The organism is Leptolyngbya sp. ST-U4, from assembly GCF_039962215.1.
Taxonomy (GTDB): Bacteria; Cyanobacteriota; Cyanobacteriia; order Elainellales; family Elainellaceae; genus Leptolyngbya_A.
On record NZ_JAMPKZ010000007.1, the window covers coordinates 1 to 115,343 of the forward strand.

97 protein-coding genes and 2 pseudogenes (1 of these 99 running past the window's edge) are annotated in these 115,343 nt (G+C 51.4%); 39 read left to right on the plus strand and 60 right to left on the minus strand.

Annotation, left to right across the window (positions count from 1 at the left end; translation table 11 throughout):
• A pseudogene (locus NDA02_RS12750) lies at positions 1–109 on the minus strand (photosystem II q(b) protein); the annotation flags it as partial.
• Between the two features lie 348 nt (positions 110–457).
• Between NDA02_RS12750 and NDA02_RS12755 the strand changes: the two are divergent.
• The gene (locus tag NDA02_RS12755) at positions 458–958 is read left to right on the plus strand and encodes a pentapeptide repeat-containing protein (RefSeq protein WP_190790605.1); all 501 of its coding nucleotides are present in this window, start codon (positions 458–460) and stop codon (positions 956–958) included.
• A 78-nt stretch (positions 959–1,036) separates the two neighbouring features.
• Entirely contained in the window at positions 1,037–2,245 is a 1,209-nt protein-coding gene (locus NDA02_RS12760; RefSeq protein ID WP_348255062.1) for an MFS transporter, read from the plus strand.
• Between the two features lie 81 nt (positions 2,246–2,326).
• Here the strand turns inward: NDA02_RS12760 and NDA02_RS12765 are convergent, their stop codons facing one another.
• From NDA02_RS12765 to NDA02_RS12780, 4 genes are all read right to left on the minus strand, one after another.
• Positions 2,327–3,067 (minus strand): aspartyl/asparaginyl beta-hydroxylase domain-containing protein, encoded by a 741-nt coding sequence (locus tag NDA02_RS12765; RefSeq protein WP_348249783.1) that lies wholly within the window; start codon positions 3,065–3,067, stop codon positions 2,327–2,329.
• Positions 3,068–3,172: 105 nt separating this feature from the next.
• Positions 3,173–4,846, minus strand: a complete 1,674-nt coding sequence (locus tag NDA02_RS12770) for a GH3 auxin-responsive promoter family protein (protein ID WP_190791633.1) — start codon at positions 4,844–4,846, stop codon at positions 3,173–3,175.
• Positions 4,847–5,058: 212 nt separating this feature from the next.
• Positions 5,059–6,282 carry a geranylgeranyl reductase gene (chlP, locus tag NDA02_RS12775; RefSeq protein WP_190791632.1) on the minus strand — a complete coding sequence of 408 codons (1,224 nt, stop codon included), beginning with the start codon at positions 6,280–6,282 and terminating at the stop codon, positions 5,059–5,061.
• Between the two features lie 220 nt (positions 6,283–6,502).
• Positions 6,503–6,697 (minus strand): hypothetical protein, encoded by a 195-nt coding sequence (locus tag NDA02_RS12780; RefSeq protein ID WP_190791631.1) that lies wholly within the window; start codon positions 6,695–6,697, stop codon positions 6,503–6,505.
• Positions 6,698–6,973: 276 nt separating this feature from the next.
• Here NDA02_RS12780 and NDA02_RS12785 point away from each other — a divergent pair, with 276 nt between their 5' ends.
• On the plus strand, positions 6,974–8,143 hold the full coding sequence (locus tag NDA02_RS12785; protein ID WP_348255064.1) for a DNA double-strand break repair nuclease NurA: 1,170 nt from the start codon (positions 6,974–6,976) through the stop codon (positions 8,141–8,143).
• 96 nt (positions 8,144–8,239) lie between these two features.
• Positions 8,240–9,967: a ShlB/FhaC/HecB family hemolysin secretion/activation protein gene (locus NDA02_RS12790; RefSeq protein WP_190793582.1), complete on the plus strand. Its 1,728-nt coding sequence runs from the start codon at positions 8,240–8,242 to the stop codon at positions 9,965–9,967.
• 80 nt (positions 9,968–10,047) lie between these two features.
• On the opposite strand, the gene NDA02_RS12795 is transcribed toward NDA02_RS12790, so the two are convergent.
• Together NDA02_RS12795 and NDA02_RS12800 are read right to left on the minus strand one after the other, a co-directional pair.
• The gene (locus NDA02_RS12795; RefSeq protein WP_242067503.1) at positions 10,048–10,347 is read right to left on the minus strand and encodes a c-type cytochrome; all 300 of its coding nucleotides are present in this window, start codon (positions 10,345–10,347) and stop codon (positions 10,048–10,050) included.
• 489 nt (positions 10,348–10,836) lie between these two features.
• Positions 10,837–11,427 carry a hypothetical protein gene (locus NDA02_RS12800; protein WP_190793581.1) on the minus strand — a complete coding sequence of 197 codons (591 nt, stop codon included), beginning with the start codon at positions 11,425–11,427 and terminating at the stop codon, positions 10,837–10,839.
• Positions 11,428–11,642: 215 nt separating this feature from the next.
• Between NDA02_RS12800 and NDA02_RS12805 the strand changes: the two genes are divergently transcribed.
• Together NDA02_RS12805 and NDA02_RS12810 are read left to right on the plus strand one after the other, a co-directional pair.
• Positions 11,643–11,999: a DUF565 domain-containing protein gene (locus NDA02_RS12805; protein WP_190793580.1), complete on the plus strand. Its 357-nt coding sequence runs from the start codon at positions 11,643–11,645 to the stop codon at positions 11,997–11,999.
• A 29-nt stretch (positions 12,000–12,028) separates the two neighbouring features.
• Complete coding sequence (locus NDA02_RS12810; protein WP_348255066.1) at positions 12,029–12,991, plus strand: glycerate kinase; 963 nt, start codon at positions 12,029–12,031, stop codon at positions 12,989–12,991.
• On the opposite strand, the gene NDA02_RS12815 is transcribed toward NDA02_RS12810, so the two are convergent.
• Positions 12,988–13,623, minus strand: coding sequence for a bifunctional 4-hydroxy-2-oxoglutarate aldolase/2-dehydro-3-deoxy-phosphogluconate aldolase (locus NDA02_RS12815; RefSeq protein ID WP_190789943.1), 636 nt, complete (start codon positions 13,621–13,623; stop codon positions 12,988–12,990). The genes NDA02_RS12810 and NDA02_RS12815 overlap by 4 nt on opposite strands.
• Positions 13,624–13,915: 292 nt before the next feature.
• Here NDA02_RS12815 and NDA02_RS12820 point away from each other — a divergent pair, with 292 nt between their 5' ends.
• Together NDA02_RS12820 and NDA02_RS12825 are read left to right on the plus strand one after the other, a co-directional pair.
• Positions 13,916–14,311, plus strand: a complete 396-nt coding sequence (locus NDA02_RS12820; protein ID WP_348255067.1) for a hypothetical protein — start codon at positions 13,916–13,918, stop codon at positions 14,309–14,311.
• A gap of 265 nt (positions 14,312–14,576) precedes the next feature.
• Positions 14,577–15,461: a lipid kinase gene (locus NDA02_RS12825; RefSeq protein ID WP_190789945.1), complete on the plus strand. Its 885-nt coding sequence runs from the start codon at positions 14,577–14,579 to the stop codon at positions 15,459–15,461.
• Here NDA02_RS12825 and NDA02_RS12830 read toward each other — a convergent pair.
• The 4 genes from NDA02_RS12830 to petB form a co-directional block, all read right to left on the minus strand.
• Positions 15,458–15,826: a hypothetical protein gene (locus NDA02_RS12830; protein ID WP_190789946.1), complete on the minus strand. Its 369-nt coding sequence runs from the start codon at positions 15,824–15,826 to the stop codon at positions 15,458–15,460. The genes NDA02_RS12825 and NDA02_RS12830 overlap by 4 nt on opposite strands.
• Before the next feature lie 150 nt (positions 15,827–15,976).
• Positions 15,977–17,158, minus strand: a complete 1,182-nt coding sequence (locus tag NDA02_RS12835; RefSeq protein WP_190789947.1) for a glycosyltransferase family 4 protein — start codon at positions 17,156–17,158, stop codon at positions 15,977–15,979.
• 197 nt (positions 17,159–17,355) lie between these two features.
• Positions 17,356–17,838, minus strand: a complete 483-nt coding sequence (gene petD, locus NDA02_RS12840; RefSeq protein ID WP_190789948.1) for a cytochrome b6-f complex subunit IV — start codon at positions 17,836–17,838, stop codon at positions 17,356–17,358.
• A 130-nt stretch (positions 17,839–17,968) separates the two neighbouring features.
• On the minus strand, positions 17,969–18,637 hold the full coding sequence (gene petB, locus NDA02_RS12845; RefSeq protein WP_190789949.1) for a cytochrome b6: 669 nt from the start codon (positions 18,635–18,637) through the stop codon (positions 17,969–17,971).
• Between the two features lie 299 nt (positions 18,638–18,936).
• Between petB and ctpA the strand changes: the two genes are divergently transcribed.
• Positions 18,937–20,196: a carboxyl-terminal processing protease CtpA gene (ctpA, locus tag NDA02_RS12850; protein WP_190791282.1), complete on the plus strand. Its 1,260-nt coding sequence runs from the start codon at positions 18,937–18,939 to the stop codon at positions 20,194–20,196.
• The gene (locus NDA02_RS12855; protein ID WP_190791281.1) at positions 20,171–21,445 is read left to right on the plus strand and encodes an HD domain-containing protein; all 1,275 of its coding nucleotides are present in this window, start codon (positions 20,171–20,173) and stop codon (positions 21,443–21,445) included. The genes ctpA and NDA02_RS12855 overlap by 26 nt, the downstream gene beginning before the upstream one ends.
• Positions 21,446–21,731: 286 nt before the next feature.
• Here the strand turns inward: NDA02_RS12855 and NDA02_RS12860 are convergent, their stop codons facing one another.
• The gene (locus NDA02_RS12860) at positions 21,732–23,081 is read right to left on the minus strand and encodes a bluetail domain-containing putative surface protein (RefSeq protein ID WP_348255069.1); all 1,350 of its coding nucleotides are present in this window, start codon (positions 23,079–23,081) and stop codon (positions 21,732–21,734) included.
• Positions 23,082–23,349: 268 nt separating this feature from the next.
• Between NDA02_RS12860 and NDA02_RS12865 the strand changes: the two genes are divergently transcribed.
• Together NDA02_RS12865 and NDA02_RS12870 are read left to right on the plus strand one after the other, a co-directional pair.
• On the plus strand, positions 23,350–23,544 hold the full coding sequence (locus tag NDA02_RS12865; RefSeq protein ID WP_348255071.1) for a hypothetical protein: 195 nt from the start codon (positions 23,350–23,352) through the stop codon (positions 23,542–23,544).
• 624 nt (positions 23,545–24,168) lie between these two features.
• A complete protein-coding gene (locus tag NDA02_RS12870; RefSeq protein WP_190794473.1) occupies positions 24,169–26,796 on the plus strand; it encodes a sigma 54-interacting transcriptional regulator in 2,628 nt (875 codons plus the stop codon).
• A gap of 99 nt (positions 26,797–26,895) precedes the next feature.
• Here NDA02_RS12870 and NDA02_RS12875 read toward each other — a convergent pair whose 3' ends face one another.
• Complete coding sequence (locus NDA02_RS12875) at positions 26,896–27,126, minus strand: hypothetical protein (protein WP_190794472.1); 231 nt, start codon at positions 27,124–27,126, stop codon at positions 26,896–26,898.
• A gap of 301 nt (positions 27,127–27,427) precedes the next feature.
• On the opposite strand from NDA02_RS12875, the gene psaK reads away from it, so the two are divergent.
• From psaK to NDA02_RS12890, 3 genes are all read left to right on the plus strand, one after another.
• Positions 27,428–27,685, plus strand: coding sequence for a photosystem I reaction center subunit PsaK (gene psaK / locus NDA02_RS12880; RefSeq protein ID WP_190794475.1), 258 nt, complete (start codon positions 27,428–27,430; stop codon positions 27,683–27,685).
• A gap of 129 nt (positions 27,686–27,814) precedes the next feature.
• Positions 27,815–29,020, plus strand: a complete 1,206-nt coding sequence (locus NDA02_RS12885; protein ID WP_190794471.1) for a site-2 protease family protein — start codon at positions 27,815–27,817, stop codon at positions 29,018–29,020.
• Positions 29,020–29,586 (plus strand): GNAT family protein, encoded by a 567-nt coding sequence (locus tag NDA02_RS12890; RefSeq protein ID WP_190794470.1) that lies wholly within the window; start codon positions 29,020–29,022, stop codon positions 29,584–29,586. Before NDA02_RS12885 ends, NDA02_RS12890 begins: the two co-directional genes overlap by 1 nt.
• 81 nt (positions 29,587–29,667) lie before the next feature.
• Here the strand turns inward: NDA02_RS12890 and NDA02_RS12895 are convergent, their stop codons facing one another.
• The 6 genes from NDA02_RS12895 to NDA02_RS12920 form a co-directional block, all read right to left on the minus strand.
• Positions 29,668–30,174 (minus strand): photosystem I reaction center subunit XI, encoded by a 507-nt coding sequence (locus tag NDA02_RS12895; RefSeq protein WP_242067582.1) that lies wholly within the window; start codon positions 30,172–30,174, stop codon positions 29,668–29,670.
• 64 nt (positions 30,175–30,238) lie between these two features.
• Positions 30,239–30,355 (minus strand): photosystem I reaction center subunit VIII, encoded by a 117-nt coding sequence (gene psaI, locus NDA02_RS12900; RefSeq protein WP_088891588.1) that lies wholly within the window; start codon positions 30,353–30,355, stop codon positions 30,239–30,241.
• Between the two features lie 164 nt (positions 30,356–30,519).
• Positions 30,520–32,985 carry a hypothetical protein gene (locus NDA02_RS12905; RefSeq protein ID WP_190794469.1) on the minus strand — a complete coding sequence of 822 codons (2,466 nt, stop codon included), beginning with the start codon at positions 32,983–32,985 and terminating at the stop codon, positions 30,520–30,522.
• 405 nt (positions 32,986–33,390) lie between these two features.
• The gene (locus tag NDA02_RS12910; protein ID WP_190789768.1) at positions 33,391–34,629 is read right to left on the minus strand and encodes a class I SAM-dependent methyltransferase; all 1,239 of its coding nucleotides are present in this window, start codon (positions 34,627–34,629) and stop codon (positions 33,391–33,393) included.
• Between the two features lie 3 nt (positions 34,630–34,632).
• Complete coding sequence (locus NDA02_RS12915) at positions 34,633–35,922, minus strand: dihydroorotase (RefSeq protein ID WP_190789767.1); 1,290 nt, start codon at positions 35,920–35,922, stop codon at positions 34,633–34,635.
• 45 nt (positions 35,923–35,967) lie between these two features.
• Positions 35,968–37,326: a histidine phosphatase family protein gene (locus tag NDA02_RS12920; RefSeq protein ID WP_190789766.1), complete on the minus strand. Its 1,359-nt coding sequence runs from the start codon at positions 37,324–37,326 to the stop codon at positions 35,968–35,970.
• Between the two features lie 218 nt (positions 37,327–37,544).
• On the opposite strand from NDA02_RS12920, the gene NDA02_RS12925 reads away from it, so the two are divergent.
• From NDA02_RS12925 to NDA02_RS12935, 3 genes are all read left to right on the plus strand, one after another.
• Positions 37,545–39,191: a type II CAAX endopeptidase family protein gene (locus NDA02_RS12925; protein ID WP_190789765.1), complete on the plus strand. Its 1,647-nt coding sequence runs from the start codon at positions 37,545–37,547 to the stop codon at positions 39,189–39,191.
• 423 nt (positions 39,192–39,614) lie between these two features.
• Positions 39,615–40,259 (plus strand): S-layer homology domain-containing protein, encoded by a 645-nt coding sequence (locus NDA02_RS12930; RefSeq protein ID WP_190789764.1) that lies wholly within the window; start codon positions 39,615–39,617, stop codon positions 40,257–40,259.
• Between the two features lie 210 nt (positions 40,260–40,469).
• Positions 40,470–40,769 carry a Mo-dependent nitrogenase C-terminal domain-containing protein gene (locus NDA02_RS12935; RefSeq protein WP_199296295.1) on the plus strand — a complete coding sequence of 100 codons (300 nt, stop codon included), beginning with the start codon at positions 40,470–40,472 and terminating at the stop codon, positions 40,767–40,769.
• 256 nt (positions 40,770–41,025) lie between these two features.
• Here NDA02_RS12935 and NDA02_RS12940 read toward each other — a convergent pair whose 3' ends face one another.
• Together NDA02_RS12940 and cimA are read right to left on the minus strand one after the other, a co-directional pair.
• Positions 41,026–43,500: an ATP-dependent Clp protease ATP-binding subunit gene (locus NDA02_RS12940; protein WP_190789762.1), complete on the minus strand. Its 2,475-nt coding sequence runs from the start codon at positions 43,498–43,500 to the stop codon at positions 41,026–41,028.
• Between the two features lie 417 nt (positions 43,501–43,917).
• Entirely contained in the window at positions 43,918–45,549 is a 1,632-nt protein-coding gene (gene cimA, locus NDA02_RS12945; RefSeq protein ID WP_348249307.1) for a citramalate synthase, read from the minus strand.
• Positions 45,550–45,727: 178 nt separating this feature from the next.
• Between cimA and NDA02_RS12950 the strand changes: the two are divergent.
• The 4 genes and pseudogenes from NDA02_RS12950 to thiO all read left to right on the plus strand — a co-directional run bounded on the left by NDA02_RS12950 (position 45,728) and on the right by thiO (position 49,267).
• Positions 45,728–46,054 (plus strand): annotated as a pseudogene (locus NDA02_RS12950) (2Fe-2S iron-sulfur cluster-binding protein).
• A gap of 62 nt (positions 46,055–46,116) precedes the next feature.
• Positions 46,117–46,698, plus strand: coding sequence for a hypothetical protein (locus NDA02_RS12955; protein ID WP_206755095.1), 582 nt, complete (start codon positions 46,117–46,119; stop codon positions 46,696–46,698).
• A 39-nt stretch (positions 46,699–46,737) separates the two neighbouring features.
• Positions 46,738–47,250: a PEP-CTERM sorting domain-containing protein gene (locus tag NDA02_RS12960; RefSeq protein WP_190793178.1), complete on the plus strand. Its 513-nt coding sequence runs from the start codon at positions 46,738–46,740 to the stop codon at positions 47,248–47,250.
• Positions 47,251–47,284: 34 nt separating this feature from the next.
• Positions 47,285–49,267: a glycine oxidase ThiO gene (gene thiO / locus NDA02_RS12965; RefSeq protein WP_190793177.1), complete on the plus strand. Its 1,983-nt coding sequence runs from the start codon at positions 47,285–47,287 to the stop codon at positions 49,265–49,267.
• 146 nt (positions 49,268–49,413) lie between these two features.
• On the opposite strand, the gene NDA02_RS12970 is transcribed toward thiO, so the two are convergent.
• From NDA02_RS12970 to NDA02_RS13005, 8 genes are all read right to left on the minus strand, one after another.
• The gene (locus NDA02_RS12970) at positions 49,414–50,193 is read right to left on the minus strand and encodes an amino acid ABC transporter ATP-binding protein (RefSeq protein ID WP_277879219.1); all 780 of its coding nucleotides are present in this window, start codon (positions 50,191–50,193) and stop codon (positions 49,414–49,416) included.
• Between the two features lie 83 nt (positions 50,194–50,276).
• Positions 50,277–51,488, minus strand: coding sequence for an amino acid ABC transporter permease (locus tag NDA02_RS12975; protein WP_190793176.1), 1,212 nt, complete (start codon positions 51,486–51,488; stop codon positions 50,277–50,279).
• Between the two features lie 54 nt (positions 51,489–51,542).
• Positions 51,543–52,715, minus strand: a complete 1,173-nt coding sequence (locus NDA02_RS12980; RefSeq protein WP_190793175.1) for an ABC transporter permease subunit — start codon at positions 52,713–52,715, stop codon at positions 51,543–51,545.
• 108 nt (positions 52,716–52,823) lie between these two features.
• Positions 52,824–53,918 carry an amino acid ABC transporter substrate-binding protein gene (locus tag NDA02_RS12985; RefSeq protein WP_190793174.1) on the minus strand — a complete coding sequence of 365 codons (1,095 nt, stop codon included), beginning with the start codon at positions 53,916–53,918 and terminating at the stop codon, positions 52,824–52,826.
• 327 nt (positions 53,919–54,245) lie between these two features.
• Positions 54,246–54,476, minus strand: a complete 231-nt coding sequence (locus tag NDA02_RS12990; RefSeq protein WP_190793173.1) for a hypothetical protein — start codon at positions 54,474–54,476, stop codon at positions 54,246–54,248.
• Between the two features lie 392 nt (positions 54,477–54,868).
• Positions 54,869–56,773: an ATP-dependent zinc metalloprotease FtsH gene (gene ftsH, locus NDA02_RS12995; RefSeq protein ID WP_190793172.1), complete on the minus strand. Its 1,905-nt coding sequence runs from the start codon at positions 56,771–56,773 to the stop codon at positions 54,869–54,871.
• Positions 56,774–57,157: 384 nt separating this feature from the next.
• The gene (locus tag NDA02_RS13000; RefSeq protein WP_190793171.1) at positions 57,158–58,069 is read right to left on the minus strand and encodes a HEAT repeat domain-containing protein; all 912 of its coding nucleotides are present in this window, start codon (positions 58,067–58,069) and stop codon (positions 57,158–57,160) included.
• Between the two features lie 483 nt (positions 58,070–58,552).
• Entirely contained in the window at positions 58,553–59,248 is a 696-nt protein-coding gene (locus NDA02_RS13005) for a 2,3-bisphosphoglycerate-dependent phosphoglycerate mutase (protein ID WP_190793170.1), read from the minus strand.
• A gap of 102 nt (positions 59,249–59,350) precedes the next feature.
• Here NDA02_RS13005 and NDA02_RS13010 point away from each other — a divergent pair, with 102 nt between their 5' ends.
• Both NDA02_RS13010 and NDA02_RS13015 read left to right on the plus strand, forming a co-directional pair.
• Positions 59,351–59,731 (plus strand): hypothetical protein, encoded by a 381-nt coding sequence (locus NDA02_RS13010; RefSeq protein WP_348255075.1) that lies wholly within the window; start codon positions 59,351–59,353, stop codon positions 59,729–59,731.
• 89 nt (positions 59,732–59,820) lie between these two features.
• A complete protein-coding gene (locus NDA02_RS13015) occupies positions 59,821–61,161 on the plus strand; it encodes a serine/threonine-protein kinase (RefSeq protein ID WP_190793168.1) in 1,341 nt (446 codons plus the stop codon).
• Positions 61,162–61,172: 11 nt separating this feature from the next.
• On the opposite strand, the gene NDA02_RS13020 is transcribed toward NDA02_RS13015, so the two are convergent.
• On the minus strand, positions 61,173–62,276 hold the full coding sequence (locus tag NDA02_RS13020; RefSeq protein ID WP_190793167.1) for a tRNA (guanine-N1)-methyltransferase: 1,104 nt from the start codon (positions 62,274–62,276) through the stop codon (positions 61,173–61,175).
• A gap of 344 nt (positions 62,277–62,620) precedes the next feature.
• On the opposite strand from NDA02_RS13020, the gene NDA02_RS13025 reads away from it, so the two are divergent.
• Positions 62,621–64,186: a DASH family cryptochrome gene (locus NDA02_RS13025; protein ID WP_190793166.1), complete on the plus strand. Its 1,566-nt coding sequence runs from the start codon at positions 62,621–62,623 to the stop codon at positions 64,184–64,186.
• A 40-nt stretch (positions 64,187–64,226) separates the two neighbouring features.
• Here the strand turns inward: NDA02_RS13025 and NDA02_RS13030 are convergent, their stop codons facing one another.
• From NDA02_RS13030 to NDA02_RS13055, 6 genes are all read right to left on the minus strand, one after another.
• Positions 64,227–65,123, minus strand: a complete 897-nt coding sequence (locus NDA02_RS13030; protein ID WP_190793165.1) for a hypothetical protein — start codon at positions 65,121–65,123, stop codon at positions 64,227–64,229.
• A 272-nt stretch (positions 65,124–65,395) separates the two neighbouring features.
• Positions 65,396–66,388 carry a type IV pilin-like G/H family protein gene (locus NDA02_RS13035; RefSeq protein WP_190793164.1) on the minus strand — a complete coding sequence of 331 codons (993 nt, stop codon included), beginning with the start codon at positions 66,386–66,388 and terminating at the stop codon, positions 65,396–65,398.
• Positions 66,389–66,408: 20 nt separating this feature from the next.
• The gene (gene minE, locus NDA02_RS13040; RefSeq protein WP_190793163.1) at positions 66,409–66,849 is read right to left on the minus strand and encodes a cell division topological specificity factor MinE; all 441 of its coding nucleotides are present in this window, start codon (positions 66,847–66,849) and stop codon (positions 66,409–66,411) included.
• Between the two features lie 99 nt (positions 66,850–66,948).
• On the minus strand, positions 66,949–67,755 hold the full coding sequence (minD, locus tag NDA02_RS13045; protein ID WP_190793162.1) for a septum site-determining protein MinD: 807 nt from the start codon (positions 67,753–67,755) through the stop codon (positions 66,949–66,951).
• Positions 67,756–68,064: 309 nt separating this feature from the next.
• Entirely contained in the window at positions 68,065–68,874 is an 810-nt protein-coding gene (minC, locus tag NDA02_RS13050; protein ID WP_348247599.1) for a septum site-determining protein MinC, read from the minus strand.
• Between the two features lie 193 nt (positions 68,875–69,067).
• A complete protein-coding gene (locus NDA02_RS13055; RefSeq protein ID WP_190791320.1) occupies positions 69,068–70,408 on the minus strand; it encodes a four-carbon acid sugar kinase family protein in 1,341 nt (446 codons plus the stop codon).
• A gap of 395 nt (positions 70,409–70,803) precedes the next feature.
• Between NDA02_RS13055 and NDA02_RS13060 the strand changes: the two genes are divergently transcribed.
• Positions 70,804–72,696, plus strand: coding sequence for an EamA family transporter (locus NDA02_RS13060; RefSeq protein WP_242067256.1), 1,893 nt, complete (start codon positions 70,804–70,806; stop codon positions 72,694–72,696).
• A gap of 108 nt (positions 72,697–72,804) precedes the next feature.
• Here NDA02_RS13060 and NDA02_RS13065 read toward each other — a convergent pair whose 3' ends face one another.
• Positions 72,805–74,244 carry a proton extrusion protein PcxA gene (locus tag NDA02_RS13065; protein WP_242067255.1) on the minus strand — a complete coding sequence of 480 codons (1,440 nt, stop codon included), beginning with the start codon at positions 74,242–74,244 and terminating at the stop codon, positions 72,805–72,807.
• Between the two features lie 266 nt (positions 74,245–74,510).
• Here NDA02_RS13065 and NDA02_RS13070 point away from each other — a divergent pair, with 266 nt between their 5' ends.
• Positions 74,511–76,718: a recombinase family protein gene (locus tag NDA02_RS13070; protein WP_348255078.1), complete on the plus strand. Its 2,208-nt coding sequence runs from the start codon at positions 74,511–74,513 to the stop codon at positions 76,716–76,718.
• Between the two features lie 23 nt (positions 76,719–76,741).
• Here the strand turns inward: NDA02_RS13070 and NDA02_RS13075 are convergent, their stop codons facing one another.
• The 3 genes from NDA02_RS13075 to NDA02_RS13085 form a co-directional block, all read right to left on the minus strand.
• Positions 76,742–77,134 (minus strand): hypothetical protein, encoded by a 393-nt coding sequence (locus NDA02_RS13075; protein WP_348255080.1) that lies wholly within the window; start codon positions 77,132–77,134, stop codon positions 76,742–76,744.
• Complete coding sequence (locus tag NDA02_RS13080; RefSeq protein WP_190791317.1) at positions 77,131–77,328, minus strand: hypothetical protein; 198 nt, start codon at positions 77,326–77,328, stop codon at positions 77,131–77,133. Before NDA02_RS13080 ends, NDA02_RS13075 begins: the two co-directional genes overlap by 4 nt.
• Positions 77,329–77,468: 140 nt before the next feature.
• Complete coding sequence (locus tag NDA02_RS13085; RefSeq protein WP_348255081.1) at positions 77,469–77,669, minus strand: hypothetical protein; 201 nt, start codon at positions 77,667–77,669, stop codon at positions 77,469–77,471.
• A 511-nt stretch (positions 77,670–78,180) separates the two neighbouring features.
• Here NDA02_RS13085 and NDA02_RS13090 point away from each other — a divergent pair.
• Positions 78,181–79,851 (plus strand): alpha-amylase, encoded by a 1,671-nt coding sequence (locus NDA02_RS13090; protein WP_348255083.1) that lies wholly within the window; start codon positions 78,181–78,183, stop codon positions 79,849–79,851.
• A 312-nt stretch (positions 79,852–80,163) separates the two neighbouring features.
• Here the strand turns inward: NDA02_RS13090 and NDA02_RS13095 are convergent, their stop codons facing one another.
• The 5 genes from NDA02_RS13095 to NDA02_RS13115 all read right to left on the minus strand — a co-directional run bounded on the left by NDA02_RS13095 (position 80,164) and on the right by NDA02_RS13115 (position 82,914).
• Positions 80,164–80,514, minus strand: a complete 351-nt coding sequence (locus tag NDA02_RS13095; RefSeq protein ID WP_190791314.1) for a hypothetical protein — start codon at positions 80,512–80,514, stop codon at positions 80,164–80,166.
• Positions 80,515–80,815: 301 nt separating this feature from the next.
• Complete coding sequence (locus NDA02_RS13100; RefSeq protein ID WP_190791313.1) at positions 80,816–81,340, minus strand: hypothetical protein; 525 nt, start codon at positions 81,338–81,340, stop codon at positions 80,816–80,818.
• Between the two features lie 200 nt (positions 81,341–81,540).
• Entirely contained in the window at positions 81,541–82,203 is a 663-nt protein-coding gene (gene nth, locus NDA02_RS13105) for an endonuclease III (RefSeq protein WP_347277851.1), read from the minus strand.
• Between the two features lie 63 nt (positions 82,204–82,266).
• Complete coding sequence (gene rpsU / locus NDA02_RS13110; protein ID WP_190791312.1) at positions 82,267–82,455, minus strand: 30S ribosomal protein S21; 189 nt, start codon at positions 82,453–82,455, stop codon at positions 82,267–82,269.
• Positions 82,456–82,593: 138 nt separating this feature from the next.
• On the minus strand, positions 82,594–82,914 hold the full coding sequence (locus NDA02_RS13115) for an RNA-binding protein (RefSeq protein WP_190791311.1): 321 nt from the start codon (positions 82,912–82,914) through the stop codon (positions 82,594–82,596).
• A gap of 589 nt (positions 82,915–83,503) precedes the next feature.
• Here NDA02_RS13115 and NDA02_RS13120 point away from each other — a divergent pair.
• On the plus strand, positions 83,504–83,971 hold the full coding sequence (locus tag NDA02_RS13120; protein WP_190791310.1) for a nucleoside 2-deoxyribosyltransferase: 468 nt from the start codon (positions 83,504–83,506) through the stop codon (positions 83,969–83,971).
• A gap of 10 nt (positions 83,972–83,981) precedes the next feature.
• On the opposite strand, the gene NDA02_RS13125 is transcribed toward NDA02_RS13120, so the two are convergent.
• Complete coding sequence (locus tag NDA02_RS13125) at positions 83,982–87,983, minus strand: CHAT domain-containing protein (RefSeq protein WP_348255084.1); 4,002 nt, start codon at positions 87,981–87,983, stop codon at positions 83,982–83,984.
• Between the two features lie 325 nt (positions 87,984–88,308).
• Between NDA02_RS13125 and NDA02_RS13130 the strand changes: the two genes are divergently transcribed.
• The 3 genes from NDA02_RS13130 to NDA02_RS13140 all read left to right on the plus strand — a co-directional run bounded on the left by NDA02_RS13130 (position 88,309) and on the right by NDA02_RS13140 (position 91,309).
• Complete coding sequence (locus tag NDA02_RS13130; protein WP_242067168.1) at positions 88,309–89,202, plus strand: urease accessory protein UreD; 894 nt, start codon at positions 88,309–88,311, stop codon at positions 89,200–89,202.
• Positions 89,203–89,252: 50 nt separating this feature from the next.
• On the plus strand, positions 89,253–89,696 hold the full coding sequence (gene aac(6') / locus NDA02_RS13135; RefSeq protein ID WP_190790486.1) for an aminoglycoside 6'-N-acetyltransferase: 444 nt from the start codon (positions 89,253–89,255) through the stop codon (positions 89,694–89,696).
• A 101-nt stretch (positions 89,697–89,797) separates the two neighbouring features.
• Positions 89,798–91,309 (plus strand): UbiD family decarboxylase, encoded by a 1,512-nt coding sequence (locus tag NDA02_RS13140; RefSeq protein WP_348255086.1) that lies wholly within the window; start codon positions 89,798–89,800, stop codon positions 91,307–91,309.
• Between the two features lie 133 nt (positions 91,310–91,442).
• On the opposite strand, the gene NDA02_RS13145 is transcribed toward NDA02_RS13140, so the two are convergent.
• Both NDA02_RS13145 and hpsE read right to left on the minus strand, forming a co-directional pair.
• Positions 91,443–92,459: a glycosyltransferase gene (locus NDA02_RS13145; RefSeq protein WP_190792751.1), complete on the minus strand. Its 1,017-nt coding sequence runs from the start codon at positions 92,457–92,459 to the stop codon at positions 91,443–91,445.
• Between the two features lie 24 nt (positions 92,460–92,483).
• Positions 92,484–93,437, minus strand: coding sequence for a hormogonium polysaccharide biosynthesis glycosyltransferase HpsE (hpsE, locus tag NDA02_RS13150; protein WP_190792750.1), 954 nt, complete (start codon positions 93,435–93,437; stop codon positions 92,484–92,486).
• Positions 93,438–93,864: 427 nt separating this feature from the next.
• Between hpsE and apcA the strand changes: the two genes are divergently transcribed.
• The 4 genes from apcA (at position 93,865) to NDA02_RS13170 (ending at position 96,598) form a co-directional block, all read left to right on the plus strand.
• On the plus strand, positions 93,865–94,350 hold the full coding sequence (apcA, locus tag NDA02_RS13155; RefSeq protein ID WP_190792749.1) for an allophycocyanin subunit alpha: 486 nt from the start codon (positions 93,865–93,867) through the stop codon (positions 94,348–94,350).
• A gap of 101 nt (positions 94,351–94,451) precedes the next feature.
• Positions 94,452–94,937 carry an allophycocyanin subunit beta gene (apcB, locus tag NDA02_RS13160; protein WP_190792748.1) on the plus strand — a complete coding sequence of 162 codons (486 nt, stop codon included), beginning with the start codon at positions 94,452–94,454 and terminating at the stop codon, positions 94,935–94,937.
• A gap of 246 nt (positions 94,938–95,183) precedes the next feature.
• Positions 95,184–95,387, plus strand: a complete 204-nt coding sequence (locus tag NDA02_RS13165) for a phycobilisome linker polypeptide (protein WP_190792747.1) — start codon at positions 95,184–95,186, stop codon at positions 95,385–95,387.
• A gap of 737 nt (positions 95,388–96,124) precedes the next feature.
• Positions 96,125–96,598: a hydrogenase maturation protease gene (locus NDA02_RS13170; protein ID WP_190792746.1), complete on the plus strand. Its 474-nt coding sequence runs from the start codon at positions 96,125–96,127 to the stop codon at positions 96,596–96,598.
• On the opposite strand, the gene NDA02_RS13175 is transcribed toward NDA02_RS13170, so the two are convergent.
• Positions 96,595–97,284, minus strand: coding sequence for a PD-(D/E)XK nuclease family protein (locus NDA02_RS13175; RefSeq protein ID WP_190792753.1), 690 nt, complete (start codon positions 97,282–97,284; stop codon positions 96,595–96,597). The two genes, NDA02_RS13170 and NDA02_RS13175, sit on opposite strands and share 4 nt — an antisense overlap.
• Positions 97,285–97,299: 15 nt before the next feature.
• Positions 97,300–101,514, minus strand: a complete 4,215-nt coding sequence (locus NDA02_RS13180) for a PAS domain S-box protein (protein WP_190792745.1) — start codon at positions 101,512–101,514, stop codon at positions 97,300–97,302.
• Between the two features lie 793 nt (positions 101,515–102,307).
• Here NDA02_RS13180 and NDA02_RS13185 point away from each other — a divergent pair.
• Together NDA02_RS13185 and NDA02_RS13190 are read left to right on the plus strand one after the other, a co-directional pair.
• On the plus strand, positions 102,308–104,833 hold the full coding sequence (locus NDA02_RS13185) for an MHYT domain-containing protein (protein WP_190792744.1): 2,526 nt from the start codon (positions 102,308–102,310) through the stop codon (positions 104,831–104,833).
• 276 nt (positions 104,834–105,109) lie between these two features.
• Complete coding sequence (locus NDA02_RS13190; RefSeq protein ID WP_348247615.1) at positions 105,110–106,900, plus strand: ATP-binding protein; 1,791 nt, start codon at positions 105,110–105,112, stop codon at positions 106,898–106,900.
• Between the two features lie 175 nt (positions 106,901–107,075).
• Here the strand turns inward: NDA02_RS13190 and NDA02_RS13195 are convergent, their stop codons facing one another.
• The 9 genes from NDA02_RS13195 to NDA02_RS13235 form a co-directional block, all read right to left on the minus strand.
• A complete protein-coding gene (locus tag NDA02_RS13195; RefSeq protein WP_190793385.1) occupies positions 107,076–107,513 on the minus strand; it encodes a peroxiredoxin in 438 nt (145 codons plus the stop codon).
• Positions 107,514–107,640: 127 nt separating this feature from the next.
• Entirely contained in the window at positions 107,641–108,057 is a 417-nt protein-coding gene (locus NDA02_RS13200; RefSeq protein ID WP_199296713.1) for an ATP-binding protein, read from the minus strand.
• Positions 108,021–108,632, minus strand: coding sequence for a histidine kinase dimerization/phospho-acceptor domain-containing protein (locus NDA02_RS13205; protein WP_206755099.1), 612 nt, complete (start codon positions 108,630–108,632; stop codon positions 108,021–108,023). The genes NDA02_RS13200 and NDA02_RS13205 overlap by 37 nt, the downstream gene beginning before the upstream one ends.
• Positions 108,619–109,803, minus strand: coding sequence for a PAS domain S-box protein (locus tag NDA02_RS13210; protein ID WP_348255112.1), 1,185 nt, complete (start codon positions 109,801–109,803; stop codon positions 108,619–108,621). The genes NDA02_RS13205 and NDA02_RS13210 overlap by 14 nt, the downstream gene beginning before the upstream one ends.
• Entirely contained in the window at positions 109,713–110,135 is a 423-nt protein-coding gene (locus tag NDA02_RS13215) for a PAS domain-containing protein (protein ID WP_347277905.1), read from the minus strand. The genes NDA02_RS13210 and NDA02_RS13215 overlap by 91 nt, the downstream gene beginning before the upstream one ends.
• A 321-nt stretch (positions 110,136–110,456) precedes the next feature.
• Entirely contained in the window at positions 110,457–110,879 is a 423-nt protein-coding gene (locus NDA02_RS13220; RefSeq protein ID WP_190793383.1) for a polymer-forming cytoskeletal protein, read from the minus strand.
• Between the two features lie 207 nt (positions 110,880–111,086).
• Positions 111,087–112,169 carry a photosystem II q(b) protein gene (psbA, locus tag NDA02_RS13225; protein WP_190793382.1) on the minus strand — a complete coding sequence of 361 codons (1,083 nt, stop codon included), beginning with the start codon at positions 112,167–112,169 and terminating at the stop codon, positions 111,087–111,089.
• A gap of 496 nt (positions 112,170–112,665) precedes the next feature.
• Complete coding sequence (locus NDA02_RS13230; protein WP_190793381.1) at positions 112,666–113,565, minus strand: alpha/beta hydrolase; 900 nt, start codon at positions 113,563–113,565, stop codon at positions 112,666–112,668.
• A gap of 220 nt (positions 113,566–113,785) precedes the next feature.
• Positions 113,786–114,223, minus strand: a complete 438-nt coding sequence (locus tag NDA02_RS13235; protein ID WP_190793380.1) for an SRPBCC domain-containing protein — start codon at positions 114,221–114,223, stop codon at positions 113,786–113,788.
• A gap of 446 nt (positions 114,224–114,669) precedes the next feature.
• Here NDA02_RS13235 and NDA02_RS13240 point away from each other — a divergent pair, with 446 nt between their 5' ends.
• On the plus strand, positions 114,670–115,343 hold the 5' end (the start) of the coding sequence (locus NDA02_RS13240; protein WP_348247620.1) for an NAD-dependent malic enzyme. It continues 718 nt past the right edge of the window; only the first 674 of its 1,392 coding nucleotides appear in the window; the start codon lies at positions 114,670–114,672; its stop codon lies off the right edge, out of view.

The window sequence follows — 115,343 nt, forward strand, 5'->3', positions numbered from 1 at the left end:
TGAGGACGCCGAACCAGCCGATGTAGAGGCGGTTGTCGGTGGAGGTGATCCAGGTGCAGAACTGCTCCCACAGGTTCGCGGAGTCGCGACGCTGTAAGGTAGTCGTCATATTTCGATGAGTCCGTTGTAAAGGTACGTAAACTTATGTATGTCATTCAATGTAAACGAAAGCTTAGAAAATGTGAAGGAAACTAAACATAAACATTTCTTATAAGCAGCATAGGCTCAGCTAATCTATGGCTGTAGTGAATGATCCCTTGATGGAAAAATTGGAGCTTGCCCTGGCAGGAATCGTATTTCTGCTCTCTAAACTTGCCGCTGTCCTTCACGCACTATTCCAGAGCGCTAAACTCCAGAGCGCTAAACAAACTTTCGAGCGTTCGGAAGCGGAGGCACGATTAAAAAATGTTAAGTTTGAGACTGTTCAAGAATTGTCTGCATTCTCTAAGAATTTGCTATGCGGGTATTTCAGTTGTTCCTGGGTCTAATTGTCTTTTGTTATGTGATGCTGACGGCTGCACCGCTTCCGGTCATCGCTGCAAGTTCTGCTGCAATTCGCGCCTTTGATGACGTTCAAGCGGATACGAAAGATTACGCCGGACAGGATCTTGTCAAAGCGGAATTTGCGAACGCGAGATTGATCAAAGCGAACTTTAGCGGTGCAAATTTGCGAGGAGCAGTCTTCAATGGCTCTGTCTTAACCAATGCGAACCTTCACAGCGTCGATTTTAGTGATGGCATTGCTTACTTAAGTGATTTATCTGGTGTTGATTTAACTGATGCAATTTTGACTTCCGCGATGATGCTTAAATCAAGCTTTAAGGGTGCAAAAGTAGATGGCGCAGACTTCAGCTTTGCCTTACTCGATCGCGACCAAGTTCTTGAGCTATGCAAAACTGCAAATGGCGTGAATCCATTAACGGGTGTGGATACGCGTGAATCCCTGGGTTGTCGGTGAGCATAAACGATCGCCTGTAATCTCCTACAAGCGCGGTGTGAAAACCTTAATGCTGCCCATGAATCCTTAATGCTGCCTATGAATGATTTGTTGAAGCGAGCCGCTCACTTAACATCCGCGAAGCGATTTCACCAATTATTGGTTTTATTACTAGCAGGGTGTTTGACTACAATGACCGGGAGTGTAATCTTTCCGGTGTTGCCAGAAATGGTGCAGCAGCTCGCACTTGACCCCCAGTGGGCAGGAACACTCGCTAGCATTCATGCGCTAACCTCTGCTTTGTGTACCCCAATTCTAGGAGTCGTGGCTGATCGCTTGGGTAAGCTCAAAGTGATGGTTCCTTGCCTAATTCTGTACGCTATTTTTGGGCTATCTACCGCGTTTCTTACAACAATGCCCTTACTTCTAACCAGCCGAGGGTTGCTTGGGGCTGCTAGCGGGGGTGTTGCTGCTGCCACGATCGGCATATTAGGCGGCATGTATGAAGGAGAAACGCGATCGCGCATCTTAGGCTACGCAACGAGTGCCATGACAACCGCGGCGATTTTCTTCCCGTTGTTGGGTGGCTGGGTTGGTGGTATTCAATGGCAGTTTGCTTTTTATCTGTACGGGCTGGGCATTCCCCTGGCAGTAATTGCGGCCCTTGTCTTGAGGGAAAATGCTTCTCCTGCTGTGTCAATGATCCAGACAAGCCAAAATCAGCAGCTTAGCCAGTTGATTCGTAATCGCAGTATTTTAACGGTGTATTTATTTATCTGGGCAGCCGGGCTGATGATGTATGCCGTTGTGGTTTATACGCCGCTCTACCTTAAGCAGGCGATCGGGGCGACTCCTGAAATCAACGGTATTGTGTTAGCAGTTCGTTTGGTTGGAGCCGCTTTAATTTCTGCTTTTGGGGCAAGTCGAATCAGTCAGCGGATTGGGCCGAGTCGAGCGGTTGCTTTTGGCTTCAGCTTAATGGCAATGGCGATCGTGACCATTCCTTTTTTGACTGAGCTGTATTTGATTATTCCGACCGCAATGCTTTTTGGGGCAGGTTTTGGCATCATTACTCCTAACCTGTATGACGTACTGGCAGGTTTAGCGCCCCTCGAAGTGAGGACGACGGTGTTGGCGATCGGAACTGGGTTTAACTCCTTAGGGCAGTTTATTTCCCCTGTGATTTTAGGTTCTGTCTGGAAATATGCGGGTTTACCGCCCGTGTTTTATGTGGCAGGCGCAATTGCAGCGATAGCGAGTGGGTTAAGCCTCACCGTTGTGATGCAGCCAAATCGGGCATCTAGCTAAAGCCGCTGCGTTTGGACAAGCCTTTTGGTTGCACCCAACTAAACGATGATCTTCAGGCGGGTAGAGGGTTGGAAGAAAGAGCTAGCGCAGCATTTCCTCAAACTGTTTTTCCCAGTTTTGATGATTGCCTTTCGCAACTTGAATGATCGGAGAAAAACCAACCAACCGATTCACAAGCCAGTTAACGATCGACAAGGGAAAGCGCAGCGGGCGAGCAATATCAAGAAATAGCACAACCCGATAATCATTCGTGTCGTTCCAAACTTCGTGGGGATAGGTGTCGTCAAAAAACAAGGTTTTGCCTTCCTCCCAGTAGGCGACCTGCTCGGAAACACGAATGCGGCACTTTTCTCTGGGTTCTGGCACTTTTAAGGCTAAATGACACCGAATAATCCCCTTGTGTTTGCCCCGATGCTCAGGAATATGTTTTCCCGGAGCCAGAATTGAGAAGAAAGCAACCTTTAAACCTGGAATTTGTTCCAATAGCCGAGTTGTTTCTGGACACCGATCGCAATTTTTTTGGGAGCGATAGCCAAAGGCAAAAAAGAAGTAAGTCTTCCAGAGATTATCGGGGGAAATGCGGTTCTGGCGAGGAGAAATATCCTGGAAATTGGGGAGTACATCTGTGTAGGGAAGCACTTGATCTAGCTCTTGGCGAATCCCCTGCCAGTTAGCTTCTAGTGCTTCTGCCCAGGGAAACTGGTCTTTAGAGAAAAACACTGATTCGCCAACAAGAGAATACTCAGGTACGAGGCTCTCAATTTTCTGGATCAGGTTTTGGACCAGGTTAATGTTATTAGGGCTAATACTTTCCAGTTTCATGGTAGTTGATTGAACGAACCCTTTCATGCACGCCTTACACTAAATCATCTTAGAAAGTAATTTGGGGCAATCTTATTTTAGGCAACTTTATTTTAGGCAGAAGCTTCACTCCTCCATTGCAATTTCTTGCGCGATTGTAAGTCCCGTTAGCAGATGGCGATCGTCGCTAATATGCGGAAACTTCAATTGGGATTCTGGAATGCCGCGCTTTAGCAATCGCTGTTGCAATGTGGCAAAGCTTCCAGAGGCTAAAATCCGAAGACGGGGGGGTGGAATTGTACCCGGACGCTTGACGGCATAAGAAGGCTGAACCTCCTGAAGGTAGCGATCGAACTGCTGAATGAAATCCTGGGAGTGGGTAAGCCGTTCTCCAGAAGCCAGTTCAATATTGACCAAATAGTGAGGTGGAATTTCATGTTCGGACAAGGTAACGCAGAAGTTTTCTAAGGCGAGATTAAAATTTTGCTGTAGCCGCTGCATGACCTGTGCGACGTGAAATTCTGTCGTCTTCTCCGTAGTCGAAGAGAGTAATCCGCCCAGGCGATGTCGAAAAACAATGATTGGTGCTTCGTTGTAAAAGCCCAAAACCTCGACAACATCATTAATGTCATAGCGATAAAGCCCGCTGTAATTTGTTACAACAATTCGGTAGTAGTTTCCGGGTGTGACTTCACAAGGCAGCAAAGTTTTGGGTTGAGCGGCTTGCCACTGATCTTCAGCGATGAACTCAAAAAAACCTGCGTTCACCGCTAGCACAGCTCCCTCGTTGTTCAGCTCATAGTAGGTGCCAAAAGCTGCTTCTGATGAGGCATAAATTCCACCGAAAATGGGAGTGTCACCAAAGTAAGACGGAAATCGCTCCAGGTAGAAGCTAGATGTACCGCCCAAAGCCGTCACGACGGCAGACAAATTCCAAACCGAGTGGGGCGTCAGCCGTCCTTCTGTTTTTAGAAGATGGCGCAGTTCAGCCGCTCGTTTTGGGTGACTCGACCAGCATCGTTCCAACTTGGCGCGAATCTCCGGTTCTAACTTCAACCAATGGGCAATCTCGCCTGTTTCAATATCTTGAATAAAATCTTCCGCGTAGGATTCCAAGTAATGGCTGAGCTGCAAACCCAGCACTGGAAAGTTTGCCCCAATGATGCGCGTTTGTGGATCGCTTAGCGCAAACAGCAAGCAAACATAGTGACGAGCCAGACTATCAGCCGATTGCAGGGCTTCAAAAGGCTGGGCAGCAATCTGCCGGTAAAGCCCGCTGTTGAGCCGTAAATCACCTGCGCTCACAAAGCCATAGTCGATACCGCTGCTGGTCTGCCCAACGGCTCGTGCTGATGTGGTTACAAGGATCTTACCGATCGGCAGTTTGCGGCGCTGCAGTGCTTCAATCAGGAATCCGGTGCTGGTCTGATTGACTTGACTACGAACTCGGCGAGATCGATGGGTAACAGGAATGAGTTTTTGTTTTCCGGTTGAGCCACTGCTCAGGTTCAGGTAAATTATAGGGTCAGGAGTCAGAATATTGGGCTCGCCTTGAGCGATGCGCTCTACATAAGGCTCGTAATGGCTGTAGGACAAAACAGGAATCCGATCGCGAAATTGAGCAACGGTTTTAACCTCTGCAAGTCCATACTGCTTGCCAAACTCTGTGTTCTGGTGCAATCGCAGCAGTGATAGAAGAAACTTTTCCTGGGCTGCGGTAACGTTTTGAGTATTTCGGACAAAGTTGGCTTTGACTCGCTTCGTTACTGTAGAAACCAAAGATAGCACTAGGTTGCTCATAGGCTGGCTGTGGCAGAAAGTTAGATGAGTCAGTCTCAAAGGAGTCAATGGTAGGTGGGCTAACAAGCGTCAGCCTTCTAGAGAACGTCATCGTACCACCCATCGCCTTATCAGCACAAAATAACAGCCCACAATAAAACAGCCCACAATAAAAAATGGGTGAGCTATTGCCCACCCGATCGCATGACTAAGTTATTGAAATTAAGACTAAATTAAGGAGCCAGGGCATTTCCGCGCAGCAGGCTTGCGATCGTCTTTGCAGTGATCTTAAGCTGCACTATGGGATTAGCAGGCACGACTGTTTTATACAGGTAGCTGTCAAATGTCAGCTTCTGCACGTCGATGTCAGAACACATTTCGACGAAGGCTTCGCGAGTTGCATCTGAGCGGTAGAACACGCGCTGCAAGATGTCTAGCACCAGATAGGTCGCTCCATAGGTTTTGTCCCATCGTTTCAGGTACACCTTGAGATCAGCCTCGGTGGGAATGCGCTCTCCCTTGTTTGACAGTTCGACAATGGTTTCGGCGCACATCCGACCTGACTTCGCAGCAAAGTAAATGCCTTCGCCCGAAGACTTGGTAACATAGCCTGCGGCATCGCCCACCAGAGCCACACGACCCACCACACGACGCGGACGGGGATGCTCAGGAATGGGATGCGCTTCGACTTTGATGATTTTGCCGCCTTCCAGCTTTTTAGCAGCGCGGGTGCGGATGCCAGCTTGCAGGTCTTTGATGAGTGCCTTGTTCTTTTTCATCGTGCCTGTGCCGACCGCAACGTGGTCATACTTGGGGAAAACCCAGGCGTAGAAGTCTGGAGAGACATCATCTCCCACATACATCTCGGCGAGTTCCTCGTAGTATGCCATTCCTTCTTCGGGCAAGCGGATGCGCTCCTGGAAGGCGATCGCGTAGTTGTAGTCTCCTGCATCGATCGCTTTGGCAACGCGGGAATTTGCACCATCTGCACCGATGATCAAATCAACTTGCAGCGTTCTGGCTTCACCTTCCAGCGCACCGTTCGAGTGATCGGCGTAGTGAAGGGTGTAAGGAGCCGTGCTGCTTGTAGGAAGGTCGATGCCATGCACCGTTCCGTTGATTAGCGTTGCGCCCAGTTTGGCAGCCCGATTTCGCAGGAAGCCGTCCAGCACCTCGCGGCGGCACATTCCAATATATTCATCATCTTTAAGCGTCTGACCAATGTTCACCTCAATATTTGAGGGAGAAATCATCTTCATCTTGCGAACTCGACGATCGATGATTTCTGGCGGCAGATCAAACTCGCTGACCATGCAGAGGGGAATTGCCCCACCACAAGGTTTGGCGTTATCTAACTTGCGTTCAAAAAGGTAAGTTTCAATTCCAGCTCTTGCTAATGTCTCGGCAGCCGAGGAACCTGCCGGACCCGATCCAACAACAGCAACCCGTAGTGTCAAAGGTCTTCTCTCCTATGTCTCCCAGAGGCCACGGAGTGCATCCTATCACGGACACTCCGCTGGATTACTGTCTGAGGCCGGAGATAGGAAAGAAATGAAACAGAGCTTAATATATTGACCCTGAGGGAGCAGCGATAGCAGTCATCATTGAGAATTCACAATTCTAATCATTCACAGTGCCATTGGTAAAAGGAGCAAACCGTGAAGTGCGACTGCAAGATCAGGCAGCAAGGGGAACAGAAGGGCAAAAAGTAGTTTGAGCAAGCACGATCGTTTCAGAAGCTTGAACGGTGTCTTGACCGCAAATCGGCAAGCGCAAAATCAAATCGACCAGTTCTTCAAGCTGCTCGAAGGGTTTACTCACGAAAATTGTGTTCTCAATCCAATACAGCAAAACATCGTCTTGCCCACTCATGTTTAGACTGCACCCTCTGCTAAACGCGAGCTTAGAAATTTCAGCGGCACCCATAAGTTATGTTTCAACTCCACGAATGGCGATTGGCGATCGGGATGAACTGGTAGTTATTCACCCTGTCTCTAATAGAATCTATTATTTAATATTTTCTTTAGATTCCTATCCGTATTCTTCCGTGTTATTGCCCGCGTAGCGATTAGAAATTCCGTTGAAATACTGACTGTAGAAATCCTGTAGGCTATTGAAAGCCCTGTTAAAAGCTCTGCTGCGATCGTCATGACCCTGAAGCCGTCTCAGATTCATCAAATTCTTACGAACAAACGCGAGGAATTTACTGCCTTTAATCGGGAGGTGTGGGAGCAGTTGCAGCAGTATCGCAGCGCGCTGCACGTTTTGTCTGCCCAGGGAGAAGCCGATGTCCGGCAGCGTCTTGCTAAGTATTCTGGGGCAACCGGAGCGCGGCTGTTAGAGTCGCTGTCTGAGGCAAAGAACGGCGTGATTTCCTGTGGGCTGGTGTGGCAGAACAAAGAGCAGAGCCTTGCTTGGGTACGCGATCGGCTCACTGGAATCCGCACGTTTGCGGTTGATGGCTCCCAAATCTATCCGGGGAAAGATCTTTCGATTCCGATCGCTCTGGTGCAGATTGGCTGGTTTGAAAATCCTCACCTGCCGACAGGCGGCTACGAGAAAGACATTGCCCTGGATGTGATGACCCCGATCGATCTTCAAGCTGGGAATAGCGGTGAACCTGTCGATCGACGAGTCAATATGCGGCGGTTTGAGATGGAGACGCAACGACTGGTCGATTACATCAAAGACCATGCCCATGCCGAAGACTGTCTGGTATTTCTGGATGGCTCTCTGGTGGCGACCTTTGCTCAAGTGTTTGATGGGAGCAGCCGTCAGTTTTATGTCGAATGTCTGCTGAATTTGCTGCGGGCAAGCGAGAAATACCGGGTTCCTTTGGTTGCCTATATCGACACTTCCTACGCGCAGGATCTCGCGGTAATGCTCCGCACGCTTTATGATCTGCCTCCATCCGACACCATTCACGATGCTCAGTTGCTCAACAAATTTATGGCGTGGGGCGATCGAACTCCCCTGTTTCTGTGCCAGCGATCGGGCATTTTAGACCAGTATGAAGAGCAGCGCGATCGGGTTGCCTTTACCTACTTAAAAACCACTCGCGACAACTATCCTGCCCGGATTGAAATGCCTCTATGGATGGTGGAAGCAGGGATTAGCGATGGAATCATGGACTGGGTACGCGGCGAAGTGATTATTGGCGGCGGCTATCCTTATGTGATCGAAAGCGCAGACCAGACTGCCGTGTTGCAAGCAAACGATCGACAGATCTTTTTCCAGATTTTGCAGGATTGGGCAGAGTCAGAGGATTTAAACCTGCGATTTTCTCGCAAAATGGTGAGCAAAGTCAGGCGACGTTGAGTAACGGTTAAGGAATTCAGTTAAGGAATTCAACCGTTTTTCCGGAGCAAACCGTCAGGACTTCGATAATGCTGCCATGGGGTTTGTGAGTGGGTGATGAAACGATCGTTGGCGAAATCGATAACTGCGAAGGGGGAACTGCTCCATCTTGCGTTTGGGGCGATCGTGCCTGGGCTGCTTGTTTCTATCCCTGCTCAGGCAGTGGCTCTAGCGGAAATTCTGGCTCAGACTCCTGTTCCCACAAATCCTGAGCCTTCCTTGCTTCAGCCTGTGCCGCCTGTTCCCTTGCCTGCTCCCGCTCCAGCTGAATCGATTCCGCCTGCGCCTGCGCCTGTGACTGAAACTGCCCCGGTTCAGATTCCCGTCCAGCAGATTGAGGTGGTGGGAAGTACGGTTTTTGACGAAAACGATTTTGCGCCGCTCGTCCAACCTGTGCAGGGCAAATCGCTCACTCTAGAAGAGCTGCGGCAGGTCGCGGATCAGATTACCCAGCTTTATCTAAACGAGGGCTATCTCACCTCCAGAGCAATTCTGGTCGATCAGCAAATTCAGGATGGCGTTGTGCAGATTCGCGTCATCGAAGGCAGCTTGGAGGCGATCGAGATTGAAGGAACTCGCCGAGTCAATCCTGCCTATGTTCGCAGTCGAATCCAGTTGGGCAGCGGTACGCCTTTGCGTCAGAGCGATCTGGAAGATCAGCTTCGTCTGCTGCGAATCGACCCTTTATTTGACAACGTGGAAGCCAGCTTACGCGCAGGCAGCGGGCTGGGGCAAAGCATTCTGTCGGTGCGTGTAACCGAAGCAGAAGACTGGATTCTCGATCTGAGTGCTGATAACCTGTCGCCGCCCGATGTGGGGTCAGAGCGCATTGGGGTTGTGATAGGACAACATAATTTGACTGGAAACGGCGATTTGCTGACGGCGGCTTATTTTCGATCGACCACAGGTGGATCAAACGTTTTTGAATTCAACTACGAAATTCCACTTAATCCGCTTCAGGGCACCCTTGCGCTCAGGTACTCACCCAGCAACTTCGAGTTTACACGCCGTGATCCTGACGATCTCGATATTCAGGGCAGCGCGAACCTGTATGAAGCCAGCTTTCGGCAGCCCGTGATTCGATCGCCCCGCGAAGAGTTCGCCCTTTCTACCGAATTCACGCACCGCACCGGACAAATCTTTGTGAGCGAATCGCTGATCGACGATACGACGACCAGTGTTTTCACCTTTGGTCAGGACTATGTGCGGCGTGACCCCCAGGGAGCCTGGGCAGGGCGATCGGCATTCAATTTCGGCACTGGATTATTGGGTGCCACCACAGACCCCCCTGACAACACGCCAGACGGGCTATTTTTTACCTGGCTGGGACAGTTTCAGCGCGTCCAAATCCTGAATCCAGGCAATTTACTGATTGCTCAGCTTGATGTGCAGCTCACGCCCGACGCGCTCCCGCCCTCACAGCAGTTTGCGATCGGGGGTGGACGATCGGTACGCGGGTTTCGGCAAAATGCCAGATTGGGCGATAATGGCATTCGCTTTTCTGTGGAAGACCGGATCACGCTTGCCCGCAACGAGGCAGGAGAGTCAGTGCTGCAAGTTGCGCCTTTTATCGATTCTGGACTGGTCTGGAACGATAGCCGCAATCTAAATGCTTTGCCACGTCAAAATTTTCTTGCGGGCGTGGGGTTAGGCATCCTATGGCAGCCCTTGGCTGATGTGAATGTGAGAGTAGATGGCGCAATTCCCCTGGTGAATCTGGACGATCAGGGAGTGAATGCTCAGGATTTTGGGGTTTATTTCAGCGTGGATTATCAGTTGCGGTAGGTGGATGAGTGGAGGGGAGAGATTGTGCGATTCAGTTTGAGCCTGGGGTGGTGTTGCGATCGACTTGTTTGGAAATGGATTTATTTTTGCGGTTCTTTCCAGCCTGTTTCTGCCTGGTCAAGAACGTAGGCGGCGACATCTTGAATTTGCTGCTCAGTGAGGCGATCGTGAAAAGCAGACATATTGTTTTTGCCATGGGTGACGATTTGGGCGATCCCCTCTAGAGAATCCATACCGTTGCGTTGCAGGGCGTTGAGTTTCAGGGTTTTGCCGCGTCGGATAATGTTGCCGCCGTTAATGTGGCAGCCCTCGCAGTGCGCCTGAAAGACTTGAGAGCCGCTTGCTAAATCCGTTGAATCCGCAGCGATCGCAGCAGGCATGACAAGGATTGTTGCAGCCCCAATCAGGGTCATGCAGGCAAGACCTACGAGTCGCGTGAGGAGAAATCGGCTTTCGGTTCCCTGACTCCACCGATCGCATTTAGACATTAGCCAGCCGAACACCAATCGAATATCGAACACAGGAGAAACCTCTCAATTTTCTTCTCCAGTTTATCGATAGGGTCCACAAAATAGGGTTTACGAAAGGGTTCACCCATAGGTTGTGAAAGCTCTGCTCCGAGGGTGTTTGAAAAGCGTTCTCTGTTCTACATTGCCCCCTAAATTCCCCATTGATTGCTTGCCGCTCTAAAAGAGCGAGGGGAGACTTTGAATTTTGAAAGTGAGCCAGGTTGCTTGAGCATTAAGCAAGTTGAGTGACGGTGGCGATTCAAACATCCTCTCATTCTTGTAAGGAGATTTGTTTAACGATCGAATCGCGATCGAATCCAGCCCAGCTTGAACTGCAATGCTTATCCGCACCGACAGAATTTATTGCTGGAGTAGCAGCGTCCACTCTTGCTGAGTCGCATTCCACGTTGGCAGGCTCGTTCTACCAACCACAAACGGACCCCAGTAGCGGCGTGAACCGTCTTCTGCAAATGCCATCAGCACATCTCCCGCTTTGACTTGCAGGTTGCTATCGGGCAGTGAGAGTAATAAGCCAGTATTTCCCCCTTCGCCCGGTGCAAAATCCCAGTGAACGGGCTGGTTGTAGGATAGTTGTGCCGTAGATTTACTGTTTGCCTGCTGAAACAGCAAAGCCACCCGTACCGGATGTGTCGTTTGATTGCTGACTTTGAGGTTTCCCAAACGATCGCTTGCTGCCGCAGGATTGGGCGACTGAGAAACGGGCGGTGGACTAGGAATCGGGGTCGGACTGGGGGATGGGGTGGGAGAAGGTTCGATCGCCGGAGTTGGGGCAGGCATGGGAGACGCGGCAGGTTCCGGGGGAGCGGTTTGCTCGGGGGAAGTCGGCAGAATAATATCAATTCGGGTAAAGAGCAGTGCCAGCAGACAAACGCCCATGACCCCGATTGCCACAGGGTAGAGCTTGAGCTTTGTCTCATCTGATATCTTCACTCCCGTTCCCTCCCGCGTGTCATTTCTAATCTAGACAGGGATCACGGTCTTTGCACGTATCCAAAGAGAGTTTCTGCGGCGATCGTTTTCCCTAAGCGATGGACTGGGGACGGCAATCGGAATCAGGGCTTTCTGTCCTTGTTTTCTGCTTCTCTACCTTTAAAATGCTGATATTCAACTTCCGCCCCGATTTGTCCCCAATTTATCCCCAATTCATGCAGAATACTCGGCTCAGTACGGTTGTAGACAATGCGCTAGGACGATTTAGCCGATCGCTACAAAATCCCTGGCGGCGGTTGTCGCTGCTGCTGATTACAGTTTTGACCGGAAATTTTCTTGCTTCGACGATTTCGACCGTTGCCGGACAAAAGGCAGAATTAGACGTGCTGGCAGCGTTTCTGTTGGTGTTGTTTAGTGAGTTGATTAGCTGGCTAGTTTATCGCGGCGATCGTTCCCGTTCTTTGGGACAAGCGAGGCCTGCTGCCCGATCGCTGTTGCTCGATGTCTTGAACGGGTTAAAGCTGGGACTGGCTTATGGGCTATTTCTGGAGGCATTTAAGCTGGGCAGTTAGCGAATGAGCGAATAAAGGAGCGGTAAACGATGGCAGAAAGCAGGTCAATTCATCAGCAGGACGAAGCTTTTTTTCAGCGAGTTTTTCTTCGGCTCCAAAACTTTTTTTATCAGCAGGGCTGGCAAGATAGTCCGATTACCCCCAAGGAGGAACTGCTTCGCATCAAGCTTTTACAGCAGTTTTGGATGCCTTTAGCACAACAGATCGCTGAGTGGCGGCAGCAGAAAACGCTAATTCTCGGGATTCTGGGCGGGCAGGGAACGGGTAAAACGACCCTTGCCGCTATCCTGACTGAAATTTTGGCAGAGATGGAACTTCAGGTTTGTCGTTTATCGATCGACGACCTTTATAAAACCTATGCCGATCGACTTCAGCTTCAGCAGTTTGACCCTCGCTATCGCTGGCGTGGTCCTCCGGGCACACATGATGTCTCGCTGGGATTATCGGTTCTGAAGCAGCTCAGACAGGTTAGCCCGCAGCATGCGGTTGCCGTGCCTCGCTTTGACAAGTCGCTGCATCAAGGGGCAGGCGATCGAATTGTGCCAGAAAGGCTTACGGCTGCTGATGTGGTGCTGTTTGAAGGCTGGTTTGTGGGGGTGCGTCCGATCGCTCCGGCTTTGTTTAACCATGCCCCGTCGCCGATTATCAGCGAGTCTGACCGCACCTTTGCCCGTGACATCAACGATCGGTTACAAGACTACTTGCCGCTGTGGGACGAACTCGATCGCCTGATTGTGCTGAATCCAGTAGATTATCGATTGACGCTGCAATGGCGCAAAGAAGCAGAACACATGATGAAAGCGACCGGAAAACCGGGCATGAGTGATACCGAAATCGAGGAATTTGTGCAGTATTTCTGGCGATCGCTTCACCCTGAGCTGTTTATCCCGCCGCTTCTGTCTCAGCCTGAATGGGTTGATTGGATCATTGAGCTTGACGAAAATCGGTTACCCATTTCGATTTATTGTCCGTACAATCCCGGTTCAGACTAAACGCTTCGCAAATTTTCGACCAGTTGCTTCGATCGCGCCTCAACGATTGACCAGTCGCCTGCCTCGATCGCCTGTTTTGGAAAAAGCTGTCCTGCCAGCCCTACAGCGATCGCGCCTGCACGAATAAACTCCGCTGCATTGTCGATCGTCACGCCTCCGGTAGGAATCAGCGGAATTCCGCCGAGCGGCTCCTGCAAACTGCGAATATAGCTTGCGCCACCCACCGCCTGAATTGGAAAAACCTTGACACAGGCTGCCCCTGCCTGCCATGCCTGCATAATTTCCGTCGGGGTCAGCGCCCCTGCCACGATCGGAATCTCCCGCCGCACTGCCGCTTCAATCATCGAAAAATCCGTATGCGGCGAAAACAAAAACTGTGCCCCCGCCTCGATCGCCTGCTGCACCTCATCGGTCGATCGCAACGTTCCGGCTCCAATCACACAATCTGGCAAATCATTTTGGATCTGTTGGATTAGATGATGGGGACGATCGCTGTTCCAGGTAATTTCAATCAGCCGCATTCCGCCTGCCGCCGTTGCGTTTGCCATCTCGATTCCCACTGCCAGTTCGAGGGCGCGAATCACTGCGATCGATCGATGCTGTTTCAGCAGTGCAAGCCATGCTGCGGACATAACCTAACCACCCAATTTCGAGTCAAAGAACCGAAGCCTGATTTTGCCATGTTTTAACTCATTTGACAGTCATCTCACGGCTATGTACTGCTTTATTCCATTCCTGCGGTATAGAAAGCTACCTTCCTCTAGGTGTAATAAGTCGTTGGTACTGAATGGCTATTTTGGAACTACGGGTGCAACAGATTGGAAATTTCCAACAACAAGATCTGTTGAATGTCAAAAGGATTCTTGTTTCATTACACACGTTTTTGTACATCCCAATGCTTTTGAGATCGAGGAGGAATTGAACATGAGCAATTTACGCGATCGGGAAGTTTATGAGAATGAGCTACGGCGGCAGGCTCAGAGCGATCGAGAGAACAGCAGTGCGGCAAGTGGGGTTGCCCTTGGAATTGCGATCGCAGGTTTAGTCGGTGCAGGAATTGCAGCTTACGCCTTTTTTAATCGCCCGTCCGAATCGCAAGCTCCACGCCAAAATACAGTCATTGAGCGAACCCGAGAAATTGTTCCGGCTCAGCCTCAAGCTCCTGATGTGAAGGCTCCTGATATCAATATCACAGTTCCTAACCCTGCCCCGACTCAGGAGTCTGAGCTAACTCAGCCGGAGTCAAACGCTCAACGGTCTTCTGACAGTGACTCGTCAACGTCCAGCCCAAATCCTGCACCACCCTCTGAGAATCCATAATTGGGTTTTATCTGTTTCTCGGATTCTCGCAATTAAATAAATCTCACTCTGGAAATTTTCTCAGCCGCCCTAGCTTCACTCTGGGGCTGGCTGATTTTGCAAAAGGCATAAAGAACTGGGAATGAGGGCAAATTTGGGACTTAGGCAGGTGTTCTAATCCCGATCGCAAAAAGCGCAGCCTGTAATTAATCTCTCAGTTGAAGGATTCTAGACTCACCCCATTTATCCGATAGTGATGGTCTACTGTCGCTTGTGAGGTGGGCTTGTGAAAGCACTGCTGCTGGTCAACCGTCAATCGCGCCACGGAAAAGACAAGCTAGAGGAGGCGATCGATTATCTGCGCGAGAGCGGGCTGGAATGGATTGAGGCGACGCCCAAAAATCCGGGCATGATTGCCAACCTAATTCGACAGCATCAGGACAGCGTGGACTGTGTGATTATTGGCGGCGGCGACGGGACGCTGAATGCTGCAATCCCCGGTCTAGTCGAGACGCAGCTCCCCCTCGGAATTCTGCCGCTTGGAACTGCAAACGATCTGGCACGGACTCTCAACATTCCCACCACGCTCGCCGAAGCCTGCCAAATAATTACTGAACGAAAGATCGAGCAGATCGATGTGGGTTGGGTCAACGGCAAATATTTCTTCAACGTTGCCAGCATCGGCTTGAGTGTGCAGATTACGCGCAAACTCAACAAAGACACCAAGCAAAAATGGGGCGTTTTCGCTTATCCGATCGCCGCAATCCAAGCTCTAAGGCATTCGCGTCCCTTCTGGGCTGAACTGGTGCTGGATACCGGAGAACATCGACGAGTTAAAACCATTCAGATTGCCGTTGGCAACGGACGATACTATGGTGGCGGAATGACCGTTGCCAGCACTGCAACAATCGACGATCAGCAGCTTGATGTCTACAGTCTGAACCTGAAACATTGGTGGCAGCTTTTTGCGATTTTGCCAGCTATGCGATCGGGCGATCAAACAAGCTGGTCGTTTGTCGATGGTTTCTCCTGCCGCGAGGTGAAAGTGCAGACCCGCCGACGTTTACCGATTAATACCGATGGGGAAATCACAACCCAGGCTCCCGCTCATTTTCGCGTCGTGCCACAGGCGTTAAAGGTGTTTGTTCCATCGGTAGAAAGTTCGAGCTAATTGTCTTCGATTTGCTTTACAGGCACTTCGATCGCCGTCACATCCACCGTTCCAGGCAGGGTAAGCCGATGAAAATGCCGTTTTTCAACCTGAAGCGGTTCGCTACAGCTTGGACAACGGAGCTGAGTGCCGTTAATTGCGGCAGATTCGTAATCACATACCGGACAGCAATCGACGACAAGGTTTCGCTTGATCCACCAGCGAAATCCGATGAACGCCAGTAAGGGCGTAACGACAACTAAACCAGCCAAAACAATAACAGACTTGACCACCCATCCCAGCCCGATCGAACCCAGTAGCCAGATCAGTGCCAGGAGGGTTAGCCAGAAGCTAAATCCTGAAAAATTAAATTGCAGGCTTTTCATGCCGTTTTGATTCACCTTAACCTCCTGCCCTTGCCCGGCCTAACCCACTCCAGTTTGCCAGTTTCAGTAAGCGGCAGCATCTTTCAGCCGGGGTAACTTCTTCCAAGATAAAACATCCTGGTTGCGATCGCAGAATTGCGATGGGGGAATCTAACCTTCCTGTACGAGCGCATAAAGCTGGCGAGCGAAGGCACGGCGACCAAACTGCTCCAGAGTTTGCTGACGTAGCCACATTCCATCACAGCGACGATGTAAACCCGTTTCCCCAGCGGAACCACTCCCCTGGAGCAGCGCAATACAGGCATCTGCAACTGCATTGGAATCTCGGTGAGGCACTCGCCAGCCCAGCTTTCCATCCTGCAACGGGTCAGCCGATCCATCCGCATCCCCTGAAACTACAGGCACACCACAAGCCATCGCTTCCAGATACACAATGCCAAACCCTTCCTGAGAAGGCATCACATAGGCATCGGCTAAACGGTAATGCTCTACTAGATCCGCTGTCGGCACAAACCCGGCAAAAATCACCCGATCGCTTACCCCCAAATCGATCGCCAACTGTGCCAGTCGCGGCTGATCGTCCCCCCGCCCAATCACCAGATATTTCACGTTGGGAATCGCTTGTACGATCGTGGGCAGTGCCCGCAGCGTTACATCCACCCCTTTGTAAATATCCCCCGACCAAAGCCGCGCCACCGTCATGATGACCGTGGAGTTTGCAAGCTGGTAGCGTTCGATCAGCGTGGAAGCAGCCTCACCGGGTGTAAATCGCTCGTCATCCACAGCACAGGGCAAAATTTGCACTTTCGCTGGATCAATGCCATTTGCAGCACAGGCTCGATCGCGGCTATAGCGGCTAATCGTCCAGAGCCGATCGGCTTGCTGAAGGGCAGTTCTTTCCCTGGAAGCAAGGGGTTTCCAAACTTCTTTGCCGTAAGTCAGCACTGTGTAGGGAATGCCTAGCGGTTGACAGAGCAGCTTTACCAGCGGCGCAAGCTTGATATGTCCGCAAAATACCCGCTGGGGTTTGTGCTGAATCAAGGATTTGAGCAGGGCGAACGTGAAGCGTAGCCGTCCGCGCGGAGAAGACTCGTCGTAAAAGCTCTGAAACGAGAGCTGAGGCAGAGATAAGGGTAAGTCTGTAGGACGATCGCGCAGCAGCAGCACTTGAGCAGGCGGCAAATCTGTCTGGGCAGAATAGCTCTGCAAAATGTCCTGAACGTAAGACTGAATGCCCCCCTCCTGTGAGAACACTTCCAGAAAGACAAATAGATACGGTGCAGCAGTCCGATTTCGGGTGTCAGAAGCTTGTGGCTTGAGGGAGAGGCGCATAGAAGCGATCGACTTAGGCTTTTTGTTCGCCTTTAGTATCGACAGATTACCTGTGAAACTCACGCCTTGTGGCAGTTTGATATTTGCCTAATCCATTTTCCGAATTAATACAAAACACCTGCGCTCTTGTTAAAACGGGGTAAAACCGCTCAGACCAGAACACAGGCGTTTGAATGATTTAGTTTGTAAGGGAAAACCTAGAACAAACCCAGCGTCAGGGATTTGTCGATCGGGAAGGTTGCGCCAATCCCAAGCCACAGTGTGACCAGCGTACCGAAGAGGAATACGGTGGTTGCTACGGGGCGACGGAAGGGGTTTTGAAACTTGTTAACGCTCTCGATAAACGGAACCAGCATCAGGCCGAGCGGAATTGCTGTTTGCAGCGCAATTCCAAGCAGCTTGTTCGGCAGAATTCGCAGAATTTGGAATGCGGGGTACAGATACCACTCCGGCAGAATTTCGAGCGGCGTAGCGAAGGGGTTTGCCGGTTCGCCTACCATTGCCGGGTCAAGCACTGCTAGTGCGGTGCAGCAGGCAAGCGTACCCAGAATTACAACGGGGAAGACGTAAAGCAAGTCGTTGGGCCAAGCGGGTTCACCATAATAGTTGTGACCCATGCCCTTCTTCAGTTTCTCACGAAGTACGGGATCGGCAAGATCCGGCTTTTTCAGAGTTGCCATGCTGAATGCTCTCCTTGAGGATCTTTCAGAAACGTTTTGGTCAAAGAATAACAGGATTTTCGCTAGGCTTTAGCCCAAGTCGATACCTGTCAGGAGCTGAATCAGACCGAATTAGACCTAAATTCAGAATTTATAAAGGACCGGAAATTCCCTGCTTACGAATCATCAGGAAGTGCAGCAGCATAAACACTGCGATCGCCCAGGGCAGCACAAAAGTATGCAGGCTATAAAAACGAGTCAGGGTGGCTTGACCCACGCTCGAGCTACCGCGCAGCAGCTCCACCATGGTCGTACCGACAACCGGAATCGCTTCAGGAATACCCGACACGATCTTAACTGCCCAATAGCCTACCTGGTCCCAGGGAAGCGAATAGCCCGTCACGCCAAAAGACACGGTGATCACTGCCAGAATTACGCCTGTTACCCAGGTCAGCTCACGGGGTTTCTTAAAGCCGCCCGTCAGATAAACGCGGAAGACGTGCAGGATCATCATCAGCACCATCATGCTGGCAGACCAGCGGTGAATGGAGCGAATTAGCCAACCAAAGTTCACATCGGTCATCAAATACTGCACCGAGGTAAATGCTTCTGCAACGGTTGGCCTGTAGTAAAAGGTCATTGCGAAACCAGTCGCAAATTGGATCAGGAAGCAGGTCAGCGTAATGCCACCCAGGCAATAGAAGATATTGACGTGGGGCGGGACATACTTGCTGCTGATATCGTCCGCAAGGGCTTGAATCTCCAGACGCTCCTGAAACCACTGATAGACTTTAGAGTCAGTTACCTGCTTTGTAAACATGAAACCAGAGTTCCGAAGAATATTATCCACCGTCAATAAATGTAACATAGCTAGAAGGCATATTGCATGGCGAAAACATTGACAGATCCGGGTTTCGAGGCAATTCTGATACGATAATTGTTCTATGTAAAACATAGGACTTTCCCGATTAGAGAGGGTTTCGGGAACGTTGGTTCATCCCACTCGTTAGAAAATCGTGAAGCTAGATAGCGTTACAAAAATTCATATCTTCTCTCAGTTTTTGTCATTCCCTTGTCTGTCGTAGTCGATCGCCTTGTCCGCAGTTTAAAATCTGTCCCATGAGAAAACAGATCGCGTGTGCTGGATTAGTTATTGGATTCACGATCGGATTTGCCTTCATGCTGGCAACCGTGCTGGGTGGAATGCCCTCAGCGTATGCCTTTACCGAAGAACAGCGATTAGTCAGCGAAGTTTGGCGACTGGTCGATCGCGCCTATGTCGATGATTCTTTTAACCATCAGAACTGGTGGCAGGTGCGGCAGAAAGTGCTTCAGCAGCCGCTCCAGAATCGGGAGCAGACTTATACTGCTATTCAAAAAATGCTGGGGTTGCTGGACGACCCCTTTACCCGCTTGCTAAAGCCAGATCAGTACCGCAGCCTGCAAACCAATACCTCCGGTGAGCTGACGGGCGTGGGACTCCAGATCGCCCAGGAAAATTCGACCGGGGAACTGCGCGTCATTGCCCCGATCGAAGGTTCTCCAGCAGCGCAGGCAGGAATTAAGCCTCGCGATCGAATCATTAAAATCAACGGCTATCCCACGGTGAAGCTGAGCCTGGATGAAGCAGCGGAACGGATGCGGGGTCCGGCCGGCAGTCGCGTCACGCTTACCATTGCTCAGGACGGACAGGAAGAGGCGCAGGCAAAAGATGTGCTGCTGGTGCGCGATCGAATCACGCTCAATCCGGTTTATGCTGCGCTTAAGGCAGAGTCTGAGGAGACCCAGGTGGGCTATATTCGGCTGAGCCAGTTTAACGCGAACGCTAGTTCTGAACTTGCTCACGCCATTCGCAATCTGGAACAGCAAGGCGCGAATGCCTATGTTCTCGATCTTCGCAGCAATCCGGGCGGACTGCTTCAGTCTGGCATTGATATTGCCAAGCTCTGGCTAGATGGCGGAACCGTGGTTTACACCGTGAACCGAAACGGCATTCAGGACAGCTTTACCGACGATGGATCTGCTCTGACCGATGATCCGCTTGTGGTGCTGGTAAATCAGGGAACTGCCAGCGCGAGCGAGATTTTGGCAGGCGCATTGCAAGATAACGGACGCGCCCAGCTTGTGGGAGAACGCACCTTTGGCAAAGGATTGATTCAGTCGCTCTTTAGCTTGTCCGATGGGTCAGGCTTAGCAGTGACGATCGCCAAATACGAAACGCCAAATCACCATGACATTAATAAACAGGGCATTATCCCCGATATTGTTGTGCCGCTCGACCCGATCGATCGCGATCAGATTGCCACCGCTGCCGATCGCCAGTATCAAGCCGCTGTTGATCTGTTAACTCATCATGCAGTCTTGGCAGGAGCCGCGTAATCGCGAACGGATCTATCATGATCCGCTGCATGGGGCGATCGTGCTCAACGGACGCGATCCATCTGAGGCGCTGCTGATCCATTTGATTGATACACCTGCTTTTCAGCGATTGCGGCGGATTCGCCAGTTGGGTCCGGCAAGCCTCACCTTTCACGGCGCAGAAACTTCCCGGTTTACCCATTCCCTGGGAGTTGTTGAAGTTGCGCGTCGGGTGTTCGATCGCGTGTCGAAAGACTATCCTCAGCTTCAGCCTTACCGGGCTGTGGTGTTGTGTGCTGCGTTGCTGCATGACATTGGGCACGGTCCCTTTAGCCATACCTGTGAGGAAATTTTTGGCAGCGATCACGAGTCCTGGACAAAGCGGATCATTACAGAGTCGGAGCCAATTCGCGAATGTCTCGATCGCTTTGACCCCGATTTACTGCCGCAGATTCATCAGGTTCACCGCAAACAGCATCCCGTTCCTCTAGTGTGGCAGTTGGTCACGAGTCAGCTTGACTGCGATCGCATTGATTACCTGATGCGCGACAGCTATTTTAGCGGAGCGTCCTACGGCATTCTGGATCTCGATCGAATTTTGTTGGCTCTGCGATTTGATCCAGTGACGCAGCAAATGGTCGTGGCTCAAAAGGGCATGGCGGCGATCGAGCATTATTTGCTGGTGCGATATTTTATGTATGCTCAGGTGTATAACCATTCTAAAAATCTGGCAGCCACTTGGATTTTATCGGGAGCCTTCCGACGGGCAAAGCAGCTCTTGTCGCAAGATGAACTGTGGGCAGACCCGAATATGACTGCCTGGTTAAGCCAGGACTGTAACCAAATTACGCTTGAGCAATATCTTGCCGCTGATGATGGCGTGTTTTTTTATCACCTGCAACAGTGGCAGCACCTGCCTGATCCGCTTTTGGCTGATTTGTGCCGCCGCTTTGTCGATCGCGATTTGTTGAAAGCCTGGGATATTTCTCAGTTTGATGAATCCACGCAAAAAGCTCTGCTCGAGGAAGCCCACTCGAAACTAGAACACTTAGGCTTTGTGCCCGATTATTACGCAGGCATCTGCAAAACGGTGAGCCGGGGCTACACCCTTTACCAAAAGGGAATTAATCTACTCACCGACTCCGGACTGCAAGAAATTAGTGAACGATCGCCCCTAGTGCGAACCCTGACTCACCCTTGGCAGCGAAGCTGGTTGCTGTATCCTCGTCAGTTAAATGTAAGCGAACTGATGCAAAGCATTTCTGCTTGAACGGGAATGGGGCTAAAGCGCGAATCAAAAACGAATCAAAAAACAGAATTAAAAAAGGCAGCCCTGAGACTGCCATTGAGGCAACATGCTTTCGCAGTTTGCTGCTTGAATGAGACCACCCAATCGGGGAATTTGAAGAACCAGAAGAGTTGCCTGCCCCCTGACTCCTCAACTTCGGCAGAAACTTCGCTTTCCTTAGAGTCTCAAGGTTCCCTATGGGGGAGGAATTGAGGGGGCACGGCACTTTTGATGCGTTTCAAAAACCCTGTTCGTTTCAAAAAACCTATTAAATGAAATAGTTCGTGGCTGCCAGTTTGCCCAAGCGATTGTCTCCTGTTCTAAAGCTAATTCCAGTGACTTCGGCGACCAGATCATTTTGGGCTGAGAAAGGAGCTTTGCCATCATTCACAGATAGATACGTGCGGCTGCCCACCCGGAAGAATACTGCCTCATCTGCCTTGAGTCCCTGATTGCCGCGCTTTCGCTGATCTTTGTCCGCATAAGCAGATTGGATTGCTCGTTGCAGGTTGCCCTTGAATCGTCCAGCATTGAACACACCCTTAGGCAGCGATGCCGTTTGCCGATTATTGTCAAAGTCCAGCTCAAACCGATCGCCTTGAGCCTGGTTAAAGTCAGTAATAACATCGCGTGAACGCAGCACCGAGGAGCGGAGGGCTTCTGCCTTGGTTGCTCCGGTAAACAGAAACCGATCGCCGCCTACGCCGCCCGTGATTGTGTCAGTTCCCGTGCCGCCTGTCAGTGTATCGTCTCCGTCGCCGCCCGTGATTATGTCAGTTCCCGTGCCGCCTGTAATCGTGTCGTTTCCGCCGCCGCCTGTCAGCGAATCGTTTCCGTCGCCACCTGTCAGCGAATCGTTTCCGCCGCCCCCTGTAGTAACATCATCGCCGCTACTGCCCACGAACGTTAGGTCATTAGAGAAAGCACCACCGATTGGTACACCTGCCAGGGTTGTCACCTGGAAGTTGCCAACCTCGTGGATGTTGTACTGTGCGCCCGTGGAAGCCGCGAAGCCAAAGCGAATCTGGTCTGGAACGCGCCCATTAACAGCAGCGACATTGAAGCTATTGATGGGAATTTCTCCAGCATCATTAAAATCGTCATCCCGGTTGAGGTCAATTCTGACCGTGAGAATTCCCTCGGCGGTTAGCTCAACTTGTGCCTTACGGCGAGCTTCTTCTCGATTGGGCGAGGGAGTATCGAGGCTTTCAACCAGTTGTTGTCCGGTGAGATATCTGTAATTATTTCCCTGGCTGCCCCGAATGGCGATCGAATCAGGGATTGCGCCCGGACCTTCGACTCGTCCTTCGGTTGGGTTGGAGAAGTTGCCAAACGAGTCAAACCCAATTCCCAGGTAGCCCCCCACCAATCCAGGAATTCCCGCATCTTCGCGGGGTGCATAGCCCAGCGAGCCACCATTTCCGCCCGGAATAATCGTGGTCTGACTGCCATCTACCAGGAAAAAGCCAATTCCATCGCCGCCTGTGCCGCCATAAGCATAGAGGTCAAACGTGACAGAAATTCCCTGACTAGAACTAACGGGAGTTGCCGATCGAAATGGTGCAAAACCTGCCTGATTAAAAGCGGCATCTGTAAGTTTAATTGGTTGCGTAGCCATAGGAGTCAATACTTAACGCCAAAACAACATTGGTGGTAGACATTGCACCAGAGGACGTGGTCCCTATGCAGGTTTAATTAACACCGCCAAACTGGAGAAAGATTTATTAAAAACTCTCCCAGTGCTGACTTGAAATTGACGGAATTCCTGCATTTGCTGAAGCAAAGCTGGTCTCAATACAGCCTGTCATCTAACTTACTCGATGCAAGGTGTGCTTTAGGCGGATTTACTGAAGATTAATCGGGATTCTTACTTGCGTGAATTCCTGGTGAAGCCCGTAATTCTAACGAAACTTCTGTCCGTATCTTCCCTGACTTCAGGAGTAATTCTGGTGTGGGCGATCGATCGTGACCGAGCAAGGCTTGCTTCGATCGGGCGAGTGCTGTGGGTCACCAATCGGTTGATAGGTTACTTTGAGCAGAATTCTTTTGGGCGAGATTTTCCATCTGTTCTTAGCTTGTAGAGTCGCGAAAGAGTAGTGAAATGCACTGAGCTAATCCCTGTCCGTTAGCGTTAAATGCAAGATGCTCTGGCGCGAACTTGCTGCGACCAACTTCATGTCTGTGCAGCAATAAAGGGTTATCGTCTTGAATGATAGCTTGACTGTTAAACACAAAGAATTGCTTTCAATCCGCTTTTAATTAGATGAATAGCGGGCAATCAAACCTATGATTTCTTGTTTCAGTTCAAGCTGGGTTCAATTTTGAAAAATGTTTCTTTTCGAGTGGTTTTGGTAATTTACTCTTGAAATTTGGGTTGTTACACCCTATTAAATAATAATAGAAAAGCGCACATTAAGCGCAACTGGGTTAGGACGGGAAATGTGATGTGAAATAAAGGCATTGACAGATGCAAAAATAGTTTAGATGAATAAATAAATCAACCAGCAGATGAATAAGATGAATAAACAGATCCGAGGCAGAAATTAATTCTGTTTAACATTAGGAGAAACTGCTTTGCATCGTTGGCTGAACCTGCGAGAATAGGGTGACGGGGAAAGAGGAACTGCGATAGATTCAGGATTTTTTAATTTACTGATTATTCTGGGAAGAGGGTTTTAATCAGCGATCGTTGGGAGACAAGGGATATGGAATTTGATCGCCCGGAACTAAAAACTGCGGCTGACTCCCCCACACCCGAAACGGTTTCGCAGCGGGTGCAGTGGTTGCGGCAGGAGACTCCGCTGACTGCTTTGTCAGATGCAGTCCTGACCACGATCGCCTCACAGCTTCGGGTGGAATTTGTGCAGGCAAATCGGAGACTGGTGCTGGAGGACACGCCACCCGCCGCGCTGTATCTGCTTAAGTCGGGACATTTGGAGGCTTATCACACCAGTTCTAATAGTGTGGCGCGGGCAAGCAGTTTGCTGCCGGGGTCGATTCTGCATCTGAAAGAGCTATTGCTCGACCAGCCTGTAACGCAAACCATTGTCACGCTCGACGACTGTGAGCTTTGGCAAATCCCGCGATCGGATTTTTTGCAGCTCGTGCAGGACTATCCAGAGATTCAGTTAACTTTTACGCGCCAGCTTGCCGCCGAACTGGCTCAGGTCACTTCCCAGCTTGCGTTTGAGCAAGAGCGACAGACTGCCCTGCGTCCCTATCTTGTTCCTAGAGTGAGGCGGGGCATTATTGGCTCCAGTCGGTATGCTATGCGGCTGCGGCAGGATATTAAGAAGGCAACGATTGATCGTGCTCCCGCGCTGATTTTTGGCGAACCCGGACTGGGCAAAGATAATATTGCTGCGCTGATTCACTTTGGCTCTGCCGATCGCAAGCAGCCGCTGATCAAAATAAACTGCGATGCGCTTCAGGTCAGCGGCACAGATCTATTTGGGCGAGCAGGCGGTAAACCCGGACTGCTGGCATGGCTGGGGCGGGGAACTTTGATGCTGAACAATATTCAGGATTTTCCCGCGCACTTAAAGCCCAAGCTAATTCGCCTGCTTGCCTCCGGGGAATATACGCCAATGCCTCGTGAGGGGGAACCGGAACCTGCGCTGCAAAAATCAGAGGCGCGAATCATCATGACCTCTGAGAAAGCAATGCCTGAACTCGATCGGCTTGCCGCTACGCGGAGTGCCGCAGCGCGGAGCGATCGCCAAAGATGCATCAAGCATTCGATCAAAGTGCCCCCACTGCGGGTTCGTAAAGCCGATATCGAAGCGCAGGTGAAATACTACATCAGCCTCTCCTGTCGAGCACGGGGACTGTCTCAACCTGAGGTCGCGCCCGAAGCTCTGCGTCGTCTGCAAGGATATGACTTTCCCGGAAACCTGACTGAACTAGAAAATTTAGTGACCAGGGCGATCGTGCAGTCGAACGGTGCGCTCGTTTTAACCGAAGAAGTATTCTGGGCAGTGAGCAGCAAGAGCAAACGGTTTCGGCTAAATTTGCTCAACACCTATCCGCGCCTGCGGCAGTTTTTGAGAAGCGAGTGGTGGCCCGATCGCATTAACTACGGATTCACACTCTGGGCATTTGCGGCAGCTGTGGCGATCGGCTGGCTGGGTCCGCAAAGCCGCGACCAAAATTTTGTGCTGAATCTGTTTTGGGCGTGGTGGTGGCCCCTGATGCTGATTCTGTTTCCATTTGTGGGACGGGTTTGGTGTGCGGTTTGTCCGTTTATGATTTACGGTGAACTGGCGCAAAAGGTTTCTCTGAAGCTGTTTCCGCGTAAACTGCTGCCTTGGGCAAGACAGCCTGCGGAGCGATGGGGCGGCTGGTTTTTATTTGGGCTGTTTGCCCTGATTCTGCTGTGGGAGGAACTGTGGAACTTAGAAAATACTGCCTATCTCTCAAGCTGTCTGCTGCTGCTCATTACTGCCGGAGCGGTGATTTTTTCGCTGCTGTTTGAGCGTCGTTTCTGGTGTCGCTACCTTTGTCCGATCGGCGGCATGAACGGTCTATTTGGCAAACTGGCAATAATTGAGCTGCGGGCGCAGCAAGGAATTTGTGCAGCGACCTGTAACACGTATCACTGCTATAAAGGCGGTCCTGCGGAGGGAGAAGGGCTGGAAACAGGGGGCTGTCCAGTTTATTCGCATCCGGCGCAGCTTGAAGACAACAGAGACTGCGTGCTGTGTATGACCTGTCTCAAAGCCTGCCCCCACCGATCGGTCGAGCTAAATCTACGTCCGCCGGGCATCGAACTATGGACAACCCATCAGCCGAGCTACTCAGAAGTTGCGCTGCTGCTGCTTTTGTTTGGTGCAGTATTTTTGCATCGTTTACCTGAAATCGCCGATCGCTTTCATCTTCCCCTCAATCTCAGCAACTTCGGCATTCACACCATTGTTTCTGTCGCAGCACTGCTATTTCCAGCGATCGTGGTTTTGTGTGCCGATCGCCTCATGCGCTGGGGGGATCGATCGCTCAAACCTCGACCTTTTCTGGAATTGGCGTATGGCTATTTGCCGCTCGTACTGGGCAGCAGTTTGGCGCACTATCTCCGCCTAGGCTTGACCGAAGCCGGACGAATTCTGCCCGTTACGGTTGCCACGTTTGGTTTAGGCGATCGAATCACCGTGCCTTTGCCCATAGTGGTGGCAGATTCGGCAGTGATTGCCTTTCTTCAGGGCGTAACGCTATTCGCTGCTGCGCTGCTGAGCGTTGTGCTGACGCAAAAAATTGCCCGCCAGCCGATCGCCAATTTGTTGTTGCAGCATTTCGCGATCGGCGGTTTGACCGTGCTGCTGTGGCAGATTATCCTTTAGCCACTGATCGTTGGTCATCTATGCTGAATGACTTACAAATGCCTGATGACCGATCACAGCTCAATCTTTTTTGCTACTGGTGGTAGATCTGCTGCTGATTTAGATGTCAATCACTTTAATCAATCCCATCCGCAGCCGATCGTGAATCAGCCGAAGCTGCGCCAGTTCCGTCTCAGAAAATCGCAGTTCAGAAATTCCGGCTTGCAGAAGCCACTGGCGCTCAGTGGTGGTAATTCGACCAGAATAAAGAATTTGTTGAATAATCTGCTGAGGCGAAATGGAAGGGGTTGTCCATCTACCTGTTGAAGCATTCGTTGAAGTATTTACCATTGTTGAAACTCTCTAGCATCGATGGGGGTTCGTGCTGAAGCAAATCGTTATGAAGCACGTCAGTAAAACACGATACAAACCATCATATCGATCGCAAAACTTCTGACTTCACCCGAAAGGATCCTTTGCGGCGAAATTTAGACAGAGAATTGTAAAAGCAAATTATCAAATTGTTAACTCTTCAAACAAAAGCTAGTTCGTTGTCAGACACTCTTTATAGTCTGTCTTGATTCAACATTGTTTCAACGCTGATTCGACAAACGCTTATCCAAAGCTAGGAGAAAAGACTGTGGTTTATCAGATGCTTCTTGCCGAGGTTGCACCTCGCGCTGTGCAGTGGTCGCCGAGCGTGGCGATCGTGATGATTGGCTGCAATTTGTTTGCAATTGCGATCGGCTATTACGCGATTCAATATCGCGGCGTTGGACCCAAGCTGCCCGGTGAAATGCCTGCCATGTTTACTGGGTTTGGGTTGCCCGAGCTGCTTGCCACCGCGAGTTTTGGTCATATTTTGGGGGCAGGGATGATCCTGGGTTTGTCGAACGCTGGTGTTTTATAGTCGAACGCTGGCGTTTTATAACAGAGTTTGGAGCACGGTTTTCACGCCAGGGTTTTGCCTGTTGCTGCGCCCCGTCTAACGATAAATATTTGTAAAATTGAATCGTAGACATAATGCAGGATGGCAGCCATGAGGTCAGGTTGGCAGGTTGGTCGGATTTTTGGCATTCCTTTGCTGCTTGATCAATCGTGGTTTTGGATTCTGGCTTTGATTTCTTTTCAGTACGGCACGATTTGGCAGCGCGAAGGTTGGGGAGGATTGCTGCCCTGGTTTGCCGGATTTGCGATGGCGTTGCTGCTGTTTGGCTCTGTGCTGCTGCACGAGCTGGGGCATAGCTTAATTGCCCGATCGCAGGGCATCAACGTCACCTCAATCCGGCTGTTTCTGTTTGGCGGCATTGCCTCGATCGAGCAGGAATCGAAAACGCCAGGGCAGGCATTTCAGGTGGCGATCGCGGGTCCAGCCGTGAGTTTCAGCATTTTTCTTGTGCTGTCGCTGCTACGCCTGGCACTGCCCCTGCCCGAACCTGCCGAAGCCGTGATCGGCAACTTGGCAGGAATCAACTTTGTATTAGCCCTGTTTAACATGATTCCAGGCTTGCCCCTGGATGGCGGACAGGTGTTAAAAGCAGCCGTCTGGAAGGCAACCGGAAGCCGGGCACAGGGCGTTCGCTGGGCAGCTCGTGCAGGGCAGACCCTTGCCTGGACAGCAGTGATTGTGGGCATCTTTTCCTTCTTCTCAACCATGCAACTGAGCTATCTGTGGCTGGCACTACTTGGTTGGTTTGGGGTGCAGAACGCGAGTACCTACAGTCGGGTGACGGATTTGCAGGAAGCATTAGCTCAGCTCACAGCAGCCCAGGCAATGACACGCGAATTTCGGGTTGTTGAAGCCGAGATGACCCTGCGCGAGTTTGCAGACAAATACCTGCTGAACGAAATGAAACTCACTGTTTACTACGCTGCCGCTGATGGACGCTATCGCGGGCTGGTAGCTCCAGAGCGAATGCAGACGATCGAGCGCAGTTCATGGGACAGTGCAGCTGTGCAGGAATTGGTTGATCCGCTCAGTGAGATTCCTGCTGTTGCTGAAAATACTTCTTTAATCCAAGTAATCGATCGCCTGGAAACTGAAACCCTGCGCCGAATTACGGTACTCTCTCCGGCAGGTGCGGTGGCAGGCGTGATCGATCGTGGTGATATTGTCCGGGCACTGGCAGAAAAACTCAAAATTGCCCTTCCCGAAGACGTGATTAATCGCATCAAAGAAGAAGGGGCATTTCCACCCGGATTACAGCTTCAAGAAATCGCAAAATCAGCAGGTGGCGATCGATAATGGGCGAACATCTCTCTGTCTCTCTTCAACCTCAGCCCGTGCTGACCACCGATCGACTGATTCTGCGTCCGCTTTTAGAAAACGATGCCGCCACAATTCAGCAAGCGTTGAGCGATCGGGCCATTGGTGACACGATGATTTCGATTCCGCATCCCTATCCACCAGGAGCAGCCGCAGCCTATATCAGTCGGCAGCAATCGGCGTTTGAGGCTGGGGAAGCCGTCGTGTTTGCAATTGAGCAGGCGGCACAGCAGCAGTTCATCGGGGCGATCGAGATTCGTGAGATCGATCAAGAGCATCTTCAGGCGGAGCTGAGTTTTTGGCTGGTCGCAAGTGCCTGGAATCAGGGCTATATGAGCGAAGTGCTGCCGCCAATTTTGCAGTATGGCTTTCTCGAGCTGGGGTTGAATCGGCTCTATGCCTATCACATGGCACGAAATTCAGCTTGTGGGCGAATGCTGCGAAATAAGGGATTTGTGCAGGAAGGTGTTTTGCGGCAGCGCGTTCGCAAGTGGGGCGTGTTTGAGGACGTCGTGCTAATGTCGATTCTGCGCGAGGAATGGTAGGGATTTTTGTCGTGGCATAAAACAAAAACAAGGGGCAGAAACCCCTTGCTGTAAAAATCCTTCTCAATCTAAAGCACAGCTTTATTGCACCAGATTGCCGAAGGTTTCCAGAACGCCCGACTTGAAGATCTCATACACAATGTAGGCAAACGCCGCGCCGCCGATCCCGCCCACTAGGAAGCTTCCTGCAAACTCGCTCCAGCCTTCTGAATCTTGCAGATTGCTGGGCGTTTTTGGTGTGGTAACGGTGCTAATTGGCTTTAGCGGATTTACGCCTGCATAGAGGGAAAGGCAAACGGTCAGAATGACAACCAGAACCACGGCTTCGATCAAACCGACGATATCGGAAACGCCAGTATTACGAAATTGGCTGGTGAACGCAAACGGTCCAAACAGCAGGTAGCCGTGTGCCATGCCGATTTCCAGTCCACGACGCTGAGGCGACAAACCTGCCCGGTAAGCAGGCAGATTGTTAATCAAAGCCTTCGTGAACGCAGATGAATTGATCGGCGTTGCCAGGTTGCCAATCTGAGGATCATCCGCAGGCTTAACGACCTCCATATTGGCTTTTGAAGGAACGCTTGTCATGTTGATTTGTCTCCAGAAACTGCTTTATCTATGGAATGAATGGAATTGAGAACACAATTGGAAATTAAATCCCGCTTGGATCTTCGCGCTCGATGTAGATAAATAGAAATGCCATCGCCACAGCCGGAAACACCCAACCGACGATCGGAACCAGAATAGAAGGCAAGAAAGAAGCTGCCATGCTTAAGATCTCTCCTCGTTTACACAACGAATTCCTGTGCCAAATGTACTGTGAATTGAGTGCAAAAGCCGGACTGCTAAGAAATTTTAACAACCGGGAATTTGTGATCTAGAGAGAATGGGTAGACGAGGAGGGGTGAGGGCATAGGGAGATGAAGAGGGGGGTTAAACGTCGATCGAGTCGTAGGTGAACTGGGAGAGGGGCGGTTCGATCGATCGGGCTTCGACTGTTTTTTCGCTTTCGCGCTGGGTCATGATTTCGACGCTAATAGCTTCGACCTGTACTTCTAGGTAGCCCTGGGGCAGAAATAGCTCGATGCGGTTCATCCATTGTCCAAAGCCGTCAGGGGTAAAATCGGTGAGCCAATGGGGTCCGTCTAGCAGGAGGCGGCTCTGGCGATCGATCAGCCACAACTTGACCGCTAGCTTTGCCGGGCAGTCGGGCAACTTGACCAGCACCAGCGTTGAACTGCCGCTCATCAGGTTTTCACTGGGGAGACGCAGCACGGGAACGGGCAAAGGCTCGTCGGGTGAGAGGGTTAATCCGGACGTTGGGGGAGATTGGGACGCAGTTTGCCAGAACTTTGAGGGGGTCGAATGCTTTGCGGTTCCCCCCAGGGGCGGTTCCTTTGGAGTTGCGCCTCGCGCTAACTGCTGCATCGTTTCCATTTCTTCCCAGCCTTCATCAATGACAAACTCATCGTGCGCCAGGTGTGCGTCTTCACCGATCGGCTGAGTGCGATTTTCCTGGGACAACGGTTTGGGATCAAACACAGAGGTGATTGGCGATTCAATGGCGTTGGGTTCATTGGGCTGAGCAGGAATTGTCTGATCGGTCTGGAGAGCGGCAGAAAGTTGACTGTCGCTGGCAAGGGACTGTAAGCGCGACAAAAAACGCTGCTGCAAGTTGAGCGATCGAAAGGCGATGTCTTCGGGAGCGAGGGGAGCTTCTGAAGCAGACTTGCGAGGTTTCTGGAGGTCAACGTGCTGCCAATCGAGTGCTGGATCAGTGTCGTCAATGATGGGTTTACTGGACTGAGGCGATGTGGTGCCCGTTCCATTCTGCGGCAACCGGGCAGAAGGGGCATTTTGGGGCAGAGCGGTTTCAGTTGTTGAATCTGGCGATGCTTTGCTGACGAAATCCCTTTGAGTAGGCTCAATGCCTCTCTCGGCAACGCTAATTTCAGGAGAATGATTTGCCGTTCCTGATACCTCAGTTAGAAATAGCTCGGTAATAGAAAGGTTATCGATGACCGGAGCAGGCGTGTTTGCGGACTTCCCTGATTCTGTGGTGCTGGCTGGAACTGACTGGGATTCTTGCAGCGGTTCCTGAGGGGCAGGTTCTTGAGGAATGGTTTCTTGAGGAATGGCTTCCTGAGCAGCAGGTTCCTGAGCAAAGGTTGGCAACTCGATCGCCCGTCGCTCTTTAGTCGCTTCCTTCTGTTCAGGAGACATCGATCTCAGTTGAGGCGGCAATATCGATTGGGCAGGCTGAAACTGAACTGTTGGCGGCACGGTAGGTTGAGCAAAACCAGGCAGCTCTGAGGGCAGCGAAATGGCTTCCAGGGGCGGTAGTACGTCGGGCAAATCGGTAACGCTATTGCCGTTGCCTCCTTCGGAGAACTGCGAAGCAAACGATTCCAGCAGCTCATGCAGGTCGGTTGTAACTTTGAAGGACTGGCTGGTGATTTTCTCTGTGCCGCTTGCAGAAGTTAGCTCGACGATCGCTTCTCCCAGCACCAGGTAGGTTTCGTAGTGATGGGGAAGCGGCACCGTGCAGGTAAACGGGATCGGCAGCGCAGCCGGACTGAGCGGATAAACCAGGTCAAACAGCACCTGAGAATTTTGGGGCGCATAGAGCCGCACCCGTATCTGAAGCGGCAATTCTGGCGACTCTACGGTAGCTGAACCAATCTCGCCGCGCAGGATTAGAGCTTCGCTGCGCCGCACGACATACATTTCCTGTTCCAGATGCAGGCTGAGCAGTGGCAGGGCTTCGGACAGGATGACTTCCGGTGAAGGAATTTCGGAGCCTTCGCCCTCAGCAGAATTAAGCTGGGATTCAGCCAGAACAGGCTGCTCCGTATCCTCCAAAACCAGCGATGCAGCAGGCTGGAGAATTGGCGTTTCGACTGGCGTTTCGACCGGCGTTTCTGGGACAGCGATAAATGGGATAGCAAGGGGGGGTGATGACAAGGCAGCCGCATTCGAAAACCCAACGGAAAGGGTCGGGAGATGAGCAGCGGGTTGTGAGTCAAGTTCCCAAGCTTCCGCTTCCTCAACGATCGGCAAGACTTGCAGCTTCACGCCATACTGCCAGCCTTCGCCCATCATGTCTGCCATCAGGTCGCCTGTGCAGTAGAGTTCCCAGTCCCCCGGCTGAAGCTGGGTAAAGGGCATAATCACCACCAGGCCATCCTGATTCGTGCAGCCTGATCGCTTCTGGGTACGGCGGACTGTTACAGCATCGGTGAGGACATCATGAGCAATCCGAATTTCGATCGGGGTATTGATGCGGCTAGAGCGACCGACCACGCGATATCGCCCCTCCAAAATTTCCACCGTAGGAGATTCCAGTGGCAGCCAAGAGCGATCGCCATCCTTTTGCAGCAAAAATTCCCAGAACGCCATGTCCAATCCTCTTATGTCCCTTATGTTCGAGATGTCCGAACTAACTTTCAGATTCAGCCGAGCCTACGGAAGAAAAGATTACACGATCCACAAGGGAATTGGACTTGTTGCTGCCATTTGTTAACCAGTAACTCCCCTGCGCTCAGCAAATCGTAATCTGTTTTGCCTTCGATGAAGATTGTTGAAACAGGGCTGAGAGCTTGTCAAAGCTTGTACTGTTCCCCCTAAAGATGTTTCCGGGTTCGCGATCGTGATCCGAAAGCCCTCCTCCACAAACGGCAATGGGCGTACCCCTCTCTGATTAACTTCTGATTAACTACTGCAACGAGCGCCCTAAATATCCAGATAGTCTACACGGTTCCCCGACAAATCGCCGAAAATTACCCGCTAGCCCAACATTGGGACTCAGCCCATTTGCAGTCCTTTTAGTAATCGGCTCTGCGCGTCGCCTGACAATCCCTTTGCCTGAATCAGCACCCCAAAATTGCCCAGCCCCATCGGATTTATGAGCCCATGTAGTGCTTCTCGCCGTTGCAGAATAATTTGCAGCGTCAGATCAGGATCGGGCTGAGACAGTGCGGTAAGTCGATCGCCCAAGCCCAACGCCATCAGAAACAAGCCCTGCTGCGTGAAGCCGATCGGGTCTAGTCCTGCTGGTGTGCCGTATTGCTCCAGAGCCGTGAAATCGACATGAGCGGTAATATCTTGATGACCGATCGCCCGATAGGGGTTGTCGTGATGGGCGTGGTGATAGTAGCACTGAAGCGTCCCTGCACTGCGGGTTGGGCTGTAGTAGCGATGGGCAGGATAGCCATAGTCGATCGTCAGCAAATAGCCCTGATGGAGCCGATCGGCAACGGTATGCAGCCAGTCGATCGCTGCCAGATTGACTTCGGTGCGGTAGCCGTCTGGGTAGGGGGTCAAATCTACTCCGATCTGCTGAAAATACTCGGCAAAGCGCGGGGTTGAAAGTTCGCCGATCGTCTCTATAAAATGGGCATCAGCAAAATGGGCATCGGAGGCAACGGCAGGATTGGGTGTCGGTTCACTGCTTACGGTGATGTAAATTTCTTGAAGCTTACCGTTTGCAATTGTCAGCCGATGTACGGGAAAAGCATCGACTAATTCGTTGGAAAAGCAGCAGCCAACGATCGAATCTGAAGAAATCTCGTCCCAGGTGTGCCATGCCACTTCGCCCCAGGAGTCGATTAGGGAGCGGAGACGGGCTTGCTGTTCGGCGGCAAAGGCAGGTGATTTTTCGACAATTACATAGCGCAGCGCGGCAAAGCACTCGAAATAATGTCGATGCAGATAGCGCACGATGTCCTGTGCCAGAAGTCCCTGTCCGGCTCCCATCTCAACCAGCGTAAAGGGATTGGGGCGATCGAGCTTTTCCCACATCTGGGCAAATTGAACGGCAAGCAGTTCTCCAAAGTCTGCGCCGAGATGGGGTGAGGTGGCAAAGTCTCCCTGTGCGCCAATCTTTGACTGAAAGCGAGCGTAATAGCCGTGCTGTGGTTCGTACAGTGCCAGATCCATAAACTCTGCAAAGGTGACGCGCTGCTGCGGACTGGCGGCAATGCGATCGGCAATGATCTGACACAATGCAGGATTACTCGGCTCTAGCTGCAAGCGTCTCGTCATGCGTCACCGTCCTCCCCAGACTTGCAACACCCGTCCTCGAAGCGTTTGATTGAGCCAGGGGGTGTTAGTCGATCGCGATTTGAGCGTGCGAGAAGTCACCTGCCAGGCATGATTGGGGTCAAACAGCATTAGCTCGGCGGGCTGACCCGGCTGAATGCTTGCAGGAGATTGGTTTAATAGCTGTGCCGGATTGGTGCTAAGTGCCCGCCAGAGGGTAAGAGCAGGGATCTTTTCAGAAACGACTAACGCCTGCCAGAGCAGCGGTAAAGCCAATTCCAGTCCGATCGCCCCCGGTGGAGATTCAGCAAAAGCGACAGTTTTTTCTTCGTAAGTGTACGGACTATGATCAATCGCAATCGCATCGATGATCCCCGATCGAATGCCCTCGATTAAGGCTGCCTGATCCGCAGGATTGCCCAGGGGCGGTTCGACATGAAGGCTGGGATCGTAGCTCTGCACCGCTTCAATGTTGAGCAAAAGGTGCATCCAGCTGGTGCTTGCTGTGATCGGTAGCCCGGTTGCCTTTGCCTGCCGAATCAGATCAACGCTTCGCGCGGTTGAAACTCGCATTAAATGCACCGGAGTTCCAATTGCCGCGAGGCATTCCAGCAGAGCCGCTAAAGGGGCAGTCTCCGCGTAGTCTGGGCTTCCGGGCAGTCCTAACCGCAGGGATTCCTGGCCTTCGCGCACCACGCCATTGCCGCTCAAGGATCGATCGCAGCACCATAACGCGATTGGCTGACTCAGACCTTGGCTGTACTCTAGCAGGCGACGCAGCAGAGTCATGTTTTGAATCGGCTTGCTGTCTGCAAATCCCGCGATGCCCGACTCTGCCAATTCTGCCAGTTCCGTCATTTGTTCGCCTTTGGCATCCAGCGTTAATGCTCCCCAGTTGCGAATTTGGGGGACGGTAAATTTCTGGCACTGAGACTGAAACCAGGCAACAGTCGCGGGATTATCGACTGCAGGATGGGTATCAGGGAGCAGGGTTAAGCGGGTAAACCCTCCAGCAACCGCCGCCGCTGCCAAAGAATCAATCGTCTCCCGTTCCTCAAATCCCGGCTCACCCGAATGGCTGTATAAGTCCACCAATCCCGTGCCCAGAATTAGCCCTGACCCATCCCGGATTTGAGTATTATCCGGGTAAGAATTAATCGCTGCTTCGACCGACTGAATCACGCCATCCCCGATCAAGACATCTGCAACCCGATCGCCTCGCAGTTCCCCAGAGGGGGAATCACCCAGGGTCACAGGGTCAAGCAGGCGAACTTGTCGGATTAGCTCAGCGGTCATAAATTCGTTCCTGTGATTACCAGTCCCGTGGTTACAGTCCCGTGGCTACAGTGCCCCGGCTGCCGTCTTGTCGAGAACGCCTCCTAGATGGCTTGTGATGTTGAGGGCATGAATCAGCGGTTTGCCCTGGTTGCCGAGCGGATAGTCGATCACCGTTACGGCTCCGTTGCCTTGTTTAAAGGTCCAGAAGGTCTCAGGACCGCGATCGATCAAATAACCCAGAATTGCCTTATTCACGGCATCGTGAGCCACCACCAGTACGGTTGTCGGTCTATCATCCTGAGACTCTGGCGTTGAGGCAACCAGATCCTTCCAGGCAAGCACAACCCGATCCCACACCTGCTGAAGATTTTCGCCTTCAGGCATTTGCACGGTTTCGGGCGCGATCTGCCATTGCTTTAGCTCCCCAGGAAACTCTGCTTCGATTTCGGCTTCCAGCTTGCCTTCCCAGAGCCCGTGGCTAATTTCGCAGAGGCGATCGTCCAGTTCTAGCGTCACTTGCGGGTGATGTTGCAGAATAATTTCTGCCGTTTCTTTTGGGCGGAGCATCGGGCTGCTGAGGGCGCGATCAATTGCGACATCCCGCAAAAATTCGGCTGCCTGACCTGCCTGTACCCGTCCTTGATCATTGAGCGGCACATCGATCTGTCCCTGAAACCGCTTGTCTCGATTCCAGTTAGTTTCGCCATGGCGCACCAGCAAAAATCTTGCGCCTTTTGTGTCTTTGCGCGGCTTTGGGATCGGTTCGCCTAGATGCGCCGTCAAATTTACAGACTCAAGTTGCACTGGATCGCCTAGACCGCCTGCGAAGTTCAGTACGCTGATGCCGCAATTTGACTGGTGCATTGATTTATAGCTGTCTGCGTCCAGCCCGACTGCTGCCCCGATCAAACAGCGATTGATACCGCTATGCGCCACAACCAGAATGGTTTCACCTAAATGCTGCGGTAAAATTTCCTGCCAGAACTGCCGTGCCTGCTCATAAAGAGCCATGACCGGATAGAAATCTGTTGTGCCTTCTGGGGTTTCCATGGGCATTTTCAAATCCTTCGGGCGATCGCGCCAAAGCAAAAATCCTTCGGGAAACTGCTGCTCGACTTCTTCAAAGGTGAGTCCTTCCCATTGCAGCAAATTGATTTCCTTCAAGTTGTCTGTCAACCGCAGATCAGGGATCGGCGTGCCCTGCTCGTTTAAGCTCGATAAGATAAGCTGCGCAGTTTGCTTAGCGCGTTTGAGCGGACTGGAATAAGCCGCATCGAACTTCAAACCCTGCAACACTGCGCCGACCTGCCGCGCTCCTGCCTGCCCTTTTTCTGTTAAGTCAGACAAATCACAGTGTCCCTGCACCCGCCGCTCGACGTTATAGGTGCTTTCTCCATGCCGAACCAGAATAACGCGAGTCACCGGGGCAATCCTCCCATGCGCTGAAAATCTCTAAAGCCGCTGAACGTTAAAAGTCCTTTGCAATTCTACCGTGATCGGGACAGGAAGAATTTGTCTTGCTTCCTCCCTCTGGCTTTTGCGATCGCCACCCTTACAATGCAATTATTCAATGGAATTATTTTGTCAAATCATTTCAAAAAAATTCTGTAAATTTCTGTCCAGCGATCGGGTCTGAATCGATGAGTCAAATCAAACGGCTAATTTTAAGCGGCATTACGCTTCTGGTGGTTCTATTTTTAGGTGGTTCCCTGCTTGCCAGCTTTAGCGAACCCCAAATTACCAATCGCCTGGAGCTTTACCAGACCGATCTGCTGCTGCGAGCCAGCGAACTCAAACCGAATGCGTCAGATCCCGCCAATCTGGCTGGGGTAAAAAACACCTTACTCGGTCAAGACCCGGTTAAAACTGCGCTGGAGCAATATCAGTCTGTGCGAAACTCCGCCGCCGAAAATCTTCAGCAGCTACAGACCCGCCTCACCGTTTCTCAGGACAATCCTTTCCCCGAGGAAGCTGTCCAGTCTTCTCGTCCCACTGATCCCGACACGAGAACTACGCCTGCGCCCACGGAGCCTGCCACGATCGAAGAACAAAACAAACAGCTTCGACTCGCCGTGCTGCAGCAGCAAACCCTGATCGATCAGCTTGATCTGCGGATCGGGCTGCTTCAGGCAGAGCAAAACCACACCGATGCGGCGATCGAATCCTGGCAATCCCTTAAAGATCGACTTGCTTCCTTTCAGCCCACCGCTCAGCGTCCATCTGGTAAGGTTTCCGATAAAAATTCCACCGCTTCGATTAGAGCAATTACTCCCGTTCTGATTGGCTTATGGAATGAGCCACCCCGTTTGCTTCCTGATGCCGAATCCCAAATTCAAGCCTCGCTGGATGGTTGGTTTCGCGATCGGGCACTGCGGCGACTCTATGCCCTACAACAGCGACCCGATGCGCTGGCCGCCCTGGAAGTAACTCAACAGCAGGTGGCTCGTCAAACGCTGGTGAAGCTAACTCTTGTGGGCGTTGCTCCGGCGATCGGCGGCTCTTTGGGGATCGTGCTGCTACTGATTGTGGTTGGACGCTGGCTCATCCGGGCAAAGCAAGCTCCTGCTGAAGCAAACAGTCTGGCATGGCAGGTTCCCTGGACTGGGGAAACTGTCTGGCAGGTCTTGATCGGCGGCTTTTTCTTTTCAGGTCAGCTGCTTGTGCCCTGGGTGCTGCATCTGCTGCCGCTTAATTTTGCTGCTTTTGGACAACGGGCCCAGGCGATCAATACGCTTTGCTATTACTTACTGATGGCAAGTGCAACGCTGCTCACTCTTTATTTATCGATTCGAGCGTACTTTCCTTTACCAAAGGACTGGTTTCAGCTCAAGGGCAAACGTAACTGGTTTCTATGGGGAATTGGAGGCTATCTGGTCGCATTGCCGCTGATGCTGGCGGTTTCCCTGGTAAATCAGCAGCTTTGGCAGGGCCAGGGAGGCAGCAATCCGTTATTACAGATTGTGCTGGAAGAAGGCGATCGCGTCGCCCTAGCAATTTTTCTGTTTACAGCGGCAGTCGCGGCTCCGGTCTTTGAGGAACTGCTGTTTCGCGGATTTCTGCTGCCCTCGCTGACACGCTACTTTCCCGTTTGGGGATCGATTGCCCTGAGCAGTGTTTTGTTTGCCATCGCCCATTTAAGCCTGTCGGAAGTGCTACCGCTGACGGTGCTGGGATCAATCCTGGGCTTTGTTTACTCTCGATCGCGCAGTTTACTGACGCCAATGCTGATGCATAGTCTATGGAATAGCATCACCATGCTGGGGCTATTTATTTTGGGTCGCGGATAATCTCAACCGCAATGTCCAAATCGGTAAATCTGATACAAATTCTCTGTCTTTTTTATTTGTTCATCGCTCTAAAACAATCGTCGGAAAGTAATTCCTGGTTGATTTCTCGACTGTGCTAAAAAATATCATTTTCATTCCATCAAGTAATACGATTGGGTGAACCCGATTGTCCTCATCCTATGGCATGATGTTTATGGCTACAGATAGGGATTTATATTACAAATCCTGAAGGTGCAGTCAAAAGAGTGTCACACCGACTACCTCACTTTTAGTTCAATAAGTCACAACAGAAGCAGAGAAACTTTGCGCTGTTCATGGCAATTTGACTAAAGCTGAATTAAGCAAACTTCATTTCCTTCGCAACATTCAGATCAGTCGAATCGTCGTTTGCTAGTGGTGTGTGTTTATGGAGTGGTTCATGCGATGGAACGGTTTGTCGGTGCTCTCTCACTAACCCTATTGCTGTCTGGATTGGCAGCAGTTGCTCAGGTTTCGCCTTCTCAAACTCCCACCTCTAACTTAATTAATGCGGAAATCCTGCCTGCGCTTAAGGGCGACCTGGCTCAAGCAGATGCCGCAGTGAGCCGCGCTGAACTGGCAAATATCTTAGTCACCACCTTTCAACTTGACCCGGCAAAACAAACCGCTGCTGCCCCTGCGTTAGCAGATGTGTCGGTCTCGCACTGGGCTTACAAAGATATTCAGACGGTTGTAAAAAGCGGTATCATGACCGTTCAGCCGGGAGGAAAATTTCTTCCCGATCATCGAGTCTCTCGCGCTGAGGCGTTTTCTGTAATCGCCAAAGCATCGGGCAGTGTTCAGGATTCGGACCCGACCGCTACTGGGATTTTGGCAAACTATGCCGATTCCTATCAGGTTCCGCCTTGGGCACGCCAGCAGATTGCAGCGGCCCTGCATCGCGGATTCGTCAACATACGATCGGATCAGCGAATCGATCCCTTGAGCGTCATGACTCGCGCTGATATGGCTCATGCCCTGAGACAGTATCATTTTCAGGAGATTCCTACAGGACTGCGCCGTTCGTTTTCTAGACCAATTGGAAGCTGAACGTAACCCTGGAAAGTTTACTGGGGCTTCAGGAAACCCAAATTAAGGTTTTCAATTCCTTCACCTGAACCCTTTCCTCACCACTTATGCTGGATTCAACCAGCGCATTAAATTGTTTAAGCCTGCTTCAACTTGCTAACTTAACGATCGCTTACCTTCACTCTGGCTAGTCCCACCGCGATCGTTTCCTATGATTCCACAGGTGAAATGATGAATAGTTCATCGACACTTCATACAATTCATTCTCCCAGACGTGATCCCCTCCAGCCTATCCGTCTTTGGGTAGATACTCTTCCTGTCCAAGACCGCACCTTTGCCCGCCGCATTGCTAAGCTGATCCCGCCGCAGTGCCCGTTTGAGCGCGACATCAAGGTGTTCGGGAAAACTCTGCTGCACATTCCGCCCCTCTGCAAGCTCAACCCTCTTTATGAAGAGCTAGTCGGACTGCGGTTTCGTGCCCTCTGCTATCTGGCAGACGAATGTGGTGAAGATATTCGCCCTTACTGCTAAGCCAGATTGCCAGTTGATCCCTGGATTCCCTATTAAACCCAATTAAAATAGTTCCACTTTTGCAGGCTTTATGCCTGCTTTTTTTATCAGCTTGAAAGCTGCAAAATCTTTGCCTCCGGGGAACTCGTGATCCCCAAGGGAACTAGAGAGCTAGTGTAAAGCAACAAAAAAGGGGGCAAAGCCCCCAGAATTATGTACTCGTGCTATCAACTTTGCTTGATCAAATCAGGCTTACGCGATTGCTTCGCAGTTGCCCCTACGGGGCGATCGGTGCAAAGCTTGCTTTTTCCTGACGACAAATCTGGATCTGACCATCATCATCAACATCGGCAAAAGCAGTATCACCGTCCCGAACAGTACCCGACAGCATCGCTTCTGCAAGATTGTCTTCGAGTAAGCGGGCAATCGCTCGACGCAAGGGGCGTGCCCCATAGACGGGGTTAAAGCCCTCGGAGACCAGACGCTCCTTAAAGGCAGGCGTGACTTCCAGACCAAGATTCTGCGCTTGCAGACGAGCTGCGACTTCTTGAATCATCAGGTCGGCGATCTGAGTGACTTCTTCGCGGTTGAGCTGACGGAAGACAATGATCTCGTCAATGCGGTTCAGCATTTCAGGGCGGAAGTAAGCCTTCATGTCGTCCATCACGCGCGATCTAATCTGGTGATACTGAGCGGTTGCGGTATCTTCTGCGGTTGAGAAGCCAAGGCTGCTGCCACCTTTTTCGATCGCCTTCGAGCCGATATTCGAGGTCATGATCACGACCGTATTCTTGAAGCTGACCGTGCGACCCCGCGAATCGGTCAAGCGACCGTCTTCGAGCAACTGAAGCAGCATGTTGAAGACATCAGGATGCGCTTTCTCGATCTCGTCCATCAGGATCACGGTGTACGGCTTGCGGCGAACTGCCTCGGTCAACTGACCGCCTTCGTCGTAGCCCACATAGCCCGGAGGCGAACCAATCAGCTTGGAAACCGTATGCGACTCCATGAACTCAGACATATCGAGCCGGATCATCGCTTCTTCGGAACCGAACACGGCAACGGCGAGGGCTTTGGCAAGCTCAGTTTTACCCACGCCCGTCGGACCCGAAAACAGCAGACTGGCGATCGGACGATTGGGATCACTGATGCCCACCCGAGAGCGACGTACGGCACGCGACACAGCTTTCACCGCATCTTCCTGACCGATCACCCGCTCATGCAGAACGTCCTCTAGGTGCAGCAGCATCATCGATTCAGATTCGGTCAGCTTGCTCACCGGAATGCTTGTCCAGGAAGCAACCACCTGAGCAATGTCTTCGGCAACCACCACGGGTAGGTCAGCCTGCGAAACGGTCACATCTCCGTTCTTGAGCGCCTGAATCTGCTTTTCTAACTCCAGCTCGCGATCGCGCAACTGTCCGGCTTTGTCGAAGTCTTGCTCGGTGACAGCGGCTTGTTTGGCGGTAGTGACTTCCTTCAGCTCATGCTTAAGATCTTTAGTGGGCGAGGCTTTGCTGTTGCGAAAACGCACCATTGATCCGGCTTCGTCAATCAAGTCGATCGCCTTATCAGGCATGAACCGATCGGTGATGTAGCGATCGGAGAGCTTGGCAGCCGCATCCAGTGCCTCGTCAGAAATCGTCAGGCGGTGGTGCTGCTCATAGCGATCGCGCAGTCCGTGCAGAATGGCGATCGTTTCTTCTACAGAAGGTTCACCCACCATCACGGGCTGGAAGCGGCGTTCCAAGGCAGCATCGCGCTCGATGTGCTTGCGGTATTCGTCCAGTGTGGTCGCGCCAATCACCTGAAATTCACCTCTTGCCAGGGCAGGCTTCAGCATATTCGCTGCATTTGTACCGCCTTCGGTTCCGCCCGCACCCACAAGGGTATGAATCTCATCAATCATAAGAATGACATTCTGCGACTCGCGGACTTCCTGAACAATCCCCGTAATGCGCTCTTCAAAGTCACCCCGGAGCTTTGTGCCTGCCAGGAGGCTGCCCATGTCAAGCGAGATGATTTGCTTGTCCAGCAGAAGGTCGGGAACCTGACCATCTACGATACGCTGTGCCAAACCTTCGGCGATCGCAGTCTTGCCGACGCCAGGCTCACCCACCAGCACCGGATTATTCTTAGTACGGCGACCCAGGATTTGAATCACACGCTCTAATTCGGGCGATCGACCCACCATCGGGTCAAGCTTACCGTCTTTGGCAAACTCGGTCAGATTGCGACCAAACTCGCTCAGCATCTTGCCTATCCCCTTGGAGCTGCCCTCCATCGAGCGACGACGTGCCCCAGCCGTAGCAGGTTCGACTTCATTCATTGCCTGAAGGAGCTGCACTCTGGCGGAAACGGCATCTACGTTCATTGCTTCCAGAACTTTGTTGGCAACATTGTCACCGTCCTGAATCAGTGCCAGCAGAATGTGCTCTGGCGCGATGTAAGGCGTATCAAGCTGCCGTGCCTGCTCGAAAGCTAGCTCAAAAATGCGCTTTGATTTAGGTGTAAAGGGAATATTGACTGGGACGAAACCAGAACCGCGTCCCACAATTTTTGTGACTTCGCGTCGTGCGGCTTCCAGCGTAATCCCTAGCTCGGTCAGCAGTTTAAAGGCTGCCGTGCCTTCTACGCGGATTAAGCCTAATAAAAGCTGCTCGGTACCGACATGAGCATGACCCAGCCGACGCGCTTCTTCCTGGGCAGCCATGACAACGGCGATCGATTTCTCAGTGAAATACTCAAACATCTTGAGGTGGTTCCTGAATGGAAATGGCAACTAAATAAAGTGACAAAACTAAAGTGTCAACGTGCATCAGGTTCTGAACTGAATTGAAACGCGATCGAATCAACAAATGGCTGTACCACAGGTCAGAACCGGGAATACAAAGACCCAGTGCTCACTAGGACTGATCAGGGGCAGGGTCGGTGAGGTCTTTCAGAAAGTGATGTTGGACGACAACTAGAGCTGCGCTGACACAGCCCATAAACGAAAGGGCGAATAGCATCGACATCGCAGCACCTCGCTCTATGAAGATGTGTGTATTACTTATTACTACTGTATCGATCGAGCCGAGCTAGGGGCAGGGAGGATAACCGTAGAAGGGATGGGGGGTGGATGGATGAATGAGGAGGTGAGGGGGTGGGGCGATCAGCTTGTTTAACGCTAGGCAATCCGTGAACTCGCGATCGCCGCTTTGACCTGATTTTGCAGCATGAGTCCGTACTCTAATCCGGTGACTACTGCCTGATAAGAGGCTTCAATAATGTTGCCGGAAACACCCACGGTTGACCAGCGTTGTAAACCATTGCTGCTTTCGAGCAGGACTCGGGTTTTGGCAGAAGTTCCGGCGGGGCTGTCGAGGATGCGGACTTTGTAGTCGGTGAGGTAGAAGGAGGCGATTTCGGGGTAGAAGTTGGTGAGGGCTTTTCGCAGGGCTGCATCGAGGGCAGAGACGGGACCATTGCCTTCGGCGGCTTCCAGAATGTCTTCTTCGTTAACAGCGACTTTGATGGTGGCGATCGATTGGCTGCGCCACTGTTCTGGATCGCGAAGCAAATTGCAATGAACGTTGAAATCTTTGATCGTGAAAAACTGCTGTCGTTGTCCGAGAGCTTCGCGCATCAAGAGTTCAAAACTGGCTTCGGCGGCTTCAAACTGATAGCCTTCGTTTTCTAAAGTCTTGAGATGCTGAAGGATCTGGCGACTTTGAGGATCGTGGCGATTGAGTTCAATCCCAAACGATCGTGCTTTTGCGAGTAGATTGCTCAAGCCTGCCTGATCGGAGATGACAATCCGCCGCTGATTGCCTACCTGCTCAGGTTGAATGTGTTCGTAGGTTAGCGGGTTTCGCTCAACTGCGCTAACGTGAATTCCACCTTTGTGGGCAAAGGCAGACAGCCCGACAAACGGCGCATGATCATCGGGAGCCAGATTCACCACTTCGCTAATCAGGCGGCTCGATTCGGTGAGCTGGGCAAGCTGAGCGGGCGGAATGCAGTCAAATCCAAGCTTCAGTTGCAGGTTAGGAATTAATGTACAAAGGTTGGCATTGCCGCAACGTTCGCCGTAGCCGTTCATTGTGCCCTGCACCATCCGCGCCCCTTCCTGAACTGCGACGATCGCATTTGCCACCGCCGTGCCGCTATCGTTGTGCGGGTGAATTCCAATCTGCGGCGGGGTTTGTTCTCCGCGAATATTTTGCACAAACTGTACCACTTCCCGAACGCTGGCAGAAATTTCGTGGGGCAGGGTTCCACCGTTCGTATCACAAAGCACGAGCCATTCTGCACCACCCTCGATCGCCGCCTGGAGAGTCTGAAGGGCGTAGTCGCGATTGTGCTTGTGTCCGTCGAACCAGTGTTCTGCGTCGTAGATCACCCGTCGTCCCTGAGTGCGGAAAAAGGCGATCGTTTCCCGAATCATTGCCAGGTTTTCGTCCAGGCTGGTTTGCAGTCCTTCCGTGACGTGCAGATCCCAGGATTTGCCGAATAGCGTGATCCAATCGGTGCCAGCCGCAAGAACCGTTTGCAGCATCGGGTCGGCTTCTGCGGACTTGCCAGGGCGACGGGTTGAGCAAAAGGCGACAACTTCTGCCTGGTTCAATGGCTCTTGCTGAAGCTGGGCGAAAAACTGAGCATCTTTTGGATTTGCACCGGGCCAGCCGCCTTCAATAAAAGGAATTCCCAGGCGATCGAGCTGACGGGCAATTCGCAGTTTGTCTTCCAGGGAGAGTGAAAGTCCTTCGCGCTGGGCGCCGTCTCGGAGGGTGGTGTCGTAAATGTGGAGGGGGGGCATGAGGGGTAGACGGTGGATGGGTGAGAGTGAATGGGGGGCGAGGCGATCGAGAGAGAGGAGATCGAGAAGTAAATTAGGGTTCGATCGCGATGCTAGACCAGGCAGGGTCAAGAAGGGTATGAAGAAACGTAAACTATGAACAAGCTTGATGTAGAACTTTTAGACCTGGAGGATTGGAATGCCCAGAATGACGGCGCAGAGAAAGACGTTTGAGTGCGATCGGGGGACGAATTTACGTTAAGTTCTCCTGAAAAATGGGGTTGCGCTGCATAATGGTCAGTCTAAGATCATCAACTGCAAAGGCATTGGAACCTGTGGAACCTGTGCGGTTCAGGTGGAAGGCGAAGTGTCTGCGCCTCAGTGGAAGGAAACTGCGCGTCGCTCATTGCCGCCCCATTCCTTAGAACAAGATCGGCGGCTTGCCTGTCAAACCTGCGTTTTAGGAGATGTGAAGGTGACAAAGTTTGATGGATTTTGGGGACAGGGAAATCAAGTGGTCTGGTAACCTTCAGGTCGAAAAATTTGAGCTTCTGCCTAAAATTAGCAGTGCAACATGGGGAAAGCGATGTGGATATTCTTTTAGGATTGTTGTTGCTGAGCGGCTTGTTTGCCCTATTTCAGTTGCTCCTGCCGGGAAAACAAGGAAGGGGAATTGGCATTGCCCAGTGGATAACCTGGATTGCTCTGGCAACGATACTGGTTGCTTTCTTTGGCTCAGGACGCGCCGGAGAAACATTTAATCGATTTACAGGCAATTTTTTCGATCGAACGCCACCCGCCTCTAGCCCAACCGTTAGCCCTATCGTTCAGCCTACGCCGATCGACTCCCAACCGCTGCCCTCGCCAACCGTAACGCTTACCCCTCTGCCTCCGCCTCCTAATCTAGACAGTCCGTCTTCTGGTGAGGCACGCCGAGGTTTAAACGAGATTCTCTCGATCGCGAATCCGCTGCTTGTGCAGCCTTCCCCCAGTCCGTTCCCCGCTCCAACTCCTGCTCCCACTCTGTTTCCTTCTCCCAGCCCGCTCCCCCCTCCGACCCCTTCTCCTTCTCTTTCTCCGAGTCCGCCGCGAACTGATAATCCCCCTCCCCCTCCGGTTTTTCCGTCTGCTTCCCCTCCTGCCCAACCCCCAATTAACGGGCTTTGGTAACGCAAATCTGATTGCCTGGGCGATGATAGGAATATCAGAATGGGAGTATCCACCGTGCCGGAACCGATTACCCTGCTGATTGCGCTGGTGGGAATTGTGCTGCTGGGCTTTGTTTTTAACACGATCGATGTTTTCAAGGATGTGGGTCGAACGATCGCGCTGGTGCTACTGGCGGTGCTGGTGGTGCTAATGAGCGATCGGCTAATTCCCTGGTTTCAACAGCAAGGGTTTTCCTTCGATCGATTGCCAGATCTGCGAAATTTTCGTTTGAATCCTTTTGCGGTGGGAGTTGTACAACCCGGATGGCAGGATCTTCCTTATCTTTTGTCGAATCAGCCGCCGCCCGTGCGACCTGCCCCCACCGTTCCGATCCCAACTCGTCCTCCCAGAACCAGCTCTGCGGCAAACTATCCGCAAACAGTAGAGCCCTACCAGAATGGAGGTGTTGCTCCCCCTCCGCCGATCGTGCCGCCTTACAGTACTCCTTCTCCCTCTAACCCTTCTACCACGCCTCCCCCGCTTGGCAGAAACCCGGTTACAGGACTGTGGTAGGTTAAAAAACTCTGGAGATCCGTCCTTACTTGCAATGAATTCAACGTCTGATGTTTTGATTATTGGCGGCGGCGTGATTGGGCTGTCGATCGCGATCGAGCTAAAGCTGCGCGGAGCCTCTGTCACTGTTTTAAGCCGAGATTTTCAGGAAGCTGCCAGCCATGCTGCTGCTGGAATGCTGGCTCCCAGTGCCGAAGCAATTGCCGATGCGCCGATGCGTGAACTGTGTCTGCAAAGCCTCAGGCTCTACCCAGAATGGATCAGCAAACTCGAATCCCTGACCGATCGCTCCACAGGCTACTGGGCTTGCGGCATTCTTGCCCCCGTGACTGAAGCGGCTGATTCGCAAAACCCTCCAGTTCTGGATTCCCTGCCTGCTTACTGGCTCGATCGCCCTGCAATTCATCTGGTACAGCCTGAATTAAGCGAACAAGTGATCGGTGGCTGGTGGTATCCCGAAGAAGGACAGGTTGATAATCGTGCCCTGGCGCAAACGCTACGATCGGTGGCAGAAATGATCGGCGTTGAAATCCAGGAAGGCGTGACGGTCACAGAAATTGTGCAGCAGCAGGGGCAGGTCGTCAAGTTGCGATCGAATGGGGGCGATCGATCGGCGGGGCATTACATCCTGGCAACCGGAGCCTGGTCGCAGTCGATTATTCCAGTTCCGGTGCAGCCTTGTAAAGGACAAATGCTGGCGATTCGCGTGCCGTCAGAAATTTCACCCCTACCGCTTCAGCGGGTACTGTACGGCGAAAACGTTTATATTGTGCCGCGTCAAGATCGACGGATTGTGATCGGGGCAACCAGTGAGACGATCGGCTTCACGCCCGGCAACACCCCCGCAGGACTACAAACCCTTCTGAATGCTGCAATCCAGCTTTACCCGGCACTGAAAGACTTCCCGATTCAGGAATGCTGGTGGGGCTTCCGTCCTGCAACGCCTGATGAAATGCCTATTCTCGGTGATAGCCTCTGTGATAATCTCACCCTGGCAACGGGACACTTCCGCAACGGTATTTTGCTCACGCCTATTACCGCCCGGTTGATTGCCGATCGCGTCTGGAATGGCACGATCGACCCATTGCTCAACGAATTCTCCTGGCAACGTTTCCTCTGTCCCACCCAATCCCCATCCCCCCTCGCACCCGTCTCAACCCAACCTCCTATGCTGCAATTTTCGACCCCTCAGATCCCCGCTTCCCCAGCTCCTGCCCCTTTTGCCGATGAGCCTCTGATTATTGCCGGACGGGAGTTTCGATCGCGCCTGATGACTGGAACTGGAAAGTATCGAAATGTTGCCGAAATGCAGGGCAGCATCGTCTCTAGCGGCTGCGAAATTGTCACTGTGGCAGTTCGGCGTGTACAAAACAACGCCCCCGGACATGAGGGTTTGGCTGAGGCGATCGACTGGCAAAAAATCTGGATGCTGCCGAACACCGCAGGCTGTCAAACCGCAGAAGATGCGATTCGGGTGGCGCGGCTTGGACGCGAAATGGCAAAGCTGCTGGGTCAGGAAGACAATCACTTTGTCAAATTAGAAGTGATTCCCGACTCGAAATATCTTTTGCCTGACCCGATCGGTACACTCGAAGCCGCCGAACAGTTGGTCAAAGAAGGATTTGCCGTGCTGCCCTACATCAACGCCGACCCGCTTTTAGCAAAACGCCTGGAGGAAATTGGCTGTGCGACGGTGATGCCCCTGGGTTCCCCAATTGGCTCAGGACAAGGCATTCGCAACACGGCAAATATTCAGATCATTATCGAGAACGCCAAAATTCCCGTCGTCGTGGATGCCGGAATCGGTACGCCCAGCGAAGCCGCGCAGGCAATGGAAATGGGAGCTGATGCACTGCTGATCAATACGGCGATCGCCCAGGCTGAAAATCCGCCCCTGATGGCACAGGCAATGCGATTCGGCGCAGAAGCAGGACGGATGGCGTATCTGGCAGGACGAATTCCGGTCAAGGCTTTTGCCAGTGCGAGTTCGCCCCTAAGCGGCCGAATTACCGAGTAGGACTGATCTCTGTTTCAAAGTCCCCCACTAGTGGGGAATTTAGGGGGCAATGCAGGATCTTGAGGACTGGCTCAAATTCAAAGTCCTTCACGGGTGGGGAATTGAGGGAGCGATGCGGGATCTCGAAGACTGGCTCAAACCTTCTCTTAAAGAATCTGCGATAGAAACTTCTTCGTGCGATCCTCTTTAGGATTGTTAAAAAACTCGTTTGGCTCCGCTTCTTCCACTAATAGACCGCTATCCATTAGCACGACGCGATCGGCAACTTCACGGGCAAATCCGACTTCGTGAGTAACGCACACCATCGTCATGCCGCTTCTTGCCAGGGTTCGCATTACGTCTAGCACTTCGCGCACCATTTCCGGGTCGAGGGCAGAGGTGGGTTCGTCGAACAGCATGATTTTGGGCTGCATTGCCAGGGCACGGGCGATCGCCACCCGCTGCTGCTGACCGCCGGAAAGCTGACCTGGAAACTTTTGCGCCTGATTCAGGATGCCGACCCGTTCAAGAAGCTGCATTGCGACTTCTTCGGCTCTAGCTCTCGTCCAGCGGCGCACCCAGATCGGAGCCAGGGTGACATTTTGCAGCACAGTCAGGTGAGGAAACAGGTTGAACTGCTGAAACACCATGCCGACTTCGCGGCGAATTGCTTCGATATTTTTTAGGTCATGGCTGAGGTGAATGCCGTCGATCGTAATGCTGCCCTTTTGATAGGTTTCCAGCGCGTTAAACGTCCGAATAAACGTGGATTTCCCAGAGCCAGACGGACCCATGACCACCACCACTTCGCCTTTGCGGACGGTGAGGTCAACGCCGCGCAGCACATGAAAGTTGTTGTCGTACCACTTTTCGACCTGTTGAGCGACAATCATTGGTTCGGTTGAGGTTCCACCATTCAGGGTGGCTTCGGGCTGGAGTTGAGTCATCGGTTATTCTCCCTATCAGGCATTAAAAGATGAGATTTTTTTAGAGATGTTTGGAATTGTCATTTGGGATTATTGAATCTGCGTTAGTGCTCACTATTCAAGCTGGTTTCAAGCCGTCGAGCTGCCCAGGCCATGGTGTAACACACTGCCCAGTACAACACACCGATAAATAAATAAACTTCGGCATATCTGCCAATAAACAGGGGGTTTGCCAGAATCGATCGACTAATCCCCAGCAGGTCTGAAAGTCCCACGATCGCTACCAGGGTTGTATCTTGCAGCAGGCTGATAAACAGTCCCACGATTGCCGGAATCGAAATCTTGAGTGCCTGGGGCAACACGATCAGTCCCAGCGTCAGCGGTGTGTTTAGCCCCAGTGCGCTGGCTGCCTCAGATTGTCCTTTGGGAATTGCCTGGAGTCCACCCCGGATGGTTTCGGCTTGGTAGGCAGCCGCAAACAGCGTCAGACCCAGAATTGCTCGCAGTACCAGATCTGGCCGGCTTCCAGCAGGCAGAAACAGCGGAACCATCACCAGACCGATAAACAAAATCGAGATCAGGGGAATGCCGCGAATGACTTCAATATAAATTGTGCAAAGCCAACGAATCACGGGTAAAGAACTCTGCCGCCCCAATGCTAGCAGCAACCCAAACGGAAACGACAGGGCAATGCTCACGACTGACATAAACACTGTCAACATCCAGCCGCCCCAGGCAGTGGTCTGCACCAGGGGTAGCCCGAAGCCGCCGCGCATCAGCCAGAGCGCGATAAAGAACGAGAGAATCCATGCCAGGGGCAACCATTTAGCAATGCCCGGAACTCGTCTGCCGATTTGTTGACCTGCCCCGATCGTCCCCAGCACCAGGGCCTCGATCGCCAGCAAAATTAAGCGATAGGCAAACGGCGTCGGCAGCAGCAGCAGCACCAGGGCAAAAATACCAAACCCAATCAGTACGTTCCGCGACAGGAGCTTGGGCTGATTTCGGGCAACCACACCCCAGGTTAATCCGCCGAGTCCACCAATCATTGCCAGCATTAGAGCCAGCCGCCAGTACTGATTCGCCGGGAATCGTCCCACAAAGAAGAGCGGCAGGTTTGCGGGAATGACTTGCCACTTCGCCGTGGTCGTTGCCCACCAGATAAAGCCAAACAGCGTTCTGCCCAGAACAAAGACAATCGCGATCGTCAGCAGCGAGTTAAACCAGCTATTGAACAAATTTTTGCGAAGCCAGGCGATCGGTGTGGATGCGGGTTGCGCGGGGGCACTAGTCGGAGCAGTATGCAGAGTGGTCATAAGAGGCGCAGCTGAAATCGGAGAAATGGTTAAAAAGAAGGGCTAGAAACGTTTTTATCGTTCTGTAATTTGCACTAGGCGATTGAGCTGGTTCATAAACAGAGAAATCAGCAGATCGGCGATCAGGTAGGTCAGCATGATCAGCAAAACGACTTCCACTGCCCGTCCAGTTTGGTTTAGCGTGGTTTGCGCGGTGGCAAAAATATCGGGATAGCCGATCGCCAGTGCCAAACTAGAGTTCTTTGCCAGGTTAATGTACTGGCTGTTTAGCGAGGGAATAATCACGCGCAACGCCTGTGGAAACACGACCAGCCGCATCGCTAACCCAGAATGCAGCCCTAAGGCTCTTGCTGCTTCCCACTGCCCCTTAGAAACGGACTGAATCCCTGCCCGGACAATTTCTGCAATAAATGCCCCAGTATAAAAGGCAAGACCTGCTAGCATCGAGCCATACTCCAGCGACATTCGCAGTCCGCCTTGAGTATCGTTATTAGCCACCTGTGGAAACTGCCAGCCCAAGCCAAACAGGAAGATAACCAGTGCCGCCACAGCCATGCCGATAAGCATATAGCGCTGCGGTTTGCCGGATGCGCCCTGTTCTTCCATCACTTTAATACGCTGCCGCCAGACGATCGAAGCCGCGATCGCTAGCCCAATCAACGCAGTCAGCGATAGCCAGGCGATCGGTTGGTTGGCGGGCCACGGAATCACAATTCCTTTCTTGCTCACCAGCACCGATCCAGGCAGACGAGTAACGTTCGCACCCTGCGACATTCCAAAAAAGACGGCGAAGTACCAGAAAAAGAGCTGAAGCAGCAGCGGCGTGTTGCGAACGATTTCGACGTAGAACTGACTAATTTTTTTGACCAGCCAGTTATTAGAAAAGCTGGCAACTCCGGCAAGAATGCCTAACACCGTTGCGGCAACAAACCCGACCAAGATCAGCCGCAGCGTATTAGTAAAGCCAACGACAAGTGCCCAGAAATAAGTGTCTGTAGGCTTATAGGAAAGAATTCCTTCACCGATATTGAAGCCAGACTGATTTCGCAGAAAGTTGAAGTCAAACTGTCGTCCAAGCTGCTGAAGGTTACGGCTCATATTGCCCATCAGGATCGCGCCGACCGTCACGACAGCCAGCAGCACGATCGCTTGAACTGCAATTCTGACAAAGCGATCATCACGCCAAATGGGAATTTTTTCAGAAGAAGGATCAGTCGAAGAAGTCATAGCGGGAAAGGTATCAAGGCGGCAGAATCACGGAGAGAATGAAAAGCGACCCGTTGAAGCGACAAAGACTCTCCAAGGTGGAAAGTCTTTATCACAGACAGATAGAGTCTAGCGGAATGGCGGCGAATACATCAGACCGCCCTTCGTCCAGAGGCGATTTTGACCGCGATCGATCTTGAGCTGAGAGTTTGTGCCTACATTGCGCTCAAACACCTCGCCGTAGTTGCCGACTGCCTGAACCGCTTTCACCATGAAGTCATTCGACAGACCCAACTGAGTTCCCAGCTCGCCCTGTGCACCCAAGAAGTTTTGGATATCAGGGTTTTGGTCTTGCACCTTTTGCTGCACATTTGCCTGCGTGATGCCAAACTCTTCTGCCTGGAACAGTCCGTAGACAACCCATTTCACGGTGTCAGACCAGCGCGAGTCGTTGTTAACGGTCACAGGAGCTAGCGGCTCTTTTGACAGCACATCCGGCAGCAGAACGTGATCATCGGGCGTCGGGAAGGCACTCCGTTTTGCTGCAAGCTGCGATCTGTCAGTGGTCACCGCTTCACAGCGTCCTTCCTGATAAGCCGCGAAGTTGGCGTTGGAGTCCTGGAACTTCACTTCATTAATCGTGACCCCTGCTTCTCTTGCCCGTGAAGCAAGGTTTAGCTCAGTCGTCGTTCCGGTTTCAACGCAAACTGATTTACCGTTCAAATCCCTAAATGCTCGAATTCCGGAATCTTCTTTCACCATCAAGCCCTGACCGTCATAGAAAACAGTCGGCGCAAATTCCAGACCGTTTCCACCCGTCGAATCCCGGCTACTCGTCCAGGTCGTGTTTCGGGATAGCATATCGACTTCGCCGTTTTGCAGTGCCGGGAAACGAGCCGAAGAATCGAGGTTGCGATACTCTACCTTGGTCGGATCACCAAGAACGGCGGCTGCCACTGCTTTACAAATGTCAACATCCAGTCCAGAGTAGTTACCGCTGGAATCTACAAAGCTGAAGCCAGGAATTGTACCTTCTACGCCGCAAATAAGCGATCCACGAGACTTGATCGTATCGAGACGGCTGCCTGTATTCGCTGCCGGAGCAGCAGCTCCACCTCCTGCTCCAGTGTTCGTCGTCGCTGTGTTGCTTGCGCCCGATCCACAGGCACTCAGCGTTGCAACCGTCAGGGTTGCAGCCAGGAAAAGGGAACCCCACTTCCTCATATTTATTTCACCCACTTTATTCATTAGAGAATCGAAAACAAGAACAGCTCTAACTATTCACTCTGACCCTAAACAGAAGCGAGATTCAACAAAAGCAGCACCAATAAGCCAGTACTGCCCGATTTACCTAAACCTTGCCAGAGGAATGAGAAGTCATTTATCCAGGGTTTCAGATCCAAATCAGAATGGGATCAATCTCGCCTGGATTCTTCTCACTTTTTTACATTCTCCTGGTTTGCGCTTCAGTTTTGTATCTTAGTGTACAGGTTGTCTATCGTAAGTTGGATTCTCCGATGTTCTATAGGTTCTAGCGAATTATTAAAGGAGTTAATAGACGTGAGAGAAAAACTGCGATTCCTGCGCCATGTCGCGAATCAGGGCAATTCGCAGATGAATATAGTTGCTCAGAATGTCTTGCTGTTGGCGATCGAGCAGCTGTTCAGACCACACCTGGCGCAGCAACCACTGCACTAAACTCAGATCGTCCAGGGCTAGAGGAATTGTCGATCGAATCTCATCTACGAAAGCCCAAAACTGACGCATCATCGTTGGACTCATGTCAACCTCTTAAGGTTTGCTTTAGATTTCACTAAGTTACCCTGATTTTTCCTGGTCCTCCCAGTTCCAGATACAAGAAGAAATAAGAGTTACAAAAGCTTCAAGGAGCGATCGATAAATTGACTCCGATCGGCGTTTTACGGGAAAAGAGTCTAACAAAAGAGGGATGACGCTGCTCTTGAAATAAGCAATTTCATCCCTAGTGTTCATAATTTTGCTGGTAGTGTTCCAAACTAGGCTGGCGGTTGCACAGCGATCCCAAAAGGGGATTTGAGGAGTGTTTATCTCCTACCTTGCCCCTAAATCCCCAGGGCTAGGGAATTTCGAGCATGAGCATGGATTGGACGCAGGTTCCCCAGAATGAGGCGGCTACAGGGCAGTTTGAGTTGCGATTAGCTTGTGGTTGCCGTAGTAAGCTGCTTTTCAGGAAGCTCAACGTACTGGGCAACTAGCTTACGGAACTGTTCCCCGTCGATCGTTTCTTGCTCTAGCAGCATATCCACAATGCGATCGAGCAATTCGCGATGGTCGCGCAGAATGCGGCAAGCTTCGGCATAACAGCGCGTTGCAATATCTCGCACCTGATGATCCACACGGGTTGCTACTTCATCGGAGTATTCCGATCGCGACATCAGATCGCGTCCCAGAAAGACTTCCTGATTGTGGCTTTCCAGAGCAAAGGGTCCCAGGTCAGACATTCCGTAGCGCGTTACCATTTCTCGCGCCAGATTTGCCACAACCTGAATGTCATTGCTTGCGCCCACCGTGATTTCAGCATCGCCAAAGACTTCCTGCTCAGCTGCCCGTCCTCCCAGAGCGATCGTAATGCGATCGAGCAGCCAGGAACGAGTGTATAAGCCGCTGTCAATCATTTCCTCGTTAAAGGTCTGCTGGGCAAAACCGCCGATGCCCCCCGATCGCGGAATGATCGTCACCTTGTTAAGCGGGTCAGAGTTCTTCAGCAAAGTCATCAGCAGTGCGTGTCCTGCCTCATGGTAGGCAATGAGCCGCTTCTTCTTGCTGTCAAGCAGGGGGGTCAGCGTCATTCCAGTGGTTACGCGATCGATCGCGTCGTCAACTTCCAGCAGTGTGATCGCATCCTTGCGTCGTCGTGCCGTCAGAATTGCCGCTTCGTTGAGCATATTTGCCAGCTCTGCCCCTGAAAATCCGGGCGTGCGGCGGGCGATCGTTTCCAGCGACACATCTGCGTCAAGCTTTTTGTTGCGGGCATGGACTTCCAGAATGCCTAAACGTCCTTTGTAGCTTGGCAGATCGACTGACACCTGGCGATCGAAACGACCGGGGCGCAGAAGCGCGGAGTCCAGGACATCGGGACGGTTCGTTGCCGCAATAATGATAATGCCCGCGTTGCCCTCGAAGCCGTCCATTTCGGTCAGCAACTGGTTCAGGGTTTGCTCGCGCTCGTCGTTACCGCCGCCAATCCCGGCTCCTCGCTGCCGTCCAACTGCGTCGATTTCATCAATGAAGATAATGCACGGCGCGTTCTCTTTCGCCTTCTTGAACAGGTCGCGCACCCGGGACGCCCCGACTCCCACAAACATCTCTACGAACTCCGAGCCAGAGATGCTGAAGAAGGGCACTCCTGCTTCTCCGGCGATCGCCTTTGCCAGCAGCGTTTTTCCGGTTCCGGGAGGACCAACGAGCAGCACCCCTTTCGGAATTTTTGCGCCGACAGCGGTGAAGCGTTCGGGTTTTTTGAGGAAGGTTACGACTTCCTGGAGTTCTTCTTTGGCTTCTTCGATGCCTGCTACGTCGTCAAACATAACGCCCGTTTTGGCTTCCATTTGAAACCGGGCTTTGGATTTGCCAAAGTTCATTGCCTGACCGGAGGCATTGCTGGTGCGCCGCAAAAACATCAATAACGCTGCAATGAGCACAAACGCTAAAAGCCCGTGCGTCACTAACCAGGCAATCGTCCGGCTGTCGGCAGAAGGCTGAACATCAAGCTCCACATTATTGCCGCGGGCTGCTTCCACCAGTTCAGGGTTTTCGCCTGTAAAGAGAGTCACTTCCTGGCTGGTGTTGCCCTGATAGGGCTCTTTAAGCTGCACCTCAGCCACATTTCGAGCAGGGTCAATTTGAATTCGGTTAACTTCTCCCGCTTCAACTTTTCGCAGCAGATCGCTATAGGTTAGGGCATCTTTTGCGGCTGGAGATTGAGCCAAACCCGGAGGACTGCCCAGCGTACTTTGCAGCACCAGCCAGATTGCGGTTGCCGCCCCGGTCATCCAGGAACCCTGCCGCATTTTTCGATCGCGCTTTGAGGATAAGACCATATTTGCCTGTTGCCCAGCCTGTCTCATAACCTGTTGCCCTTTGCTGTCTTGTATCGCTGAGGGAGCTGCCCTTTTTCTTTGCTTAGCACTAGTCTAGCTTGCCCCATCGTAACCTTTGTTTTGGTTGGTGGGGGAGTGGGGAATGGGGGGATGCGTAGGACGGTGGAAGGGAGAATGAAGGGATGGGCAGGAGGTTGGGGAAGGCAATGAAGCTTTAGGAGGGTATTGGTCTGCATGAACTTCTGCCCTTTTCTCTGCAAACCTTCCCCACTTTGTACTTGCTGCTATGCTCTGCCCGCTTGCGCTCCTGTGATTTCTTGACCCTTTATTCCTCCATCCCTTACTTTATTCCTCCACTCCTTACCCATTCACGCATCCACCCTTCTACTGCTGCACCTTCGTCAGAGCCATGACTGCCTGCAATCGCACATCGGGATCATTGTCCTGGGTTAACTGTTGCAGTTGTTCAATAATTTGTTCCGATTCGCTGCCGCCTTGGGCTGCAATTTCGCCTAGCTCGTACACTGCCGCAACTCGAACTGTGCCATCACCTGTAAGGAGGGCATGCATAAAGTGTTTGGTGCGATCGTTTTGTGAGGAGAGCTGGGCATTTGCGGTGGGACGGAGTTCTGCAATTTCTTCCAGAATGGATGGCTGGTGAACTCGGGTGGGTTCTGCGTTACTGTTAAGCACTTCGCTGATGGCAGGGTCAGTGGGAATCAGATCGGGAACTTCCACTTCGCCAAATGAGTTGGGATGCACAATACTCGTGACAGACAGAGAGGCGGCAAGGGTGAGATCCGTATCTGAGTCGAACACAACGTCTGAGTCGAACACAAATGGAGAATTGCTCGGTGAGGTTGATGATTCTGAAGATGCTTCGGAAGAAGAGGATGTTGATTCAACGGGTTCGGAAGCGGGCATTTCTGCTATGGGAGCAGGAATTTCGGGGGCGGTTTTTGGCTCGGAATTCAGGATTGGATTGTCTGAAACCGAGTCTGCAACGGAGAATTCCTGAATAGCAGGCTCGGCAACAGGCATTTCTGGAGCTTCAAGCTGAGTAGAAGCATCATTGACTAACGCTTCGATCGCCTGCTCAAATTCTGGAGCGACCTCTGAAGGTGGTGAGGCGATCGATAATTGATCTGAAGACTGATCTACAGATCGATCGAGGCGAGCAGGAGCCGAATTTTGAGCAGAATAGCGTGCGGACTGACGTTTTCTAGCCACTCGCCGAGCCGCAAAATATGCTTCTACTAAAAGATAAGATACTAAACTAATCCAAATGAATTGCATAGTTTGATTGCCTTTTACCTTGCTTTTACTACGCTTTAACCGTATTGCAGCAAATGCACCCTGGATGGCGCATCTCACTTACTGAAGAATTTTGGTATTGCGATCGAAAATTGCTGCGCTTGATACTGCTCTTTTAGGCGATCGAAGGTACAGCGAATGCCAGAAGGTAATGCCGAACGCGAAAGCGGGATAGCAGGGGAAATGACAAGGCGAGTTTGCGGCAAATGCCCCTGCTTCAAACGGATGAGGAACTTGAACACGATCGGCGCGTGACCTGCCTGGAGCTATTTTTCGATCTATTTATTGTGATTATTGTGGAAGAGTTTGCTCATGATTGAGCAGAGGATATTTCATAGGCAGGTGTTAGCAGATTTATCTTTTTCTGCATTTGTTTTTGCACTTACAGCGGGTTTAGATCGGCGCAACCTCTTGCAACGACCCCTTTGAAACCGAAGGATTGAAGCCAAGAGAATTGAAAATCGACTAATTCAAAATCACTTTTTGCAGCACTGTGCCGTCGGTATTCATGCGATAGACGATCGGGACACCCGTAGCCAGTTCGAGTAAAGGCACTTCCTCTGAGGTGAGCCGATCGAGATCCATGATGATCGATCGCAGCGAATTGCCGTGTGCCGCAACCAGCACATTATCGCCTGCCTTAAGCTGCGCCAAAATGCGATCGCGGAAGAAAGGCATTGCCCGGTGCATCGTATCTTCTAAGCTTTCGCCGCCCGGAGGACGCTCAGAAAACGATCGCCGCCAGATCTGAACTTGTGCCGCGCCAAATTTTTCGACCGTTTCCTGCTTGTCTAATCCCTGAAGCTTGCCGTAGTAGCGTTCGTCAAGCTGGGGTGTGGTGAAAATGGGCAATTCCTGTGCGGGTTCTCCGTCGTAGTGATCCCATCCGTGCCAGTTGGGGTCATCGTCACCATGTTTAAGGATGGGGGTTTTGCCGCCGCAGATTTCGCTGCACTCAGTTAGACACACCACTGCCGTCTCCATCGCCCGAAACAGCATACTCGTAAAGCAAACATCCACCCGGTAGTCTCTTAGCTTCTTAGAGGCGACCATCGCTTCTGCCCGTCCCCGCTCGCTTAGCGGCACATCGACCCATCCGGTAAATTTATTGGCAGCGTTCCACAAACTTTGTCCATGACGAATCAGAATCAGATCGGGCATTTCGATCGCCTCACACAATAAGCAATTTTTGCTAGCCGAATTTTTCTAATCCTTAAAGTGATAGATTAACAGGCATTTTGTATCGACCCTTAGGTATTACTTTTGAAGAAATTTAGAGAATATCTCAGCTTGAAGCAGGAATTCCGCAGTATTTCAACAAGGGTGCTGGTGATGCTCCTGGGAATTAGGCTGCTGTTTTGGCTGGCGATCGTACCCCCGGCAAACGCCGCCCCCTGTCGGATAATAGGCACTCAAACAGTCTGCATCAGCGAGATTAAGCGCAGCGCGAAATATCCCTGGGAATATCGGGTAACGCTGAGCCAGGATGGGGTGAAACAGCCCCAGGAGATTTTGAACTGTCGCGATGGGAAGCAGTTTTCCCCACAGGGTAATCGCCGGCCAGTCAATTCAGAGGCAGGTGCTGTGCTGTTTCAAACCAAGGAAACTGGAGAATGGATTTGTCAGCCGGTGAAGCGGAATTGACGCAAGAAATCCCTCAAAACCTTAACTTTTGTCGGAGGTTCACTCAATAGGAGTCGGTTACACTACTCGCGAAAGTGCTGGCAGCCTCTATGTTTCAGATCGGTCAACTTTTGGACGATCGCTATCAGCTCGTTGAGCCGCTCAAGATAGCTGGCGTGCGGCAAACCTGGCGATCGATCGACTTAACCTATCAGACGGCTTGCATCATCAAGCTGCTTGGATTTCACCCGACACTGCAATGGCAGGACTATGAGCAATTTGAGCGGGAAATCAGAATTCTTAAAACTCTGAAGAATAATTTCATTCCACGCTATTTGACCCATTTCTCGCTGGAACTGGAGGGAATGCACTGGTGTGTCCTAGTGCAGGAAGAAATTTCGGGTACATCGCTGCAAAGTTTGCTGGATCAGCATCACCGCTTTACCGAGGATGAAGTGCGGCAAATCGCGATCGACTTACTCCAAATTTTGATCGATCTGCAGGGGCAGTATCCACCTGTTTTGCATCGCGACATTCACCCTGGTCATGTGATGCTGACGCCCGATCGAACAGTTTATCTAATTGGCTTTGGGGCAGCGCAAATCGGGGCAGGGGCGATCGGCGATTTCACGGTAACCGGAACTTACGGCTATGTGCCGCTAGAGCAGTTTGGCGGACAGGCTGTGCCTGCTTCTGATTTGTATGCCGTTGGCGCAACGATACTGCATTTATTGACTGGAGTATGTCCGGCAGATTTGCCACAGCATCAGTTTAAGCTTCAGTTTCGATCGTTTGTTTTGATTGACGATCGATTTGCTGTCTGGTTAGAAAAAATGCTAGAGCCAGATATAAAACAGCGATTTCAAACCGCAAAGCAAGCGTTAACGGTTTTGTTAAAAGCTCAATTAAAAACTGAATTAGAAACTGAGCCAGACGATAAGGCGGTCGTGTTAAATGCTGATGATGGTGCTCGTTCACTTCAGATTCAAAAAAACGAATTCGAGCGCGTCACACTCAATCAACTTTCTGATCAGCTACAAGTCAATATCCGCAAGCGCGGCATTCATTTTGCAGATGCGCTTTGGCTGGGTGCGGGCGCTCTTACGGGCGGCGTATCGGTATTGATGCTGTTTTCCCCTGTTCATCCGGTTTTGAGTCTGTTGTGCTGGCTCGATAGTTTGCCCCTGCTGGGAATTGGCTTGATTTCTGCGCTGGGCGAAGCCTCGGTCACGCTGAGCGATCGATCGCTGTTCATTCAGTGGAAATGTTTGGGACTTCCCTATCGCAAGGTGAAACAATCTAGCCCGGCAGTGGCGATCGATTCGGCAACAACAGGAATTACGATTCAAACCGAGAATCAGCGGCACAATATCGGGCAATTTTCGCCGGAGTTAAGTCACGCAGAGGCGGAGTGGTTGGTGGGGGAAATTGGGCGGTGGATGAGTGGGTGAGTGAATAGCTGTTAGAGTTGGGCAGCTTGGAGGCAGGTTGAGAAGGGGGCAGTGGTTTTAAGGGCTTGGGGGTTGATGTGGGTCGGGGTGGCGGCGTAGCCCCAGGATTGCAGGGTTTGGATCAAGTGCGATCGATTGGGTAAATTTAATTTGCCGCGTCGTCCGATTTCGCGCAGGGTGTAAAAGTAGGGGGGCAGGGAAGATTCTGCTTGCATGGTTTCTAGAATGGCGACGCAGTCTGACCATTGCCGTTCCTGGGCGATCGCTTTCATTTCAGCTACATAATCTGCATCGTGTAAATCACTTAGCCACATTGCGCCACTGATGCTGAGGGGCGACCGGTCTTGCGGGCAGTGGATGCGCCCCAGTTTTTCCCAGGCGATCGTCTGGTAGTCGCCGCAGGTGTGGCAGTAGCCAAGGAAGCCGTAGCTGCGGGAGTTGAGCTGGATCGACGGCACAAGCCGCACCATAACGCGATAGCTCTCTCCGGCAAACAAAGAAAAGACGGGAACTACGCCAAATCCTTTTGCGGCAGCACTCTGCTGGACTGCGCCAATCAACAATCGAAGTCCCTGTTCGTGGGCGGCAGGATGGGAACGGGCATATGCGCCAAAGGCGGCAAGACTGCGATCGGGCGTTGAGCCACTCGCGCTTCTGCCATCGGTGCTGGTGAGGTAGAGCAATCCGCCCAGAGCGACTGCCCATAGACTCGTACTTAAATAAGGCGCAGGTGACCCAAACGCATCAACATCGACCAGATCATAAAAATCCTGCTGACGATAGCACTCAAAAAAGACCCGATTGGCATCCTGATTCGTGAGACGAACGCGATCGGCTGGAATTTGAGAGAGATTCTGCTGCAATACGCCACTCATTTCAGGATTGCTGTCGTTGATCCACAAATCATTCGCTCCACTTTCCCAGAAATAGCGAAGCGATCGAATACCGCTGCCTGCCATTGCGTCTAACACGCGCAGTCGTCCGGTTTGCTGACGGTAAACGGCTGCTGCCAGCACCCCCAGATCGCGCACCATTCGACTTTGAGGGCGGTAAAAGGCATTGCCGATGTAAAAGTGAGTGTTGCGTTCGGAGGCTGCTTTGGAAGGGACGGTCATCTTTATTTTTTAGATTTTTTGCAGGAGGGTTGCTCAGTGCAGTGTGAATCAACGTTGATTGAGCTTTTTCTTTATCGCCCTGCGTTAGTCGTGGCGATATCGAGTGACTGAGGCACAGGTTGAAGCACTGGCTTGCTCAATCAGCTTAATGACAATTTTCTCAGCACCGTCGTCCACGAACTGCGAACCCTGATGGCAAGCTCATGTAGAGGAAAGAGGAAGATATGGTTTGAGGAATCGCGATTGGATAGAGCGATCGTTGCCCAAGTAGCCATGCCACCGTCTTCTTTACAAAACTTAGAACTCGTTATCATAAAAGAGTAGATTTCCCAATCAAGCATTCTGTGACTCATTCCCCGATCGTCCTCTGGTATCGTAACGATCTGCGCCTGCACGATCATGAGCCGCTGCACCGTGCCCTGCAATCCGGTACGTCTGCCGTGATTCCGGTATATTGCTTCGACCCCCGGCAGTTTGGCGAAACGTCCTATGGTTTTCCGAAGACGGGCGCATTTCGTGCTCGATTTTTGCTGGAAAGTTTGGCGGATTTGAGAAATTCCCTGAGGGCGATCGGCTCCAATTTAATTATTCGGATGGGAAAGCCAGAAACGGTTCTGGCAGAAATCGCGCAGGCAACGGGAGCAACGGCAATTTATTTTTCAAAGGAAGTCACTTCAGAAGAAGTCGCCGTTGAGCGGGCAGTCGCCGCAGCCGTCCAACCTTTGAACGTAACGATGCAACCCTACTGGGGCGTGTCGCTGTATCACCCGGATGATTTGCCGTTTGAAATTTCCCGCGTCCCGGAGCTGTTCACCAATTTCCGTAAAGAAGTTGAGCGAGCAGCAACGGTAATTCCGCCCTTTCCCAAGCCCCAATCTCTACCCCCGCTCCCAACCCTTGAACCCGGAAACCTGCCCGAGTTGAGTGATTTAGGGCTGGAAAAACCTGCGTTAGACGATCGGGCAGTGTTGCCGTTTAAAGGAGGCGAATCTGAAGCTCTGGCGCGGCTGCATCACTACTTTTGGCTAAACGATCACCTGAAAGTCTATAAAGAAACGCGCAACGGCATGCTGGGCGCAGACTATTCCACTAAATTTTCGCCCTGGCTGGCAAATGGCTGTTTGTCGCCGCGCTATGTCTATAAACAGGTGCAGGACTACGAATCGCAGCGATTTAAAAACGAGTCAACCTACTGGCTCATCTTTGAATTACTCTGGCGTGACTATTTCCGCTTCATTTCTGCCAAACACGGGAATAAGATTTTCTTTGCCTCTGGGCTGCAAGGCATTAACATTCCCTGGAAAGAAGACTGGCAGCGGTTTGATCTCTGGCGGGAAGGCATGACCGGATACCCGCTAGTGGATGCGAATATGCGCGAACTGGCAGCGACCGGCTTTATCTCGAATCGCGGCAGGCAAAATGTGGCAAGCTTCCTCACCAAAAATCTGGGTATTCATTGGATGATGGGCGCGGAGTGGTTTGAGTCGCTGCTGATCGACTATGACGTAGCCAGCAATTGGGGCAACTGGAACTATACGGCAGGCGTGGGTAACGACGCCCGTGGATTTCGCTTTTTCAACATCACCAAGCAGGCAAAGGACTACGACCCCCAGGGTGAATACGTGAAACACTGGCTGCCCGAACTGGCAAACGTCCCCGCTAGCAAAGTCCACGAACCCTGGAAGCTTCTGCCCGTAGAGCAACAGCGATTTAATATGCGACTGGGCGTGGATTATCCCAATCCGATCGTCGATCTGTTCAAATCTGCCGAAGCAAATGAGCGAATTTATGATCAGGCGATGCGAAGCGGTTCCCCCGCTGGGGTAATGGACCAATCCACCGACCCGCGCAGGCAGGGTAACTCTCGCAACCGCTCAATGCAGCGTCCCCAACCCTCCCGGAGACGATGAACTTGCTGAAGGGTTGTAGTCAAGATTGTGCTAAAAACTGCTAAAGCTTGATCTTGATTCCGTCGGCAGGTGTCATTTTCTCGGTCAAAATTGCAGTTCCGTTTAAGGGAGCCTCTGAAGTGACCGGAGGGGCGATCGACGGATTCGAAGGATAGCTGCTGCCGTCAAACTGTAAACGGGCATAGTGAGGCGTTGCGCCGCCCCCCTCCACAAAAATCATTAGATCCTTCCAGCCTGCGGTTGTGTCCTGAGCAATCACCACCGGAGGATTCACCAGCGTCATGCGAGAAACCATCTCATAGCTCTGTCCGGCAGGTTCCAGAATCAGCATCGTGCAGCCACCCGAACCGCAGGTGTAAGACCCCATCAGATAAACCAGGGCTTCGGGTGCGCCGTCGTCGTTCAGATCCACGCGATTGTAGGTGTAGCGCATTGATTCCAGCAAAGATTTATCGCCGCTGCGGTCTACCATGATATTGACGATCGCCGCTTCCAGAGCTGCATCTGCTGCGGTCGCTGAGGAACGATACTCAATTTGTCCCAGTCGAATTCCGTCCGGTGTGGGTAAGGGAGAATCAGGGTAAACGGCAAGCCCATCCGGCTGAACCGAGCTATCTTCATCCGGTTGAGGCGTAGAAGGTCGGGCAGCAGGCTTCGGAGTGGCGGCAGGAGGAGTTAGGGGCTTGCTGGGCGTTGCCGGAACGGGCTTGGGAATCTCTGAGGAGGCGATCGGCGTGGGGCTGGAAAGCGGACTGGGGGACGGCTGAACCGGGGTTGGCTCTGTTGTTCTTGTCGTCGTCGAAACGGTTGCTTTACGAGAATCGCAGGCAGTCAGGCTAAGGGTTGCTGCCATCAGCGCAGTCGAAATTAGCAATGCAAAGCACTTTCCCCAACGGGGCGATCGAACAACTTGAAGCGGAAGGGCAGAACGTGACATAGCCGTTGTCTCAGCGGTATTTCTGGTTAGTGATTTAGACTGAGCACGAGGAAAAAGGTTTCTGCGGGAAATTGGGACAGTTTTGCTCAAGTTTGCTCTAGTTCACTCAACTTTGCTCTAGAGTGAAGCGTCTTGGGTTATCAGTGACGACTTGATGAGCTGCGATCGCGATTCTTTATTGCAATTTCTTAGGGTACTTCAATGGCGTACATTCAATAGCACGCATTCAGTGGCGCACATTCAATAGCACACAAAGATTGGGGTAGGCTGCATTAGTTTTCGGACGGGCAGATTACTTTGTCATCTTCAATGCGAATCTGAGCAGGCGTAATAGGAAGATCGGTGGTGCAAATGGTTGCATGAAGAGAAGCTGTTTTTAGAAAATCACTGGATTGAGCAACGGATTTTGCCTGCCGGGTGTAGACAATTCCGATAAAATTTTGAAGCCCTGGTTTTGTGGCAGTTGCAGTAATAATCGACCGATCCGGCTCGGTTGGAATGAGCTGATACTGATAGTGATTATTAGACTGAATTGGCAACTGAAGCTGATTTACAGAATCGGCAAATTTATGATTTTCTAGCCAGTAGGCCTGCTGGCTGCGGTTAATTGCTTCGATCGCGGTTTTAGCCTGCGATTGGGAGAGCGTATCAATTTGGTTTTCGTACGCGGTGATCAGAATTGAATAGCTGCCTGCAACAAAGCCGATCGCCAGATAAAAAGGACTGGCAAGACAAATGCCGACAATGCAAAGAATCTTTGCGGTTTCAGAAGCAGACTTCGCGCCCTCATAGTCCTGCTTTTGATACTGCAACTTAACTCGTCTGGAAAAAATCAGGGCAGCAATGCCGAGCGGTAAAAATGCTAGAAATGTGGTCAATAAAGCCAGAGCAAAATAGGGACGAGGACGGCTTTTGGTTGTGCCTGCTTCAGCAGAATCAATCTGGATTGAAGGAAGTTTGCTCGAAGGTTTTGGTGGCGCAAGCTGAACAGTTTTTGTCCAGGTCAGGGTGTGGGTATCGCTTTGTTTGCCATGAATCTCAAGCCGATCGATTGTCGAAATTTCCAGTTTTTCGATTCCCTTCTGAAGCGACTTCGCGATCGACTGTGGCGGAACCTCTGCCCCTTCCAGCAAAATTTTGAGGCAGCTTTCATGCCGTATCAGTTTCGCGGTGATGGAGTGGGGCTGAAGCGATCGGTTGATCAAAAGGGCGATTGCTTCTAGATTTCCTTGCCTTGCAAGCTCGAACAGCGTTGGCTGACCCATTGCCCGTGAAATGTTCCAATTTAATGTTCCAGTGATGGCAGATCTGCTCTGCGGGGTGGGTCAGTTGCAGTCGGCGGTGCGGTAGATTCGGTTGATTCTGAAGACGATTCTGCACTTTGTCCTGAAGCCTGCTCCCCCGATTCTAAACTGGGGGCAAAATTCTCAACCAGGGGAGTTTGTCCGACGGGTTCTGCTTTTTTGACGCGCTTGATCGGTAAGTTGGCAATCAAAACTGTGGTTCGCTGATCATTCTCTAGCGCAAAGTCTGACTCGCCTGGCTCGATTTCGACATAGCGTGAGACGACTTCTAAAATCTCCTCGCGCATCTTTTCCACCATTGCCGGAGACAAATCAACTCGATCGTGTGCCAGAACAAGCTGAAGCCGTTTACGGGCAGTATCACGGCTGCTGTTGGCAGTTGCGCTGCGCGAGAAAATGCGATCGAGGAATTGCTGAAGCATGGGACAGGTAGCGCGTAGCAGGTTAGGAAAAGGCAAAAAGACGATCGGTGACGGTCAAGGATAGCAATAAGAAGCGGCTGTGCAGCAGCATGAGCAATCCTATTTACGGGAGGGACGGAAGATCCGCAAAATGCGAGAGAGCAAATCCTCTTGCGGAACGGTCAAATCTAGGAACGGAACGGTTTCTCCTTCCAGTCGGCGCACGATGTTGGCATAGGCTGCTGCCGCCAGCGAAGGCGTTTCAGACAACACTAACGGTTCACCCCGGTTCGTTGAGACGATCACTCTCTCATCATCAGGAACCACACCAATCAGCGGAATTGCCAAAATTTCCTGCACATCTTTAACCGACATCATCATATCCTGCTCGACCATCGCAGGCCTAATTCGGTTAATAATTAGGTGCATTTTTTTAATATCGTTAGCTTCAAGCAAGCCCACCACGCGATCGGCATCTCGCACGGCAGCAACTTCAGGCGTGGTGACAATAATGGCTTCTTTTGCAGCGGCGATCGCATTCAGAAAGCCCATTTCAATGCCGGCAGGGCTATCGATCAGGATGTAGTGAAACACTTTGCTCAATGCACCAACCAGCTTTTTCATTTGCTCTGGCGTAACGGCTTCTTTGGTGCGATTTTGTGCCGCCGGCAGCAGGGCAAGATTGGGCTGACGCTTATCTTTGACCAGTGCCTGATCCAGGCGGCATTCGCCAGCAAGCACCTCGATCGCCGTATAGACAATTCGGTTTTCTAAACCCAACAGCAAATCCAGGTTTCGCAGCCCAAAGTCAGCATCAATTACGGCAACCTTGTGCCCCCGCTGAGCCAGAGCCATGCCCAGATTCGCAGTAGAAGTCGTCTTACCAACGCCTCCCTTGCCCGATGTCATTACAATGATTCGACTCATAGGATCTGAACGTACGTGAAACTGCTTTTGTTGGCGATTCGGTTAATATTACGCGATGTGTCAAGCGATCGTCTTGAGCCACGATCGGTCTAAAGCATCAAATACAGCGTTAAAGGTAAGATGTAACCCTGCAATTGACTCAGTAATTTGCTTTAATTTGCTTTTCACACGCAAAAGAATAGCGCAATTCAACCTGAATAAATCTAGCTTGAATATCTCATTCTAAATATTGTTTTGCCGAATCGAACAAAAAACTTACAACTCGCTGCAAACTTCCTGTATCGCGGTGCATTTTTTCAGGCAAAGCCACTAGGAAAACAGCAGATCTTTAGAGAAATCGGTTCGGCGAACAATTCGAATACTGCCGTTCATCACATAAGCTACTTCCGGCTGATATTGGCTGGGCGGCGTTTCGGGAGCACGAGCCATCAGGTCGCCAATCCGAATCTGAGTCGGTTCCATTCGCAGTGCCATGACCAGACAGCGCAAATTGCCCGATGCACCCGCCTGTACCACACCTCGCAGCGTTCCCCACACCAGCACATCTCCGTCTGCAATAATGCTGCTGCCCGGATTCACATCGCCCAGCACAATCACCGTGCCGGGATGCCGAATTTCAATCCCAGAGCGAACTGTTGTTTCCAGATAGAGCGGCTCTGCAAGTGCCTGTCCGCTTTCGTCGGACTGATTCAATCGGGGAATCGACGACTGTTGCTCAACGGAAAATCCGAGCGTGGCAGCGGCGACTGCCGTTTGTCTGCGGCTGGTATAAATGCGCTTTAGCTCCAGTTCTGCCTCACCGAGAACATCATTAATCGCCTGAATCTGACGCCCATCCAGCAATCGATCGCGAACAATGAGATGTACGGGCGTTCTCGGCTGCCAGAAGCGTTCTCCAGCGTTCAGGCGTTGCTTGAGCTGTTGCCAGATATCTGTCCACGCCGTCGCTGCACCAGGCGTTTCTAAATCAGGCGGCAAAAGCAGCAGCAGTCGCCCATTTTCACCTTTGAGGCGCACCTGAGGCACTTCTTTTGCATCCAGATTGGGGGCAGTGGGCTGGAGTTCTCCATCAGAGGCGATCGTTGACAGTGGAGCGGAAACTGGAAAATCTGAGTTCATGCAGCGTGAGTCCGTTAAGACAGTTAAAGATTAGCAGGAAAAAGTGGGGAAGGGGGAGTGGGGAGGGGGTGGATGGGGGAGGGGATAGATTGTTCGTTCAAGATTGTAGGGCAAGCGTTGTTTGGAGATTGCTGCGTCTTGAACGCTTTGAGGATGGATGAGCAAGTTTATTTTAGAAGTGGGTCGGGCTGGGTTAAGGTTCCTGTTTGCTGAGTCGCCGATACACTTCTGCCAGTGCTGCTCGATCGCCGACGTTGCCAGGAAACAGAACGACGGGAAGCTGGGGAAAGCGGGGATGATCGGCAGAGGTGCGGACAACGGAGACTCCGGGCAGAATTTGCCCCAATAGTCGAGCGGTGGTGAGTGCCAGCCCGGTGCTGAGGGTGTCGTTTGAGGTGATGCCGCCTTTGCTGATCAGGAAGCCGATCGTCTCTGGTAATCCTTTTTCGATGTCCATCAGCAGGGCTGAAACGGCAATGCCGAAATCGAGGCGGGTTTGAATATCGGCAAAGGTTAATTCTTGGCGGCTAGTGTAGATGACGGGCGTTTTGCCTGCCTGGTGTGCTTGATGAGCGCGATCGAGCGTTTGCTGCAATAGCTCGGCACGCTCCATCGCGGATCCTTCCAGGAGATGAACGACATCGACTTCGATCGCTTCAACTCCAGGGGCTTTTAGCAGGTCTTCGAGCTGCTCAGTGGTTTTTTTCACATGGGAACCGACGATCACTGCGCCCGGTTTTCCATCCCGCACATAGGCTGCCATGTCCTCCGACGCGACGGCTTGGGGCGGTAGGGCAGCAAGAGCAGTGAGCAGGCTGGCAGCACTCCGAAACAGAAATCGCTTTCCCTGACGGGCGGCTTGCAGCACATCGGTGGCAAACTGATTCAGGTCTGCCTGCGTTTCAGCATCAACGACAACACACTGATTATCCTGAAGCTGCATCAGGCGATCGAGCGTTCCCAATCGAATATCCGCCAGCAAAAAGCGATCGACCTGCGAGGCAGGAATGCGTCCCCTGGTTTTTTCTTCCACGTAGTCCGGCAAATAGCTGTGCCGATAGCCAAACACTGAATCTTTCGCAAACTCGGTTTCGTGAACCGGAGTGGGTACGTCATTCACCACCAGATAATGCACGCTGTCGCGGGTGAATCGTCCGCCCTCAAAAAAAGCTGGCGTGAGGAAATGGGCATCAAACGGACCCAGCTCCTCAGCGATCGCATCGGTTTCGATCGGGTAATGTCCGCGCAGGGTGGAGTCCGATCGGCTAACCACCAGGAAATCTTGAACGCCTGCTTCTGCAATTGCCTGTTTCAGATTTTGGCAAACTTCTCGCGTGGTGGAGAGTGCTTTCTCTGGAGTGAGTGCCCTGGTGTTGGTCAGCACAAAGAAAATGGGGGACTCGTCGGCTAAGCCCGATCGCAGCGTCTCTACGTCCCATTTCATCAACAGTAAACAGCCATGAACGGTCTGCGACCCAGTTGGATCGTCGTCCAACACAACAATTTTGGGCTTTATTTTGGGCTTTGAGGTCATCGCAATTTTTTGTGGCGTAGAGCAGGTTTATTATGGCGTGAATTGAGGGAGTGGATGAGTGAATGAGTATATGAGGGGGGAAGGGGGTGAGGAGATGAAATGGAGGGGGTGAGAGAAAGTGATAAGAAGGGGGTGAAGTGGGCAAACTGTGGTCGGAGAGGCTTTAGGATGGACGGGGAATGAGCGATCGCTTTACAGCAGGTTGCGTTTCAAACGTAAATTCTCAGGTGTGATACCGTTCATTTCGCTGCTTTAGAGCTATCATCTCTGTCAATTGACCGATCGGGTAGGGTATTTCTGCTTTGCCGATCGGGTATGATTCCCCAACGGGCATCGCCCTGGATTAAAGGAACAATCAGGGACAGCGCAAGTTTATATAAGAGGTTGCAAGAGGCATGGGGCAACTGAACGATCGATCCGCAGAAATGGGGTCGCAGGAAAACGAATCTCAGGCAGCATCGCGCCATTCCAGCGACGCAGAAGATGTGCTGCAAACCATGACGCAGGATCTTCGCAGCCTCCAGCAAGACCTGATCGCTCAAATGAGTCACGATGTCCGCCGCTTGCAGGCAGAAAAATCGCGCTTATTAAACGATATTGAAAAGCTGCAAAATCAGCAGCAAATGCTGGAATCTCAGTACGAAGTTGCCCTTTCTCGCCATCAGCTTGCCCAACAGCAAACCTGGGCAAAACAACTCGCTCTCACCCTGGCAAATCATCTTCACGCTGCCCTCAGTCAGCGAATTAATCAGATGGTGACGGTTCAGCAAGTTCAGCAAGACGCTTCGGGACCCAGTCTGCCACGAATTTCGAGCAATGGCGCGATCGAATCCATAGAGGCAAACCGCTTGATGGTGTCGCTGGATGAAACGGTAAATCGCACCTTTTCAACACTCAAGCATGACTTGTCGAGCTACGAAAGTGCCTTGTCGCAGCAGATCGATCGAATGCACAACCTGGGTCAGCAGGGAGAAGTAATTCTGGAAGTGCTGGTTAAGCGCATCAGTCAGCAGCTTCAGCTTGAAATGACCCGCAGTGGCGCAATTCCTGCCAGTCCTCCCGCTCATCTTTCTGTTTCGCCTACTCCGTTTACGGCTGAATCGTTGCCGAATCCAGAAGCAAATCCGTTTGAACCGATCGAGAATCCCTATGCTGCCCCGGCTCCTGAACGAGTGCCTGAGCCTGTGCCTTTGCAGGGAACGTCTTTGCTGCCCACGCCTCCAGCAGTCGCACCTGAGCCGGTGATGGTTCCGCTTCGCTCTCCTGCCGATCCGCGTCGTTTGTCTCATTTTCAAATGGGACTCCTGCTGATTTTGCTCTCCACGCTGTCGCTGTCGTTGCACAACGTTCTTGTTGGCATTGTGAGCAATCCCAGCCGCTTGTTTGGCTTGATTCCGATCGGCGGTTTTATTAAGTTGAACGGGTTTGGCAGTTCGCTGCTAATTTTGTGGATGCGGATGCTGGTGGTCGTGCCCTTGATGGTGTGGCTTGCCCCCAGACTATATAAAAATACCTGGCACGAGATTCGGGGCTTCTTTCAGTCAAAAGATCGAATATTGCTAGGCAGCGTTCTGGGAAGCGGGTTTTTCCTGTTTCTGTCACAGGTTTTGATTTATATTGCGATCGGTCAAATTGGCCCTGGTGTTGCCGTCACGGTTCTGTTTATGTATCCCCTGGCAACGGTGCCGCTAGCATGGTATTTATTTGGCGATCGACCCACACGGCTCCGGCTGCTGGTGATGGCAGCGATTCTGTCGGGCGTTGTGTTTACGGCTGCTCCCAAACTAGGGACGGCGGGCGTTTCCTGGAATGGCATTTTGACCGCAGTATTTTCAGGTATTGCGTTTGCGTTCTACCTAATTTCGATGCAAGTTAGCTTCCGCAAGCTGCACCCGGTTCCGGTCAGCCTGATCCAGTTCTCCAGCATTTTTATTTTTTCCAGCGTTAGTCTCATTGTGCTGGGCGTTGAAGTTGCCCCAACCAATCGCACCGGGCTGGCGATCGCTGGACTGCTGCTGGGCGGACTGACGCTGGCAGGCTATTTGTTGAATAACTTTGGCGTGCGGTTTATGGGGGCAGCCAGAGCGTCGATTATTGCCGCGAGTGGTCCTGCGCTCACCGCATTTCTGGCATTTTTGCTCACTCCCGGCAGACACACTGCCTTGCAAAGCGTCCAGATCCTGGGAATACTGATTGTAACGCTCGGTGTCACTGCCCTCAGCTTTGAACGAATGCTGCTACAAAATCGAACCACTCGCCAACCTAAACCCTCTAGTCAGGTCAGCTAGGAATTTGGGTACTTCAAAGTCCCTCAGCATCGGGGGATTTAGGGGGCAATTTTTAGGGGGTAATATAGATACTTGCGGCTTCTTAAGCAGCTTATCACTCGTTTATCATTACTCGTTCATGGTGCGATAAGTTGCCACCGCGGAAGGCGAAACGCGATTCAGATAGCGGAAGATCCAGTATTTGAAAATCGTGTCGAGAATCACCGGAAAAGTGGCAATAAACAGGAAGATAAAATCGCGGTTTGCGGGCAGCCCAAAGTGTCGGGAAACCCCTTCGAGAATCACTTCCCAACCGTGAGGGGAGTGAAAGCCGACGAAGGTATCGGTAAACAGGATGATGATAAACGCTTTAGCACTGTCGCTTAAGCCATAAACAAGCTGATCCATAAAGGATTTCAGCACAGCAATTTCGCGCTTTCCGGTTGCAATTATTACGGCAAACGCCATCACCCCAAACAAATCAGCAAACACATTCTTGATTGCATCCGAGCCGCGATCCCGATAGTCCTGCTGAATTTCAGCCGCTCGATCGCGCACCTGCTCCACGATTTCTTCCTCGGTTTTAGGCTCCTCTTTACCAATCAAAATTTCAAACCGAATTCGCTGTTCAAATCGCTGAAGTTCGTTCAGTGCTTCATCTTCTAACTCCTCGTTGAGAAACACCTGAACCTGCTCGTTACCAGCCCGGTAGCCATCGACGATCGGACCAACAATAAAATTTTTGGCGAGTTGCAGGGTTAAGAGCGGAATAATAATCAGCAGCAAAACAAATCGGATTGCGGTGATCGTGCGAGATTTTGATTTGCGAAAATCCCGGACGAGTTCTTGCTCTGCTTCAGGATCAAGCTCTCGCCGAACCCGATCGACCGTCTCCAGAATCGATCGCGGCAGTACCCCGGTTTTATCCGTCAGGGACTTCATATCTCGCTTGGCAGCCCGCTTGGGCAGTTGATTTCCCGGAGACACGATCGGCGGCTCGGTCTGACTCAGCTTCTGCTCGGTTTTGGGTTGAGCGTTGCTGAGCTGAGGAGGATTGGGCTGAGCATTGGTCACAATCATCACTGAACCGGGATTTGGCTCAGGATTGCTGTACGGTGCCAGCACTTCATCAATAAAGCGCAGCTTTTTGAGAATTAAATTAGGGCGATCGATTACATTTACGGTAAGACGATTACTTTGCAGTTCACCAGGAGAGTAATTACTGCTGTTTTCTTCGAGTTGAACTTCGGTAATGGTTTGATTTGAAAGACGGACGATCGAGCTGCTTGCTTTGAACTCAAATAAACGGATTCTAATAATATCAAGATACTTTTTTAGCTCTTCTTTAAGATAAGTTCTGGCACTTTGGCTATAGTCACCGTTTTCAAGCGAAATTGGATTTCCATCAAAGTGAGCGTCTTCTAATGCTTTGATGGCAAGTGCCGCTTCGTAGGCCTGATCGAGGGCGCGTTCGGGAGTTTTTTGCAGCCAGCGATTAGCAGAGCGAAAATACTCCTTGAAAGATGCAAAAGCCGAATTTCTCATTGGGGCAATAGGATCGTCTGACATGATGCGAAGTGCGGATTCAGGATCGTTGAAAAGGCAGCAGAACGGGTTGAACAGCAGTTTTAACGATCGATTTGCTTTATAAATTAGCTGGTTTCAAAAGAACCAACTCAAACTTCAGGTGCTTCTGGAGCAGTGATGTGAGGCAGGTTCTGCTTTAGGGCGATCGGGTTAGGTATCAACGCTACGGATCAACCAGTGAATCCAAACGATCGTTTATTCTAACGTTAGATTAGAAATGATGATACCAAGCCCCTGAGGAGCGATTCGTGTCTCTTGATTCTATTTGGATTTCGGGTGTAACGGGCAGTGGAAAGACCACCCGACTCATCCAGCAGTTTACCCAGGCAGCAGAGGCAAACTGGCAGCGAGACCGGACTCAGGCACGACAGACTGCGCTAGTCTTTGCGGCGATCGGCGATAATCGGCTCGATCTTGCTGATCGCATTGCCGCTGCGACACAGGGCAAATATCGATTTGACTCGGTGACGCCGTTGGGCTTTTTTCAGGACGAAGTACGGCTATTTTTTCCCCTGCTGGCAGAACAGCTTGGGCTGAAAACCTTATTTCCCTTGCGGCTGCGCCCGGAAACCGAGCAGGAATTAGCGACCCGCCTTTGGCAACCCAATTTAGCATCGGGTCGATTGCGCCAAACGGGAATGCGCGACTATGACCTTGTGCGTCGATCGCTTGACCTGCTTCAGCTTGCGGCGTTTAGCGGTACACCCCATGAAGACATTGCTTTTTTGCTGAAAGAAGGATTTGCCGAACAGGAAGGTTCTTTAGATTCACGAGATTCATGGGAGGCAATTGGCGAAGCGATCCAGCAGTGGTGGGATTGGTGTCTAGCCCGTGGACTGCTCACCTATGGAATTATCACCGAACTGTACTGGCGATGTCTGCTGCCCCACCCGATTTATCGGCAGCACTTAACCAGCCGCTACTATGCTGTGTTTGCCGATGACGTAGACGAATATCCAGCAGTCGCCCGCACCCTGTTTGAACTGCTGCTCGATCCTCCCGCAGAGGAAACGGCGAAGCATTGCGGCATTCCGGGAACCTTTACATTTAATCCTGAAGGCGGAATTCGCCTGGGATTGGGAGCCGATCCCCAGTATTTTGCAGAGCTTGCCCATCGCTGCCAGAACGAAACCCTATTTGCAGATGCCAATCGTTGCATTGGTGCAACCTGGGGACGGCCGGTGATGGAATGGGTGCGTGAACCTTTGTTGCTGCCGCAGTTGCCAGACTGCATTCGTACAATCCAAACGGCGGCGAGAGGACAGCTTTTGCGCCAAACTGCTGAAGAAATTGCGGCTGCAATTCATAAAGGCGAGGTTCGGCCCCAGGATGTTGCTGTAATCGCGCCTGGAGTAGACCCGATCGCCCGCTACACGCTACGCGAAATTCTCACCAGTCAGGGAATTCCCGTTGCCTCGCTCCACGACCAGCATCCGCTTGCCAGTTCGCCGCTGATTCAGGCATTGCTGACTCTGCTGGCACTGGTTTACCCCGGCTTAGGACGCTTGCTCAACCGGGAGTCGATCGCTGAAATGCTGGTGCTGTTAAGTCAAATTCCCAACTCTGTTTACACCGAGCCAATCAGCGCACTGGAAGTCGAAGCCCTGAGTCAGTCTGATTCGGGTAGCTCAACCACCTTTATGCCGCGAATTGATCCCGTTCGAGCTGGGCTGCTGACCGACCACTGCTTTGTGCCCGATTTCGATCGCCCCCATCTGCTTCCGGCAACCGTGCTGCCTCGCTGGGATCGGTTGGGCTTTCAGGCAACTCGCGCCTATGAAGATCTGGTGCAGTGGGTCGAGTCGCAAAAACAGCAGCAGCAGCAGCGTATGATTACGAGTCCCGTTGTGTTGCTCGATCGCGCCATTCAAAAATTCTTTTTTGGCGGCAGTCATTTGCCCTATGACCAGCTTGCCGCCCTGCGCGAACTGATGGAAACCGCTCAGCATTACTGGGAAGTGGTTACTCGCCTCCAGTCGTTCAACGCCTCAGAAGTCCCGGTGTCGCTCTCGGTGGGGCAATTCATTCAGCTTTTACGCGAAGGCACAATTACTGCAGACCCTTTTCCCTCTAGACCGATCGGCAAAGCCGCTCAAGCAGTCACGATCGCCACAATCTATCAATATCGAAACGATCGACGCTTTCATCGCTGGCAGTTCTGGCTTGATGCCGGCTCACCCTTCTGGTTATCAGGCGGGAGCGGACTGTTTGGTGCGCCCATTTTTCTAAGAAAGCGACTCGGAGCCTGGACAACCGCAGATGAGCTGGAAGCCAATGTGCAGCGACTTCAGCGACAGGTGTTTGATCTACTCCATCGGGCAACCAATCGGGTTTATCTCTGCCACAGTGAACTGGCAGCGAATGGACAAGAACAGGCAGGAAATTTGCTGACGCTGGTGAATGCTGCACTGCCTGTCACCGCAGGACAAATCCTTGAAAGACCGATCAATGCCTAAAAGCCTCGTAAGACTTAAGCATTTTAGGAAACTGAGCTTAAAATTGCCAGTTCCAACCCCAGATTAACGCTAATCCCGATCGTCAGACTAAGGTAAACCCAGACGGCTAAGAGCGATCCAGCGTGCTGACTGTCCCAACCAGAGGCGCAAAGCTGCTGCATGAGCCGTATCTTTTGGCTGGTTAAAGGACTGACAACCAGCGGCTTCACAATCCATTCCCCGATAGTGACCACAATGACAAAATAAAGCACCAGTCCAATCAGCCGCAGTCCATCCGCTAAGATTTCGCCAGAACCAATGCTGACCGGCGCGGATAGCGCTCCCAGCAAAGGCTTAGCTGCCTGGGCAATGAAAACACCCGTCAAAGCAGCATAGCCAAAAATTTGAGACAGACCCAACAGGGACGATCGCTTCATAAGGGCGATCCCTGCGCGATTAAATGCTGACTCAGCAAGGTAGGAGAAGACTCCGCCTGATGCTGATGAAGTGTAAACGCTGCCCAGGCCAGCTCGACAATACAAACTCGGCAAGCACTGGGAATTTGGGTAGGCAAAACAATCCAATAGTGCGGTGTACGTTTTGCCGCTTCAACCTGAAAGTGACGACTCATTGCGATACAATCCGGGAAGCCAGTAAAGTTAACGTTCCCGCTCCATCGCTGTTTGTCTCACATATAGATTAACTGTCTCTGAGACTTAATAATCTGAAACTTTTCTCGATCGCTCGATTAGTGCTGAAACTTTGCCGAAATTAAACTACTAAATTTCGCTCAACATAAGCGCGACCTGCCATCATCGCAGCATTGCTGGTTTCGTATTCTCTGCCATCGTTTAGCAGGGTCAGGTCTGGATCAATCACCCAGCACAAATAGCTATCCATTAGAGCCGATCGGCTCACGCCTACGATCCATCCGGGGTAGGCAGACATTTGTACGATCGATCCATCGCTCATGGCATTTGTTCTCCTTGGGTTGGTTCAGGTAATGTGCGGACTTGAAAATTAGGTTGATTGATAAAATTTGCAGAAATCTAATTTCCCTGCGCCTATCCTTTAACCTGGCTTGATTTTGACGGATCTGGAATTGAGCTTCCGTCTCTCTCAAGCCTCAAATCCATCTCATCCAGTCAATAGATATTACAATTGCATCCCAAATTAGGCATAGCCTCATCTTGCCCAAAATTACCCCTTACACTACCGTGGTTTCCCAAACAAGCTACTGAGAGAATAAGGAGGATTGAAAAGTTTGGAGTTGCCTCTTAAACCGCCTTTTCTGGAGAAATTGAACCCTCTGCTGCGGACTGCTTTAGCCTGCTTGAGGAAAACTTTTGGAAGTTTATTCTCGATCGAGATTAAGGCTGGGATGATGAGAGTGAATTTTTTCCTGGAACCTCGTCCCAGTTCGCTGAATCACTTTAAAGCTCGAAAATAAAGGCTTTCAAAACTATCTCTGGGCACTAATCCAATGACGAACGTATTTCAACAGCTTGAACAGCGATTTCATCAATTGGGCAAAGATCTGACCCCTGAAGTCGTTGAAACTGCCACTCAATCGCTTCAAGAATGGCTGGAACGCAATATCGATTGCCTTGCTGCCCGTAAACCAGGCGCAGAGTTTAACGGCACGATGATGCAGTGGTTCCACTGGTATCTGCCTTCAGATGGCACTCACTGGAACCAGCTTGCCGATCGCGCCCAGGAGCTTGCCCAGGCAGGAATAACCGCTATCTGGATGCCGCCCGCCTGCAAAGCAATGGAGGGAGAAAACGATGTAGGCTACGGCATTTATGACCTGTACGACCTGGGAGAATTTAACCAGAGCAAAAGCACCCGTACTAAGTACGGCACGAAAGACGAATACGTTGCTGCTGTGAAAGCAATTCAGCGAGCCGGAATGCAGGCTTATGCAGACGTAGTGTTTAACCACAAGATGGGCGCAGACTGCACGGAAGAGTTTGAAGTGGTGCCCTACGACCGGAGCGATCGCAACTGCCCGATCGACGGCGAGAGAACCATTCGCGGCTGGACAGAATTTAGCTTTCCCGGTCGGGGCGATAAGTATTCCTCAATGAAATGGCACTGGTGGCACTTTGACGCACTGGACTATGACGACGGCAATCCGGGCTACCGCGCTGTTTATCAGGTTAAGGGCAAAAGTTTTGATACCAAAGTCGATCTGCGCCAGGGCAACTATGACTATTTGATGGGCTGCGACCTGGATATGAATCATCCTGAGGTGCGGGGTGAGCTGAAATACTGGGGCGAGTGGCTGATGAACACTGTAGGACTGGACGGCTTCCGGCTGGATGCAATTAAACACATCAACGGCGATTTCTTTAGCGACTGGCTGGATCACCTAGAGCATTACGCAGAGAAAGATCTGTTTTGCGTCGGGGAATACTGGACAGAAGACTTCGGCTCCCTGAGCTGGTATATCGGCAACGCAGGCGGGAGGCTAAATTTATTTGATGTGCCGCTGCACTACAACTTTCATCGCGCCAGTCTATCGGGTGGAAACTACGATATGCGATCGATCCTGGACAACACGCTGATGAAGCACCTGCCCATGTTTGCCGTCACCCTAGTCGATAACCACGACACGCAGCCCTTACAAGCACTCGAATCTATAGTGGAATCCTGGTTTAAGCCACTTGCCTACGCGGTTATTCTGCTGCGGGCGGAAGGCTATCCCTGCATTTTTTATGCAGACTACTACGGCGCACATTACCGGGATAAAGGACGAGACGGCAACGAGCATGAAATTTGGCTGGACTCCCACCGCTGGCTGATCGATCGCTTTCTGTTTGCCCGTCAATATTTCGCCTACGGAGCGCAGTACGACTACTTCGATCACTGGGACATCATCGGCTGGACGCGACTCGGCTCTGAGCAGCACCCTGGTGCAATGGCAGTGATTATGAGCGACGGTCCCGACGGCAGCAAATGGATGGAAGTCGGCAAACCTAACACCACCTTTTACGACATCACCGAACATATCAAAGAACCCGTTCGCACAAACCAGGACGGCTGGGGCGAGTTTCGCTGTAACGGTGGATCGGTGTCCGTCTGGGTGGAGAGAGATCCTTTGTTGTCTTGTCTGACAGGATTACCGATCGAGATTCGGGTGGGTGAGTGAGCGGGTCAGGGGCTTCGGGTTCCTCGCGCCAATGCTCTGCGTTGGAATGCTCATTAGGCGGCTCTGCTACAGGATTAAATCAGCGGCAGAGCTGTATCTGGGAGATTATCCAGGCTGAACCTGGACACCAAAGTTAAAGTCCCATCTGTTTGCAGGACAAATTTCGCGAATCCAGATAATTAAAGGAGCCGTTGAGGAAGCGAATAGATTCCAGCGGCTCTGTTATTCGTCAACTTGTAAAGTGGATGACTAAACTATAGATTGACAGGATGAAAGTTAAGAGTGCAATAATCCATAATATCTGTAAAAAAGTTATATCAAAATCCTGGTTCTCAGCTTTTTTCTATCTATGAAGTAAGAGGATAAACTATTTTGACAAACCGCTGACAATACAGTGCTTGTCCATAGATGCACCACACCAATCTTTGATTGGATAAAGATACAGGCGACGAGTACAAGTACTGAGTGAATTGTAAAAAGAATATTGGCAATAGCAAGCCTTTTCGTTTCCTCTGCTATTCCATAGCCCAAAAAAATAATCAATGAGGGAATAAGAATAAACACAAAATCAAAAACGTAAGGCTCAAAAATGAACTCGTTGGAAATTTTCAATAACTGAGCTTGACGATCGAAGAAGCCATCAACATTAGATGCTTCAGCCACAATCATTCCACTATGCCAATATCGCCATAGCCAAAATAGGAGAAGGGTCAAGATACTAAGATTGGTAATAATAAGCAGAATAGAAAAGCGAGAAGACTTTCCAGGCAACGATTCAAACATACTCTTACTTTCTTTTCTAGTCTTGATAAAGAAGCATCAAAAGCTGTGAGCATCAAAATTTATAGTTTTGATTCTTTGAAATCTTTAAGGTCTGCTTGTGTGATTTCAGCGAATCAGGTTAACCGGAGAAAGAGCATTTGAGTCAATGCTTCTCTAATCCATTAGCTCTATTGTCAAAAGGCTAGTAGCTAAAAACGTTCAGCATAAACAATAGAAGACAGATAATTTGCATTACTGATAGAAAGGTTTTGTCAAAATCCTGATTCTCATTTTCTTGTTCACGCCTGGAGTTGCCCGACAAGCAAGTTATAACTGACGCTGAAACTAAGGCACTTCTCCAAATATGTAATACATCAATTTTTGATTGTATTAATACACAGGTAATGAATACTACAACAGAGTGAATAGAGAGAAAAGCATAGGCAATTGCAAGCTTTTTAGTAATAATTGACACTAAAGAACCTAGTCCCAAAAACGCAATGGCAAGAACAAGAAGAGAATCTAAAATATAAGGTTCAAAAACATACTTATTGAGAATTGAAAAGCTCACCCTGCGATTAAAGAAGCTATCAACATCAACACTCGCAATTAGTCCATCGTGCCAATACTGCCATAGCCAAAACGCGAGGAGAAGAAATATAGCGAGATTGGTAGAAATGATAAAAGCATAGAAGCGTGAATATGTTTTAGGCAAAGATTCAGACATACTCTCAGATCCTTTTCAGCTTCGATCAGCCCCAAAGAAATTGGGTAAAACGACTGTAACTCGGGCTTCACGAGCATCCATAGCACACTCATTGAGTAGTCTACCCAGGATCTAGAGGAAACTCATAAAAGCGTAGTGTCTCAAGTTCAGCAGTTCTTCGCTCCCCCTCTCCCTACTCTCCCTCTCGCCCATCCACCCCTCTACCCCTCAACTCCCACCTGCTGACACATCGACAGCAACGGGCATTTAGGACATTTCGGGGCATTCCCGGTACAAATGTGCTTGCCGAAGGGAACTAGCAGCGCATTAATCTCGATCCAGTATTGCTGGGGTAGTTTTGCTTCCAGGGCTGCCAGCGTTTTTTCGGGCGTGCGGCTTTGGACATAGCCCCAGCGATTGGTGACGCGATGCACATGGATATCGACGCTGATGTAGGGCTGCTCGCAGGCAATACCGAGGGCAAGATGGGCACACTTTGCCCCGATCCCTTTAAACGACAAAAAAACCTGCTCATCGCAGGGCAACTCACCGCCATATTCACGCACAATTCGATCGGCAATATCCCAAATTTGCTGCGCTTTTGCGTCGTGGTAGGTGCTTCTTTGAATCAGCCGATCGATTTCTGCCACGCTAAGCTGAACCATTTCCGCTGGAGTGCGAGCGCGATCGAACAGCCGTTTTGCGGTAGGCAAACTGACCTCGTCATAGGTGCGAATCGAGATGATACAGGAAATTAACTGCTCAAACGGCGAATTATAACCCTGTGCTGCCAACTCAAACATCGCAGCCTTAGGAAAGGAAGAGACTGCCTGCCGCAGGCGATCGATCACTTCGTCAATTTCAAACGGCTGCTTTTCAGTCACGATCGAGTCTTGCTACCGATGACTGTTACAGATTGCTGTTACAGATTACAGACTCACTATGAACTAAGCCTTGCGCCGGAACCGTCTCTGCTTGCGTCGGGCAATGGCTTTGCGCTTTTCTTTTTCGAGCGGTGTTTCAAAGTGGCGATTCTTCTTCATGTCGGCAAAAATATCGGCTCTAGACACCTGCCGCTTAAAGCGACGCAGGGCTGACTCGATTCCTTCGTTTTCGCCGACAATCACTTGAGTCATGCAATCCTCTCCTTGTTTTGATATAAATGTTTGTTCATGTTTTACCACAGAATAAAGAGCTTCCAGCAGAGCGAGGCAATCGTCTCAGCCTACTAGAAGCTCTTAACTTCAAACTATCAATTTTGGGGAATTTAAGGCTTAATAGCGACGATCGTTCCGTCCACCGCGATTGCCACCACCTCCTCCCCAACCGCCACCGCCACCTGCAGGGCGTTCTTCGCGAGGCTTCGCCTTATTGACTTTTAGATCGCGTCCCATCCACTCTGCGCCGTCAAGTGCATCGATCGCAGCCTGTTCTTCAGCGTCTGAAGACATTTCTACGAAACCAAAACCACGCATCCGACCTGTTTCCCGATCGACCGGAAGCTGAACTCGCTTTACCGTACCGTACTCAGCAAAAACAGTGGTGACGTCCTCTTCAGTAACCTGATAGGACAGGTTGCCAACATAGATTGACATAAACTACTCCATAGAACCAATGCAGAGAATCAAATAATCAGAGTGTTGTCCGTCAATCTTTATCCAATCTTGCACAAGCACAACTAACTACCGACTATCTCAAATCCCAAATCCTATAGTAGCCTGAGATGCCCGCTTCAAGTGAAATTTATTCGTAAACAAATGTATCTTTTGTGAGATAGAAGACGTAGCAGGGGAAACAGAAAGGAGAGCGATACGGGAGGAGAGGAATCATTCAGCAGAGAGCTGCCTTCCCCCATAAAAGCCTGAAAAAGCCTAAAGCGGAAAACCCTTAGGGAATTTAGCTCAAAGGTAGCCCTCATAACTACCCCTTGTTTAGGCCTGAGTTAGATGAGAGCAGGGCAGACGATTCGCGGTAAATCTGGGAATGGTTTAAATCTATTATCAATACTTTGTTTGTCTTAAAGGATTGTTTATAGGGATAGGGTCAGTCCTCGAGCAGGGCTAGGGAATGGGGAGGATGTTCGATGCTTGCAGGTCGTTTAATGCCCTAGCTATCGCTACCGATTTGTTATCACAACCAATGGCTATCACAACCAATTACTGAAGCAGGACGCTGAAAAACAGCATGACAAAAGCAATTTATCTTGCCAATCCCTATGGATTTTCCAAGCAACAGCGCGATCTACTGCTGCCGCCGATCGTTTCTGCTCTGGAGTCAATCGGTGTCGAGGTGTGGGAGCCGTTTAGCCGCAACAATCAGGTTGATTTTTCCCAGCCGGGATGGGCATATCAGGTGGCTCAGGCAGACCTGAAAGATGTGCAGCAGTGTGATGGCATTTTTGCAATCGTGAACGGAATGCCGCCGGATGAAGGGGTCATGGTCGAGCTAGGCATAGCGATCGCCCTTCAGAAAGCCATCTTTTTATTTCGAGATGATTTTCGCCGCTGCACGGATAGCGAACAGTATCCGCTGAACTTAATGGTGTTTGCCGGATTGCCGGAAGCCGATTGGCAGCGGTATTACTATACTTCGGTAGCGGAGATTAGTGCGCCGGAGAAGGCGTTGTATCAGTGGGTGAGGGGGGAGCGGTAAAGGGATGTTTTTACCAGGGGTTTCCGATGATTGTGAAGGCAGCCCAGTAGTAGGGATGGGAGAGGGAGCCGCTGAGGCTGTTGTCGCCTGGGGGGAGGGGGATGCTACCAATGCCGGGGATACCCTGGATTTGACCATTGGCGATCGTGACTTGTCCGCGTACCATTGCAATTTGCGCCTGGCGGAGGGCTTCGGCTTTGATGGGCGCGATCGTGAGGGCGTCGTAGAAGCGGGTCATCAGGGCAGCGGTGGCGGTGTCATTGACGAACCAGAGGCTTGCCACCGCAGATTTAACGCCTGTTTGCACAGCAAGTCCGGCAAAGCCGAGTTCAGCCTGTTCATTGCCCAGCGCGGTTCGACAGGCACTTAAGACCAGCATTTCCACGGGCGGATCGTTCCAGCGGAGCTGACGCACCTGATCCATTAGCAGTCGCTCGTCCCAGAACTGGATGTAGGAATTCGTAATGGGTCCGGGGACGAAGTCGGCATGAGTTGCCAGGTGAATAATGCCAAAGGGCTGGGTCTGGCGAACCTGCTTGAAATTTTCGATCGTGGCATCATTATTCAGCACAATTCTGCCGCCTTGCCAGAGCCGCAGTACCAGCGTTGAGAGTTCTGTGGGAACGACAGGGAGTGGGTTTTGTCCCTGAGTACTTTCTGAGATGCCCATTGCCAGCAGTTGCGCTCCTCGGACATCGACGTAACGGGTGTCGGTCAGGCTAAGGCTGGGCATTAAACCGACGCTGTACTGCTCGATTAAGAACTGTTGTCCGTCATGCAGTGCCGCAAAGGGAAGCGATCGCAGTCCCATATCGGGCAGAAACACGAGGTTGGTAATGCCCTGGGTTTTCAGCTCATCGGCAAGCGGCGTAATCAGCCATTGATAAAGCTGCTGAGCATCTGCCAGGTAGCTGGTGGTTTCTAGATTGCGCGGGTTGGTAATCTCACTGCGGAAGTCTTGGGCAAGTTTCAGCAGAGCCGATCGGGTTGCCTCGGGAACACGCCGCCGGATTAACCCTTGCGCGGTCACGACTACCAGATCAAGCTGATCGCTCTCTTCCGCCAATGGGTCGATCGCCAGTGGGTTTATGCCTTCTGGCACAAAAGAAATGTAGATAAATGCAGGCTGTTCGCCCGTTGCTTGCTGGATATCCTGCGCCAGCTCCTTTGCTTGATCCAGGGTAACGATCGGCTGAGGCGGCAGCCCTAAATAGTCCTCAAAGTCACTTGAATACTGCCGTTCTAGCCGGGGTAGATCAGTGTCGATCAAGGTTGGCGGCAGCGTTACCTGGGGAATAGGCTGGGTCAGTGGCGGAGTATCCACACGCGGATCAGCAGATGTTAGCGGTTCGGATGGGGATGGGGGCAGCGGGCTGGGGGATGGCCTGGGGTCAGGGGGGCGGGGATCGGGATCAGGATCAGGCGTGGGTCGAGGATCGGGATCAGGATCAGGCGTGGGTCGAGGATCGGGACCTGGTCTGGGTCGGGGACCGGGCGTGGGAGGATTACGAATCATGACTTGAACAGCGATCGGTGCAGAGCTAGATAGAGACGGCACACCGTTCGCCAGATCCACAGCAACGACTTCAAACACAGGCAAAATGGCAGGCACATCAAGCGGCGGCGTATAGACCAGCGTATCGGTCGGAGCCAGCAGGGTTCCCGGCAGAATGGGCACTCCGTTGAGTGTCAGGGTTCCTTCGAGTGGGAGGGAAGTTAGCCGCAGCAGTGTCACATCGCCGTTGGGGTCGGTGACTCCGGCGACAAAACTGCTGACTGGAATCGAGAGCGGCTCACCCACCAGCGTGGCTAGGGCAGTGGTTCCTGGCGTAATCGTGGGGGCGGCATTTACTGAAGCGATCGCAATCGCAGGTTCAGGATTGAGCGTGTTTCCGGCAGGTGCGACGGTATAGTTGCCTGAAGCGATCGTGCCTCCTGGTCCTGCAGTAAGGCTTCCGGCACTGCCGCTCAGGGTAGTCCCGGCGATTCCGGGTGTGCCGACGACAAACGGGCGGTTTTCAGCTCCGCCTGCAAACTGAATGGCGATCGTTCCCGGTACGCCGCCATCCAAGCCGCCGGTGACATCGATACTGGCTGCGATTCCCTCCTCGGTGGGCAAAGTGCCTGTAAGCTGCACTCGATCGCCTGCAATTGCGACATCCCCTGCTTCACCAGAAGGACTGGAAGCATCGATCGTCTCGACGGTGACATTGCCCTGCGAACTGGCGATCGTCACATCCCCTGCAAGCGCACCAAACCCTGCTGCGGTCGAAATTGCGCCTGTTGTAATGTCTCCGGTTGCGGTCAGCGTGACATCGCCTGAAGCTCCTACAAATTCACCAAACCCGCTCTGAGTGAGAATGTTGCCTGTAGCGATCGTGGCTCCAGAAATCGTCAGATCGCGTCCGTTGGTAAAAATGGTCGATGTGGGACTAAAGAATCCTCCTGTTCTGTCTCCGTCTGCATCGGCTGTAAAGCGAATCGAGCCGCCGGAACTAGGGACAAACGACAGGGTGGCGATCGAGGGAGAAACCGTGATGTTGTTGGTGGCTTCTAGAATGATATCGGCAGTCTGAGCCGTGAGCGTAGCTGCGTCGATCGTGATATCGCCTGCAAATTCGCCTGCCAAAATATCTGGCAAAGCGGTGTCCGTACCGGGAGTCGTGGGGGCTGTGTCAGAAATCAGAATATTGGTTGGGTCAAGCAGGAGTGTGCCTAGACGACCGTTTGCTGCACTTAGGTTGACCTGTCCGGCAAAGGTAAGCTGCCCCCGGCTCGATACTTCCGCAAAGCCCCCGTTTCCGCCCGTTGCGCCCCCCGTCGCGCTGATGTTGCCAAAGAATTGCGTCCCCTGCTCTGACCAAATGATGACCTGTCCTCCGTTGCCTGCTGCCGTTGCGGAGTTGGCATTTGCAGCCAGGCTAGAACTGGGATCAACATAAACAATCTGAGACTGGGGTAATGTACCTGTGCCTTGCAGGTTGCCGCCGACCCGGATTCTTCCACCTGTCGCGCTCGATGCATCCAAACTGGCATCCAGCAGGGCAATTCGATCGCCCACCACCGTAATTTCAGAACTTGCGGGTGTTCCTAACGTTGCTGCATTCAGGGTTCCAGAGACGATCGCCGTTCCGGGCTGTGTGGGAATCACTGTTCCCGACCCGCGAAGCTGCACCGTCCCGTCGGGCTGGACGATTAGATCGGTTGCGCTTTGAAGCTCTTCGCCACCGGTAAGCAGGGACGGCAGGGAAAGTGGACTGGTTGGAAGCGGGGCATCGGTAGCATTTGCTGAACTTTCAGTGGGCAGTTCCAGGCTGAGCAGCGATCCGGTTTGGCTAAGGCGCACTCGACGGGTTCCAGGTACGGCGGCGATCGTCAAATTTCCCCCTGGTGCAGCAATTTCGCCGGTGTTCACCACAGTTCCGCCCAGCAGCGTCAGAGATTGTCCCTCAGTAACCGTTAGATTGCCAGAGTTCACGATCGCCCCCGGCTGAGTCAGGGCAAAGTCAAACCCGATCGGCTCGCCTATCAGCGCGGCATAGTCAGGGCGACCAACGTTGCTCAGCCAACTGTTAGCAAAGCCAATTCCCGTTGCGGTTGTAGCCGTAAACGCTGCTGGAACATCGAGCCGTGCATTTCGCCCAAAAATAATCCCTGCCGGATTGATCAGATAGAGATTAGAATTACCGCCCGACACGCGTAAAATGCCGTCAATCAGCGAAGCATCGCCGCCCCGAATCCGAGCCAGAATATTACGAATCGCCGGATCAGACTGAAAGTTAGCAATCTGTTCTCGGCTCAGCCCAAACCGCTCAAAGCTGTGAAATAAATTTCTGCCGTCCCGCGATCGTCGTCCCCCCTCGATATCAAAACGATTGCCACGCTGCCGTACCTGCGTTCGAGTTCCATCATTTGCCGGAGCAATGCGCTGCGCCAGAACCGGAGAAGCAGTAAAGATTGCCAGCAGCACCAGCAGCAGCCGAAAAGCCGGGGGGCAGGAAGTCTTAGACATGGGGCATCAGGTCTAGTCAGAACAGCTCAGAAAAGCTTTGAAAAGCAACGATGATTGCCCAAACCACCTTTCTAGCCCTCTAATTTTGGGGAAACCGAGTTCTCCTTTGGCTTCTCAAAGTTCCCCGAAGTTGGGGGATTTAGGAGGCGATGTTGAACCTCGAACACTTCTCAGACAGCTTCTCCCTCTTACGTTACGTTAGGCGATCGGGTGATTCCGTACAAACGCGCAAAAAATTAATGCAGGACAGCTTCAGGATTTGATCCATTGGTTTTAGGGTGAGGTTCGCTAAAGTAATGCGTGATGTGAACGACCAACCTCACCCTTGACTGCCCTAACTCCCTTGACTGCCCCCAATCCGCCAACCTCCTGGCACGGACACCTTGAATTAGACTACGCCCAACGCGAGGAAAAGACGATTCTCGATCGCGTCTTTGTCCAGGCTCCTCTGAAAGTGCAGCGTCCTTTTTATCCTGAAGCCGGAACCTGTCATACCGTGATGCTGCATACGGCGGGAGGCATTGTGGGGGGCGATTGGCTCTCGCTGCAAATCAACCTTCAGCCCCAGACTCACGCCCTGCTTACCTCTGCGGCGGCTGCCAAAGTCTATCGCAGTAACGGTCAAGAGGCACAGCAAATCACGCACATCAAAATCGGCGCATCTGCCTGTCTGGAATGGTTTCCGCAGGAGACGATCGTGTTTGACGGGGCGCAGTATGCTCAGCAGCTCAAAGTCGAGCTAGAACCAGGCGCAATCTGGATGGGTTGGGACATTACCCGGTTAGGACGCAGTGCCCGAGGCGAACGGTTTAACGGAGGCTACTGGCGCTCGAAAACCGAAGTCTGGCAAAACGAGCGGCTGTTGTGGATTGACCCGCAAGGCATTCAGGGCGGACATGAGATGATGACGAGCCTGCACGGACTCGCCGGATACCCCGTGATCGGCAGCTTTGTGTTCATCGGACGCGAAGTTTCCCCCGATCGAGTTAAGGCGGCAAGAACTGCATGGTATCCCGAAGGCAAAGAACCCGAAGATTCTATTTCCCTGCATGAATCAGCCAATCAAGTCGGAGTGACTCGCCTCACCGCCGGATTGCTCTGCCGCTATCGCGGAAACTCTACTCTAGAAGCCAGAAAATGGTTTATGCGGGTCTGGGAACTGGTGCGGCAGGAGGAGTTGGGGCGATCGATTTGTGTGCCGAGGGTGTGGCAGATTTAGGGGGCAATGCAGAATCTCCACTGATCAAACAACCTCTGAGGGAGTGCAATGTGAAAATTGTCGAAGTGACGCAACATGATTTCAATGAATGGCTGAATTTAGCGTTGAAACTCTGGTCAGACGATTTTGCTGAAGCAATGCAGATTACTTTGACAGAAATTCTCCAATCCCCTCGTCAGGCAGGTTTCCTGATTAGAAATGATGCTGGAACCGCGATCGGTTTTATGAATCTTTCGCTTCGATCGGACTATGTACCAGGGGCGAGTCGCAGCCCGGTTGCTTATATCGAAGGAATTTATGTGGAAGATGAATACCGCAAACAGGGAGTCGGTACGGCTTTAATTCACTATGCCGAACAGTGGGCACTGGAGCATGGCTGTGTAGAACTCGCTTCAGACGCTTTACTCGACAACGCTATAAGCCATGAATTTCACAGCAAAATGGGGTTTCAGGAAGTAGAACGGGTTGTCGCCTACATCAAACCCATTCTTTAAACTCATTCCTTTGCCCAACGAATGCTGTTCTCGCTCCGCCACTCCCCCATAATAAAAGAAGAAATGTAAACAGATGTTTCACGGGGTATCGGTAGCGCATCATGGCGAGAGATCTACGCGAATTTTTGCAGTTGCTCGAAGATCGGGGACAGCTCCGACGCATCAAAGCCCTCGTCGATCCGAATCTAGAGATCTCCGAGATCAGTAACCGGATGCTGCAATCAGGTGGACCCGCGCTGCTGTTTGAAAATGTGAAAGGCGCAGATTATCCGGTTGCAATCAACGTGATGGGAACCGTGGAGCGCATTTGCTGGGCGATGAATATGGAGCGTCCTGAGGAACTGGAAGCTCTCGGCAAAAAGCTGGCGTTGCTCTATCAGCCCCGTCCTCCCAAAAAGATTTCGCAGGCGATCGAGCTGGGTCAAGCGTTATTTGACGTGATTAAAGCAAAGCCTGGACGCAATTTCTTTCCACCCTGTCAGCAAGTTGTCCTGAAGGACGATCAGGTGGATTTAACCAAACTCCCGCTGCTGCGCGTCTATCCCGGTGACGCAGAGCGTGTGATTACGCTGGGCTTGATGATCACCAAAGATCCGGAAAATCGCACCGTAAATGTGGGTGTCTATCGCTTGCAGCTTCAGTCCAAAAATACGATGACCGTACAGTGGCTCTCGATTCGGGGTGCAACCCGTCACCTCCGAAAAGCGGCAGAGCGGGGTCAAAAGCTGGAAGTCGCTGTGGCTCTGGGGGTTGATCCACTCCTGATCATGGCAGCCGCGACTCCGATTCCGGTGGATCTATCTGAATGGCTGTTTGCCGGACTCTACAGCGGCGAAGGCGTAAAGCTGGCAAAGTGTAAAACGATCGACTTAGAAGTCCCCGCAGATGCAGAGTTTGTCCTGGAAGGCACGATTACTCCAGGCGAAACGGCGATCGACGGTCCCGCAGGTGACCACATGGGCTTTTATGGCGGCATCAATGAAAAAGCTCCCCTGATTCGCTTCCATACCGTGACGCACCGCAAAGATCCGGTTTACATGACCACGTTTAGCGGTCGTCCACCCAAAGAAGACGCAATGATGGCACTGGCTCTAAACCGCATCTACACCCCCATTTTGCGGCAGCAGGTTCCCGAAATTGTGGATTTCTTCCTGCCGATGGAAACCCTGAGCTACAAGGCGGCAGTCCTGGCGATCGACAAGGCATATCCCGGTCACGCAAGACGGGCAGCAATGGCTTTCTGGAGTGCCCTGCCCCAGTTCAACTACACGAAATTTGTGATCGTGGTGGATAAGGACATTAATATTCGCGACCCGCGTCAGGTGGTCTGGTCGATCGCCTCCAAGGTTGATCCGGGACGTGATGTGTTTATCCTGCCCGACACCCCTTTCGACTCCCTCGACTTTGCCACCGAAAAAGCAGGACTGGGCGGACGGATGGGCATTGATGCTACCACCAAAATTCCGCCAGAAACCGATCGCTACTGGCATGAGCCGCTTCAATCTGACCCCGATACTGCCGCAATGGTTAATCGACGCTGGGCGGAATACGGCTTAGCCGATCTGAAACTGGATGAAGTGAATCCGAATCTGTTTGGCTATGACATTCGCTAACCGCTGAAGGGATTTTGGAGCAGTGTTCTAGTTTCTACATCGCCTTCTAAATCCCCCAACGCTGGGGGACTTTGATCCTTTGGTAGTTCCTTAGAGAGGAGCGAATTCATGCTGCAATTCAGCAGTGCCCGGTCTACTGGAGCGCAGGATTTTCTGAAAGTGAACTGTCTCTTTTGAGCCGCCGCTCTTTAGAGTGGATGAGAATCGATCGCGCAACGGAAGGGGACAGAACCATGTTGAATACAATTTTTGTCAACGCAATCTTGATCAACGCCTGTCGTCGCCAAAGCATTGATGGCTCATATCGAAAAGCTTGAAATAAATAGCGCAGAGCAATTAGATTACTCCGGCGCGATCGACTCACTTCCGCCGCTCTTAACCCCAGATAAAAATATAAGTTGCTAAAACTCTGGTTTTTGAGGGATTGAATTGACTCAGTAGCTTCTGTAAAACAGCGATCGAGAATCCGCATGCAGTTTCTTTCGATTCCCTTGACATTGGTAGACGCAGACCCAGGTGAAATGCGATATAAAACTTGAACTTGGGGAACACAAACAAACGAATAATGAGCAGCAAGCCGGAGCCACATATCCCAATCTTGCGAATTGCTCAACGATGCATCAAAGTTTCCAATTTCCGAGAATGCCCGCTTACAAATGAGCGTATTGGAACCGTTTTCAATGAAGTTCATTAACAGCAGTTTTGCATAAACATTGCCGCTGTGTTTCGCATGGCAGCCTTTACGATAAAAGCGATCGGCTTCGTCAATATAATCAGTCCAGCTATAGGCAACTGCTGCTTCCGGGTGAGTTTGTAAAGCATGAAGCTGCAACTCTAACTTCTTCGGCGTCCAAACATCATCTGCGTCAAGCAGTGCAATGTAATCCCCAGATGCCTGCTCAATACCACGATTTCGAGTGGCAGACGAACCCGCGTGTTCACAGGAAAATACTTTGATGCGAGGATCGGAAAAACGCTTCGCAATCTCTAACGTTGCGTCTTTTGATTCATCATCAACGATGAGCAGCTCAAAATAGGTGTAAGTCTGGATTAAGACTGATTGAATTGTTCTTTGAATTGTTGCCTCAGCATTATAAGCCGGAATCACAATTGAAATGAGCGGAGGTGAAATGGAAGGAGGATTAATCATTGCTCTACTAACTCGCAATTGAGTTTATCTTGGTTTATTAGCACCGCTATTTCCCCGGAGATAAATTGGACTCATGAGAATGCTGAGATACAGTTCCATTTCGCAAGCAGCAACTATATCTGTTTTGAGCTGAGCGCGATATTTGAGAAAGTGAGAAATGAGCTTGTGTAAATCTTTCCCTAAATAAGCAAACAGCATGAAGGGTTTTTGCCACGGTTTGAGGCGGCTCATGCGAATCACCGATCGCGATAATCCAATCCCGCGTAAACAAGCTGCTAAATAGGCTTGTTCGAGTCGCCAAGCGGGAATTTTATGCCTCACCTGCATCTCCGGGTTGTACCAGATTTCCCAGCCCGACCGCTGAATATAGTTAAGTACTTCGGTATCTTCTCCCGCTAACATCGAACCCTGTACGCGGCCCACTAGAGCGGTCGTGCCCGGTACAGCTTGTAACCAGGCGTTTTTTCGCACGGCTAATCCGGCTGAAGGCGGCAACATTCGCTTTGACGGTTCATAACAATAAGCCTGATTGCCTCGTTCCACGATCGCCAGAAATGATTGAATTCGCTTGAAATTAGGCGGCGGGGCAACTTCAAATTCACCGTGAATCTGGCTGCCAAACGCGCCTGCCTGAGGATGGCTTTGAGCAAACTGATAGGCAGCAGCCACCCAGTGTTTATCCGGCAAGTTATCGTCGTCCAAGAATCCAATCAGGTCGCTCTGTGCCTCCTGAATAGCAAGCTGTCGGGCAAAGGCAGCCCCCTGACGTGGCTCAAGCACATACCACAGCGGACAGGGAAAATCAGAAGCTTGGTAGTCGGCAATCACCTGAGCGGTTCGATCGCGGCTGTTGTTATCTACCACGATCACTTCCCAGACTAACTCTGCAGGGACTACTTGCAATCGAAGACACTGCAACACTTCGGGCAATCGCTGTTCGCTATTGTAGGTCGGAATTGCGACTGTGAAATTTACCATAAAGCAGGAGCAGGATTGGATGAGTGGAGGTGTCCTTAAGCATTCCCGGCTTTGAGGTAATCGGAACTTTATGTAGAACTCTGCGATTTGTTACGGCTTCTCAGCGATCGCCAATCTCGTTGCAGACAAATATTACAAATCAAGCAAATCGTGTAAATAAAATGTTGTCAAATCAAACATTCTATGCTTCTGGAGAGAATCAAACTTATCCTCATCCACCTGCCGTTATACATCCCTGAGGAAATGTATTACAAAATATTGCGACGTGCCTAAGAATATGAACTAAATGCCTGACAATAAATCGGGAAGATGACTGAGGATAGACCACTGAGGGGCTAGTAATCAGACACCTTTATTTCAGGCACCTTTCTGGTGTACGCCAGTATAAACATTCCTGGTACATTTTGCTTTTTGGAGGAATCCATCAATGAGTATTGTCACGAAGTCAATCGTGAATGCTGATGCTGAGGCTCGCTATCTCAGCCCTGGTGAACTGGATCAAATTCGTGGTTTCGTTACCTCGGGTGCACGTCGCCTACGGATTGCTCAGGTTCTGACCGAATCTCGTGAGCGCATCGTGAAGCAAGCTGGCGATCAGCTCTTCCAAAAGCGTCCTGACGTTGTTTCTCCCGGTGGCAACGCATACGGCGAAGAAATGACTGCAACTTGCCTGCGCGACCTCGACTACTATCTCCGCCTCGTCACCTACGGAGTCGTTTCCGGTGATATAACCCCGATCGAAGAAATCGGTATCGTGGGTGTTCGCGAGATGTACAAGTCTCTGGGTACTCCGATCGATGCAGTAGCTGAAGGCGTTCGCGCAATGAAGAATGCTGCTCTGTCGATGATGTCCGGTGAAGATGCTACTGAAGCTGGCTCTTACTTCGACTACGTTATCGGCGCAATGCAATAAGAGTTCCCGCACTGAGCTATTTTTGCTTCAGTTTGGAAAACTCATCCCTCTTTCAATTTTCTATCTTGACCCACAAGATTACGTTTTAAGGAAGCGAGATCATGCAAGACGCTATTACCTCTGTAATCAACTCAGCTGACGTTCAGGGCAAGTACCTGGATACCTCAGCAATGGAGAAGCTGAAGAGCTACTTCTCCAGCGGTGAACTGCGCGTTCGTGCAGCAACCACCATCAGCGCAAATGCTGCTGCAATTGTGAAAGAAGCTGTGGCGAAGTCTCTGCTGTACTCGGACATCACCCGTCCCGGCGGCAACATGTACACCACCCGTCGCTATGCTGCCTGCATCCGCGACCTCGACTACTACCTCCGCTATTCCACCTACGCCATGCTGGCTGGAGATCCTTCCATCCTGGATGAGCGCGTGCTGAATGGTCTGAAGGAAACCTACAACTCGCTGGGTGTACCGATCGCTGCAACCGTGCAGTCAATCCAGGCAATGAAGGAAGTCACCGCTAGCCTGGTGGGTGCTGATGCTGGTAAGGAAATGGGCGTTTACTTCGACTACATCTGCTCTGGCTTGAGCTAATTTTCAGCTTTGGTTTTGAGCTTTAGATTCGATCGTTCTGTTTTAGTTGAACAGTGCCTTGGATTTAGGGCTGAAGGCTAAAGACTCACAGCTTGAATTTCCTGGAAGTCTGGGAAGTCTAGAGTGAGTGTTAGGCAGTCAGGGGCGGCTCACAGAGCGAGCTGAGACGGTCTAAGATTGATTCTGGACTCCCAGATTTTGATTAGGATTCAACCTACTGTTTCCGACTTTTCAGGAGAGAACACGATGCGGATGTTTAAAGTAACGGCTTGCGTTCCCAGCCAGACGCGAATTCGCACTCAGCGGGAACTGCAAAATACCTACTTCACCAAGCTCGTTCCCTACGACAACTGGTTTAAGGAACAGCAGCGCATTCAGAAGATGGGCGGCAAGATTGTCAAAGTTGAATTGGCAACTGGCAAACCCGGCATGGATGTAGGTCTGAAGTAATTCTTCAAATTTTTCACAACAAGCTATCAGGTTTATTTCGCATTTGTCGTCATTAAACCTGCACAATCTGGGCAGTGCCGCTCAACAACCAGGCTAGCTTAGTCGGTTTTGCGAGGTAGTGCCCACTTTGTATTTTTATACTTTTTATTGTATGTGCCGTCTTAAATGCTTCTAATAATACTTCTAATCGCTAATACTTCTAATTACTAATACCTTTAATCGCAAAATAAATCCTAATCGCACAGTAAATCGACTAACGCGATATTCTACGACTTCCGTTTTCCTATCGAACTGATTTGTCTCGGGATATTGGAACTGCTCAGTCTTTAGTGGCTGTTACGGCTCAACCCTTCCCGGCAGCAACTCATTTAGTAAGAAATTATTAAGCCTGGGCTGCTCAAAAACACGATCGTTATACTAAAGACGGTAAAGGCGATTCCTGTATGACAAGTGTTCCAGTTGTCCAGCAAGATTTTTCGTTTACCCAGGGAATCCGTTCCGCAAGATTTCTTCAGTGACCTTAATTGCCTTAGTGTTCTGAAACTGATCATCTGAAATTCATCGTCTGAAATTTACTGTTTGAAGTTTATCACCTGAAATTTATCGAGGCGGTTTTTAGCTTTCCGTTCTTCTGGGTATCAACGCTGAATTCACCCACGTTTCCTTTTTTGGGGCTACAGATAAGGCAGCAGTATTCTTTTCCTTCCAATTTGCACACCCTAAAATTTTCACTTCCTATGCTTACTATTATTGGCTGCGGTAATCTAAATCGATGTGATGATGCAGTGGGCGTTATTGTCGCTCAGCGTTTACAGAGCTTTCTTAACCGATATCCCCGATCGGATGTAGGTGTGTTTGACTGCGGTACGGGCGAAACCGATGTGATGGTTCAGGCAAGAGGCAGCAATACGCTAATTATTATTGATGCCTGCACTACGGGTTCAGAGCCAGGAGCCGTCTTTACTATGCGGGGCGCAGAGCTAGAAAGCTTACCAGAACCGGGGCACAGCCTGCACAACTTCCGTTGGGATCACGCGCTGGCAGTCGGACGTAAAATGATGGGAAAAGACTTTCCTAAAGACATCACCGTGTATTTAATTGAGGCAGATCAGCTTAATTTGGGATTAGAACTGAGTCCGGTGGTGAAATGTGCAGCTGCGAAAGTGTTTGATGCGATCGTGGAATCGCTGCCCGTTATGAGTTATGCTTAACCGCGCCGAAACCGCCGATTGAACTCCGCGACGCGCTGCTCCCACTGCTGGCAGTATTGCTTCAGCGTGTCTGCCTCTAGCCAGAACAGCTCTGCCGGAGATTCAGGAACCGCAACCACGATCGCTGCTGCCTCCAGCTCAATGCCCTGATCGGCATAGGAAAAGTTAAATGCGCTGTAGTAAGCTGCCAATTGCAGGGGGGCATCGTTCAGCCGATCGAGACTTTTGCGGGGGCGATCGGCAGTTTTCCAGTCGAGAATGCAGGGTGTGCCGGAATAGCTGGCAACGCAGTCAATTTTTCCAGCGTAGCCCAAATCATAGTGAAACACGCAGCTTTCCACCAACCGCACCTGATCGACCTGCTGCAACACGGGTGAGAGGCTGTCCCAGTAGGGTTGTACGGTTTCAGGACGGGGAACATCCTGACTCAGCAAATAGTGCTTAATGTGTTTGTGAGTTTGGGTACCGCGTCGGCTGGCATTGCCTGAAATTCGTTTGGCTTCTTCTGCCCCCACTCGATCGCGCCAGTTCATAAGTGCCTGACGAGCTTCGGGAGGCTTGGTCGCGTTCAAAATCGTTGTCACGCTGGGGAGCCGTCTTCCTTCGGCACCTACAAAGTAGCTCTGCCCCCGCTCGCGGACAGACTTGGCAGAATACACGGGTAAAAGCTGGGGAACCGGGAGCATATTCAAGAAAACGGCTCAGGAAAATTGCTTCATATCAAGCAACCGACGGATTGCCTGCAGCAGATGATCAGGATCGATCGGTTTAGACAAATGGAGCTGAAAGCCTGCCGCCATTGCCTGCTGGTAGTCGTATTCGGCAGCATAGGCAGTAAGGGCGATCGCCGGAACCTGTCCACCCTGCTTCGGAGACAACTGACGGATTTGTTTCAGCAACGTATAGCCATCGATCCGAGGCATTCCAATATCGCTGATTAGAACATCGGGAACCGTCTTGAGCAGAATCGTCAGCGTTTCTTTGGCAGAGCTAGCTAGTATGACGGTTGCCCCTGCTTCTTGCAGCAAGGTGCTGACGTATTCGCGCATATCGGCTTCGTCATCTACAGCAAGCACACAAATGCCTTTGAGCGGCTCAGCATTGGCAATCATCGGCGGCGGGGCGGGTTCTGCCAGCACCAGCGCATCGGACTGAATCAGCGGTAAACAAACAGTAAACGTTGTGCCCTGCCCTTCTCCAGCACTCTCAACGCTGACCGTGCCGCCATGGAGTTCCACCAGATGCCGCACGATTGCTAGACCCAGCCCTAAGCCGCCAAAGGTGCGCGTGATCGAGCTGTCTGCCTGCCGAAAGTAGTCAAACACATGGGGCAGGAAGTCGGGGTGGATACCTTTTCCGGTGTCGGTAACAGTGAGTTGGGCGTAGGGGGTAGGGGGTGAAAAGGGAGAGGAGGAATGCTCGGCAGTTTTACCCGCTTGGCCACTTCCCATCTCCCCATCGCTCCCCGCAATGCGCTCTAGCTTCACTTCAACTCTGCCCCCATTAGGTGTGAATTTGACAGCGTTGGAGAGCAGGTTCCAGGCGATTTGCTGAAGGCGGGCTGCGTCGCCCGTAATCTGGTAGAGGGCAGGTAATGGGGCGAATTCGATTTGAATTGCTTTTGCTTCGGCAGCAAGCTGCACGGTTTCGATCGCCGCCTCAACCACATTGACTAGATCGATGGGAGTCATTTGCAGACTCATCTTGCCGCGCAGAATTCGGGAGACATCGAGCAGGTCTTCGATCAGCTGGGTTTGCAGTTTGGCGTTGCGTTCGATCGTTTCCAGGGCGCGGTCGGTGGTGACGGCATCAAAAGCGCGGGTTCGCAGTAGTCTAGTCCAACCGAGAATCGGGTTGAGGGGCGATCGCAGTTCGTGGGACAGCACGGCGAGGAATTCGTCTTTGATCCGGTTGGCGGTTTCGGCTTGCTGTCGGGCAGCCTGTTCCTGGGCGAGCAGCTTTTCGCGTTCGGCTTCGGCGCGTTTACGGGCAGTTAGATCGACGTAAAAGGAAACAATCTCGGTTTGTTCGTCATACGGCTCATTCATAAACGCAGAGCCAATCAAAACCGGAACGCGGGAGCCGTCTTTGCAAATGTATTCTTTTTCAAAGGGAGTGCTAACGCCGCGCTGCCGCAGTTCTTGTCCGGCGGCCATATCAAGCGGTAGGTATTCGGCGGGGGTCATATCGAGCCAGCGAATTCGTCCGGCTTTCAGATCCGATCGCTCATAGCCCGTCATTTTCAGGAAATAATCGTTGGCATCCACAATATTGCCGGAAAAGTTGCCAAACGCGACCCCAAAAATATTGGATTCGGCAAGGCGACGAAATCGCTGTTCGCTGGTGCGGAGGGCTTGTTCTGCCTGCTTCGCTTCGCTGATATCGGTATGCACGCCGACCCACTCCAGCAGATTGCCGGACTCATCGAATACGGGCACTGCTCGAACCGAAAAATAGCGGTAGCTCCCGTCTGCAATTCTCACCCGATGTTCACTTTCAAAGGTGCTGCGGGTTGCCACTGCCTCGGTCCACTGTATCCTGACTCGCGATCGATCCTCGGGATGAATCATTACCAGCCAGCCTGCGCCCAGATAATTTGGAAAGCTTTGTCCCGTCAGGCGTTCCCAGGAGGGCTGCGCCATTTCGACTTCTCCATGGGCTTCGGTCGTCCAGACGGCTTCTGCCGAGGCCAGAGCCAGCGATCGATAGCGGGCTTCTGACAGTTTGCGATCGGCAACTTCCTGTTCTAGCAAGCGATTGGTAAGTTCTAGCTCGATCGTGCGCTGAATGACTCGCCGCTCCAGATCGTCGTTGAGCGATTCGAGTTCTGCCTGAGCAGTTTGAAGCTGAGCCGTTCGCGACTGCACATGCTGTTCGAGTTCCTGGTTCAGCCGATTGATTTCTGCGGCTGCTCGATCTCGTTCTGCTTCAACCCGGACGCGATCGGTAATGTCAAACGTGAAGGCAAGAATCTGCTGGATTTCGCCCTGTTCATCCAGCATCGGCACGTATTTAATAATCATGGTGAAGGGGTCGGTCTGGGGCAGCGTGAAACTGCACTCGATCGACTGCATCTGTCGGGTTTCAACCGTTTTGAGCAGCGTAGGTAAATAGGCTTGCGTCACTTCTTCTGACCAGAGATCTTCATCGCGTTTACCGAGCATCTCTGCCAGCGTCAGATCGGCTCGGCGCAGTCCGGTCTCGTTGACATACTCAAATCGCCGCTCTGCATCGTAAACCACAAATACATCTGGCAAACTGTTGACTGCCAGCCGCAGTCGTTCTTCGCTCTGACGCAGGGCGGCGGCTGCCTCTTTGCTAACCGTAATATCAGTCGTGATGCCATTAATGCGATCGGGCTGTCCCTGCTCGTTTCTCACCACATAGCCCCGATCGCGAACCCAGCGAACCTGCCCATCAAGGCGGCATAGCCGATATTCTATGTCAAACTGATCGATCGATTGCTGCTGATACAGTGCCTGATCGAGTTCAATCAGGCGCGAGCGATCGTCTGGGTGAACGCAGCTTAGCCACAGATCAGACTGCTGCAAAAAATCCTGCATCGGCAAACCACAGAGTTGCTCGACGGAGGGAGTGGTATAAAGCAGCGCTCGCGTCTCAATATCGCGTGACCACAGTACATCTTGCACCGACTTCAGCACCGCGTTTAACTGAGACTGGCTTTCCTGAAGCTGTGCCTGAATCTGCTTGCGTTCTGCTTCGCGGTGCTTTGCCATGGTAATGTCCCGCATCACGCCAATCATGCCGCTCGCATTGCCATCGCTGTCTTTGAGAACGGTGACCGAGGATTCGACAAAGAGCCGATCACCCTTTGCATTAAAGTGCAAGATCTCGCCGCGCCAGTACCCCTGGGTGATCAATGTTTGAGCCGCACGCTGCCGATCGCCCGGATGAAGCCACTCGTACTGCACGACCTCAGCCAGCGATCGTCCGACAACTGCCTCGGCGGGCAAGCCATACAGTTTTGCCGCACCTCCATTCCAATAAGTGATTTGCTCTTGCCGATCCACGGCAACAATAGCATCATTCACCTGCGACAAAAGCTGAAGCTGAAAATGAAGCTGCTGCTCATATTCCTGACGGCCCGCTTCAAGTTTTTTTGCGGCAGTCATATCCAGGAAGTAGGCTGCAATCCCTGTTGAACTAGGATAAATATGAACCGAGAACCAGCGATCGAGCGAGGGATAATATTCCTCGTATTGGGCAGGTTTTTGCGATGCGATGACGCGCAGGGCAGCACGGTATGCTTTGGTTCTCCGTAGTTCTGGAAAAATCTCCCAAACACTCTGTCCCAGAAGCTGCTGGCGCGGTTTGCCTAGAAGCTGTTCTGCCCTGGCATTAATGTAGGTATATCGCCAGTTGCGATCGATAATGATGAATCCATCAGTCGTCAGTTCAAAGAACTGTTCCAGTGGAAGCTGCTCTAGCGGCTCGGTTTCCTGGTTTCTTCCCCGATTTTGATCCTGGTCGAGATTGACTTGACTGTACCAAATCTTTTTCTGGAGCTGGCTTTGACGATCGGACTGCCGATTCTGGGCTGAATTGCTTTGGCTCAGATCTTCCTGGCTCAGATCATCCTGGTCTGGATTACCCTGCTCTAGCGTGTTTTGATAGGTGCTGTTCTGATTAATGTTGTTCTGATTGGTGTAGCAGGGCTTCAGCCAGCGAAATCGATCGCTCAACAGCATTCCCACACACGCCACCGTCAAATGTGAAGTGATCTGATGAGAAGGCGGGGAACCAGGATTCCAGAATTCATCAATGAAGGCAGTCAAAGTACGTTCAAAGACCGGATCAAAGGCAAAGGGTGAATACCGATCGCAAAGCCACGTAACCGCAGCAGAAGGTAGAACCAGACTGCCAAAGAACTGAAATTGCTGAGCAAGTTTCCACATGAAAGGCGAGCCAGAAGACTTATCTCTTTTTATAGATGATTCTTCGCTAGAAGAGTTTACTGTGAATTTAAGTCAGCCTGTAGACAGAGCAGTTTAGCGATGCAGTTTAGCGATCGATCTTAGCGAGGCAGCACGGTAAAGAAAACAAGCCAAACAGTTAAAGCCATGACGGTAAACATAAGTAGCTCTCCTGATGCTGGATAAATCTGATGTTGAACAAATAATGCTGGTTTGGTGGAAATGAGAAGCCGAAGTCGAAGCAATTTTTTAAGCGATCGTTTTTTAGCAACCGTTACTTGCTCAAACTTGCTCGCTTAAACCTAACTAACCCAAAGTGTTACTCGCGCAACCCATACTACAGTGAAATATAAGTAGTGAAATACAAGCAGGGAGATAGAAGGACTAACCCAACAGAATGCGGTTGTAAACGAACAGAGACAAAACTGGAATTGCGATCGCTATGGTCATCAGAGCCATAGTCATGGAAGTCGTTATTAAGGCAGTTATTAAAGGAAAAGTAATTAGCATAGCCGTAAAGTGATTTCCAGAATGCTGTTATTTTGTGGGATTACCCTGCTGCTGCACCTCTGCCCGACTGCTCAATCGTGCCTCAGTCTGTGGTGATAAATGTTTCTACGTCAGCATTCGTTTGCTCTTTATTTAGAACCAGCGATCGGATCTGTCTAATGGTCAGGCTAATGGCCAGGAATGCAGTATTTCATTCGTAATATAGAGCACATTTGATTAAATTTTCGCTAAAAAAGAATTAGTGTAGCTGAGAGGGCAGTTCACGGTGACTGCATCCTACAACCCAATTCTGGTCATTTTTTCGATCCTGTTGGCGATTGTTGCAGGTTATACTGCGCTCGATCTGACTGGACGAGTCAATGCGTCGGCGGGGGTTGCTCGAAAACTCTGGCTGGTGGGTGGCGCAGTCGCACTAGGCGTTGGCATCTGGGCAATGCACTTCATCGGGATGCTGGCGTATCGCCTGCCGCTGCCAATGACCTATGACGTGCCGATCGTTTTATTTTCGCTGGTGGTGGCAGTCGTGGCTTCGGGCGTGGTGCTGTCGATCGCCAGTCAGCCTAAACTCGATTGGAAACAGCTTGCAGTTGGCAGCCTAATCTTGGGAACGGGTATTGCATCCATGCACTACACAGGCATGGGAGCTTTGCGGCTGGCAGCAATTCCGCGCTATGACTGGCGATGGGTGCTGCTGTCGATGCTGATCGCTATTGGAGCATCGTTTGTGGCTCTGCTGCTGTCATTTAAGCTGCGAAGTGCAATTAACCTGGGCGGAACGCTGCGAAAGCTGATTGGGGCGATCGGGTTAGGCAGCGCGATTTATGGAATGCACTATGCTGCAATGGCTGCCGTTCACTTTCAGCCAATGCCTACTGCGGTCTTTCAATCTGAAGAAAAACTGGAAAATTTGTGGCTGGCAGGGCTGATCGGGTTAGCTGCGCTGGTGATTCTCATCCTGGCACTAACGGCTGCATTTATGACGCGCCGCCTTAGTGTTGAGCTTGCCAGAGCCGAGGCACTGCACGAAAGCGAAGCCCGATTTCGATCGCTCGTGCAAAACGCCTCTGACATCATTGCGGTGATCGGGGCAGACCTGCAAGTGACTGACGTAAGTTCCTCGATCGAGCAAATTCTAGACGATTCGCCGCAAAACTGGATCGGCAAAAAAGCATTTGAACTCGTGCATCCCGACGATGTGGGCAAAGCAATTCATCTGCTCCAACAGGCGATGCAAAGCAGTTCTCCCGCTGGGACGATCGCCAAAGCGCAAACCATTCAGCGAACACAGCTTCGCTTGCAGCACAAAGATGGTTCCTGGCGCGATTTTGAAGTGCTTGCCAATAGTTTGCTCAACGAACCTGCTGTTCAGGGAATTGTGATGACCTGCCGCGATATTACTGCTGCGAAGCACCTTGAAAAAATCCGCCTGCGCGTCGAAGCCGAACGAGAACAGTTGCTTGCAAGCGAGATGCTGGCACGAGGTTCCGCTGAGGTGGCAAACCGCCTCAAAGATGAGTTTCTCGCAACCCTGTCCCACGAACTGCGAACTCCTCTCAACGCGATGATGGGCTGGGTTCAGCTTTTGCAAACCCGCAAGCTCGACGAAGCCACCGCCAGCCGCGCCCTGGAAACGATCGATCGCAACACCCGCGCTCTGAGCCGTTTGGTCGAAGATGTGCTGGATGTATCGAGCATTATTACAGGCAAACTGCGAGTCGTCGTCTATCCGGTCGAGTTAGTTTCAGTGATCCAGTCTGCTCTCGATGCAGTGCGCCCTGCCGCAACCGCCAAACAAATCCAGCTAGAGTCCATGCTCGACCCTACTGCCGGACCCATCCTGGGCGATGCCGATCGCCTTCAGCAAATCGTCTGGAACCTGCTCGCCAATGCCATCAAATTCACGCCCAATGGGGGCAGAGTTGAAGTGAAGCTAGAGCATGTTGGGGAAAGCGATGGAGAGATGGAGAGCAGTCAAGGGAGCACAACGACTGCCGAGCATTCCTCTTCTACCTCTTCACTCCCTTCCCCCTTATCCCCTCACATCCCCATTCCCTCATCCGTTCCTTCATCCCTTTCCTCGTCCACCCCCTACGCCCAACTTACCGTCACCGACACCGGAAAAGGCATCCACCCCGACTTCCTGCCTTATGTATTCGATCGCTTTCGGCAGGCGGATGGCTCAACGACACGCACCTTTGGTGGTTTAGGGCTGGGTCTGGCGATCGTGCGGCATTTGGTGGAACTCCACGGCGGCGCGGTCAGCGTTGAGAGTGATGGGGAAGGCAGAGGATCTACTTTTAAGGTCAATCTGCCAATTAGCAGTGTGAACCTGTCTCCTTCTGAACTGGAGCAGGGCGATCGATCGAGTCCTGTTCAGAATTCATCTAGTCAATTGTCGGTGCTGGAAGATTTGCGGGTGCTGGTTGTGGACGATGAGCCAGATGCCAGAGAACTGCTGAGGGCAATTCTAGAGCAGGACGGCGCGATTGTTGAAACCGTTGCTTCTGCTGCGGCAGCACTGCAAGCGTTGCCCCACTTTAAGCCTCATATTGTGATCAGCGACATTGGAATGCCCGAGGAAAATGGTTATGCTTTGATTCGGCAGGTGCGAGGTCTGGCGGCATCGGCAGGTGGACAAACTCCAGCGATCGCTCTGACTGCCTATGCAGGACATGAAGATTATCAGCAAGCTCTACAGGCAGGCTTCCAGCGGCACCTTGCTAAGCCGATCGATCCGGCTGATCTAGTTAAAGCTGTGGCAGAGGTAGCGGGACGGGCGTTAATTTATTAATCCGATATTAATCCGAATGATGATTATCAATTTGTACCGGGCAACAGGATAGCGATACCGGGCAATAGGACATTTTAAGGTCTAGCTAAATTTGCTGGCTAACTTCCGTCAGTTAACTTTAAGGTTTGCCATTTCACTCTTTAAATTCTGTAAGTGTTGAGTAATGCAAAGATTTCTGCGCTCTAGAGAATTTAAAAGCAGGAAAGCGAACGACGCAAACCGACAAACTTGGGTCAGAGCGATAAACTTGTTCAGGAAATTTTTGCATCGTTTAGAATGGCGGAAATACCCGACCTCACAGCATTGGTTTCTCCTATCGTAGAAGAAATGGGGCAAATGCCTTCTGGTGAAGTTAGAAATCGGGGGGCAGTTGAGAAGTGTTTTCCTTATGTTTCTTTGACTGCTTCGATCGCAGATGCCATTGAAGTGATGCAGCAAGCTAAAACGGACTATGTTTTAGTCGTTGATAACTTCGAGCAGTCTGCGGATTTGCTCTGTTCTGAAGAATCTGCTTTGAGCCAATCGACCGCGATCGAAACGCTGGGACTGCTGACGCAGCAAGCGATCGTGCAGGAAATTGCGGCGTCGGGCAATTTGTCGTCCTGTGATCTGACGGCACTGCCGATTCGATCGATCGTGCAGCCCGCCCTAACCCTGAGCGAAGCCGAGGCAGAGGATCTATCGCAGGTTTTTCTGATGTTTCAACAGCATCAGTTGAGCCATTTACCTGTTCTAGACGCTGTTGGGCGGGTCAGCCGGGTGCTCACAATGAGCGATGTGAGAGATACCTGTATGCGGCTGTACGCAGAACAGGAAGTGGAAATTCAGCACAACACTGGACAACTGCGCCTTGTGATTGAGTTTGAGGCAATTTTGCGGCGAATTGTCGATCACATTCGCAGTTCGCTCGACGAAGCGCGGATTCTCCAGACGGCGGTAGAAGAACTGGGCGCAGGCTTAGGCATTAACTCCTGCAACATCGCGCTGTATGACCTAGAGCAGGGCACTTCCACGATTCTTTATGAGTACAACCCTCCGGTAATTCCGTTTCGCGGTCGTACGGCACGGCTTGCCAACTATCCCGAATTCTATGACCAGCTTCTGCAAGGGCAGAGCCTTCAGTTTTGCAATTTGCAGCCTAACCCGATTCGCGGACGGCGAGCGATTTTGGTGTGCCCGATTTTCGATGACCGTCAGGTTTTGGGGGATATCTGGCTGATCAACGATCGGGACTACAGCTATCGCTCCTATGAAATTCGGCTGGTGCAGCAGGTGGCAAACCAGTGTGCGATCGGCTTACGGCAGTCGCGGCTGTATCAGGCAGTGCAGCAGCAGGTTGAGGAACTGACCCGCCTGAATCTGCTGAAGGATGATTTCTTGAGTACAGTTTCCCACGAACTGCGGAGTCCGATCACCAATGCAAAAATGGCAGCTCAAATGCTAGAAATCGTGCTTCAAAAGGCAAATATGCTCAATCCTGAGTTACCTAGGCCGCTCGATCGCTATCTGCAAATTCTCAAAGACGAGTGCCAGCGCGAAATTAGCCTGATTAACAACCTGCTCGATCTAACTCGCCTGAATGACGAATCGGAGCCGCTGCGGCTAACTGCGGTTGATCTCTCGCTGCTCATTCCTCAAATCACACAAGGCTTTTTAGAGCGCATCCAGAACCAAAATCAAGAGCTAATCTATAAATTGCCGCCTGATCTGCCGCTTGTGCAAACCGAGGTTACTGCGCTAGAGCGGGTTCTGATCGAACTGGTGAATAACGCCTGCAAATACACGCCGCCCCAGGAAAAAATCATTATCCGAGTTCAGGTTGCTCCACAAACGCTGCAAATCTCGATCTGTAATACGGGCATCGAAATTCCTGAAGCAGAGCGCAGTCGCATCTTCGATCGGTTTTATCGCATTCCGAACAACGATCCCTGGAAGCACGGCGGTACGGGATTGGGCCTAGCACTGGTGCGAAAACTGACGGAACGCTTGAAAGGAACGATTTGCCTTCAGGTCGGGTCCAATCAAACCACTTTTGTGATTGAGTTGCCCAGGGCGATCGAGGAGTAGGAGAGAAGTAGGAACAGATTGATGCGATCGATTTGACGCGACCGATCCCACAAACTGCTCTCTCGCCCCCAATTCAGGGAAAATCTCTCCTACGGGTTCTCAAAGTCTGCCAAAACCTGGGGCATTTCGGGGGCGGAGTAGAACTCCTAATTCTTCTCAAACACCCCCTCAAACCTTAACTGCCAATCTCTGCCAAAATATCAGTCGCGTGGCTTGCCGTGTCTATGGTTGAGTAAACTTTCGCAATTTTGCCCGACCCATCAATCACATAAGTAACTCGCTTTGAGTAGCCGCCGCCGTCTACATCGTATGCCTTGGTGATCTTGCCATCCACATCTGCTAACAGCGGAAAGGGCAGATTGTACTTTTGGGTAAATGCCTGGTGAGAGGTTTCGTCGTCCATGCTCACGCCAAACACGGTGATATCTTTGCCTTGATAGTCGCTGTAGTAGTCGCGAAAACCGCAGGCTTCTTTGGTGCAGCCAGGAGTGTCATCTTTGGGGTAGAAATACAGCACGACGGTCTTTCCGGCATAGTTAGACAGCGTGACGGTGTTGCCGTGGGTATCTTTGACGGTGAAATTGGGTGCAGTTGCGCCTTCGGTAAGCGGCATCGTCTTGTCTCCTTTTCGAATGCGGATAGACAACCAAAAATCTTAACCTAGTTTGGGTACAGGCTGGTGAATGCGCTGGTGATTGACCGATCGCCTCATGCACGCTGAATGCATTATCAACGCACCATTAATGCGCCTTCATCCAAGTAAAGTAAAAAGTCGCTCCCTGACCGATATCCGATTCGACCCAGACTCGACCCCCGCGCATTTCAACAGTTTTTTGCACTACTGCCAGTCCGATTCCGGTTCCTTCCACCTGATCGCGGGCTTCAAGCCGCTGAAAAATGCCCCAAATTTTGGGTTGATATTCGGGCACAATTCCTGCACCGTTATCGGCAACGGCAAATTCATAAAAGTGATCCTGCTCGCGCACGCGAATCTCGATTTTGGACGGGTGTTTGGACTGTTGCAGTTCTTCCCCAGTTTTGGGATGAGGGACTTGCCCGTACTTCAGCGCATTGCTGATCAGATTGAGGAAAACTTGCTCTAGTGGCACTCTTTCCGTGATCAGCGTTGGCATTTCGGGCTGAATAATAATTTGCACTTCCGGCGGGGGAGACAATAGCTCGATCGTTTCCTGCAAAAGCTGCTGAACGCTGAGCCGCTCCAGTTTCCCCTTAAATCGTCCTGCCCGCAATACTGCAAGATCCCATCGATTAAGCCTTCCATCCGATGCACCCGCCCCCGCAGCAGTTTCATTTGCTGACATGCATCGCTGGTCAGAATGTCTTCCAGGTCTTCTTCTAGCCAGGTCGAAAGGTTGGCGATCGCCCGTAAAGGAGCTTTTAAATCGTGAGAAGCAATATAGGCAAACTGATCGAGTTCTCGATTGCTAGCTTCCAGGGCGCGGGTGAGCTGCAATAGTTCCTCTGCCTTGCGTTCAACTTCCTGCCGCGATCGAACCTGATCGGTCACATTAACTGCATGAACCATGATCCCGTAGACCTGATGGTTTGCGTCAAATAGCGGCTGGTAAACGTAGTTCCAGAAGCTCTCTTCGATTTTACCGTCGCCATTGTGATCGAAAACTGCCCGCTCCTCGCGCCCCCCATAAGCCTCACCGCTTTCATACACCCGATCGGGCAGCTCGTAAAAGCCCTGCTGATTAAGGACAGGCAACGCTTCTCGCACCGGTTGCCCAATACAGTCTTCTCCCACCAGTGAACTGCTGAAACAGAGCATTTGCCGTTTGGATTACATGATTAGAACCGTGTGTTATCCAGATGGCAGCCGGAGCCCGAGCAAACACGCCCTGAAGTTCTGCTCGCGCTGCCTGAGCTTCTGCCAGAGCCTGATCGCGCAGTTCTTGTTCCTGTTTTTGATCGGTGATATCCCGTGATACGCCAACGATTTCAACGACCTGTCCGGTGATGTCAAAAATGGGCGATTTGATCGTGTGGAAAAAGCGAACTTCACCGTCAGCGCGAACATTCGATTCTTCTGAAACTTCGATCGGCTGTCCTGAGGCAAACACTTCAGCATCAGTATCAGAATGCAGGGTGTAGTGGAAGCGCAGTTCTTCGATCGTTTTGTCGTAGTAGTTCTGGGTTGCCTGGTTTGCATAAATTAGGCGGGAGTTGGGTGCGAGGCTGTAGACCATATCCTGCACCGAGTTGAGGATTTGGGCATAGCGATATTCGCTGTCACGCAGGGCAATTTCAATCTTTTTGCTATCGGTAATGTCGCTATGAATGCCAATCCATTCACGGACAGTGCCATCGGTTTCAAGGACGGGCACGGCTCGCACAGACATTCCGCGATACATACCATCCTGTCGCCGCAGTCGATGCTCAACTTGATACATCGTTTGGGTTGTCAGCGCATGATTCCAAGCTTGAGCGGTCTGAGCGCGACCGTCTGGATGAACTGCAGTGAGCCAGCCCCAGCCCAAATATTCTTCAAGCGATTGTCCGGTAAAGGCACTCCATCCCGGCTGCTCTGAAACGAATTCTCCGTTTGCTTTCGTATCCCAAACAATTTGCGATGTGGCTTCAACCAGCGATCGATAGCGTTCTTCGCTTTTTCGCAGGGCTTCTTTGGCAGTTTCGAATTCCTGTCGCTCCGCGCGTTCGCGCTGCAATTCCCGATGGCGTTCTTCGGCTTCTCTTTCTTTTATCTTTTCGTTTGTAATATCGAGCATGATACCGTGCAGCATTTGCGGTCTGTTCTGGCTATCTTTGATCACACGCACGATATCTTTTAGCCAGATAATTCGCCCATCGGCAGCGATCGCTCGATACTCAAATTCGTGGTCGCGTCCTTCCTTAGCGGCACAGAGGCAGAATTGAATGCTGCGACCCGATCCTTTGGATGCAGAAGTGTATCCTGCCAAAAAGTCAGTTCCGAAAGCCACTGCTGCACTGGATACCCCAAAATCTGCTCAGCTCGATCGCTGACAAACGTAAATTGCCAGGTCGCCAGATCCATTTCCCAGACGATCGCATCCAAATCTTGCAGCAAAGTAAAAAATCGATCGCGAACTGCTGTTTCTGTCTGAACTGTTTCTGCTTGGGCTGTTTCTGTCTGAACTGTTTCTGCCTGGGCTGTTTCTGTCTGAACTTTAGTCTGGAAAGCTTCACTGGATTGCATCGATACATCACCAGATACCCCAGACCGATTCATAATCCAATACTCCTTCGATCGCTGGCTCGATCAGTAATGATGCCAAAGGGATTATCGGCTACGGGAGTTAAAGCTACATCTATAAGGGGAGCGATGCTGCTGTGCTTCTTGCTCAGCTTGGAAGTCCCTCAGAATTGGGAGATTCAGGGGGGCTGCAAGATTTGAAACTTAAAACAGTAACCCCCCGAAACAGCACCTTCTGTAGAACAGTAGAACCAGGAAATCGTGCGAGTCTTTATTACAGGAGCCACGAGAAATGTTGGCGCAGAAACGATGCGGAGCCAGCATTATCCTAAAGTCGCGATCGTTGCTAGAGTACGGTCACCGCAGTCTGGAACTTTCGGCAGGCGGCTGCTCCTCTTGTCCAATCAGTTCAGGATAGGAAGGTGCAACAGGCAAAGATTTCATCTCGTTAGTGGCAATATGACCCAGATAAAATGCCCCTGCTTCAATATCCAGTGAATGGGCAGTTACATCTCCTTCCAGGCGACCTGTGCGCGTGAGCGTGAGCCGTCCTTCGGCAATCACTCTGGCTTTCACCACACCATGCACCACAATATTATTTGCTCGTAGCTCTGGACCTTCAACCAATCCCGACTGGGAAATTTCCATATCGCCCCGAACTTCCACTGTGCCATGCACAATGCCATCCACGCGCAAATTTCCCTCGACGTTAAGAACTCCCTGGATTTCGCAGGTTGAGCTGATGTAGGTCAATGAAGAAGACGGATTGCGCTTAAACATCCTTAAACCGTAAAAAACAACCATTAAAAAAGAAGAAATAATCTAGCCTGAGCGCGAGCCTCTTGAGGGTAGTCCAAGTATCTGGTATAGCAAGTATCCGGTATAGAACTATAGCCCATTCACACAAATTGACAAACAAAAAAATCCCCCGCTATTGGAGGGATTCATTGAGCCTAACCGTGAGAGATGCTTATAACAGCAGGAGAATTAACCGTTGATTACAGGAGCGGTCAGTGCAACCGGAGTTTCTGCACCCGCAGCCAGGTCAAGCGGGAAGTTGTGAGCATTACGCTCGTGCATCACTTCCATGCCCAGGTTGGCGCGGTTTAGCAGGTCTGCCCAGGTGTTCACCACCCGTCCCTGCGAATCCAGAATGCTCTGGTTGAAGTTGAAGCCGTTCAGGTTGAACGCCATTGTGCTGATGCCCAGTGCCGTGAACCAGATACCGACCACAGGCCACGCACCCAGGAAGAAGTGTAGTGCCCGGCTGTTGTTGAACGAAGCATATTGGAAGATCAACCGACCAAAGTAGCCGTGTGCAGCCACGATGTTGTAGGTCTCTTCCTCTTGCCCAAAGCGGTAGCCGTAGTTCTGCGACTCGTTTTCGGAGGTTTCCCGCACCAGCGAAGAAGTTACCAGCGAACCATGCATTGCAGAGAATAGCGAACCGCCAAAGACAGCTGCCACGCCCAGCATATGGAACGGGTGCATCAAGATATTGTGCTCTGCCTGAAATACGAACATAAAGTTGAACGTTCCAGAGATACCTAGCGGCATACCATCCGAGAACGAACCTTGTCCGATCGGGTAGATCAGGAACACTGCCGTTGCAGAAGCCAGCGGTGCAGAGTAAGCCACACAAATCCAGGGGCGCATTCCGAGACGGTAGGAAAGCTCCCACTGACGACCCAAGTAGCAGAAGCAGCCGATCAGGAAGTGGAAAACGACGAGCTGGTAAGGGCCACCGTTGTAGAGCCACTCATCCATGCTGGCGGCTTCCCAAATCGGGTAGAAGTGCAGACCGATCGCGTTGGACGACGGAATCACTGCACCCGTAATAATGTTGTTGCCATAAAGCAAAGAACCTGCCACAGGTTCACGGATGCCATCAATGTCCACGGGAGGAGCAGCGATAAAGGCAATGATGTAACAGATTGTTGCAGAGAGCAGCGTCGGGATCATGATGACGCCAAACCAACCGATGTAAACCCGGTTTTCGGTAGACGTAATCCAATCGCAAAAACGCTCCCACAGACCTGCGCCTTCGCGCTTCTGAAGAGTAGTTGTCATGATTGCTATGGTTTAAGAAATGATGCGATTAAATGTATGAGCAAGTGGAACCTCGCTGTCATTTATCGTAGGCGGAGTTGCAGAATTTGCCAAGAATGGTGATTCTTTGCAACAGTAATTTATGTACCGATATGAAGACAGATTTGAGTATTTAATCAATCTATTATTTCAATCTGTTTACAATTCAAATTCAGTACAAAATTGCGATCGATTGCTTCTAATTCAATTGGAATCAGGTAATTCACAATTTGCGTTGGGTGGTACATCGGAGCAGCTTCAGCACAAAGCAACTACATCAAAATCAAAAATAGCCGCTGAAACAAAAGAATTGCTTCAAATTTCAGCAAATTTTGTTCACAACTATTCACTCAGGTTTACAAACTAATGTGTCTAATTTGTGAGTCGGATTAAATTGCCCGGCAGGGGGCACTGCCATTAGTTACCCTGCTCCTGTAAATTTGCTTTTAGAGCAAGGAAAGTCAATCATTACAGCAATTTAATGAACTCTTGTAAGGGCTTTTCTCAGCAAACCTGTGACGATCGCCGGAGTCTCTAGGTGAGGTAAAACGCCTGCATCAGGAATCGTCCAAAACTCCCGAACTGCTCCAGAACTCAGCCCAGCAAGCCGTTTGCCTACAGCAGGACTGCCAAAGCGGGACTTCTCGCCCCAGACAAAGAAAGTCGGTACGTTGAGCTGCGGTAAATATAGCGACAAATCAAAACATAAGTCGCCCCTGAGCGAGGCTAGGGCTGCATAGTCCGCGTTAAGCTGCTGCGCTGAGGTGAGATACGCTTCCACCATTTCCTGCGTCACCCGTGATCGATTCGCAAAGAGAAACTGCTCTAGAAAATTACGCACCGCAAACTCATTTGCCGCGCCTGCGGAATACAGCAAGCGATCGATTCCTGGAATGCCTGCAATTTTCGCTGGAAGCCCGTTACCATAATTTGAATCAAAATCTGAATAGCCTGCGGGCGACACCAGAAACAGCGATTGAAACAGATCGGGACGCTGAATTGCTAATCGAATCACTAAACCCCCGGTGAGCGAAGCAGAGACGACCGTAGCAGGTGTGCCAATTTTTTCCAGCAGTTCCGTAATGACCTGAAAATAGTCTTCGGGCTGATAGTCTCGTATCGGATGGGTCGATCGTCCCCAGCCAATTAAATCGGGCGCGATCACCCGATAATCGGGCGCAAAAGCCGGATACACTTTTGACCACTCATAAGCCGACGAACCGCCACCCAAACTGTGCAGAAATACAAGCGGCGGCAAATCTTCTCCCACTTCAGGATGTCCGCGCCAGGGGCGATCGGTTGGGGTGTAGTAAACCATCACTCCCAGGAACGTGGTAATAATATGCTGCGTGAATCCGGGCGGCTGAAACTGAGGCATCGGCTTAAAGATTAATCGGCTTAAGGATTAACAGAATTTAAATCAACTAACTTCAAATCAACAAAATGAACCTACTTCAAATCAACAGAATGAACTTAGGGAGGGGCAAACGTTGGGAGGGCAAACGTCCCAAGCATAGCGGATTTCATTGAGGTTCGATCGCAGCCAAAACCTTATCCAGTTCGATATCTAAATTCAATATCTAATTCGATCGAGCCTTTTAACGGAACCCTTCGACGTACTGCTTTAGCTCTCTTGCCATGCGGCGTAAGCCCTGCTGCTCGTCCTGACGCAGAAACAGCAGAAAAACATGGGTCACGGCTCCCGAAAGGTTCTCCTGGTGAATGTATTTTGTGCGCTGGCGATCGATTTGCTGCAACTGGAAGACGCTCTCACTGCGAAATCCGGGCGCGGTATAAACCCATCTCAAACAGGTTTCAGGCTGGAGTAAGGTAATGTGCGGTTCAAATTCGGTTTCACTTTCTTCGCGCACCCGCCGCAGCGACAGGTGAACTTTTCTCCCCTGAGTAAAAGGCTTTCTGGGATTGCGATCGTACAGAAACGTGTTCCAATACAGCCATTTCTCTTTATGGATCAGGGCTTCCCAGACAACTGGCTTGGGTGCATTGATTTCGATTTCGGTGTAGAGACTGGGCATAGCTGCCGGAAAGTGCTGCGTGTTTCGTGTGCAAGGGTACAGTTTAACGGGTGAGCTGCCTCTTAGACTGGGCAGTGCATCACTGCAAGGACTAAGATTTCAATAGGATTTCGATCGCCAACGATTTAAGAGTTCCGCGAATTCCCACCGATGTAACGATAGGTTTTAGAGGATGTTTGAAAAGTCATCATGATGCCTCGAACCGCCCCCTCGTGGGTCAATCGGGTTAATCGGGTCAATTTTGGCGAGAAACCCACTTTAGGAGATTCAGATTAGGGAATTCAAAGTCCGCCAGTATTAAGGGGTTAGGGGGCAATGTAGGATATTAGACATTTTTCAAACATCCTGCTAATCTGCCGCTCCCATTGAATGACTTACTTTCGGCAACTTCCATTCAGCTGCGCCCACCCTTTAGCCACGTACGCATAGGAGCATTTAGCGATCGTATGGTCAGTCTGACACCCAACCCTAGCTATAGTTTAACGATTCGGATTCAGCTGCCCAACATTGCCGGGACGCTGGCTCCTGTGATTCAGGCGATCGCTGGGACAGGCGGAAATATTGGCCAGATTGATCTGATCGAAGTCAACCGCAAAACGCTTATCAGAGAAATTACCGTAGATGCATCGAGCGCAGATCATTCTGAGGCGATCGTTCACGCGATTAAAGACGTTCAGGGCATCAAGATACTGGATGTCTACGATCGCACATTCAGCCTGCATCGGGGCGGCAAGATCAGCGTGCAGAGCAAGATTTCGCTGAAGCGTCAAAGCGATCTGGCAATGGCTTATACGCCCGGAGTGGGGCGAATTTGTACGGCGATTGCCCAGCAGCCAGAGCGGGTTTATGAGCTGACGATTAAAAGTAATACGGTGGCGATCGTCACAGACGGCAGCGCAGTCCTGGGGCTGGGAAATCTGGGCGCAGCGGGGTCAATGCCTGTCATGGAAGGCAAGGCAATGCTGTTTAAAGAATTCGCCGGAATCGATGCCTTTCCTATTTGTCTGGCGACTCAGGATGTCGATGAGATTGTGCAGACGGTGAAGCATATTGCCCCGGTTTTTGGCGGTGTGAACCTGGAAGATATCAGTGCGCCGCGCTGCTTTGAGATCGAAGCCCG

Coding starts and splice junctions, on each gene's coding strand:
- NDA02_RS12830 (WP_190789946.1), bottom strand. CDS start 15,826: ATGAAAAGCCTGCAATTTAATTTTTCAGGATTTAGCTTCTGGCTAACC.
- NDA02_RS13165 (WP_190792747.1), top strand. CDS start 95,184: ATGCGGATGTTTAAAGTAACGGCTTGCGTTCCCAGCCAGACGCGAATT.
- NDA02_RS12930 (WP_190789764.1), top strand. CDS start 39,615: ATGGAACGGTTTGTCGGTGCTCTCTCACTAACCCTATTGCTGTCTGGA.
- NDA02_RS12815 (WP_190789943.1), bottom strand. CDS start 13,623: ATGTCCGCAGCATGGCTTGCACTGCTGAAACAGCATCGATCGATCGCA.
- NDA02_RS12795 (WP_242067503.1), bottom strand. CDS start 10,347: ATGCCTGCTGCGATCGCTGCGGATTCAACGGATTTAGCAAGCGGCTCT.
- NDA02_RS12985 (WP_190793174.1), bottom strand. CDS start 53,918: ATGAGGAAGTGGGGTTCCCTTTTCCTGGCTGCAACCCTGACGGTTGCA.
- NDA02_RS12915 (WP_190789767.1), bottom strand. CDS start 35,922: ATGACCGCTGAGCTAATCCGACAAGTTCGCCTGCTTGACCCTGTGACC.
- NDA02_RS12780 (WP_190791631.1), bottom strand. CDS start 6,697: ATGAGTGGGCAAGACGATGTTTTGCTGTATTGGATTGAGAACACAATT.
- NDA02_RS13215 (WP_347277905.1), bottom strand. CDS start 110,135: ATGAATCGGTCTGGGGTATCTGGTGATGTATCGATGCAATCCAGTGAA.
- rpsU (WP_190791312.1), bottom strand. CDS start 82,455: ATGACTCAAGTGATTGTCGGCGAAAACGAAGGAATCGAGTCAGCCCTG.
- minD (WP_190793162.1), bottom strand. CDS start 67,755: ATGAGTCGAATCATTGTAATGACATCGGGCAAGGGAGGCGTTGGTAAG.
- NDA02_RS13195 (WP_190793385.1), bottom strand. CDS start 107,513: ATGCCGCTTACCGAAGGCGCAACTGCACCCAATTTCACCGTCAAAGAT.
- NDA02_RS12975 (WP_190793176.1), bottom strand. CDS start 51,488: ATGACCACTCTGCATACTGCTCCGACTAGTGCCCCCGCGCAACCCGCA.
- psaI (WP_088891588.1), bottom strand. CDS start 30,355: ATGGCAGCTTCTTTCTTGCCTTCTATTCTGGTTCCGATCGTCGGTTGG.
- NDA02_RS13055 (WP_190791320.1), bottom strand. CDS start 70,408: ATGACCTCAAAGCCCAAAATAAAGCCCAAAATTGTTGTGTTGGACGAC.
- NDA02_RS12935 (WP_199296295.1), top strand. CDS start 40,470: ATGAATAGTTCATCGACACTTCATACAATTCATTCTCCCAGACGTGAT.
- NDA02_RS12805 (WP_190793580.1), top strand. CDS start 11,643: ATGCAGAATACTCGGCTCAGTACGGTTGTAGACAATGCGCTAGGACGA.
- NDA02_RS13230 (WP_190793381.1), bottom strand. CDS start 113,565: ATGCCTCAGTTTCAGCCGCCCGGATTCACGCAGCATATTATTACCACG.
- NDA02_RS13035 (WP_190793164.1), bottom strand. CDS start 66,388: ATGGGTCAGCCAACGCTGTTCGAGCTTGCAAGGCAAGGAAATCTAGAA.
- psbA (WP_190793382.1), bottom strand. CDS start 112,169: ATGACAACTACTCTTCAGAAGCGCGAAGGCGCAGGTCTGTGGGAGCGT.
- NDA02_RS12855 (WP_190791281.1), top strand. CDS start 20,171: ATGCAGTCTTGGCAGGAGCCGCGTAATCGCGAACGGATCTATCATGAT.
- cimA (WP_348249307.1), bottom strand. CDS start 45,549: ATGCCCCCCCTCCACATTTACGACACCACCCTCCGAGACGGCGCCCAG.
- NDA02_RS13175 (WP_190792753.1), bottom strand. CDS start 97,284: ATGCTCCCGGTTCCCCAGCTTTTACCCGTGTATTCTGCCAAGTCTGTC.
- NDA02_RS13115 (WP_190791311.1), bottom strand. CDS start 82,914: ATGTCAATCTATGTTGGCAACCTGTCCTATCAGGTTACTGAAGAGGAC.
- minE (WP_190793163.1), bottom strand. CDS start 66,849: ATGCTTCAGCAATTCCTCGATCGCATTTTCTCGCGCAGCGCAACTGCC.
- NDA02_RS12760 (WP_348255062.1), top strand. CDS start 1,037: ATGAATGATTTGTTGAAGCGAGCCGCTCACTTAACATCCGCGAAGCGA.
- NDA02_RS13145 (WP_190792751.1), bottom strand. CDS start 92,459: ATGATTAATCCTCCTTCCATTTCACCTCCGCTCATTTCAATTGTGATT.
- NDA02_RS12755 (WP_190790605.1), top strand. CDS start 458: ATGCGGGTATTTCAGTTGTTCCTGGGTCTAATTGTCTTTTGTTATGTG.
- thiO (WP_190793177.1), top strand. CDS start 47,285: ATGAATTCAACGTCTGATGTTTTGATTATTGGCGGCGGCGTGATTGGG.
- petB (WP_190789949.1), bottom strand. CDS start 18,637: ATGTTTACAAAGCAGGTAACTGACTCTAAAGTCTATCAGTGGTTTCAG.
- NDA02_RS12785 (WP_348255064.1), top strand. CDS start 6,974: ATGACCCTGAAGCCGTCTCAGATTCATCAAATTCTTACGAACAAACGC.
- NDA02_RS13080 (WP_190791317.1), bottom strand. CDS start 77,328: ATGAGTCGTCACTTTCAGGTTGAAGCGGCAAAACGTACACCGCACTAT.
- NDA02_RS12905 (WP_190794469.1), bottom strand. CDS start 32,985: ATGGCGTTCTGGGAATTTTTGCTGCAAAAGGATGGCGATCGCTCTTGG.
- NDA02_RS13100 (WP_190791313.1), bottom strand. CDS start 81,340: ATGTCTGAATCTTTGCCTAAAACATATTCACGCTTCTATGCTTTTATC.
- NDA02_RS13075 (WP_348255080.1), bottom strand. CDS start 77,134: ATGAAGCGATCGTCCCTGTTGGGTCTGTCTCAAATTTTTGGCTATGCT.
- NDA02_RS12970 (WP_277879219.1), bottom strand. CDS start 50,193: ATGACTCAACTCCAGCCCGAAGCCACCCTGAATGGTGGAACCTCAACC.
- NDA02_RS13065 (WP_242067255.1), bottom strand. CDS start 74,244: ATGTCAGACGATCCTATTGCCCCAATGAGAAATTCGGCTTTTGCATCT.
- NDA02_RS12820 (WP_348255067.1), top strand. CDS start 13,916: ATGAGCAATTTACGCGATCGGGAAGTTTATGAGAATGAGCTACGGCGG.
- NDA02_RS12770 (WP_190791633.1), bottom strand. CDS start 4,846: ATGAGCAACCTAGTGCTATCTTTGGTTTCTACAGTAACGAAGCGAGTC.
- apcA (WP_190792749.1), top strand. CDS start 93,865: ATGAGTATTGTCACGAAGTCAATCGTGAATGCTGATGCTGAGGCTCGC.
- NDA02_RS12860 (WP_348255069.1), bottom strand. CDS start 23,081: ATGGCTACGCAACCAATTAAACTTACAGATGCCGCTTTTAATCAGGCA.
- NDA02_RS13030 (WP_190793165.1), bottom strand. CDS start 65,123: ATGTCACGTTCTGCCCTTCCGCTTCAAGTTGTTCGATCGCCCCGTTGG.
- NDA02_RS13005 (WP_190793170.1), bottom strand. CDS start 59,248: ATGCCCGATCTGATTCTGATTCGTCATGGACAAAGTTTGTGGAACGCT.
- NDA02_RS12925 (WP_190789765.1), top strand. CDS start 37,545: ATGAGTCAAATCAAACGGCTAATTTTAAGCGGCATTACGCTTCTGGTG.
- minC (WP_348247599.1), bottom strand. CDS start 68,874: ATGAACTCAGATTTTCCAGTTTCCGCTCCACTGTCAACGATCGCCTCT.
- NDA02_RS12940 (WP_190789762.1), bottom strand. CDS start 43,500: ATGTTTGAGTATTTCACTGAGAAATCGATCGCCGTTGTCATGGCTGCC.
- NDA02_RS13125 (WP_348255084.1), bottom strand. CDS start 87,983: ATGTCTAAGACTTCCTGCCCCCCGGCTTTTCGGCTGCTGCTGGTGCTG.
- NDA02_RS13190 (WP_348247615.1), top strand. CDS start 105,110: ATGGCGGAAATACCCGACCTCACAGCATTGGTTTCTCCTATCGTAGAA.
- apcB (WP_190792748.1), top strand. CDS start 94,452: ATGCAAGACGCTATTACCTCTGTAATCAACTCAGCTGACGTTCAGGGC.
- NDA02_RS13015 (WP_190793168.1), top strand. CDS start 59,821: ATGTTTCAGATCGGTCAACTTTTGGACGATCGCTATCAGCTCGTTGAG.
- NDA02_RS12990 (WP_190793173.1), bottom strand. CDS start 54,476: ATGAGTCCAACGATGATGCGTCAGTTTTGGGCTTTCGTAGATGAGATT.
- NDA02_RS12960 (WP_190793178.1), top strand. CDS start 46,738: ATGGGAGTATCCACCGTGCCGGAACCGATTACCCTGCTGATTGCGCTG.
- NDA02_RS13220 (WP_190793383.1), bottom strand. CDS start 110,879: ATGTTTAAGCGCAATCCGTCTTCTTCATTGACCTACATCAGCTCAACC.
- ctpA (WP_190791282.1), top strand. CDS start 18,937: ATGAGAAAACAGATCGCGTGTGCTGGATTAGTTATTGGATTCACGATC.
- NDA02_RS12790 (WP_190793582.1), top strand. CDS start 8,240: ATGAAACGATCGTTGGCGAAATCGATAACTGCGAAGGGGGAACTGCTC.
- NDA02_RS13060 (WP_242067256.1), top strand. CDS start 70,804: ATGGGGCAACTGAACGATCGATCCGCAGAAATGGGGTCGCAGGAAAAC.
- NDA02_RS13180 (WP_190792745.1), bottom strand. CDS start 101,514: ATGTGGAAACTTGCTCAGCAATTTCAGTTCTTTGGCAGTCTGGTTCTA.
- NDA02_RS13120 (WP_190791310.1), top strand. CDS start 83,504: ATGACAAAAGCAATTTATCTTGCCAATCCCTATGGATTTTCCAAGCAA.
- hpsE (WP_190792750.1), bottom strand. CDS start 93,437: ATGGTAAATTTCACAGTCGCAATTCCGACCTACAATAGCGAACAGCGA.
- NDA02_RS13020 (WP_190793167.1), bottom strand. CDS start 62,276: ATGACCGTCCCTTCCAAAGCAGCCTCCGAACGCAACACTCACTTTTAC.
- NDA02_RS12810 (WP_348255066.1), top strand. CDS start 12,029: ATGGCAGAAAGCAGGTCAATTCATCAGCAGGACGAAGCTTTTTTTCAG.
- NDA02_RS12765 (WP_348249783.1), bottom strand. CDS start 3,067: ATGAAACTGGAAAGTATTAGCCCTAATAACATTAACCTGGTCCAAAAC.
- NDA02_RS13090 (WP_348255083.1), top strand. CDS start 78,181: ATGACGAACGTATTTCAACAGCTTGAACAGCGATTTCATCAATTGGGC.
- NDA02_RS12890 (WP_190794470.1), top strand. CDS start 29,020: ATGGGCGAACATCTCTCTGTCTCTCTTCAACCTCAGCCCGTGCTGACC.
- NDA02_RS12870 (WP_190794473.1), top strand. CDS start 24,169: ATGGAATTTGATCGCCCGGAACTAAAAACTGCGGCTGACTCCCCCACA.
- NDA02_RS13140 (WP_348255086.1), top strand. CDS start 89,798: ATGGCGAGAGATCTACGCGAATTTTTGCAGTTGCTCGAAGATCGGGGA.
- ftsH (WP_190793172.1), bottom strand. CDS start 56,773: ATGGTCTTATCCTCAAAGCGCGATCGAAAAATGCGGCAGGGTTCCTGG.
- petD (WP_190789948.1), bottom strand. CDS start 17,838: ATGGCAACTCTGAAAAAGCCGGATCTTGCCGATCCCGTACTTCGTGAG.
- NDA02_RS12885 (WP_190794471.1), top strand. CDS start 27,815: ATGAGGTCAGGTTGGCAGGTTGGTCGGATTTTTGGCATTCCTTTGCTG.
- NDA02_RS13170 (WP_190792746.1), top strand. CDS start 96,125: ATGCTTACTATTATTGGCTGCGGTAATCTAAATCGATGTGATGATGCA.
- NDA02_RS12895 (WP_242067582.1), bottom strand. CDS start 30,174: ATGACAAGCGTTCCTTCAAAAGCCAATATGGAGGTCGTTAAGCCTGCG.
- NDA02_RS13000 (WP_190793171.1), bottom strand. CDS start 58,069: ATGCAATTCATTTGGATTAGTTTAGTATCTTATCTTTTAGTAGAAGCA.
- NDA02_RS12980 (WP_190793175.1), bottom strand. CDS start 52,715: ATGACTTCTTCGACTGATCCTTCTTCTGAAAAAATTCCCATTTGGCGT.
- NDA02_RS12875 (WP_190794472.1), bottom strand. CDS start 27,126: ATGGTAAATACTTCAACGAATGCTTCAACAGGTAGATGGACAACCCCT.
- NDA02_RS12835 (WP_190789947.1), bottom strand. CDS start 17,158: ATGCGCCTCTCCCTCAAGCCACAAGCTTCTGACACCCGAAATCGGACT.
- NDA02_RS13085 (WP_348255081.1), bottom strand. CDS start 77,669: ATGAGCGATGGATCGATCGTACAAATGTCTGCCTACCCCGGATGGATC.
- NDA02_RS13235 (WP_190793380.1), bottom strand. CDS start 114,223: ATGCCCAGTCTCTACACCGAAATCGAAATCAATGCACCCAAGCCAGTT.
- NDA02_RS12910 (WP_190789768.1), bottom strand. CDS start 34,629: ATGACGAGACGCTTGCAGCTAGAGCCGAGTAATCCTGCATTGTGTCAG.
- psaK (WP_190794475.1), top strand. CDS start 27,428: ATGCTTCTTGCCGAGGTTGCACCTCGCGCTGTGCAGTGGTCGCCGAGC.